Here is a 115,343-nt window from a genome sequence, read left to right as displayed (position 1 = left end):
GGTCGCAGCTACGCAGCGCTTCAAAGGTGCGCGGGCTGTCTGGCGTGGCTTGGGCGAAGTTGCCGCCCAGGCCGATAAACACCTTGGAACGGCCTTCGAGCATGGCGTGGATCGCTTCGACCACGTTGTGGCCGTTGGTACGTGGCACCGGGAACTGGAAGCGGCGCTCCAGCGAATCCAAAAACGCCACCGGCGGGCGTTCGTTGATGCCCATGGTGCGGTCGCCCTGCACGTTACTGTGGCCGCGCACCGGGCACAGGCCGGCGCCTGGGCGGCCGATGTTGCCGCGCAGCAGCATCAGGTTGGCGATTTCCTGGATGGTCGGCACCGAATGGCGATGCTGAGTGATGCCCATCGCCCAGCACATGATCACGTTTTTGCCTTTGGCGTACATGCGCGCTGCTTGCTCGATCTCGACCAGGCTGAGGCCGGACTGCGCGACGATTTCATCCCACGAGGTGTCGTCGATCTGGCCCAGGTACTCCAGCACATTGACGCTGTGTTCATTGAGGAAGTCGTGGTCGAACACCGCTTCCTTGCCTTCGGCCTGGGCCTGGCGCTCCCACAGCAGCAGGAACTTGGCCATGCCGCGCAGGATGGCCATGTCGCCACCCAGCGCCGGGCGGAAGTACGCGGTGTTGGTGGGTTTGTCACCGTTGGTGAGCATTTCCAGCGGGTGTTGCGGGTGCTGGAAGCGTTCCAGGCCACGCTCTTTGAGCGGGTTGATGCACACCACCTGGGCGCCACGTTTTACCGCTTCGCGCAGCGGTTCAAGCATGCGCGGATGGTTAGTGCCGGGGTTCTGGCCCCAGACGAAAATCGCATCGGCATGTTCGAAATCGTCAAAGGTCACGGTGCCTTTGCCGACGCCCACGCTTTGCGCCAGGGCGACGCCGCTGGCTTCGTGGCACATGTTCGAGCAGTCCGGGAAATTGTTGGTGCCATAAGCGCGCACAAACAGCTGGTACAGGTACGCCGCTTCGTTGCTGGCTCGGCCCGAGGTGTAGAACTCGGCCATGTCCGGGCTTGGCAGGGCGTTGAGGTGCTTGCCGATCAGGTCAAAGGCGGCTTCCCAACTGATGGCTTTATAGCGATCGGTCTCGGCGTCATAGCGCATCGGCTCGGTCAGGCGGCCCTGGTATTCCAGCCAGTAGTCACTCTGCTCCAGCAGCGCCGTGACGCTGTGCTTGGCGAAGAAGGCGGCGTCCACGCGGCGCTTGGTGGCTTCCCAGTTGACCGCCTTGGCGCCGTTCTCGCAGAACTTGACCATGCCGCTTTCCGGCGAGTCGCCCCAGGCGCAGCCAGGGCAGTCGAAACCGCCGTTCTGGTTGGTCTTGAGCATCATGCGCAGGTTTTTCATGGCGTTGTCGCTGGTCAGCCAGGCCTGCGCCACGCTGATCAGTGCGCCCCAGCCGCCGGCCGGGCCTTTGTAAGGCTTGTAGCGCGGGGTCGGGGTTTGGTCGGCTTGGTGATGCATGCTCATGGCTGGTTCTCCATCGCGGGGCTATAGACCCGCGGCGCACTTTTCTGCGGCAGGTGGATGAGATTGAGGTTGTGCCGGCGCGCCCATTGCAGGGCCAGGCCGGTGGGCGACGACAGGCTGACCAGGGTCTGGATGCCCGCGCGCAAGACTTTCTGGATTAATTCGAGGCTGCAGCGGCTGGTGACGATGGCCAGGCCACCGTCGGTCGGAATTTTTTGGCGGATCAGCGCGCCGATCAATTTATCCAGGGCGTTGTGCCGGCCAATGTCTTCGCGGCCCATCAGCAACTCGCCCTGGTTATTCATAAAGATCGCCGCGTGCACCGCGCCGCTGTGCTGGCCCAAAGGCTGAAAGGCGCTGATGCGTTGGCGCAGGCCGTCGAGCCATTCGGCAGGCGGCAACGGCGCGCCGGGCAGCACTTGCAGCTCTGGCAAGGCTTGCTCCACGGCTTCTACCCCGCACAGGCCGCAACCGCTGGTGCCGGCCAGCTGGCGGCGTTGCTGCTTGAGGTTCCAGAAGGCCCGGCTGGAAATCTGCACCTGAGCGTACTGGGCTGAGCCAGCGCCGCTGAGTTTTAGATCATAAATGTCGCTAACGTCGGCGATAATGCCGCTGCCGATGCTGAAGCCGACAATGAAGTCTTCCAGGTCGGTGGGCGTCACCAGCATCACCGCCTGGCTGATGTCGTTATAGGCAATCGCCAACGCCACTTCTTCGGCCAATGCAGTGCTGGCGATTTCCGTGTGTTCGAGATTGCAAAACTGGTAGCTCTGGCTGGCGGCTGGCGCTGGCGTTTCGAGGGCAGGCGCCGCGCAGACTGGGCGCTTGGCGTTCATGGGGCAATACCACCGAGGGAATGATCAATCTTTAGACTAGGCGCGACAAAGGGTCGCGTCTAATCGGCTGTACTGATCTATTGATAGATGGCGTCGATCAAGGCGTCTATGGCGGGCTTATTCCAGGCAGCGCGCAGGCCAGCGTGTTTGGGTCTTTGGCGGGCCTGGAACCCAAGTCTGCAGGACTGGTCTAGTCTTGGGCATCTGGAACTTAAACCCCAAGGAGAGCGCACCATGAGTATTTTTAGCTTTGTTAAGGAAGCAGGCGAGAAGTTGATTGATCTGTTGACGCCGGGTAATGCCAATGCGAGCGATGAGCTGAAGAATCACATCAGCAAGGTAGGGCTCGGAAATCCGAACATCACCGCAACCGTTGAGGGCGACAAAGTCACCGTTAAAGGTGAAGTTGCCACTCAGGAAGAGAAAGAGAAAATCATCCTGGCTGCGGGCAATATCGCCGGTGTAGGCAGTGTGGATGACCAGATCACCGTGACTGGCCCGGCCGAGGCAGCCGCCCGTTTTGTCACCGTTGAAAAAGGTGACACGCTCAGCGCTATTTCCAAGCGCGAATATGGCGATGCCAACAAATACCAAAAAATCTTTGAGGCCAACAAGCCGATGTTGTCGCATCCGGACAAAATTTACCCAGGGCAAAGACTGCGTATTCCTGAGTAACACACAGAGCTAACTGTGGGAGCAGCTTTGTGTGGGAGCTGGCTTGCCTGCGATAGCATCACCTCGGTATCACTGATACACCGAGGTGCCTGCATCGCGGGCAAGCCCAGCTCCCACACTGGCCAGCTCCCACATTCACATTCCCACATTTACATTAGAGCCCGGCAATGAGATCTCTGTAATCATCGACTGCCGCAAACTCCCCTGTGTCCTTTGGCCCCTTCTTGCTGTCCGGCTCTTTGACCGCCAGCAAATGCCCCACGCCAAACTCGCGTGCACTGCGCAGGATCGGCAAAGTGTCATCGATAAACAGGCTGCGGGCCGGGTCGAACTGGATGTCGGCTTGCAAGGCATCCCAGAATTGCGGGTTTTCCTTGGCGAAACCGTAGTCGTGGGAACTGATCAATCGTTCGAAATACGGCGCCAGTTCAATGCGCTCCAACTTCAATGACAGCGAATCACGATGGGCGTTGGTGATCAAAATCACACGCTTGCCGGCCTGTTTGATCGCCGCCAGAAAGGTGTCCGCGTTCGGGCGCAGGGCGATCAGGTGGGCGGTTTCCAGTTTGAGTTCGCGCACCGGGATGTTCAGCTCGGCACTCCAGAAATCCAGGCAATACCATTGCAACTGTCCGGCGTTACGCTCGAACAGCGGTTGCAACTCCATGTCGGCCATGGCCCGGCTCACGCCGTGCAGTTGCGCGTAGCGCTGGGGCAGGTGCTCCATCCAGAAGTGGTTGTCGAAGTGCAGGTCGAGCAAGGTGCCGTCCATGTCCAGCAGGACGGTGTCGATGGCGTGCCAGGGCAAAGAGGGCATGGGGCGTTCTCATGTAAGTAAAGATATCCGACACAGACAATCGGAAAAGCCACGGTATAGTAACCCGATCACGCCAAGGAGCCGCTTATGCGCCAGAAACCCACCGTCCTCGCCCGCGAAATAGTCGCCAGTAGCCGTTTGTTCCGCGTGGAGGAAGTGCAATTGCGCTTTTCCAATGGCGTTGAACGGACCTACGAGCGCCTGGTAGGCCGCGGTGCCGGTTACGGCGCGGTGATGATCGTGGCGATGATCGATGCCGACCACGCGTTGCTGGTGGAGGAGTACTGCGGCGGCACCGACGAGTATGAATTGTCGTTGCCCAAGGGCCTGATCGAACCTGGCGAGGACGTACTGGCGGCGGCCAACCGCGAACTCAAGGAGGAGGCCGGTTATGGCGCGCGCCAGTTGGAGCACATTACCGAGCTGTCCTTGTCGCCTGGTTATATGAGCCAGAAGATTCAGGTGGTACTGGCCACCGAGCTGTATGAAGAACGCCTGGAAGGCGATGAACCTGAACCGATGCGCGTGGAGCGCGTCAACCTGCGCGAGCTGTCGATGCTGGCGCAAAACGAGCAGTTCAGTGAAGGCCGTGCATTGGCGGCCCTGTATTTGGTACGAGACCTGTTGACCCAGCGTGGAGCTTTTGTCGCATGAGCGAACTGTTTTTAGGCCATCCGTTTATTGCCCCTGTGATCGAGCTGGCGCGCCAGGCGGGTGAAGTCATCCTGCCGTATTGGCGTGCGGACGTGGCGGTCACCTCCAAGGCGGATGATTCGCCGGTGACGGCGGCCGACCTGGCGGCTCACCATCTGATCCTGGCGGGCCTCACCGCCCTGGACCCGAGCATCCCGGTGCTGTCCGAAGAAGACGCCGATATCGACCAGAACGTGCGCGCCGGCTGGCAGCGCTGGTGGTTGGTGGACCCGCTGGATGGCACCAAGGAATTTATTTCCGGCAGCGAAGAATTTACCGTCAACATTGCGTTGATCGAGCAAGGCCGCGTGGTATTTGGCGTGGTGTCGATGCCCACCAGTGGCCGCTGCTACTTCGGTGGCGCGGGCCTGGGCGCGTGGCGCTCGGACGTGAGTGAAGCACCCAAGCAGATCCAGGTACGCCAGACCCCGGCTGCGGGCGAGGCCTTTACCGTGGTCGCCAGCCGCCGCCATAGCAGCCCGGAGCAGGAACGCCTGCTCAGTGGCTTGAGTGAAGGCTTGGGTGAGCTGAAGCTGGCGAATATCGGCAGCTCGCTGAAATTCTGCCTGCTGGCCGAAGGCAGTGCCGATTGCTACCCGCGCCTGGCGCCGACGTCACAGTGGGACACAGCCGCAGCCCAGGGCGTGCTGGAAGGGGCGGGCGGTGAAGTGCTGGAGTTGAATGGTGCGCCGTTCAGCTATCCGGCGCGGGCTTCGTTGTTAAACCCGTTCTTTCTGGCGTTGCCGGCCAAGGCCGCGTGGCGCGAGCGCCTGCTGACCCTGGCCCGTTCTTAAAGCCGCAACCGTTCAAAATGTGGGAGCTGGCTTGCCTGCGATAGCGGTGTATCAGTCGATAATTGATTCGACTGACACGGCCTCATCGCAGGCAAGCCAGCTCCCACAGTGGTTTTGTGTGGTTGCGGTTAGCGGTGCAGGACGTATTGGCCAGTGAAGGCTACCGCTCGTTCTTCACTGCCCTCATTCACAATCCACGTCTCCAACGCCAACCGCGCTCGGCCATGGCGCTGGTACGTCGCCACAAAGCGCTTCCACACCTTGTCTTCCGGCGCCGCGCAAATGGCGATCGCATCCTGAGTCACCGGCAGCGGATAACTGATCTGCCCTTCCTGAATCACGATATGCCCGTCTTCAACACCTTCTTCGCGCAGTTTCAGGTGCAGCCAACCCCAACCCGCCAACACAGCGCCGCAATAGAGGCTGCCGCCGAACATGGTGCTCTTGTGGTTGATATTGGCCTGCAAGGGCAGGTGCAACTGCAGTTGGCTGTGTTGCCAGTCGAGCACCTTGAGGCCCATTTCCCGAGTGAGGGGAATGTCGTGGTGAAGGATCGATTCCAGGTAGCGGCTGTCGCGGTTCATGGCGGTCTCTTGGCGGGTCATTCGTCGTCGGCACTGTGGCTGGCGCTGTCGGCGAAGTTCAGGCCGTGCTTGCGCAGTTTGTCGTGCAGGGTTTTGCGCGGGATGCCCAAGGCTTCGGCGAGGCTGCGCACCGAGCTGTGGGGGCGGGTCAGCTCGGCGGCGATCAGGCTTTTTTCGAACTGCTCGACCTGATCGCTCAAACCGCCAGAGGTTGACGTCAGCACGCCCGTGGCGGGGTTGTCTGCCGTGGCATCGAGTGCCAGCTCCAGCCCAAGGGCAAAGCGCTCGGCTGCATTTTGCAGTTCGCGCACATTGCCCGGCCAGCTGTGGCGCAACAGCAGTGCGCGTTGGCCCGGTTGCAGTTCGTGCAACGGCAGGCCGTGGCGGCTGCTGGCTTCGTCGGCAAAATGCTGGAACAACATCAGTGCGTCTTCACCGCGCTCGCGCAGCGGCGGAATGCGCAGCGGCGCCACGTTGAGACGGTAATACAAGTCGGCCCTGAAGCGTCCCTGGTCGGCGGCCTGGCGCAGGTCTTCCTTGGTGGCGGCGATGATGCGGATATCCAGCGGGATCAGCTGATTGCCGCCCAGGCGCTCGACCACTCGCTCCTGCAACAGGCGCAGCAGCTTGACCTGCACGTCCAGGCTCATGCTTTCGATTTCATCCAGGAACAGCGTGCCGCCATTGGCGAACTCGAACTTGCCGATACGGCGTTTCTGCGCGCCGGTAAAGGCGCCGGGCTCATGGCCGAACAGCTCGCTTTCGACCACCGATTCCGCCAGGGCGCCGGCGTTGATCGCCACAAACGGCCCGCTGCGGCGGCTCGACAGGTCGTGCAGGGCGCGGGCCACCACCTCTTTGCCGGCGCCGGTTTCACCGAGGATCAACACGTCGGCGCGGGTCGCCGCCAGGGCGCCGATCTGTTCACGCAGGCGCAGCATCTGCGGCGAATGCCCGACCAGGCGCGTGCTCAATTGCTGACGATCGCTCAAGGCCAGGCGCAGGCTGCGGTTGTCCAGCACCAGGCGGCGCAGGGCCAGTGCGCGGCGCACGCTGTCGAGCAGGGCATCACTGGCGAAGGGTTTTTCGAGGAAGTCATAGGCCCCGGCGCGCATGGCTTGCACCGCCAGCGGCACATCGCCGTGGCCGGTTATCAGCAACACCGGCAGGTCCGGGTCCTGGCCGTGCAGTTCGGCCAGCAGCTCCAGGCCGTCCATGCCGGGCATGCGAATATCGCTGACCACCACGCCCGGCCAATCGCGGGACAGGCGCGCCGTGAGGCCCGTGGCTTCGCCCAGGGTCAGGACTTTCAGCCCGGCCAGGTCCAGGGTCTGGCACAGCGCCTGACGCAAGTGTGGATCGTCGTCGATCAACACCACCTGGATCTGGTTATCGATACTCATACACTGCGGTCCTCGGACGGTTGCAGACTCACGCCCGGCGAGCCGGCACGCAATTTCAGGGTTAACAGCGCGCCGCCTTCCTTGTGATTGGCGAACAGCAATTCGCCGCCAAAGGCACGCATCAACGTCTCACAGATCGCCAGGCCCAGCCCCAAGCCCTGGGTGCGGGTCTTGGTGGTGTAGAACGGCTCGCTGGCGCGGCCCAGGGCTTCCATGCAAAAACCTGGGCCGTTGTCGCGAATGTACAGGTTGACGCCCTGTTCGGTGGTTTGGGCACTCAGCCACAATTTGCGCGGCGGGCCTTTTTCGGTAAGGGCGTCGAGGGCGTTGGCCAGCAGGTTGCCGAGCACCTGGCGCAGGCGGGTTTCGCCAGCTTGCACCCACAAGGTCGCCTCGGGTAAATCGCGGATCAATTCGACTTCCATCGAACGCCGCCGTTTGGCCAGCAATGCCAGGGCATCGTCGAGCGCAGGTTGCAGGGCCACACTTTCCGGGGCGTGGCGGTCGCGGCGGGCGAAGGCGCGCAGGTGCGCGATGATCGAGGCCATGCGCCCGGTCAGTTCGCTGATCAACTTGAGGTTGCCACGGGCGTCGTTGGTGCGTTCGTGGTCGAGCAGGATCTCGGCGTTTTCCGCGTAGCTGCGGATCGCCGCCAGCGGCTGGTTGAGTTCGTGGCTGATACTCGCCGACATGGTGCCCAGCGCCGACAGCTTGCCGGCCTGCACCAGGTCATCCTGGGCGCGCACCAGTTCCTGCTGGGCGTGTTCACGCTCCAGCACTTCCTGTTTGAGTCGGCGGTTAAGGCCTTCGAGGTCGCTGGTGCGCTCGATCACACGCGCTTCCAGCTCGCGGCGGGCCTTGGCTTCGAAAGCGATGCGCTCCAGGTAATGGCGACGGCGCTGCATCATCAGACCCAGCAGCAACATCAGCACCAGCAGCGTCGCGCCGCCCACGGCCACCACGGTGCGCACCGGGCGATTGATCAGCGAGCGCGGTGCGAGGATTTCCACGGTCCAGCCGGTTTCGGCGATGGCCGTGGATTGGCGCAGCCACGCCGTGGTGCTCAGCGCCAGCGGCTGCGGGTCGCGGGTCGGGTAGGGCTGGATGGCGACGATTGCCTGGCGCTCTTGCGCCGTGAGCGGCCGGGTCGCCCGGAAGCGCCATTGCGGGCGCGAGGTGAGGATGACCACGCCGTTGTGGTCGGTCACCAGCAGTTGCTCAGGGGTTTTGCCCCACAGGCTTTCGGTGTGGTCCAGGTCGACCTTGACCACCAATACGCCGATTATTTTTGCGCCGTCGCGCACAGCGGCGGCGAAGAAGTAGCCGCGTTTGGCCGAGGTGGTGCCCAAGCCGAAGAACCGCCCCAGACGCCCGGCCATGGCTTCGCTGAAATAGGGCCGGAACGAGAAGTTACGGTCGACAAAACTGTCCTGCTTGTCCCAGTTGGAGGCGGCGAGGGTCTTGCCGGTGGTGTCCATCAGGTACATCACTTCCACCCCGGCCTGGGCGGCGACGTCCTTGAGCAGCAGGTTGGCGTTGGTCAGGTTGGCGCTGACCTGGGGCGCATCCAGCGCAGTGCGCAGGGCCGGCAAGTCACCGAGGATCTGCGGCAGCACTTCGTAGCGGTGCAGGGTGCCGAGCAGGTTGGCGACATACAGGTCGAGGGTTTGGCGGTTCTGCCCGGCCAGTTCGCTGCGGTAATAGCGCTCGGCCAGATGCTCCAGCGGCCACAGCAGCGGTGCCAGGCACAACGCCAGTAAGGCGAGGCTGCGCCAGCGAGGTCTACGCGGGAGGGGTGGAGTCATGGGAGTCATGCGCCTGTGGGGACAGGCGCATTATGCCTAGGCCCGGCGTGCAAGGCACTCGCCGGTCATGCAAACAGATCGGCGTCTGCCAGGGCCTTGCCGATCTGATCCTTGGCGGACAGGGTTGGTGTGCCCTCAAACTGCCAGTCAATCTTGAGCTCCGGGTCGTCCCAGCGAATACAACGCTCAGCCGAAGGCGTGTAGTAGTCAGTGGTCTTGTAGAGGAACTCGGCGTAATCGCTGAGCACTACAAACCCATGGGCGAACCCCTCTGGAACCCACAGTTGGCGGTTGTTTTCAGCGGACAGGCGCACGCTGGTCCACTGGCCGAAAGTGGGCGAACTGCGGCGGATATCCACCGCCACGTCCAGAACCTCACCGGCCGTTACCCGCACGAGTTTGCCCTGGGTGCTTTCTATCTGGTAGTGCAAGCCGCGCAGCACGCCCTTTTGCGAGCGAGAGTGGTTGTCCTGCACAAACTCCAGCTGCAGGCCGGAGGCTTGCGCAAACGCCTTGGCGTTGAAACTCTCATAAAAAAAGCCACGCTCATCGCCAAATACCTTGGGCTCGAGGATCAATACGTCGGGCAGCTTAGTAGCGATTACATTCATTGGTTTCCCTCGTCGGGTGAACGGGTCGTGTGATCAGAACCTTATGCGATCAGGTCTTTTGGGTCGGTATTGCCCAGGCGCTCGCCTTGATAGCTGCCGTCCTGGACCCTGCGGCACCAGTCCAGGTTATCGAGGTACCACTGCACGGTTTTGCGCAGGCCGGTTTCAAAGGTTTCTTCCGGGACCCAGCCCAACTCGTGTTCGATCTTGCTCGCGTCGATCGCGTAGCGCTGGTCGTGGCCCGGGCGGTCTTTGACGAAGGTGATCAGGTCGGTGAATTTCTCCACACCGGCCGGGCGCTGTGGCGCCAATTCTTCGAGCAGGCCGCAGATGCCGCGTACCACGTCGATGTTCTTTTGCTCGTTGTGACCGCCGATGTTGTAGGTCTCGCCGACCACACCTTCGGTGACCACTTTCAACAGGGCGCGGGCGTGGTCTTCGACGAACAGCCAGTCGCGCACTTGCAACCCGTCGCCGTAGACCGGCAGTGGCTTGCCGGCGAGGGCGTTGAGGATCACCAGCGGGATCAACTTCTCGGGGAAGTGGAACGGCCCGTAGTTGTTCGAGCAGTTGGTCAGCAGCACCGGCAGGCCATAGGTGCGCTGCCAGGCGCGCACCAGGTGGTCGGAGGCGGCTTTACTGGCCGAATACGGCGAGCTGGGTGCGTAAGGCGTGGTTTCGGTGAACAAGTCGTCCACGCCGTGGAGGTCGCCGTACACTTCGTCGGTGGAAATATGGTGGAAGCGGAACGCGCTCTTGGCCGGTTCCTCCAGGGTCTGCCAATAGGCACGCGTGGCTTCCAGCAGGCTGTAGGTGCCGACGATGTTGGTCTGGATAAAGTCCGAGGGGCCGTCAATGGAACGGTCGACGTGCGACTCGGCGGCCAGGTGCATGATGGCCTGCGGCTCAAAGCGCGCCAGCACGGCGCTGACGGCGGCCTGGTCGATGATATCGGCCTGCACGAACTCATAGCGGCTGTTGGCGGCGATGCTGGTGAGTGACTCCAGGTTGCCGGCGTAGGTGAGTTTGTCCAGGTTGAGCACTTCGTGCTCGGTGTGTTGAATCAGGTGACGAACCAGGGCAGAAGAACCGATGAAGCCGGCGCCGCCGGTGATGAGAATGCGCATTCAGAGAGCCTTTTTTCCAAGACAGACATTAAGCCAGAGCATAGCTTGAGTTGCGCAACGGGGCGGCGCAAGCATACTCAGGTGAAGAAGGGTTGCCTTGATCGCCTGTGCGAGTTGGGGTTTCCATGCTGCCGACCGGTGACTGCCTCAACATCCTCTGAATCAAGCCGCCGAGGGTGACGTCTAAACGCAGCGTGGATTTCTTTGTCGACAGGGTGTCGAAGGTGTTCGATGAGCAACTGTAGGTTGTCGATTGTTATCGACTAACGGCTGTCATATTTGTCATTCATGATCATTTATCACTTTTAAAGCCGATTTTTATCCGTTATAAAGTCGGCCTCACCCCATTCGGAGCCCTGAACGCCATGACCACCCTGCACAGCACACCTCGCGCCGATGGCTTCTACATGCCTGCCGAATGGGCGCCGCAAACCCAAACCTGGATGATCTGGCCCGAGCGCCCGGACAACTGGCGCCTGGGCGGCAAGCCGGCGCAGGCCGCTCACGTGGCGGTGGCCAAGGCCATTGCGCGCTTTGAACCGGTGACTGTCGCGGTGTCTGCCGGCCAGTACGAGAACGCCCGTGCGCGCCTGGACGTGCCCAATATCCGCGTGGTGGAAATGTCCAACGACGACGCTTGGGTGCGCGACACCGGCCCGACCTTTGTGATCAATAACAGTGGCGAAGTGCGCGGTGTGAACTGGGATTTCAACGCCTGGGGCGGCTTTGACGGCGGCCTGTATGCGCCGTGGAACCGCGATTCGCAGGTGGGCGGCAAGATTCTCGAGATCGAGCGCGCGCCCCGCTACCGCACCGAAGGCTTCGTGCTGGAGGGCGGTTCGATCCATGTCGACGGCGAAGGCACCGTAATCACCACCGAAGAGTGCCTGTTGAACCGCAACCGCAACCCGCATCTGGACCGCGCGGCCATCGAAGCGGTGCTGCATGACCATTTGGCGGTGGATAAAGTTATCTGGTTGCCGGATGGCCTGTTCAACGACGAAACCGACGGCCATGTGGATAATTTCTGCTGCTACGTGCGCCCCGGCGAAGTGTTGCTGGCCTGGACCGATGACCCGCAAGACCCTAACTTTGCGCGCTGCCACACCGCCATGGCCGTGCTGCAAAGCAGCACAGACGCTAAAGGCCGCCCGTTCACAGTGCATAAAATGCCGATCCCAGGCCCGTTGTACGCGACCGAAGAGGAATGCGCCGGTGTCGATCCGGTCGACGGCTCCCAGGAACGTAATCCTACTGTGCGTTTGGCCGGTTCCTACGTGAACTTCCTGATCGTCAACGGCGGCATCATCGCGCCGAGCTTCGACGACCCGCTGGACAGCCAGGCCAAAGAGATCCTGCAGAACCTCTTCCCGCAGCACGAAGTGGTGATGGTGCCGGGCCGTGAACTGTTACTGGGTGGCGGCAATATCCATTGCCTGACCCAACAACAACCGGCACCGCACAAAAATTGAGTGCGGTTGTAACAGCGTTTGAGTGAACGCCGAGCGCTACCTCTTTAAAGCGCTTACAGCAAGCCCGCAGCCTGGCTGGGTTGCGGGCTTTTTTGTGCCCGAATGCCTATAAACACGGGACATTGGCATAGCTCTTGTATCGGTGTTGCCACAGTGACCCAAGGTGATGACTGCACAGTTCTGTCACAAACCTTGAGTAAGTTAGCCGCTCACGCAGTAGGAGAGAGCGCTGGAATGAACGCCGATATCAACCTGATCTACACGCGCCCGTTCCACCCGACGCGGGTTAGCGGTGATGCGATCCATGCGCTGGCGCTATGGTTGAAGGCAAACGGCTCGCGACAGGTGAGGCAGCAACAGCCTGACTTGCGCAGCGTGATGAGTGAACGCTACCCGACCGGATTGTTCAGTGAGGATGAGTTGCAAGCGCTGTGCGAACTGCTGAAAAATTGAAGACCACTGAGATCAACTGTGGGAGCTGGCTTGCCTGCGAAGGCATTCTGTCAGCCAACAACTTTCCAGCAGATACACCGCTTTCGCAGGCAAGCCAGCTCCCACATTGACCGAGTGAAACTTAGAAGTTGTAGGTGCCTGTTGCCCGCAGGCTCGGTGAGCTAGTGCAAAAACTGAAGACCACCGAGATCAACTGTGGGAGCTGGCTTGCCTGCGAAGGCATTCTGTCAGTCAGCAACTTTCCAGCAGATACACCGCTTTCGCAGGCAAGCCAGCTCCCACATTGAGCGCGTGAAATTTAGAAGTTGCAGGTACCCGTTGCCCGCAGGCTCGGTGAGCTAGTGCAAAAACTGAAGTCCACCAAGATCAACTGTGGGAGTGATATTTAGGGGTTGTAGGTGCCTGTTGCCCGCAGCTCGGTGGGTTACTGCAAAAGCTGAAGGCCACCAAGATCAATTGTGGGAGCTGGCTTGCCTGCGAAGGCATTCTCTCAGCCAGCAACTTTCCAGCAGGTATACCGCTTTCGCAGGCAAGCCAGCTCCCACATTGACCGAGTGAAACTTAGAAGTTGCAGGTGCCTGTTGCCCGCAAGCTCGGTGAGCTAGTGCAAAAACTGAAGACCACTGAGATCAATTGTGGGAGCTGGCTTGCCTGCGAAGGCATTCTGTCAGCCAGCAACTTTCCAGCAGATACACCGCTTTCGCAGGCAAGCCAGCTCCCACATTGAGCGCGTGAAATTTAGAAGTTGCAGGTACCCGTTGCCCGCAGGCTCGGTGAGCTAGTGCAAAAACTGAAGACCACTGAGATCAATTGTGGGAGCTGGCTTGCCTGCGAAGGCATTCTCTCAGCCAGCAACTTTCCAGCAGATACACCGCTTTCGCAGGCAAGCCAGCTCCCACATTGAGCGCGTGAAATTTAGAAGTTGCAGGTACCCGTTGCCCGCAGGCTCGGTGAGCTAGTGCAAAAACTGAAGTCCACCAAGATCAACTGTGGGAGTGATATTTAGGGGTTGTAGGTGCCTGTTGCCCGCAGCTCGGTGGGTTACTGCAAAAGCTGAAGGCCACCAAGATCAATTGTGGGAGCTGGCTTGCCTGCGAAGGCATTCTGTCAGCCAACAACTTTCCAGCAGATACACCGCTTTCGCAGGCAAGCCAGCTCCCACATTGACCGAGTGAAACTTAGAAATTGTAGGTACCCGTTGCCCGCAGCTCGGTGGGTTACTGCAAAAGCTGAAGACCACCAAGATCAACTGTGGGAGCTGGCTTGCCTGCGAAGGCATTCTGTCAGCCAGCGACTTTCCAGCAGATGTACCGCTTTCGCAGGCAAGCCAGCTCCCACATTGACCGAGTGAAACTTAGAAGTTGCAGGTGCCTGTTGCCCGCAGGCTCGGTGAGCCAGTGCAAAAACTGAAGACCACTGAGATCAACTGTGGGAGCTGGCTTGCCTGCGAAGGCATTCTGTCAGCCAGCAACTTTCCAGCAGATACACCGCTTTCGCAGGCAAGCCAGCTCCCACATTGACCGAGTGAAATTTAGAAGTTGCAGGTGCCTGTTGCCCGCAGCTCGGTGGGTTACTGCAAAAGCTGAAGACCACCAAGATCAATTGTGGGAGTGATATTTAGGGGTTGTAGGTGTCTGTTGCCCGCAGGCTCGGTGAGCTAATGCAAAAACTGAAGACCACTGAGATCAATTGTGGGAGCTGGCTTGCCTGCGAAGGCATTCTGTCAGCCAGTAACTTTCCAGCAGATACACCGCTTTCGCAGGCAAGCCAGCTCCCACATTGACCGAGTGAAACTTAGAAATTGTAGGTGCCCGTTGCCCGCAGGCTCGGTGAGCTAGTGCAAAAACTGAAGACCACCGAGATCAATTGTGGGAGCTGGCTTGCCTGCGAAGGCATTTTGTCAGCCAGCAACTTTCCAGCAGATGTACCGCTTTCGCAGGCAAGCCAGCTCCCACATTGAGCGCGTGAGATTTAGAAGTTGCAGGTGTCTGTTGCCCGCAAGCTCGGTGAGCTAGTGCAAAAGCTGAAGACCACCAAGATCAATTGTGGGAGCTGGCTTGCCTGCGAAGGCATTCTGTCAGCCAACAACTTCCCAGCAGATACACCGCTTTCGCAGGCAAGCCAGCTCCCACATTGACCGAGTGAAACTTAGAAATTGTAGGTGCCGGTTACCACCAGACTGCGTGGCTCGCCTGGCTGGATCTGCGCCGCGCTGGTGGCGGAGGCATAGTAGTTTTTATCGGCGATGTTGTTCAGTGCCGCACGCACGTCCCATTCTTTTTGGCGGAACCCGGCCAGTGCATCCCAGCGGCCGTAGCCTGGCAGCACCACGGTGTTGAGGTTGTCGGCGTAACGGTCGCCCACCAGGGTCAGGCCGGTTTCTGCGTACCAGCCCATTTCCGGTTTCCAGGTGATAAACAGGCTGGCGTTACGCTTGGCCACGTCGCTGATGCGCTTGCCTTCAAAGCCGTTGTTGTCCTTCACCACCTTGGCATCCTGCAGGCCGATGCCGCCGCGTACATACCAGTTGCCGACGACTTTGCCGGTGGCGGTCAGCTCCACGCCGCGTGAGCGTTGTTCGCCGGTGAGCAGGGTGATGGTGCGGTCCAGTGGGTCGCTGGTGCGGCGGTTGTAGAGTTCCAGCTCGTACACGGCCAGGGTGGTGCTGAGGCGGTCGTCGAGCCAGTCGCTTTTTACGCCTATTTCCTTCTGCTTGGTCAGCTCGGGGCTCAGGTCGTTGACCGCGCCTGCGGCATTGGGGGTGATGCCGATCAAGCCGCCGCCGGCTGGCGAGAAGGTTTTGCTCCACGACGCGTAAAACGAGTGGTGTTCCAGCGGCGTCCAGACCAGGCCGATACGCGGGCTGGTGCTGTGGCTGTCGACCGCCTGCTGGGTATTGAGCAGCTTGCTGGTGGTGTCCACTTCAAAGTGGTCGTAGCGCAGGCCGGCCAGCACTTGCCATTGATCGTTTAGGCGCAGTTGGTCCTGCACGTAAAGGGCGCGGCTTTCGACTTCGGTGTGGTTGTTGCTGGAAACACTCATGCGCCCGGTGTGGCTCAAGTGGCGGTCGGGCTGGTTGAGGTCCAGGCTCGGCACGGCCTGGCCGCCACGGTTGGTGGCGGTGGCGCTGTACAACTTTGGATCACGGCGCTGGCTGCCCAGCTCCAGGCCGGTGAGCAGGCGGTGCTCCAGGCCGAAGGTGTCGAACCCACCTTCCAGCTCAAGGTTGTTGAACACGTTGCGGGTGTTCAGGTCTTGTTGCCAGCGCTGACGCGAGACTTTGTTGGTTTTGGGGTCGTAGCCGACCTGGTAGGTGTTGTCGAAATCGCTGTCGAGCTTGAACACGCCGAGGGTGTGGCGCAGCTGCCAGTTGGCGTTGATTTCGTAGGCCAGCTTGGAGCGCAGGGACTGGGATTTATCGTCGATGTAATCGCGGCTATCGAAGTAGGTCGTGCTGCGGCTCACATCGGCGGGGCGGCCGTTGACCCCGGGGATGCCACGGTCTGGCGTGCGGTTGTAACGGCTGTATTCGTATTGCACCAGCCAGTTCAGGTCGGGCGTCAGTTGCCAGCTCATCTACGGCGCGAACAGTTGGCGATTGCCGCTCACACCGTCGCGAAAGCTGTTGTTGTCCAGGTTGCCCATGTTCAGGCGCAGGCTGATGTTATCCGTTGGGTCGGTGCTGAGGTCGGCATACAGGCTGCGCAGGTCCTGGCTGCCGCCTTGGGCTTCGATGCTGGACGTGCGGCCTGCCTGGGGCAGTTTGCTCACGCGGTTGACGATCCCGCCCTGGCCGCCACGCCCGTACAGCACGGCGGCCGGGCCTTTGAGCACTTCGATGCGCTCGATGTTATGCAGGTCGCGCACGTACTGGCTGTCGTCGCGGATGCCGTCCAGGTAGAAATCATTGCTCGCATCAAAACCACGGATACGCAGGCTGTCGAAGCGCGTATCGGCGCCGCTGCTGACGTTGGGAATGCCGCTTAATGCCTGGCCCAGGTCGTTGGTGCCGTAGGAACGCAGGGTTTCGGTTTTAACCGAGTCGATGGCCTGGGGCACGTAACGCACCGAAGTGGCCGTGCGGGTGGCGGTGTTGGTCGCCTTGACGCGTGGGTCGTCTTCGTCGGCTTCGGCGCTCACCGAAGTTTCGGGCAAGACCGTGGCGGCACAGGCGAAACCGGCAGACAGCAAAACAGAAAGCCCAAAAGTGATGGGCGTCAGGCGAGAGGCAGGCATGGGAAGTCGATCCAAAAGTGTTGGGAAAAGAAAAGCGCGCGAATGGTAATTCTTTGCATTTGCGCAGGTTATCTATTCCCAAACATGCCCTCGGCTAAAATGTTACATAATGTGTTTTCTTGACGAATCAGACGATTTTTCAGGCTTGAGCGAAGGCCTTGGAATGCACCGCTTAGAATTATTTCGCCTAAATACAGACGATTCACGAAATTGACACATAGTTCAACGCGCGCATAGGATTGCGCCCAACGCCTGTGGCTCACCGCCATGACTCATCCAATAAAAAAAGGCCCGCGGCAGTTCAGTCGTCCGCGGGCCTTCTTTTTTTGGATAACGTCGACACCAGAAAAGCGACACGGAGCCTGGTGTCACAGCGCGTACTCAACCAGTAATAAGGAATATAAGAAATGTTGAAGCAACGGATGAGTCTGATCGCTCTGGGGATTTTGAGCGCATCGACAGCAATGGCGAACGACCAGGAGCAATCCAAGGGTTTCGTGGACGACAGCCACCTGAACATCGCAGCACGTAACGCCTACATCAGCCGTGACTACAAAAACGGCAAGCAAGACAAAGCCGAATGGGGCCAGGGCTTCATCGGCAAGTTCGAATCCGGCTTCACCCAAGGCACCGTCGGTGTGGGTGTGGACGTGATCGGCCAATACGCCATTCGCCTGGACGGCGGTAAAGGTCGCAGCGGCGCTGGCGGTATCGACTTCTTCAAGCAAGGCGACAGCGGCGAAGCAGCCAACGACCTGGCCAAGGGCGGCGCTGCCGTCAAGTTCCGCGTCTCTAACACTGTACTCAAGTACGGTGACCAGATGCCGGCTGTGCCTGTGTTGCAGTACGACAACTCCCGTCTGTTGTCGGAAACCTACACCGGTACGTCGATCGTTTCCAAAGAGATCGCCGGCCTGCAACTGGACGCTGGTCACTTCACCAAGGAAGCTCGCAAGAGCGCCGAAGGTTCCGACAGTGGCGCGCTGAAAAGCATCGACTACATCGGTGGTAGCTACAAATTCACCGAGAGCCTGTCGGCCGCGTTGTACGCCTCCAACATGCAGGACGTGCTGAAGAAGCAATACGTCAACGTCAACTACGTGCTGGCCCTGCCAGAAAAACAATCGTTGACCTTTGACTTCAACGGCTACAAAACCAAGCTGGACCGCAGCTTCGCCCTGGAAAACCAAGGTGATGCAGACGCCCGCGACAACAAAATCTGGAGCCTGGGCGCTACCTGGGCTGTTGGCCCGCACAGCTTCACCCTCGCTCACCAGCGCAGCACCGGCGACACCGGCTACCTGTACGGCGGCTACCGCAACGCTGGCGGTATCGGCGACGGCGGCAATACCATCCTGCTGGCCAACTCCTACTGGTCCGACTTCAACGGCAAGGACGAGCGCTCCTGGCAAGCAGGCTACGGCCTGGACTTCAGCGCCTTCGGCGTGCCTGGCCTGACCTACAACATCGCTTACGTGCGCGGCACCAACATTGACGACGGTTCCAACCGTGGCAGTGGCACCGAGCGTGAAATCTTCAACCAGTTCAAATATGTCGTTCAAAGCGGCCCAGCCAAAGACCTGAGCCTGCGCGCTCGTGCGTCGTGGTTGCGCGTCTCCAGCAACGCCAGCAACTACAACGTAGGCGGTAACGAAATCCGTCTGTTCGCCGACTACCCGATCAACGTTTTCTAATTGATTCGGCGTCGCGCTTCGACCTGATCACAGGTTGGAAAAAACGCCCCGTGGCCTTTGGCTCCGGGGCGTTTTTTTTAAGTGAAAGATGAGCTAGATGTTTGTATGGTTAACCGGTTTTTTGGCTCACAGGGATGTTCCGCAGTGAAAAACAATCTTACGAAGAACCAGCATTACGTCCCACGGGTTTACCTGCGTGGGTGGACCGCGACAGGGTGGGATCATGACGCTGAGGCTAGTCGCCAAGTCATGGCGCATTTTCTGAAACAACAGAGCTCCGAGCCGCGTAATTCAAAATCGATTTTGCACGGGAAATGGTTCTACGAAGAAGATACCAACGAGCCCGATAACCGCATCGAAAAAATGTTTGGCGAGCACGAGGTGTCGTGGGGCGGAGTCATGAGTTTCATCACCTTTGGTGCTAAGAATGCTCGCAAGTTCTACAGCGAGGAGCCCTCACCCCCAATATCTGAAGAGCAATACGTATGCGAAACCTTGGCCGACATGTTTTGCGAACTGCCTCACTATGTCGACCGTATAAAAAACTTTGCCTGCATCTCATATTTCAGAACACCCGCGGCGTTGAAGCGCAAGAGAAACGAGCTGGATCACCCTGATGTGCCGGGGGGCGCTTCGATGGCGGTTGATCTAAGTGCTTTCGACTTGGCGTCCCAAGCGATGTCCTCCTCATTGAGGGATCGCTTTAAGAAGTTGAATATTGTGTTGTTAGTGGCACCTCAGAGCAGCTTTGTCACCAGCGACAGGCCATGTTTCGACCTTGATCTGGCACAGAACGAATACACGCCACTGCTGGGATACGACATTGGTCGACTAGATACGGTTGTGGCCTATTTCGCTCTATCGGCCATGTTTGCTGTCTTGTTTGTTCCCAGCGTCTTGAAAACCAATACGCAGACGCGCAATACACCTGAGGTCAAGGTGGTGAGCCTATCTGCGCACGCGGTGCAGGAGTTCAACCGGTTGACGGTTAAAATGGCCGACGAGATCGTTGTATCGACTCATGAGTTTGCGTCCATCAAGCAAGTGGTGGCTTGACCCGTTGCCCCTCTCGCGTTTTGTGTCGTGCTGGTCTGGATGACGGTCGACAGGGGCGGTGTGAAAAACACCGTCCCGGTTTATTCATTACACCGCATCACTATTGAAGTACTGCACCCTACCTTTATCCCGTCCCGCCTACTCCATAGATTGACGCCATTGCCTGCCCATCACTTTCGATGGCCGGTCATTGGAGCCTCGTCATGCCCTTCGTCAGCCTGCGCATCACCCGTGACGGCGTGACCCCTGAGCAAAAAGCCCAGGTCATCGCCGAGTTCACCGAAACCCTCGAACGCGTGCTCAACAAGCGCCCGGACCTGACCCACATCGTCATCGAAGAAATCGACACCGATAACTGGGGCTACGCCGGCCTCACCACCACCGAATACCGCACATCCCAAGTCCTTGCCGGAGAAACAAAATGAGCAAAGTCGTGATCATCACCGGTGCCTCCCAAGGCATCGGCGCCGCCGTGGTTCAAGCCTACCGCGCCCTCGATTACCGTGTGGTTGCCACCTCGCGTTCGATCCAGCCGTCCACCGACCCGAACATCCTCACCGTGCCCGGCGACATCGCCAACCCGGCCACCGCCCAGCGCGTCATCCGCGAAGCCCTGGCCACCTTCGGCCGCGTCGACAGCCTGATCAACAACGCCGGCATCTTCATCGCCAAACCCTTCACCGCCTACACCCAGGACGATTACGCCAACGTGCTGGCGGTGAACCTCAACGGCTTTTTCTACATCACCCAACTGGCCATCGCCGAGATGGAAAAACACGGTGCCGGCCACATCGTTAATGTCACCACCAGCCTGGTCGATCACGCCATCGACGGCGTGCCTTCGGTACTCGCCAGCCTCACCAAAGGCGGGCTGAACGCCGCGACCAAATCCCTGGCGATTGAATACGCCAAACGCGGCATTCGAGTGAACGCGGTAAGCCCGGGCATCATCAAGACGCCGATGCATGGCGAAGATTCCCACGCTGCATTGGGGCAACTGCACCCGGTAGGGCGCATGGGCGAAGTGAGTGATATCGCCCAGGCGATCACCTACCTTGAAAGCGCCGGGTTTGTCACCGGTGAGATCCTGCATGTGGACGGCGGGCAAAGCGCCGGGCACTGATGCACCACCACGCCCGGCCTAACCTGGCCGGGCGTTATCATCCCGTGGCGAGCGCCCGAAAAAGGCTTTATACGCGCGGCTGAACGCGGCCTCGGACTCATAGCCAATCGCAAAACCCACCTCGCCGATGCGACCTTCCTGCTTGGCGAGCATGCTTTTGGCCAAGGTCAGCCGCCATTCATTCTGATACCGCAACGGCGAGCGCCCCACCAACGCGCTGAACCGCTCGCAGAAATTGGAACGCGACATGCCGGCCACCTCCGCCAGCGCATCAATGCGCCACTGCTGGCCCGGCGTTGCGTGAATAGCCCTGAGTGCCCGCGCGATACGCGCATCCGACAACCCGCCCAGCCATCCCGACGCAGCCCCTTGCTGCACCCAAGTGCGCAGGATGCGAATCACCACCAGATCAATCAGGCGGGAAATCATCAACGCCCCGCCGGGCTGCGTGTCATGGGCCTCAAGCAACATGAAATGCAGGATGCCTTCGGCCCACGCGGCGGCTTCGGTGTGCCGAATATGAATAAGCCGGGGCAGGGCAAACAGCATCGCCTGGAAACTGCTCGCGTCGAACCAGAACCGGCAGACCACCACACTCGCCGGCCCATCGCACGCCGTCAGCGTGATGCCCGTGGGGTCGTGAGGCAGCAACAGCACATCGCCCTGTTGCAGCGTCATCGGCGCGTGGCCGCCGCCCTCCAGTTGCAACTGGCCTTGCTGAAGCACGCAGATATGCGCGCTGTTTTCGTCAAGATGGAGCGGCTGCTGGTCGGCCAACGCAGAGGAATACACCCGATCCCCCGTCAGACGAATCTGCGCCAGCACCTGCGACAACAGATCGCCTTTAGCCAGCCCCTCTAACTGCATTTCCGGATGAATGATCAAATTATCGAGGGGATTCATCATGTCTGCCCGGCCACGCCTTCACTAAGCTGATCCCCAGATCATAGCGCGCCGCCGCCATCGCGATGAACGTTTCCAGCGCGGCCCGTTTATGCACATCATCCACCCACACGGGACACACACCATGTTCGGAATCTCCCCCCTCGGCTGGCTCCACACCCTCGGCAGCCTGCCCGCCATCCCACTGGCCGCCTACATGTTAATCCGCCACGGCCGCATCGTGCCCCGCTCAACACCCGGCAAGCTCTACCTGGCATCAATGCTGATCGGCGCTTTCAGCGTATTCCTGGTCGCCAAACAGCCCGTGAGCAACATCATCGGCGTCATCACCCTTGCCCTGCTCGCGGCCGGATATGCAGCAGGGCACATAGCCTGGCTGGGCCGCGCACGCGCATACCTGGAAACAATCTTCCTGAGCCTGACCGCATTTTTCCTGATGGTACCCACCGTCTCCGAAACACTGCGCCGCGTGCCCGACGGGCACCCTTTCGTAACAGACCTGCAATCCCCCGTGCTACTCGGCGCACAAGGCAGCCTCGCGCTGGCGCTGGTTATCGGCGTGACTGCGCAGATGATCTACCTGCGCAAAAAAGGCGGCCAATTCGCCTAAAAGCACTTCCTGCCAAGCCAATTACAACCAACAACACACACCCTGTGGCGAGCGGGCTTGCCCCGCGTTGGACTGCGCAGCAGTCCCATTTCCGCAGCCACCTCACAACCCAACCCAAGACAAGCCCGCCCGCCACAACTGAAAGGACCAGCTCTAATGTGGAAGCCGGGCTTGCCCGCGACAGCGCCCGCCCGGCCACCCCATTTACCCCTTACTGCTCAGCATTACACGGCGACGCCAACACCTTCACCACATCATCAATCACCGCCTTGCTCATCTCCTGCAAATAATGCGACGCCCAGGCATAACGGTCCGTCTCCTTCGTCATCGCCGCATCCTCTGCGAGCAACTTGGCGACGTGGAGTAAATCGGAAACGTGGTGCAAGGCGTCATGCAGGGAAACGCCGCTGTTGACGCGGAACAGAGGTCGGTCGGAGTGAAAGGAGAAAGGGGTGACGCCGAGGGTGGTGAGTGCGGGTGGATTTGTTGCGGTCATTGGTGGAACTCCCATATTGAGTGAGAGCAACACGATCGTTGTGAAAACGAATGCGTGGCGCTAGTGGCGCCTGCATCAAATCGGGTTCTCAGGCCCGGTCGCTGGGTGGTGGCGACGGGGGGAGGTTAGCGTGGTGAGGGGTGGGGAGCAATCGGGAAAATTGATGGGTTGTTTTTTTCGGTCGGGTCGGGTGGTACGGATTGGTGGCTGGGGAAATTATTGGTTTTATGAGGGCGGCATAATTATTGGCTAGCCATAATTTTGGATAAAGCTTGGGAGGCGAGGTGAGGGTGGCTTTTGGTGGGCCGGTGGGTTTGGGGAGTACGTCTACCGGGACTGACGTTGAGCTGAGTAAGGCGTCATAGAAATCGAGATTTGGACTGAGGCAGGCAGCCCGAGATTTTACGTGTGGACACATTTGGGCATTTCGGCCGAAAAGGTGATTTGACTTTTTTGCGGTTTCCCAAATCCCAGAAACCACAAAGCCCCGCATTGCGAGGGCTTCGAGGTATGGTGCGGCACCAGGAGTCGAAAAAAATCATAACAGCTTGAAATATATTTAATGTTTTATAACGTAGCTTTGACACTACCTCATAAAGTACCCCTTGGGTAAGCTACTCGGCGTGCATTTGGAGCTAAAGCTTTTAGACGTTATAGCATTTGGGCAGTCAGTTCTATACCTCAGAAGTAGGCTGATTAGGTTGTTTTCAATGAATATACTAGGTCGAGCGTTCTATCATGCTACTGCCCTTTGTTATATTTAAATTTCAGCATTAAAGCTCAAGACAATGCTTTTGAATTCTTCGACATCGTGCGAGTTCAATATCCTACTTGTTAAATTGCTGCTGTAGTCTATTGCGTTTATATTTTTGAATTTTGTGTATATGTTTGATTGATATTCTTGTAGCTTTAGTGTGGAGCTTAGTATTTTTTGACCGGGTACTTGTTCTAACTTTTGTAGGGCGTACGTTTCTTTAGCGGTTGAAAGTTCCCCGTCACGGAAAGAGTCGATTATGATAGGGAAAGGATGTTGCAACAGCTCTTTGAACGCCACAATTTTAGAAAAATAAAATTCTTGGCCTTCACTCCCAGAATAAACTACCCCACGCTTTGAAAAAATGCCATCGAGTTCAAGTCCGCCCTCTGGATCCATCTCATGGTAAATGGCTTGCATGCGATCAATAATTTCTTGGACGAGGGATGTTTTTTTAGTTTTAGATGAACCTTCTTTCTCCGAAGCATTTCCTAATGCCTTTTGGTTCGCCTCCAACTGAATATTCAGTTTGCTTAATTGATTGCCAATCTGCGCGTCTGTTAATATCTCTTCATGCTTCAACATTATTGTTTTAATGTCTTTCGGCAGTATTTCGAGTTCGCGAGCCATGAGCAATTGGTCGTTATTAATTTCTCGCGCAAGCTCCATGATTATCTCATCTTTCAATGCTATTTCACTTTTGATTGTAGCGGTCACCTCGCTTCTAATGTCTTGATTGCTTACTTCAAAAGTAAAGTCACGATTGCCATAGATTACTTTTTTACTTCCGCAATCTCCACACTTAACGTTTCCAACTTCGAGCTCTCTATTCAAGGAGTTTAGTTCTCCTATAAGAGACTCTAGTCGGATCTTGAATGAAAGCTCCCTATTTCTTTTCTTCTGATTCTCCGTGATTCGCGTGTAAATAGTTTCAACTCGTTTTTTTGTTTCTTCATAGACTAGTCTGTCTGTATTAGAGTTCACTATTTTCGAAACTTGAGGTGTTCTTTTTGCCAGCTTCTGAAGTTTAATTAGCTCTTTTATCGTCGACTTTATCTCATCGTTCTCTTTTCTGATGAATGCCAAGTGCTCCGCTGGCTCAGGAGTTAAATCTTCGTCAAAAAGCGCATAAATCATATCGACGAAATCGGTTTTGTTATAATATCCGCTGTTAATAACGTTGGAAGTATCTCGATTATCTTGAGGTAAGAAAAATAACTGAAAAAATAGGGCTAAGTCAGTTATTTTTATTATCCCATCCTTATTGATTCTAGGTAGCTTATATATCTGTTCATTGAAAAATCGTTTCAACTCTGCTACTGATTCAAATAGTCGAATTTCAGAGCCTGACTTGACTAGGAATGAATTTCGTTTTCTAAGGAAAAGCCATTCTTTTTCATTATGGTTAAGTTTGCTGTAAAAATAATATTCTTGGTGCGTGAACCCACTTGGAAATATCGGATCGTTACCTATTGAATACATCAAGCCTTGAACTGTAAGCGTTTTGCCTTTGTTGTTGTCGTTGCTGAAAATTATATTAGTGCCGCTTTTGTACCGGCGCTCAATAAAGGCTTCGGATTTGTTTCCGAATCCTGACTCAATAAAGTGCATTTTCAAGTCCGTCGATTATGATTGAGATGAAATAGATTCCAGGCATACCGTATAGAGTACTGTTTTCGAAGCCGTTAAATACTTTGGCCTGATCATAGACTTCCCGAGAAGGGATTTTTGGGTCTTTGCTAATAATTACGAAAGAGCGCTCTAGAAATTCCCAAAATATCTTTTTTTTGTTTTTATCGAAAAAGGCTTTTGTTATCTGTCGATTGCATTCGAAGATTAATTCTCCAATATCATCTTTTGCAAGGCCTTGGATCTCGGGAAAGAAACTTAGTGGAATGGATTTAAACTTAAATAGATCATGGCCTACTAATCTGTTGATGATTAATGTCGAAAGCTCTAGAGCAGTTATATGTCTGTCGAAAAGTAAAGCGTCCGCTATGGAGTTTATTCTGGCATTATGTATTGAAGATAGTTTTTTTATGGTTTGTTGTTCTTTTATTTCTTTAAAAATTCTTTCGTAGAATGTATCGCTTTTGAGTGCTGCACTTTTAAATGGTATGATGCCTTTTACATAATTGCTGGTCGTCGACTTATCTATGATGAATCTTATCTTCGATAAGAAATCATCTACCTGTAAGACTTGATTGGCGTCTAATTTATGAAGAGTTTTACGTTTTTGCCATTCTTTTATTAAACCGTCTTTTATTTTTTCTTTAATGGTTTCGAAGTTTTCAATTCCGAACTCTGCTAAGCTTTTATCTATTACATAGTCAGCCTTGGGTTCCGGCATGAAGAGCGCGAATTTGCAGAAGTTGAATGTGGTGAAATAATTGAACAGAAGGGTAATTAAAGAGCGGCCTATTTGAGATGGAGACATATTTGCCACACCTTTGGATTGAATATCCCAAAGCGCTCGGCTGAGTTTGTCTGTCCCGGTAATGTCGTTAAAACAATCTATAAACGCTAACGATATTTTTTTCTTTTCTTTATCGATCCCAATCAGATAAAGCAACGCTTTTGTCTCGTACTCAGATGCTTTTTCTGCAGTTTTTTCCGTATATTCGAAAACGTATTCCATGCATAGTTTCCAGTATAGAGCTGAAGAAATTTAAATGCCCTACGTGTTCTTCGCGTTATTGTCATTGACGATGCCATTTATGAAGTGGCATCGTTTGATGTGATGCTGGCTGCGAATTGATTGCGGTTGACCTATTCCAGCTCTTTCTTTTCAATAGCCTGCTGGAGCTTATATTCAACGCGTTTCAGTTCGGACATGAATTTTATATAGAATTTATCTCGTGGCGCAGTTTTCTTCGCTCTCTCCAAGCATTTGCTTGCACGATCTAAGTCGGGTTTCGGACCAAGCATCCATGCGGAGGCACTTTGTAGTTGGCAAAGGTTTTCCGGCTGTCCGTGATCTGCAGCAGTCTGGTAGGATTGAAGCGCCGCGAGAGCATCTCCGCTTCTTGACTCTATGAGGCCTCTTGTAAACCAAGAGGTAGGATCATTGGACATTAACGATGTTGCTTTCTGGGCAGCGATGAGAGCTTCTGGATACTTTCTGAACGTGAAAAGTGAATAAGCAAAGCGATCGTAAAGCCAGCCGTTATCTTGATCTATTTTAATCGCGAGACTATAAAATCTAATGCATTCATCCATGTTTCCTTCATGGAAGAATGTCCATGCAGCCTTAGCGTAAGGTGTACGATAGGCTAGCAGGTGCTTATCTTTAATATGTGTGCTTGAGCTTTTAATAAAGTCGCTATAGCGTTTTTTAACGGCTTCAACGTCTTCATTAGTTGGGACCATTAATCCCCCTATATGTTCGAGACGTTGCTGGCAAAATTGAAAAAACTCTGGATTGAAAGTTAACTGTAAACCCATCCCAAATCTTGCGACAGTGGCAATTCCCTTGCTTTCCTCCAATGCCTCGGTCGCAGCCATCAATGTTACATTAGCTCGTTGACAACACAGTTGCATGGAGTACTCGTCATGTGTCTGACTGACGCGAGTCATCAAAAGGAGTACATATCTTAAGTTAGGTGAAATCCTGCCCCAGGCGTCTTCATAAAGAAATAATCCTAGGTCTTGGCGCTGCATTCTTTGTACAGTCTCGTAAGCGTTATCCAGACCGCCGCTGGCTTGCAATGTAGCCGCCTGTGCAAAGACGTCTAAAACGATAGGTTTATTACCCAGGTCACGGCTGTAACGTCTCAAGGTAGAGTTACCAGCTTGGATTATGGGAAGGCATTGCAGCTTCGAACCTCGTTTGTTTAAATACTCAGCACCTTCCTCATCTGACCACGACTTTGCTTGAACTAACTCCGCTGGAATAGACTCTCTTCTGCGGCTAGTAATTATAACTCGGCCAACTTTTTGAGCTAGGTATTTGATCTGTGCTGTGAGGGCTTTTAAATCTTCCTCGTTTTCCGCCATGGTCTCGGTATTATCTAGCACTATTAAGTGAGAATCTCTATTTACTGACCACTCAGATTGAAGAGTCGCCAGTTTTTCAATGGTTCCCCGGGCGTCTTTTTCATACCAACTTCTGTCTAAAGTCGCAGAGTTCAACATTCGCGCGATAGTAACAGCAGCATCGGCTACGCCTAATTCTTGGGTGGTTATATGCTCTAAGCCATTTAGGCCCCATCGGGTTTTTTTTGCGGTGTAGAAAGTAATAATTTCTGGCTGCCAGGATACTAATTTTTTCTCTAGGATTCTGTGTATGAATTCGACTACTAATGTCGTTTTCCCCATGCCTCCATCACCCCAGACCATGCACATCCGATAGTCTGGGTTGTCGGCCCACTCAGCAAGCTGTTTCAGTTCGTCCAGTCTACCAGTAAAATCATCCTTGGCACTTAATCTGTCCGGCAGAAAAGTAAGTGGAGACCAGTTGTCGCTCCAACTGGTTTCGTAAATTTCGTATTCGAGATCCTTTTTTCCCGCAAGTTCTAATAGTCGGCTTAGCGCTTCGTACTTGAAAATCTCTTTTTCAGTTGGAGAGATTAAAACTTGCGCTTCCACGAGAAGCTTCCCACCTACCGTCTTAGTGAGTTTCCTATAAATTAAAGGCATTCCCCCTCTAAGAACTAATGTCCCCATTTCCACCGGTGGAGAATTAGTCGAGGTCGGAATGTATAATTTGTCTGTAGATAAATCAGCCCGTGGAAGAAGAGGTGCCAGCTTTTCCAATAGCGTATTTAAAAGTTCTATATCGCCATCTTTATCGTAATTCCCTGCTAAGCCATGGCCTTCGCCACCTTCATTCCTCTCTCGTACAAACTTCGAAAGAATTGTTTCGATCCGCGCTTTTTTTGAACCAACTAAAGGAAGTAAGTTGGTTGGCGTTTGGATGGGCTCCCAATACTTTCTGCCGACCGACGCCCAGCCAAGGTTTTCGGCCAATAGTAAAAGCTGAGATAAAATACTTACAAAACTGCCATCGGTCGCTGATGAAAAATCTGAGAACTCTATATCGCTATGTACGAATGCTCGTTCCGATTTGCTACTACTTTCGTTTACCAGCCATTCGGCCAATGATACGCAAGCATGTTGCATCGCAATCCGGTAAAGCCCCAGAACGGCCAATCGACAATCAGAGGAGTTTTCTAAGTCGGATAGTTTATTGATTCTTTCTTGTAATATGTTTTTCATTCTGTTTCGTGGGCCTCTGCTGATGGCTTCAACATAGCCACACAGGGTAAAGTCTATGACCACGGAACAATATTTCCGTCGCCGGCTTTGTGTCGTAATGTCCTTATGATATCACTCGAAACAAGAATGTTACAAATAATTTTTTGGCAAGTATTTGTTGGGATACTTTATTAAAATTCTCAGTGCTTAATACAATTAATATGCTCGGTCCTGCCCTGCTATCTGAAGTTAATAGTTTTATTCGTTTTTGAGGGGGTTAGTTGATTTTGCTTGTTGCTTTTCGAGTGATAAATTTCGGGGGGGGGCATTTTTTTTTATTTCATGCAAGCTGGCTCATTGGCTCAAGTGCTATTTGGTGTGTTTTATATATCAATGCATATTTTTGTGTAGGGCGCTTGCTAGGATTGAAACAGGTGTTATGTGATCTGACGGTAATAAAACAGCGTGCCGGATAAGTTGCTGGTTTGTTAGCTTTTCAGGCTGGTCGCAACAGACTGTCGCATGAGTTATTTTGATTTTAAGCTTGTGTAAGTCATGAGTATGTCTAGTCTGCGCATTTGACCACGGCGACTATTGTTTGCTCGTATTATCAGGGTTTTATAGATGTAGCACTTTAGTGCTATCGAATTGATCGCATCATTTATCTCAGTCTGACCGCCATTAAGCGCCTTTTCCGGATTCCTCTTGAAACCTGATAGCTGAAATTTTCCCCATACGTCATCCCGCCAAGGATGTTGAGTGTTATCAGGGATCAAGGCCCCTGCGGCCTGTGGGGATGTCCACTAACGTGGGACTGACGGCTCCTTACGACCGGGAGCATGGGCATCTTATGATCTGGCCTCCTGAGCACCGATACCGGTGGGCGGGTGGAGGCTGCATTGGCTGACGAAACCAGCGCCGCGAGATCCTGAGTCGGGTGAAGGCAGCGAGGTGATGACCGGGGCATGCCTGACTGTCAGTCAGGTGCAGTCCATTCCGTGGGCTGCGGCACCGTCATCGGCATCGCTGTGGCGAGTGAGCATTCGGTGTTTGTCACGCCGATTGTCACGAGGGGGAAAGCCGCAAAGCCCCATGCGAGCAGGGCTGCAGCAGCGGTAGGAGCGCCCGTCTCTTTCCGGAAGAAAGAGACGGGCGCAGGTTGGCGCAAGGAAATGGCCAAGCGGATAGGTTGCTGCAGGACAGCTATAAAGGGGCATGAGTTGCCGCAGTGGGCACTCTGGTAGAAGTAGGCATCCATCACATCGCTGTGACCGTGCGAGCCACCGGACGCTAATCGCACTTTGGGTGAACCACCATGGTGTGGCGTAGCCTCAAAGGTTCTGGCTACCTGGGTTGCTGTCAACGACAGCGCTTTGCCAGATCTTTTCTACGCCTGTGGATAATTCGGGTCAAGGTTCGAATTTTCGGGAATTCTGCGGCTGTGGATGAAATTATCCACCGGTGGAAATCTGTGGTTTTCCACAGACAGTTGTGTGGGCTTTAGATTTTTTAAGTGAGGTCCATCCAAGCAGGGCGGCTTTGCAGCCCTGTTTGGATGGACCCGCGTGGCAGAGCAGATTGCGAGAGTCTTACGGATGTACGCTTACTTTACTGCGGCACTTTAAAAGCCAAAGCAGTGTCAGCACCGTCGGCCAAAACAACGTGTTGAGAACGTCGTGAGCGCTTGCCTGCCAGCGCCAGTATCCGAAGCTTCCAATATCGTCTCGCCGATCCACCCACTCGCCAGCACACGCAATGATTAAAACAACCAGCCAGCCAAGGTATGGCCTGAATCGTCGGGTGCCAACGATCAACGTCAAATAGACCGCCATGCCCAAATAGATATGCAGCGCGTCTTTAGATAGTCCGGTTGCCGACACAATGGCGAGCTTGATGCTTTGTGCGGTTGAGATATCCATATCAACTCCTCCTCTCTGCGCCAATGCCAGGCTTCGCCTTTATCCGAGTAACGTTATCTCCAATCTGGTTCGCGAATTCGTGTGGAGTGACATGCTCCTGCCGGTTGGCCTCCAGATACCGGCTCCACCAGTTCATGATCAGCCTGCGCTCCTCGATGAACTCGGCCTTGTGGATGTAAGCGGCGCGGACGTTGTTGCGTTCCTTGTGGCTCATCTGCCGTTCAATAGCTGTCTCCGACCAAAGTCCTGACTCGATCAGAGCGCTGCAGGCCATCGAACGAAACCCGTGTCCGCAGATATCGGTTTTGGTGTCATATCCCATCGTCCGTAACGCGTTGTTCACGGTATTTTCGGACATGGGTTTCCAGGGCTTGGCATCGCCTGCAAACACCAGGTCGAATTTACCGGTGAGGGCGTGGATCTGTTCAAGCAGGGCCACTGCTTGCGGCGATAAGGGTACTAAATGGATATCCCCTGCCATCTTCGTACCCCTTGTGGAAAAGGGTACTCCCTCCAACGCGGGTCGAGTGTCCGGTATCTCCCAGGTGCCGCGCTTGAGGTCGAACTCGCTCCAGCGTGCGAAACGCAGCTCGCTGGATCGTACAAACACATGCAGCGACAGCATCACCGTCAGACGGGTAAGTGCCCGGCCTTTATAGGTGTCGATCCGCTCCTGCAGTTCCGGCAGTCGCGATAAGGGTAGAGCGGGGCGATGTACCACCCGCGGGGCTTTGATCGAGCCTTCGAGATCGTAAGCAGGGTTTGTGGTGATAAGCCGGAGGCGCTTTGCCTCGCGCATAATGCTCTGCAGGTAGTTTTGTACCCTTAAAGCAACGTCGATCGTTCCGCGCTTCTTGATCGCTTCCAAGGGCTGCATAAGGTCATGGGTGTCGAGATCAACAATGGCGCGTGCGCCGATCAGCGGGAACACGTGGGTTTTGAGGCGGCTCATCACTGTCTTGGAATGGCCTGGTGCCCACTTGGCCGACATTTCCGTATGCCAGTCGAGCGCAACGCTTTCAAAGGTTCTGCCTTTGATTACGGCTTCCGCCTTGGCTTGGTGTTTGGTCTCTATAGGATCAACGCCATCCGCCAGCATTCGCTTGACTTCCAAGCGCTTGCGGCGCGCATCGGCGAGGCCAATGACGGGGTAGTTGCCGAACGAGGTCAGTCCTTCCCGTCCGTCAGGTTTGACGTAACGGAGCCGCCAGCCTTTGCGGCCATTGGGTTGGACTAGAAGGTAGAGGCCGTCGCCGTCGAAAAGCTTGTAGGCGCGGTCTGTAGGTTTTGCCAAGCGGCAAGCTGCGTCGGAAAGCGGAGCTGTGGTGCGCGACATAAGGGTACTCCCTTTTATCGAAGTGACCTGTATCCCAAACTCTACCCTTAAAACGGTTGGAATCCACCAGTTTCTGATGGAAATCGATGGAACCCCAAAACGAAAAACCCGCCAGAAGGCGGGTTTTTCGGGGGTTCCAGAGATTTTGAAAGCCTTCTCTGGAACCTTGTATGGTGCCGGCACCAGGAGTCGAACCCGGGACCTACTGATTACAAGTCAGTTGCTCTACCAACTGAGCTATACCGGCGTGTTAGGGCGACGATTATAGCGATTGCCAAGCTTCTGTAAACCCCTGAATTCTGACTATTTTTGCAGATACCAAGGTTTTTTTACGCTTGCTGCTTTTTCCTACCCTCGACAGCCTCAAATCCGACTCAATTGCCGTCGCCGCACTGGTCGGTAAATTTCATGTACGCCAACACCTGCGTATCGCCTTTAGAGTCCAGATAGGTCATGCGCGCGTTCACCACGCCGCATCCCGAGCGGGTGTCTTCGGTGGTCGAGAGCACGCGCTGAATATCCGGCTTATGACTTGCCTCGGCATGGGCGGTGAAGGTCAAGCCAAGCAGGCTGGCGGCGATTAGGGTTTTCCAGTTGTTGGTGTTCATGCTGTTGGCCTCGCAGGTGCAATGGTGGGGTGAGGCCATTGAATGCCTGGGAGGTATCCGGGCTGTGTCGTGGAATGCGGGTTTTGTTTCGTTGTGTATGGCGTGAGGATCTATGTACTTGTTGATACGAACGGCGAGCTTGCATTGGTTAATAAACACACAGTGATCGCCTAGTGCGTTGTTTTATAGAGGTATATCTCCTGGCTGAAGAGGAGCCATAAAAATGGCGCCATGCCGCTCATCTGAAAGGTTTTGGATACAAACACCAGAATACTGACACCATCACTGTGATATCACACAATGCGGCCCAGTTATCATTGGCCCGACAGGGAGGAGCAGCCGGTGGGGCGTGCAGATCACATCACCAAGCTATACGCCGCGCTGGCTGAGCCTTGTTTGCGAGAGTCGCAGGTGGCGGTGCCTTTTCAGCAGTTGTTGGATCAGTTGAATCAGGGCGCCGCGCCCTATCGTCATGAGGCGGTAGAGGGGCCGCATGGCGTGGTGTATACGGATGCGGTGGCACCCAAGGTCGTGGTGGTGGTTTCCGCCACTGGCGGTGTGGGGCGCAGCACGTTGGCGGCCGCGCTTGCCAGTGGTTTGCAGCGCCAGGGCCACCCGGCGCTGGCGTTGGAGCTGGACCCGCAAAACGCGCTGCGCCATCACTTGTGCCCGGGCTTTGATGTGCCCGGTCTGGGCGCCACCAGCCTGCTTAATCAAACCTGGCAGGCGTTGCCCAAGCGCGGGTTTGCCGGTTGCCAGCTGGTGACTTTTGGCGAGACCGATGCTGTGCAGCAGCAAAGCCTCAATCGCTGGCTCGGCCAGGATCAGGCGTTTCTCGCAAAGCGCTTGGCTGGGCTGGGGCTAAGTGGGCGCGACACGGTGGTGATCGATGTGCCGGCGGGTAATACGGTGTACCTGAGCCAGGCGCTGTCGGTGGCCGATGTGGTGCTGGTGGTGGTGCAGCCGGATGCCGCTTCGTTTCGGCGTTTGGCCAAGATGGACGAGGTGCTCGCGCCGTACCTTGCGGGGGCGGCGCCACCCCTGCGGTTTTACGTGATCAACCAGGTCGACGCTGGCCAGTCTTTTAGCGAGGACATGGCCGGAGTGTTCAAGCTGCGCCTGGGCGATGCCGTACTCGGCACCGTCCAGCGTGACGTTTCGGTCAGCGAGGCGCAGGCCTATGGGCGCGACCCGTTTGACCCTGCGTTGAATAGCGGCGGCTCCCAGGATGTGAGCGCGTTATGCCGGGCGTTGAGCGTTCGAATGCATCTGTCGAGCAATGGCCATTAAATTGACCATTTACCGCTTGTCTAAAAAATGATCAGCAAAAACAGCAAAATAATGACACTTTCCCGCGTCTGTCACAGAATGCGTCACTAAGACGCCCATAATAAGACCTGCGGTAAGTGCCTGCTTGCCGACCTTCACGTCTTTAGCTGCGTCGTGAGGAACTGCCCATGAGCCTTAGCGAAGAGCTGTTGACGCTGTTCGGCAAGAACGTCAGCCACGATGCCGACGGCATCAATGCACGCCTGCACTTTTTCGGCAGTGTGCCCGCAAACGAAAACACTCATCCCCAACCGACTCATCTCGCAGCGCTGCGCCCCAAAGTGGTGGCGTTGGTGTCGATCAATGGCGGCGTCGGCCGCAGCACCCTGGCCACGGCGTTGAGCAGCGGTTTGCAGCGCCATGGTGAATCCGTGGTGGCGCTGGACCTGGACCCGCAGAATGCCTTGCACCATCACTTCGGCGTCAGTAACACCTTGCCAGGTATCGGCCGTACCAGCCTGGAGCATGGGCAGTGGAGCCCGCTGCAGCAGCTTGGCTTTGCCGGTTGCCAGGTCATAACCTTTGGCGATATCGACATCGAGCAACAGGAAAACCTCGAGCGCTGGCTCAAGCATGAGCCCAACTGGTTGGCGCAGCGCCTGGCGGCGCTGGGCTTGAGCGAGCGGCAGACGGTAATCATCGATACGCCCGCCGGGAACAACGTTTACTTCCATCAAGCGCTGAGCGTGGCCGATGTGGTGCTGGTTATTGCCCAGGCCGACGCCGCGTGCCTGGGCACCCTCGATCATTTGGAGGGTTTGCTCGCGCCGCACCTTGCCGGCGCCCGCCCACCGGTAGTGCATGTGGTGGTCAACCAGGTGGATGAGAGCAGCGCCTTCAGCCTGGACATGCTGGAAGCGTTCAAACAGCGCCTGGGCAAAGCGCCGCTGGAGGTGCACCGCGACATGGCGATCAACGAAGCGTTGGCGTTTGCGGCCGACCCGTTGGACAGCGCCACAAAGCGGCTGGCCGGCGACGATATCAACGAGATTTGCCGCGTGCTGAAAGCGCCGAAAAGAACCGCATAAATCGCGCTTTATGCGCTTAGCGCCAGATGCTTATGCACAATCGGTTGGTTGCGCCCGTCACGAAACAGCCACTTTGTGGAGCCGTTCTCAACACGCTGCAACTGCCTGTTTTGTGTGCGTTTTATTTTGTGAACAAAAAATGACCAGGGTGGGTTTTGGTCTGTAGCGCTGATAGCTACAGGCTCTGTAAAGAATTCATCAACAGAGTTATCCACAGGGCGCGTGTAGGAAATTTTGCCCTTTAATCGCGCTCGGCCAGCACCATCAAGTTACGCGGCGTTAGCGTGGGTTCGCAGAAGGTGCCTATCTCAACCTTGTAGCCCTGTTCTTTCAAGAACAGCGCGCGATCCAAGACCAGCCACAGTTCCAGCGGCCGCCGAAACAACCCTCTGACCAACTCCAGGTTGCGCACCTCGGCCAAGCGCCGCCAGCCGTGTGCCTCCAGCGCCGCCCAATCCTGTTCACCTGTGGATAAATTCTTGAGGCGGGCCAGTTCCTGGCAGTAATCAGCGAAGGGTTTATCCAGCCAACTGGCGGGCAGGGACGGCGTGGGCAGGTACTCATCGCCGCCACGCAGTTGGCGTTGCAGCTGATCGAAACCCAGGCGCCGGGCCATGGATGTGTCCCGTTGCTGGCGCACGCGATTGCCGGCAGTGACGGTTTCGCTCATCGGTAGCCCCAGGTCATCGACTGAAAGCTGTAGTTGGGAAGCACGCCCGGCGGTCGACAAGGCTTGATAGCGCTCGGCGCCGATGCGGTTATAGCAGCAAGGTGCCAGCGCCAGACGTTTGCAGCCCGCCGCACTGGCTACGTGCAACAGCCGCACATGCAGGTCGCCGCAGGCATGTAAGGCGACGGGCGTGTGTTCGGCGTTGAGCGCCACATCGGCCATCACGTCTTGCAGGCGATGGGTCACGGCCAGGCCGTGATGGTCGCTCAAGGCCTGGCCCGAGGCGATCAGCGCCGGGTCGTATTCGAGGCAGGTCAGTTGTTGGCCGGGTTGCAGCAAGCGGCGGCCGAGGTGGCCTTTGCCGGCGCACCAGTCCAGCCAATGCTTGGGTGTTGCAGCAAAATTCAGCGCGGCGCCGAACGCCTCGATTTGCTGCCATTTGCGCCCGGGCACATCCACGTTCAGGCGATGGCGGGCAGGCTCCAGGGTGTGTGCGGGTAACTTATCCACAGCACTGAGCTGCGCGGCCTGAAATGCCAGCTGTGGAAAAGGCGCGGGCGCCGGCAGGTCATACGGGTGGTTGTGACAGGCTTCGGCATCGGCCAGCGAGCGCTGGCGCAGCCACTGGGCCAGCTCGGGGTGTTGGTGTTCCCAGGGTAAGTGCAGGTGCGTAAAGGGCCGTGGTCGCCACAGCCCTTGGTGCTCGATTAAAAACGCATCCAGCGCCGCGAAGCGTGCTTCAACGTCCCTGGCAAGCATCGACGCGCAGCCAGCGTTCGAGCAGTTTGAAGCCGCGCACCAGGATGTAGGCCATCAGCAGGTAGAACAGCCCGGCCGCGAAGAAGATCTCCACAGGTAAATAGGTGCGGGCGATGATGGTGCGCGCCATGCCGGTCAGTTCCAGCAGGGTGACGGTGCTGGCCAGGGCGCTGGCCTTGAGCATCAGGATCACTTCGTTGCTGTACGCTGGCAGGCCGATACGCGAGGCACGCGGCAGGATGATGTAGAACAGCGTCTTGGGTTTGGACATGCCCAGGGCGCGCGCCGCTTCGATCTCACCCGGCGGGATGGCCTGGATCGCACCGCGCAAAATCTCGGCGATATAGGCGGCGGTGTGCAAGGTCATGGTCGCCGTGGCACACCAGAACGGATCGCGCAGGTACGGCCACATGAAGCTCTCACGCACGGCATCGAACTGCGCCAGGCCGTAATAAACCAGGAACAATTGCACCAGCAGCGGCGTGCCACGGAAGAAGAAAATGTAGGCGTAGGGCAGGGCGCTCACGTACCAGCGGCGCGAGGAGCGCGCTATACCCAGGGGAATCGCCAGCAGCAAACCGGCGATCACCGCGATAGCCACCAGTTCCAGGGTCAAGGTTGCGCCCTGGGCCAGTTTGGGCAGCCACTTGATGATCACGGCCCAGTTCAGGCCCAGGTCGAAGTGCGACAGCCAGCTGTAGTCACCGCTCATTGGGTGCTCCTTGCAAAGCCGCGGGCGGCGCGTTTTTCCAGGAAGTGCATGCTGGTCATGGCCAGCACGGTGAGGCCCAGGTACATAAAGGCCGCGACCATAAAGAAGGTGAAGGGCTGCTTGGTCACGGTCACGCCGATCTGTGCGTGACGCATGATTTCTTCAAGGCCGATCACCGACACCAGCGCGGTGTCTTTCATCAGGATCATGAACAGGTTGCCCAGGCCCGGCAGGGCGATGCGCCACATCTGCGGCATGATCAAGCGGGTGAAAATTCGAAACTTCGACAGGCCCAGCGCCACACCGGCTTCGCGGTGGCCCTTGGGAATGGCGAGAATCGCGCCGCGGAACACTTCCGTGGCGTAGGCGCCAAAGCACAGGCCCAGGGCGATAACCCCGGCGGCAAAGGCGCTGAGGGAAAGGTCGGGGTTACCCAAAAACTCGCCCAGGGCACGCATCAGGTTGACGGTGCCGAAGTAAATCAGCAGCACCCACAACAGCTCGGGAATGCCCCGAACGATGGTCGAGTAAGCACCGCCCAGCCATTGCAATGGCTTGTACGGTGAAGTCTTGGCCAAGGCGCCGGCAAGGCCGAGCACCAGCCCAAGGCACAGGGCCGTGAGCGCCAGTTTGACGGTCATCAGCGCGCCAGCGGCAAGCGCCGGGCCGAATCCGTAGAGATCGAAATTCATGGTGTTTTCATATCGCGGCAGGCATTGCTGAAAGCCGGCGCGCTACTAACCAATAGAAGCGCGCCGGTCAAGCCGTTCAGATCATTCGATGCTGAACGGGAAGTACTTGTCGTTGATCCTCTTGTAGGTGCCGTCTGCCTTGATCTCTGCCAGGGCTTTGTTCAGGCGCTCGCGCAGGGGGTCGCCCTTGCGTACGGCGATACCGATCTTGTCGCTTTCTACCACCGGGTCGCCTTTGAATTCATAAGGCTTGCCGGCATCGCTCTTGAGCCATTCGTACTGCACGTACTTGTCGGCCAGGATGCCGTCGAGGCGGCCGGAAGTCAGGTCGAGGTAGGCGTTTTCCTGGGTGTCGTAGAGGCTGGCCTTGGTGTCCGGCAGCTTGTCGTCCAGGTAAGTACCGGCCAGTGTCGCGCGCTGTGCACCGATGGTCTTGCCCTTCAGGTAATCCGCGTCGGTCTTGAAGTCGGCTGTGGCTTTAGGTGCGATGAACTGCAGCTTGTTGGAGTAGTACGGGTCGGTGAAGTCGACGGCTTGCTTGCGCTCATCGGTGATCGACAGCGAAGAAATCAGGAAGTCGAACTTCTTGGCGTTCAGGGCCGGGATGATGCCGTCCCAGTCGGACACATACACTTCGCACTTCTCGACTTTCATCTTGGCGCACAGGGCGTCACCGATGTCTTTGTCGAAGCCCACGACGTTGCCGCTGGCGTCTTTATTGTTGAAGGGCGGGTAGGCCGCTTCGATCCCCATGGTCAAGGTCTCTGCCATGGCCGTGGCGCTGAACGCCATCGAAACGGCCGCGGCCAGAAGGAATTTTTTATAGTTCTGCATGCATGTTGCTCCGTTAGCGGTTGCTGGACATGAATTGTTTGCAGCGCGCCGAAAGCGGGTTTTCAAACACCTGCTGTGGCGATCCTTGCTCTTCGACCAGGCCCTGGTGCAGGAACACCACTTCACTGGAAACCTGACGGGCAAAGCCCATTTCATGGGTGACCAGCAGCATGGTGCGGCCTTCTTCGGCCAGTGCGCGGATCACATTAAGTACTTCCTGGACCATTTCCGGGTCAAGCGCCGATGTCGGCTCGTCGAACAGGATGACCTTGGGCTGCATCGCCAGGGTGCGTGCAATGGCTGCCCGTTGTTGCTGGCCGCCGGACAGTTGCGCCGGGTAGGCGTGGCGCTTGTCACTGATGCCGACCTTGGCCAGCAAGGCTTCGGCTACTTCGATTGCCTCGGCCTTGCTCTGGCCGAGCACACGGCGGGGGGCCTCGATGATGTTGTCGAGGATGCTCATGTGCGGCCACAGGTTAAAGTTTTGAAACACAAAACCGATTTCGCTGCGCAGGCGGTTGATCTGTTTGCCGTCGGCCGCCATCAGCTCGCCGTTTTTCGCGGCCTTGAGCTTGAGCTCTTCGCCGGCCACCAGGATCTGGCCCTGATGGGGGTTTTCCAGCAGGTTGATGCAACGCAAAAAGGTGGACTTGCCGGAACCGGAGGAACCCAGGATCGAGATCACGTCGCCGTCGCGGGCGGTCAGCGAGATACCTTTGAGTACCTCCAGCTCACCATAGCGTTTATGCAAGTTGCGGATTTCAAGCGCGGGCGCGGCCTCAGCCATGTGCGGTCCTCATTGTGTTCAGTGCATTCTTGCTGTTGGGCCGCCTTCCTGGCGAGGCGCCAAGCTAGCATAGCGTTCGGATGGCAGCCAACAGCGCTGCGGACGGTTAACGGGTGGTCTGCGGCAGGGTGTCGCATCGGCACAGCAGTGTGTCGCGCTATCAACAACCTACAGACGTTTGAACCCGATAAAACCACAGGCTTCGCGTAAAAAAGGGCGCGATGGTGCCAGCTTTGGCCGGGTGTTGGAAGGGTTAACCGGGCAAACGGTCTTTATCAGCCCTTTTATGGAGCGTCACGCACTTTTTGTGTGTGTTTTTGGTGCGTGTTTTCGTCCCCCAAGTGGGTCGCACGGTAACGCTATAGCGCAATGCCATAGTTCTCAATGACTTGCGTGAGCTGATGAATTGTCCTACAGCCCGCGTCAATCGCGGTTTCGTAACATTTTGGCGCAAATCTTGCGTAAAAAATAAAGAACGCCCCGTTGGATTCTTTTCACGAGAAAGCGTGCAGGCCGGGCGGACCGTTTTCGCAATTCCTCGCAAAGGTGTGTCAATGAGTAGTACGCAAAGCTCCAATGACCTCGAACAGGGGCTCAAACCGCGTCACGTCACCATGCTGTCGATTGCCGGCGTTATTGGTGCCGGTTTGTTTGTCGGCTCCGGCCACGCGATTGCAGCCGCCGGCCCCGCCGTACTGCTGGCGTACGCCGCTGCGGGCACGCTGGTGGTGTTGGTGATGCGCATGCTCGCCGAAATGGCCGTGGCCTCCCCGGACACCGGTTCGTTCTCCACCTATGCCGACCGTGCAATCGGTCACTGGGCCGGTTTCACCATCGGCTGGCTGTACTGGTGGTTCTGGGTGTTGGTGATTCCACTGGAAGCCAACGCCGCCGCGACCATCCTGAATGCCTGGTTCCCCGATGTGGCGATCTGGGCGTTTACCCTGATCATCACCTTGCTGCTCACGGCCACCAACCTGTTCAGTGTGAAGAACTACGGCGAGTTCGAGTTCTGGTTTGCGCTGATCAAAGTCGTGGCGATTGTGGCTTTTGTGATCCTTGGCCTCGCGGCGATCTTCGGCTTCCTGCCGACCAGCCAGGTCAGCGGTGTTTCGCACCTGTTTGACACCCAAGGCTTCATGCCTAACGGCATGGGCGCGGTATTGGCGGCGATCCTGACCACCATGTTCTCGTTCATGGGCACCGAGATCGTCACCATCGCGGCGGCCGAATCGAAGAACCCTGGCCAGCAAATCACCAAGGCCACCAACTCGGTGATCTGGCGGATTGGTTTGTTCTACCTGCTGTCGATCTTCATCGTGGTATCCCTGGTGCCATGGAACGATCCGACCCTGGCGGCGGTAGGTTCCTACCAGACTGTGCTTGAGCGCATGGGCATCCCGAATGCCAAGCTGATCGTCGACCTGGTGGTATTGGTTGCCGTGACCAGCTGCCTCAACTCGGCGCTCTACACCGCCTCGCGCATGCTGTTCTCCCTGGGCCGTCGCGGTGATGCACCGGCCGTAGCCAAGCGCACCAACAAAAGTGGTACGCCTTACTGGGCAGTGTTGCTGTCGACCGGCGCTGCGTTCCTGGCGGTATTCGCCAACTATGTGGCCCCGGCTGCAGTGTTCGAATTCCTGCTGGCCAGCTCCGGCGCCATTGCGCTGCTGGTGTACCTGGTGATCGCCGTGTCGCAACTGCGCATGCGCCAGAAACGCACGGCAGCGGGTGAGAAGATTGTGTTCAAGATGTGGCTGTTCCCGGGCCTGACCTATGCGGTGATGGTGTTCATCGTCGGCACGTTGACCATCATGCTGTTCCAGGAAGCCCACCGTGTCGAGATCATCGCGACCGGCATTCTGAGCTTGCTGGTGGTGTTGGCGGGGCTGTTTGTGGCAAGCCGTCGCAAGGCCCAGAAGGTAGGCGCTGCGGTGCTCAATTGATGTGATGAACTGCGGTGCCATATGCGCCGCAGTTCAAAAAAAGTGTGGGAGCGGGCTTGCTCGCGAAAGTGGTGTGTCAGTCGCCAGATGTGCTGGCTGATCCACCGCATTCGCGGGCAAGCCCGCTCCCACAGTTGTTTTGTGTCAGTCAGCTGAATCAGCCAAAAACCCTGAACCCTGTGGGAGCCGGGCTTGCCCGCGATGACGGGCTGGCAGCCGATAAATTCCTCGCCTGACACACCGCCATCGCGGGCAAGCCCGCTCCCACATTTGTTTTGTGTCGGTCAGCTGAATTAGCCAAAAACACTGAACCCTGTGGGAGCGGGCTTGCTCGCGAAAGCGGTGTGTCAGTCGCCAGATGTGCTGGCTGATCCACCGCTTTCGCAAGCAAGCCCGTTCCCACATTTGTTTTGTGTCGGTCAGCTGAATCAGCCAAAAACACTGAACCCTGTGGGAGCCGGGCTTGCCCGCGATGACGGGCTGGCAGCCGATAAATTCCTCGCCTGACACACCGCCATCGCGGGCAAGCCCCACATTTGTTTTGTGTCGGTCAGCTGAATTAGCCAAAAACACTGAACCCTGTGGGAGCGGGCTTGCTCGCGAAAGCGGTGTGTCAGTCGCCAGATGTGCTGGCTGATCCACCGCATTCGCGGGCAAGCCCGTTCCCACAGTTGTTTTGTGTCGGTCAGCTGAATTGGCCAGAAACACCGAACCCTGTGGGAGCCGGGCTTGCCCGCGATGACGGGCTGGCAGCCGATAAATTCCTCGCCTGACACACCGCCATCGCGGGCAAGCCCGCTCCCACATTTTGTTGTGTCTCAGTCCTGGGCGTTAACCAGCGCCTGGGATGCCGCCACGTAATCGGCCTGGAACTGCGGGGATTCAATCCACGCCAGCGCCGCGGTTTCATCCTCGGTATCCGTGGCCCACTGGCGATACTCGATCAGCGCCGCCAGGATAAAATCTGTCGCGTCTTCCTCACCTTCCTGCTCCAGCACCACGGCCAACAGTGGGTGCGCCAGGAATGCCGCACACAACGCCTGCTGGCTGATCTCGCCCGCGGCGCGCATCTCGACGAACAACTCGGTCAAATCTACCGACTCAAGGTCAATGCGGCTGTCGTCGCCAGCGAACGCATCCGGCTTGGTCGCGACGGCGCGCTGGGTGCGGTTTTGCTTGGCCTTGGCCTTGGCCCGGTGGGCACGTTTTTGCTGCTTGTTCGGCGAGGCCATGGGCTCAACCTCCTTGGGTACTTAATCGGTGTGGGGTATTGAAGCGCAGGTTGGGGGAAATCCCAAGAGCTTCTGTGATGCTTCGCCTGTGAGCGTGCGTTCTGTCAGTAACTCCAGTTCGGCACGTAGCTCCTCCTCGCTAGGTAGCACTAGTTTGTACTTACTGGCGAATAACTGCTCGTGACCTTCGAGTACGGAGTAACGCACAACAGAGGCATCTTTGTGTGAGCAGAGAATAATTCCCACTGTGGGACCATCTTCGGGGCTGCGTTTCAAATCGTCGTACATGCGCACATACATGTCCATCTGGCCAATGTCCTGATGAGTCAGCTCTCCGCGTTTTATATCGAAAATTACAAAGCACTTGAGCAGGTAGTTGTAGAACACTAAGTCAAGGTAGTAGTCCTTGCTTTCGGTGCTGATTCGTTGCTGACGGGCGACAAAGGCGAATCCTTTACCTAGCTCAAGCAGAAAGCTTTGCAGCTGTTTAATCAGCGCATGCTCGATATCGCTTTCCAAGAGCAGCCCAGGGTTGGGCAGCCCTAGGAACTCCAGAAGTACGGGGTCGCGAACAAACTCTCTTGGGCTTTGTTTCAGGCAGTCAATTTTTTCAGCTGCTTCTTCTTTGACTGCGCTGCGATCTTGACTGGCGAGTAAGCGTTCATAGTAAAGCGTGCCGATTTGGCGCTCCAGGGCTCGAGTGGTCCAGTTTTGGGTGGCGGACTCGTTCATGTACCACTCTCTTGCGTTCGCATTCTCGACTCGCAATAGGGTGCGGTAGTGAGTCCAGCTTAATTCGCGACGCAGTGCGTCGTATTTTGGGAATGCAAGAAAAAAGCCCCGCATGTGTCGAAGGTTTGTTGCATCAAACCCTTTTCCATAGCGGCCCGTCAGCTCTTTGGCCAGGGTTCGCAGCAGTTTTTTGCCATATTTGGCGCGAGTACTTCCTTGCTGTTCAAATTCGACAATGTGGCGCCCAATTTGCCAGCAGGTCAGCACCTGAATGGCATCCACGGAACGTAGAGCTTGTTGGCGCGCCGCATGGATGAGTTTGATCAGGCTGGCGAGCAAAGGACTCAGCTGCGGATCATCGGCGTAAGGTGCTGGCGGTATTTTCATAAGTTCTTCGCAGTCGTTGGGCGAAGAAGAATCTCAGGTAATACCGCCAGAAACACGTCGATGGAAAGTTGTGATGGCGTAGGAAATACGGAGCTTTTGGGTGGGTTATTTAGCTCGCCACCTGCTGACCTGGAGTATTGGCGGTCAGTTTGCCTTTCTGCAGCCATTCCAGCGCAATCGGCCACAACCGGTCCTGATATTCACTGCGAAAAAAAGCGAAATGCCCGACGGCTTTTTCGCCGATGTTCTCGGGCGCGATTCGCAGGTGAGTGCGCGCGCTGTTTTCAAAATAGCCCAGCAGTCGCTCAATAGCCGCCACTGTGCCAAACGGATCGTCGGTGATGCTGATAGCCAATAACTGCGCGTTCACACGGGCAAATGGCAGTTCACCCAGGCAGCGCCCGCTGGGGCGTGTTTCATAACGCGGCGTCGGCATGCTCCAGTCGCGCACCACGCCCGCCGGCGTGTCCTCCAGCCAGCCCATGCGCTTGCCGGGGAAATAGCCGCACAGGGCCGTCACCAGCGGCATCACCACGTGCCATTTGGCAAACATGCGCCAGCGCCCGCTCGCCGCGTAATCGCGCCAGTACGCAAACTGCGCGCCGACCGTCACGATGCGCCGAATCACTGCGCCGCAAGCACCGAGCCCTGCCGCGCACCCGCCGAAACTGTGGCCGACCACATCAATCGGCTGCCCCGCAAACTCCCGTTGCGCACGTTGCAGCATCGCCTCGAAATCCAGCACGCCCCAATCCGACCACGACGCCTTGAAGCCTCGTAACGCGCCGCTGCGGGATTCGCCGATGCCACGGTAGTCGTAGGTGATCACGTCGAAGCCGTTGGCAAACAGATAGTCGGCGAAGCGTGAATAGTGGCGGCAGCGCACCGAGGTGGCGGCGTTGATGATGACGACCGGGCGTTCGAAGTCGGTGCGCGGGTGGCGCCAGGTGAAGCCGCCGATTGGGTAGCCGTCCGCGGCAGGCTCGCAGAATGTTTGTGGGGCAGGGCGGGTGGGCAGGTTCATGGGTCGGCTCGATACTTGCGCTTTTGGGGTGGGCTTGGGGCCGCGCGCTTTTATAAGAAGCCGAAACTAACAAATTTGGCGCGTGATGGGCGCAGGAAATGTCGCGATGCTCGACCTCGGCGCTCCCGGTGCTTAGGCTTGCGATCAAATGATCAGCCAGAGTCAGCCCATGACCCGCGACACACTCGAACACAGCCAGATCCCGATCTACTTCGTCGCCGTGCTCCTGGCGGCCGCATTTGGCGTGTTCGCACCCTTGTCAGCCCAAGGGCTTGGCGTTTTGGTCACGCCCGCCATTGCAGTGCTGATGTACGCCATGTTCCTGCAAATTCCGTTTCTGCACCTGCGCCAGGGCCTGGGCAATAAACGCTTCATCGGCGCATTGCTGCTGGCCAATTTCATTCTGGTGCCCGTGCTGGTGTGGGCATTGACCCGAGGCCTGGTGGAGCGCCCGGCGTTGCTGGTGGGTGCGTTGCTGGTGTTGCTCACGCCGTGTATCGACTATGTGGTGGTGTTCACCCATATCGGCAAGGGTGACTCGCGGCTGATGCTGGCGGCGACGCCGGTGCTGTTGCTGCTGCAACTGGTGCTGCTGCCGGTGTACCTGGGTTTTATACTGGGCGCGCAGTCCGCCGTGGTGGTGGCGGTGGGGCCGTTTGTCGAGGCGTTCCTGTTGCTGATTGTGCTGCCGATGGTCCTGGCGGTGCTGACCACCTCCCTGGCGCGGCGCTCAAGCACTATCAAGCTTTGGAACAACGCCTGGGCCTGGCTGCCGGTGCCGGCAATGGCGCTGGTGTTGTTTGTGGTGATCGGCTCGCAGATCAATTCGGTGGTGCGCGATATCGCTTTGTTGCTGCCGGTGATTCCGGTGTACCTCGGCTTCCTGTTGCTGGCGCCGCTGATGGGCGCGCTGGCTGCGCGGCTGTTTGCGTTGCCTGCGGTTACCGCGCGGGCGGTGACCTTCAGTGCTTCGACGCGCAACTCGTTGGTGGTGCTGCCACTGGCGTTGGCGCTGCCTGAAGATGTGCGCGGGTTGGCCGCAACGGCGGTAATTGTGCAAACCCTGCTTGAGCTGGTGGGCGAGCTACTCTACATCCGGCTGATTCCCGCGCTGGTGTGGCGCGCCGGTCGATAGGTGCATAAATACTCGGATTTGTTCAGGCGTTATTCAGGGGTGGAGTCGGCACCATGGAGTCGGCGTACCCCACCTGAAAGGACATTCGATGGACCACCGCAGCCGTTATCGCCTGGAGTCGCTGGGCCTGTTTCTGATCGCTTTATTGCTGTTCACCTTGGGCATCTGGGACGAGCAACCCCAAGGCTTTGACGGGCGCTGGGCGTTGTTCATGCAGGAAATGTTTCGCCATGGCGCGAGTCTTTTCCCTACCACCTACGGCCAGCCGTACCCGGATTACCCCGGCACTGCCACTTTTTTCAGCTTTGTGTTTGCTCGCCTGTTCGGTGCGCCGAACCACCTGGCCAACGTGCTGCCGACGGCCCTCGCGGCGGCGGGCATGATCGCCCTGGTCTATCGCCTGCTGGCGCCGTTCAGTCGGCCTTGGGCATTGCTGACGGTGCTGCTCACGCTGCTTACCACCCAATTGCTCGATAAGTCGCGCTCGGTCTGCCTGGACCTGATGGTCGCGCTGTTATGCGTAGGCAGCTTCTACCTGTTGCACACGGGCGAGCGTCTCGGCTCACGGCTTCGACAGTTGGCCGTATTCCCGCTGTTTGTGCTGGCCTTCGCGATTCGTGGGCCTTTGGGCCTTATCGAGGTCTGCGGCGTGGTGTGCGTTTACTGGGCGCTGGGGCGGCCGGGTGAGCGGGCCAAGCAGGTGTTGATCCACGGCTTTGTCGGGCTGGCGTTGCTCGGGGCCTGCTGGTGGGCGTTGATGAAGCTGGCGCGGGCCAGCGGTGGCGATGCCTTTGCCGACGAGGTGTTCAGGATGCAAGTCAGTGGGCGCCTCGACGAGTCCGGCGAGCCGTTCTACTTCTACTTCAAGCTGAGTTTGTACCGCTACTTCCCGGTGGTGCCATTGGCGTTGGCGGCGATGATCGCGCTGCGGCATCGCTGGTCCGAGCGCTGGGCCAACGAAGATGTGCAAATGGTGGTGCGCTTGGCGGCCTGTGGCCTGATGATTTTGCTCGGGCTGTCGGTGCCGCACTTCAAGCGCGCCTACTACATTCTGCCGATGGTGCCGATGTTTGCCGCTGTCGCGGCCTATGGGCTGCTCCAGGCGCAAAACTGGTTCGTCGGCGTGCGCCGCTGCTACGAATGGCTTGTCGTGGCGCTACCGGCGTTGTGCGTGGTGGTGTTGTTTATCTGTCGGCACACCTGGCAGAAGCACGGTTACTGGCCCGATGTGTCGCTGCCGCCGTTGATCGGCGTGTGGGTCGTGCTGCAAGTGGCGGCGCTGATTGCCTGGCGTCGCCCGTTGCGCCTGGTGTGGCTGAGTGTGATCGCCTTGGCGGCGCAATGGGTGCTGCTGATAGTGGTGATCGACCCGGCCAAGGACCTGCAATACGACACCCGCAAGTTTGTCAGCCAGGTAGAGGCACTGCGCGCGTCGCAGCCGGGGCCATTGGTATTTGTCGACCTTGGCCGCGACACTTGGGCTATCCGCTACATGATGAACCTGGACCACGATGAGCAGCCGCTGTTCGTCGCCGGTAACGAGCCCGAGAAGCTCGCCACCCTGCCGCGTCCATCCTGGGTGCTGGTGCCGCGCAAAGAAGCGGTGTTGCTCAAGGGCACGCCGATGGAGCAGCAGGCGCCAAACTTCGAAGGGCGGCTTAACGACAACCCGTTGATGGTGTTTCTACTGAAGTAGGCAGGCGCCTACTTGCACTGGTAGCCCTCGGGCATCGTCACGGTGTAGTTGCGCTGCACGCGGTCCTGAAAGTTCAGGTTCTGCAGGCCCTGTTCGACCAGGAAGGCTTCGATCTTGGCGGCCTGGCAGTCTTCGTTGTAGGACATCACCCGCAACACGTACACCGCGCGCCGGCTTGCTTCGTCACGCGCGGTGGCAGTGAAGGTGGTGAGCGTGGTGTAGCCGGTGCGCTCCGAAGTGCCCACTGGGCCGTAGGTGGTGTTTGGTTTGCTGGTGCAGGTCAGCTGGTCGGCTTTCTTTTTGTTCTTCTTGCACTCGGTGGTGGTGCTGGTGGGCACCTGGCCGTAATCGGTGGCGGTGTAGCGGTAAGTGACCTGCTTGCTGTCGACATCCAGGATGATGGTCATTTTGATCGGCCCATGGTTCTTGGGCAGGCTGGCATCGGTATACACCTCGCGAAAGCCCTGGTCCTTCATGGCGCTGACCATGTCCCGCAGGTAGTAGCGGGCATTGAGCGTGTTCTGCGCACTGCCGCCCACGGACGTGGTCACCAGCACCAGCGCCTGTCGATCAAAGTGATAGTCCGGATCCGGTGTTGCGTTGATCGAGACATCCATTTGTGTGGCGCAGCCACTGAGCAACGCCGTCAGCAGCAACAGCGCGCAGAACAAGTACCGGTTCATCAAATAACTACCTTGCAACAGAAAATTCAGTAACAGCTATACGATCGAGCAGCGGGATAAATAACCCTCGGGTGTGGATCGGGCGGGGCATTGGCTCGCGGCCACTAAATCGCAGGCAATAAAAAACCCCAAGGAATCATCTTCGCTTGGGGTTTTTCGGTATTAGTGGTGCCCAGAGACGGAATCGAACCGCCGACACGGGGATTTTCAATCCCCTGCTCTACCGACTGAGCTATCTGGGCAACGGGGCGCATTAAACGGGTTTTTCAGGGGGTCGTCAAGCAAGTTTTCAAAAAATATTTAATTATTACCGTCGCTTACGTGCCGACCCCGGTTTTTGATCAATTATTGAGCAGGCGGCACGTAACCGTCGGCCTTGGCGTAATCCTCGCCGGAAAAGAACTTGTCCATTTCGCCCGCCAGGTATTTACGGTCTTCGGCGTTCATCATGTTCAGGCGTTTTTCGTTGATCAGCAGGGTCTGGTGTTTCAGCCAGTCGCCCCAGGCTTGGGCAGAGATATGTTCGAAAATATCCTGGCCCTTGGCGCCTGGGTACGGAGGGCGTTCCAGGCCTGGCAGTTCTTCTTTGTACTTGCGGCACATTACGGTGCGGGTCATGACGAAACTCCTGCGTTCAATACGTCGGCCGCGCGCTTCAGCAGTTTTTTCACCGGGGCGGCAAGGCCCAGGCGCGGCGGGGTGGCGAGGTTATACCAGAGCCAGTCGGCCTCGGCCACGTGATGGGCGGATTCCTCGACCTGCACCAGCCAGGGCTCGATGGCCAGCTGGAAGTGGCTGAAGGTATGGATCAGCCCCGGCAGTGCCTGTTGTTCGCCCAGTGCCAAGGCGTGCTGGTTGGCGAGGTGTTCCAGGTCTTGCAGGTCATCGAGTTCCGGCAAGCTCCACAAACCGCCCCACAGGCCCGTGGACGGGCGACGGTAAAGCAGGATCGCGCCCTCGGCGTTGGCCAGCAGTGGCATCAGCGTGCGCTTTTGCGGGATGGTCTTGCGCGGCTTGGGGATCGGGTAACGCGTCTCCAGGCCGAGCATGTGGGCCTCGCAGCCTTTTTCCAGCGGGCACAGCAGGCAGCTGGGCTTGCTGCGCGTGCAGAGCGTGGCGCCCATGTCCATCATTGCCTGGGTGTAGGCGTTGACACGATCGTGGGGCGTAAAGCGCTCAGCGGTGGCCCAGAGCTGTTTCGCGACCTTGGGTTCGCCTGGGTAGCCTTCTTGCGCAGTAAAGCGCGCCAGCACGCGCTTGACGTTGCCGTCGAGGATCGGCGCACGCAGGCCCATGCTCAAGCTGGCGATGGCACCGGCGGTTGAGAGGCCAATGCCGGGCAACTCAGTGAGTTTTTCCACATCCTTGGGAAATTCGCCGCCGTATTCCGCGACCACGATTTTGGCAGTCTTCTGCAGGTTACGTGCACGGGTGTAGTAACCCAGGCCCGTCCACAGGTGCAGCACTTCATCTTCCGGCGCGGCGGCCAGGGCTTCGACCGTCGGCAAGGAAGCCATGAACCGGTCGAAGTAGTTGAGCACCGTGCTCACCTGGGTCTGTTGCAACATGATCTCCGAGACCCACACCCGGTAAGGCGTGATGCCCTGTTGCCAGGGCAGGTCATGGCGACCGTGGCGGTCGTACCAGTCCAGCACCGCCTGTGAAAACTGCTCGTTTCTCATCGTTTGAACAGGCCTTTAAGGGCGTCTTTAAGCTGCGGATTAACCTTGTCGAGCTTCTCTTCGATCTTATCGCTGAGCTTGTTGCCGGCGGCTTTGATGGCGACCTGGGTCAAGCCGTCCTTGTCCAGGCGGCAGGCCTTGGCACCCAGCTCCAGCGGGCCACGGCAGCGCAGCGGCACTTCGATGTTCTGGAAGTTGGCGCCCACCTGGCAGGCCGGGTCCGGCACTTCGCGCTGGTCGCCTTCGACGATGATGCCGACGCGGTAGTCCATGCCCAGCACACGCAGGTCGACATCACCGTTGCCGTTGACCGCCAAGCCCGGGATGCGCACTTTGAGGTCCGGGTTGCTCGCCACGCCGTTACGCAAGTTAAGCGTGCCGCGCAGTTCCTGGAACGGTGTGTCCTTGCCCTGTGGCGTGGTGCTCAGGGTCTTGCGGTTGAGCAAGGCAATGCCGGTACACAGTTGCTGTTCAATGTTGGCGTTGAGCAGCGCGCCGTTAGTGATCACAAAGCTGGCGGTACCGTTGAGGCTGTCGATCAGCGCCTTTTGGCTGTTGCCACGGCCGTTGAGGTTACTGTCGAGAGTGACCTGGCCTTTGACCGGCGGGTTTTGCCCCTGGGCTTGCAGGATGCGTTCAACCGGTACTTGCTTGATGTGGGTTTGCAGCGCCAGCAGCGGGATGTCTTGGCGTACATCGAGTGTGCCGTTGGCCTGGAAGGTGCCGTTGTAGAGGCCGCCGCTCAAGGTGTCGAGCTTGAGCTGGCCATCGGCGCCGGAGGCCTTGAGCGCTGCGTTCTGGATCGGCAGCTTGCTTAAGGTCAGTTGCCCAAAGGCCAGGTCGGCGTTTACGTCCAAGGCGCGCAGGCGGGTCAGTGGCAGCAGCTTGTCGGTGCTCCACGCGCCTTTGGTCGGGGCTTCCGGCAACGGTGTGGTGCCGCCGGCAGCCATGGCGCCGGCTTCGCTGTTCTGCACTTCGGCCTGGCGGGCGGCGGTTGCGCCTTTGGCCGATTCGGACTTGGCCGGCAGGTAGTTATCGGCGTTGAAGGTGTCGCCCTTGAGCTGCACGCGCAGGGCTTGCTTGGCGAAGTCATCCACGGCGATACGACCGGTGAAGGTGCTGCCGTCGAGTTTCAGGTTCAGGTCTTCCAGCGCCACGCTGGTCGGGGTGCCCTTGAGGCGGCTGACCAGCTCGACTTTGCTCAGGCTGCCGTCAGCCATGGGCGGCAGCGGGTGGCCGACGCTGTCGAGGAACTTGGCCAGGTCAAACTGGGCAATCGACAGCGCGCCGCTGACTTGCGGGGTTTTGTTCAGGTCATTGACCTTCAGTTCGCCCAAGGCGCGCAGTTGGTTGGCGGAGAGCTTGAGGTTGGTCCATTCGGCGATGTTGGCCGCCAGGTCCACCAGCAATTGGCCCTGAGTGGAGAAGGTCACGGTCTTGCCTTGCAGTGGCTCGCCGGTGGCTTCGCCGCTGAGTTTCATGTCTTCGAACTGGTAGCGTTGCAGGGCACGCTGGATGCGCAGGTTGCCGTTCAGTTCGGTTTTGACCCGCATCAGTGGCTGGTTGCTGCCCAGGAAGGCGGTGAGCTTGAGTGGAATGCTCGCGCCTTCGTGCACGGCACCGGCGCTCAGCTGGATACTTTCGGCGCTGAACTGTTTGCCGGTCTGCTCATCGTTGTATTCAACGCGGGCGTTGTTGATGGTCAGGCTGTCGATGTCCAGGCGGATCGGCTTGGGCGGCTTTTCCGGTTCGGGCTCGGCCGGGGCTTGTGTTGGGGCTGGCGCGCTGGCGGTTTCGGTCGCATCCGGCACGTTCTTGCCGATGTCTTCCCAGTTGCCGTGGCCTTGCTTGTCACGGTTAAGGCGCAGGTTGAGGCCTTCGACACGCACATCGCTCATCTGTACTTCGCGGCGCAGCAGCGGCAGCACGCGCACCGACAGGCCGAGCATCTGCAAGTCGGCGAACGGTTGGGTCGGGTTGGTCATGGTCGCCACGCTGGCTTCATGCAGCTCAAGGCCCAGCCAGGGGAACAGGCTCCAGCCGATATCGCCATTGAGCGTCAGCTCGATGTGGGCCTTGTCGCGAGCAATCTGGCGAATCTCGTCTTTGTAGTCGTTGGGATCGAAGAGGTGGGTCAGGGCAAAGCCCAGGGCCACAATGATCAGCAACAGCCCGAGGAGTACCAGACCCAGGATTTTGCCGAACGCTTTCATGGGCGAGTCCTTGTATGTCGATTTCAAAATTTAGCCGCAGAGTATAACGCCCGAAGGCCTGCGTCAGTTCACGCATCGTTACATTGTATCTAGCACCGGCAAAATCGGATTTTGCTGTCAAACAAATCAGTTTGAGTAAAAAAGGTGATGTCAGTTTGGTTTTTCTGTCATCCACTGGTGCTAATCTTCGCGGGTTCGTCTGTCGTCTGCGACACAACGTCGCGCTTAAATGGAGCTTTACTCAACAACAACGGCCAACGCTCTGCGTGCAAGGTCGAGGGAGAGAGTGCCTGACGGACACATACTAATAACTGGGGGAAACACCAATGAGCACTAGCACTGCGGCCGGTAGTACTGCCGCACAGCCCGCGTTCCTGTCCAAGGAACGCATTATCGCCAAGCCCGGCTTCAACCGCTGGCTGGTTCCACCGGCCGCCCTGGCCATCCACCTCTGCATCGGCATGGCCTACGGGTTCTCGGTGTTCTGGCTGCCGCTGTCCAAGGCACTGGGTATCACCGCGCCGGTCGCCTGCGCGCCGGACATGAGCTTTATCGCGCAAGTCTTCTCGTCCCAGTGCGACTGGCCCATCTCCATGCTGGGCTGGATCTACACCCTGTTCTTCATCTTCCTGGGCTGCTCGGCGGCCATCTGGGGTGGCTGGCTGGAACATGCCGGGCCACGTAAAGCCGGTGTTGTCTCGGCGTTGTGCTGGTGCGGCGGTCTGTTGATTTCGGCGCTGGGGATTTATACCCACCAGATCTGGCTGATGTGGATCGGCTCCGGTGTGATTGGCGGTATCGGCCTGGGCCTGGGCTACATCTCGCCGGTGTCGACCCTGATCAAGTGGTTCCCGGACAAGCGCGGCATGGCCACCGGCATGGCGATCATGGGCTTCGGCGGTGGCGCCATGGTGGGTGCACCGTTGGCCGCAGCGCTGATGGGCCACTTCGCCTCGCCAACCAGCGTGGGCGTGTGGCAGAGCTTTGTGGTCATGGCCGTCATCTACTTCGTGTTCATGATTGGTGGCGCACTCTCGTACCGCGTGCCGCCGACCGGCTGGAAGCCTGAGGGCTGGACCGCCCCGGCGAAAAAAGCCAGCAACGCGATGATCACCCACCGCCACGTGCACGTGAACGTAGCGTGGAAAACCCCGCAATTCCGCCTGGTATGGCTGGTGCTGTGCCTGAACGTGTCTGCCGGTATCGGCATTCTCGGCATGGCGTCGCCGCTGTTGCAGGAAGTGTTCGGTGGCAAGTTGCTGGGTGTGGATGTGCCGTTTGGCCAGCTGGACGCAGGTCAACTGGCCTCCATTGCGGCCATCGCTGCAGGTTTCACCGGTCTGTTGAGCCTGTTCAACATCGGTGGCCGGTTCTTCTGGGCGTCGTTCTCCGACTACCTGGGCCGTAAAAACACCTACTTCGTGTTCTTCGCCCTGGGCTTTGCCCTGTACGCGCTGATCCCGAACCTGGGGCACCTGGGCAACGTGGCACTGTTTGTGGCGGCGTTCTGCATCATCCTGTCGATGTACGGCGGCGGTTTTGCGACTGTGCCTGCGTACCTGGCCGACTTGTTCGGCACCCAAATGGTCGGCGCGATCCACGGTCGCCTGTTGACCGCATGGGCGGCGGCGGGCGTGCTGGGTCCGGTGTTGGTGAACTACTTGCGTGAGTATCAGCTGAGCATCGGCGTTCCGCGCGCTGCGGCCTACGACATCACCTTGTACATCCTTGCGGGCCTGCTGGTGCTGGGTTTCCTCTGCAACCTGCTGGTGCGTCCGGTGGCCGACAAGTACTTCATGACCGACGCCGAGCTGGCTGCCGAACAGGCGCTGGGCCATGACAAAGGCGCCGATGCCAGCACTTCGCTGGAGTGGAAAGCGGCCCCTGGTACTGTGCCGATGGCGATTGCTGCCTGGCTGGTGGTAGGTATTCCGTTGGCGTGGGGTGTGTGGGTGACCCTGCAGAAGACGGCGGTGTTGTTCCACTAATACCGCTGTAGTCGGGCGGGCGCGGCTCCTACAGGAACCGCGCTTGTGTGGGAGCTGGCTTGCCTGCGATAGCATCACCACGGTGTGGCCGAAATACCGAGGTGTCTGCATCGCAGGCAAGCCAGCTCCCACACAAGCCCGCTCCCACACAAGCCAGCTCCCACACTGGATCTCTACTTGTTTCAAGACAGCGACGGGGCGCACCATCCTGGAGCGCCTGCTTGTATGCACATGTCTATCCCCGACACTCCATCAGTCTTATCCCCTTCGATGTTTCTGTTTAGCGCCCGCACCCCTATAATGGCTGCCTTTTTCGCCCAATGATTTTGCGGAGCTGGTGATGGCCGAACGTAAGGTATCCGTCGAGCGCGACACTCTGGAAACCCAGATCAAAGCCTCGATCAACCTGGATGGCACCGGAAAGGCCCGATTTGATATCGGTGTACCTTTTCTTGAGCACATGCTGGACCAGATCGCCCGCCACGGGCTGATCGACCTGGATATCGTCAGCAAGGGCGACCTGCATATCGACGACCACCACACGGTGGAAGACGTAGGCATCACCCTCGGCCAGGCATTTGCCAAGGCCATCGGCGACAAAAAAGGCATCCGTCGCTACGGCCATGCCTATGTCCCGCTGGACGAAGCGCTGTCGCGTGTAGTCATCGACTTCTCAGGCCGCCCAGGCCTGCAGATGCACGTGCCGTACACCCGCGCTACCGTGGGCGGCTTCGATGTCGACCTGTTCCAGGAATTTTTCCAGGGCTTCGTCAACCACGCACTCGTTAGCCTGCACATCGACAACCTGCGCGGCACCAACACCCACCACCAGATCGAAACCGTGTTCAAGGCATTCGGCCGCGCACTGCGCATGGCCGTAGAGCTGGATGACCGCATGGCCGGGCAAATGCCGTCGACCAAGGGCGTTCTGTAATGCAGACGGTCGCGGTTATCGATTACGGCATGGGTAACCTGCACTCGGTGGCCAAGGCGCTCGAGCACGTAGGCGCCGGCAAGGTGCTGATCACCAGCGATGCCAACGTGATTCGCGAAGCCGACCGCGTGGTGTTCCCCGGTGTCGGCGCAATTCGCGATTGCATGGCCGAGATCCGCCGTCTGGGCTTTGACAGCCTGGTGCGCGAAGTCAGCCAGGACCGCCCGTTCCTCGGTATCTGCGTGGGCATGCAAGCCTTGCTCGACAGCAGTGAAGAGAACGGCGGTGTCGACTGCATCGGCCTGTTCCCCGGCCAGGTGAAGTTCTTCGGCAAAGACCTGCACGAAGACGGCGAGCACTTGAAGGTGCCGCATATGGGTTGGAACGAAGTCAGCCAGACCGTCGAACACCCACTGTGGCACGACATTCCGGACCTGGCGCGTTTCTACTTTGTGCACAGCTACTACATCAATGCCGGTAACCCGCGCCACGTGGTGGGCGGCGGGCATTACGGCGTCGACTTCGCCGCTGCGCTGGCCGACGGTTCGCGCTTTGCCGTGCAGTTCCACCCGGAGAAGAGCCATACCCATGGCCTGCAATTGCTGCAGAACTTCGCCGCGTGGGATGGCCGCTGGTAATGGCCAAGAAGCCCAAGCCGCCGATCTTGAACCTCACGCCCGAACAGGAGCGTGAGGCGACCGACAAGATCAAGCGTTTCATGGAGGACCGTTTCGAGCTTAAGTTGGGCTCGTTCGAGGTCGCCGAGATTCTTGAGCTGTTCACCACCGAAGTGGCGCCGCACTATTACAACAGGGCGATTTTCGACACGCAGACGCTCCTTAAAGAAAGGTTCGAAAGCATCGAAAGCGACCTGTGGTCGCTTGAGAAACCCTGATTTCCCAAGCATTGCTGAATATCGAATAAGGTTTGCCAGATGCTGATTATCCCCGCTATCGATCTCAAGGACGGCGCTTGTGTACGCCTGCGCCAAGGCCGCATGGAAGACTCCACCGTGTTCTCCGATGACCCGGTGAGCATGGCTGCCAAATGGGTAGAAGGGGGCTGCCGTCGTCTGCATCTGGTGGACTTGAACGGCGCCTTCGAAGGCCAGCCAGTCAATGGCGAAGTGGTGACCGCCATCGCCAAGCGCTACCCGAACCTGCCGATCCAGATCGGCGGCGGCATTCGCTCCCTGGAAACCATCGAGCACTACGTCAAGGCTGGCGTGAGCTATGTGATCATCGGCACCAAAGCGGTGAAAGACCCGGCGTTTGTGGCAGAAGCCTGCCGTGCGTTTCCGGGCAAAGTCATCGTGGGCCTGGATGCCAAAGACGGCTTTGTCGCAACCGACGGTTGGGCTGAAATCAGCACCGTGCAGGTCATCGACCTGGCCAAGCAGTTCGAAGCCGACGGCGTGTCCGCCATCGTTTATACCGACATCGCCAAAGACGGCATGATGCAGGGCTGCAACGTGCCGTTCACCGCTGCGCTGGCCGCCGCGACCAGGATCCCGGTGATCGCCTCCGGTGGCATTCACAACCTGGGTGACATCAAGTCGCTGCTGGACGCCAAGGCGCCCGGCATCATCGGCGCCATCACCGGCCGCGCGATCTACGAAGGTACTTTGGACGTCGCCGAAGCCCAGGCTTACTGCGACGCCTACAACGGCTGAGGACTGACCATGGCGCTGGCCAAACGCATCATCCCTTGCCTGGACGTCGACAACGGTCGCGTGGTCAAGGGCGTCAAGTTCGAGAACATCCGCGACGCCGGCGACCCGGTGGAAATCGCCCGTCGCTATGATGAGCAAGGTGCCGACGAGATTACCTTTCTCGACATCACCGCCAGCGTCGACGGCCGCGACACCACGTTGCATACCGTCGAGCGCATGGCCAGCCAGGTGTTTATCCCGCTGACCGTGGGCGGTGGCGTGCGCACCGTGCAAGACATCCGCAACCTGCTCAACGCCGGTGCGGACAAGGTCTCGATCAACACCGCTGCCGTGTTCAACCCGGAGTTCGTCGGCGAAGCCGCGCAGCACTTCGGCTCGCAATGCATCGTGGTCGCCATCGACGCCAAGAAGGTGTCCGGGCCGGGCGAAACCCCGCGCTGGGAGATCTTCACCCACGGCGGTCGCAAGCCCACCGGCCTGGACGCGGTGGAATGGGCGATGAAGATGGAAGCCCTGGGCGCCGGTGAAATCCTGCTGACCAGCATGGACCAGGACGGCATGAAAAACGGTTTCGACCTGGGCGTGACCCGCGCCATCAGCGATGCGCTGGGCATTCCGGTGATCGCCTCCGGCGGCGTTGGCAACCTGCAGCATCTGGCCGATGGCGTGATCGAAGGCCACGCCAGCGCGGTGCTGGCGGCGAGCATTTTCCACTTTGGCGAATACACCGTGCCTGAGGCCAAAGCCTATATGGCCGCGCGCGGTATCGTCGTTCGCTAAACGCTGCTGGACACCCTGGCAGGCGCGGGGCACTCTCTGCGCTTGCCATGGATTCCGGTAGCCTTCATGTTCAAGACCCTTCTGCTTGCTCTCGCCAGTACGTCCATTCTGTTGACGGGCTCGGCTCACGCCGAAGAACCGTCCGACGCCTCCCTGGTGTTGCTGACGGAAAACTTCCCGCCTTACAACATGGCGAAAAACGGCAAGAACTTCGCCAAGGAAGAAAACATCGAGGGCATCGCCGTTGATATCGTGCGCGAAACGTTCAAGCGTGCGGGCATTTCCTACAATCTGACTCTGCGTTTTCCTTGGGAGCGCATCTACAAGCTCGCCCTGGAAAAGCCCGGTTATGGCGTCTTTGTGACGGCGCGTTTGCCGGACCGCGAAGCCCTGTTCAAATGGGTCGGCCCCATCGGCCCGGATGATTGGGTGATGCTGGCCAAGGCCGACAGCAAGATTGAGCTGACAGACCTTGAACAGGCTCATCGATACAAGGTCGGCGCCTACAAAGGTGACGCCATAGCCGAGACCCTGGAGAAGCAGGGCCTTAAGCCCATCGTTGCGCTGCGTGACCAGGACAACGCGCAAAAACTGGTGGATGGCCAGATCGACCTGTGGGCCACCGGCGATCCGGCGGGCCGTTATCTGGCTCGCCAGGTGGGGGTGACCCAACTGAAAACCGTGCTGCGCTTCAACAGTGCCCAGTTGTACCTGGCGCTGAATAAAGACGTGCCGGATGAGGTGGTGGCCAAGCTTCAGGCAGCACTCGACCAGTTACGGGATGAGGGTGGGGTCGATCAGATCATGGCCCGTTACCTCTAGCTCAGGCTGCGCTTGGGGCGTTTGCGCCGCTGGAGGTGGTTCGTCAGGCAGTATCTCGGCGTTCGGATAATCGCTCATGTAGATGTTGTCACCATTGGTATAGCTGGCGGTGCTTGAAACCTGGCTACCGTCTTGTCGCAGCAGGCGGTATTCGCTTTGTAGAAGGTAAGCTGCAACGGCTTTCTTTGGCGGAACGTAGGTGATGATTTCCAGCGACGAAGCCTGGTCCCAGCCTTTGGCCGATCGTTGCGTGTGGGTGAAGTCGCGATCCAGGTGCGCCGAAAAATTCAACTCGAAAACGTGTTCGCTGACTGGCCACTCTTTGCCCAAGTCGATGCTGGTGTTGGCCGCCAGAGCCTTGGCAGTCCCACCTATTTCACCTTTTGCGGCCGTCCACATGAACGGCTGATGGGTCGCTTCGATGTTGTGCCCAAAACCTACACAAAGGTGGCGGTCGGCGCGTTCCAGGCGATAGGTCGGCGACGACTGAAACTGTTCAACCACGGTCAATTCCGGGTCTTTGACGCAGAACCAGGGCAGCTCGCACGCCTGGGGCGTGCGGGCGGTTTCATCAGGCTCCGGGCGTTCGTACCCGCTGAGGGTCGGCGCTGGCAGGTCGTGCAGTTGCGCTGTCAATGTCAGGCGCAGCGAGTAGGCCTCAAGGCTTGGCCTCGCATAGTTGCCAGTGCCGATGAAGGTGCCGGGGGCCAGGTATATTTCGCCGGCGGGTGCATCGGGAGGTGTCACCGACCAGAGGCTCAAATCGCTGGCGGCGCCGCTGCCTTTATCGTCCCAGATCAATTCGCCCGCTTGAGCGGCCATCACCAGGTCCTCTCGCACGCACCGCACGGCATGGCGTGAGGGTTTGTCGTAGTCCACGCCGTACACCAGCCCCATCGCCACATAGCCTTCTGGTGGCAGCGGGCGCCAGATAGATGCATTGCTCAGCGCTCCGGTGCCTTCATCCTGCCACACCAATTGATAGTCGACGGGCGCACGCAGGGCCGTGCCATCGACCTTGTTCGCGTCGCTGACCACGGCGACAACGTTGGCGTGGTTGATATTGCGATAGTGGTTCACCGCAATATCACCCAAGGTAAAAAACGGTCTCAGGGCATCGGAGGCGGTGCTCGGCCGCCAGAGGCCGACGGCTTTATGCGCGCCCGAACCCTTGTCGTTCCACAGCGGCAGAAACTCGCTGGTAAAGCTGATGAGCAGGTCATTGAATTGCAGAGGCTTCATGGAGGGCTCTCCAGTTGATGGGAGCATCAACTATCGAGCAGTGCACTCGGTGCCGAGCGGTAACTATCTACGCGCCGGAAGATAGGTCCCGTTTTTGCCGTGTGCCGCCATGGCTTGGTTGCTGCGCACACTGATCATCAACTTGATATCAATCCAATCGATGCCCTGGGCCTTGAGCCTGGGCAACTCACGCTCCAGAACCGCCAGCGTTTGCGGGTAAGGGTGGCCGATCATCACCACCGAGCCCTGTTTGTGCGCCAGCTTGATCGCGGTTTGCAATTGGGTGGCAATCGCCGCCTCGGTGCGTTCGTCATCCAGGAACACATCCCGCGACACATGCGCCAGCCCGATCTTCTGCGCCTCGGCGGCGGCTACGGTCTGCGCGCTGGTGCGGCTGTCGACAAAGAACTTGTTGCGCCGTTGCAGCTCGGCCATCAGCCACGCCATCGCCGCTGGCTGGGCGGTCATGCGGCTGCCCATATGGTTGTTGATGCCGGCGGTGTAGGGCACGGCCTTGAAGGCGGCGTCCAGGCGCTTGCCGAGTTCTTCGATGGGCAGCTCGGGGTGCCAGGCGAACGGGCCGGTGGCCGGGTCCATGGGCATGTGCAGGATCACGACCTTACCGGCCTTGTGCGCTTCACGGGCGAATTCGGCGGCATGGGGCGTGTCGGGCATGATCGCCGTGGTCACCGGCCCAGGCAGGGCCAGCACGCGACGGTCCCGGGGCAGGTTTTGCCCCAGGTCGTCGATGATGAGGGTCAGGTAGGCTTTTTGCGGCTCGCCGGCAGGCGTCGCGTGGGCGACGCCTGCCAGGCTGCACAGCAGAGCGATGATCAGGGCAAAACGCATATCAACGGCTGCGCGTAATGCTCAGGCCTTTAAGCAGGCTGAGCGCCTGGGCCAGTTGGTAGTCGTCGTCCTGCGGCATCGGCTTGGCTTTGGTGCCACTGCCGGTCGGCTGGTCGGCGCCGCCGTTGCCATTGCCCAGGTGACCTTGCAGGTCGGCCTCTTTGTAGTACTCGCTGTCGACCTCGTTGGTGATCTTGGCCCTGCGCACCTCGATGTCCGGCACGATGCCCTGGGCCTGGATCGAGCGACCGTTCGGCGTGTAGTACAACGCCGTGGTGATCTTCAGTGCGCGGTCGTTGTTCAGCGGCAGTACGGTTTGTACCGAGCCTTTGCCGAAGCTGGTGGTGCCCATCAGCACGCCGCGCTTCTGGTCTTGCAGGGCACCGGCGACAATTTCCGATGCCGAAGCGCTGCCACCGTTGATCAGCACGGCCAGTGGCACGCCTTCGCTCAGGTCGTTACCGGTGGCCGAGAAGCGCAACTCGGAGTTGGCGATACGGCCCTTGGTGTACACGATCAGGCCTTTGCTGATGAAGTGGTCGACCACTTCAACCGCCGACTGCAGTACGCCGCCTGGGTTGTTACGCAGGTCGAGCACGATGCCGTTGAGCTTTTTGCCGTTGTCTTTACGCAGCTTGGCCAGGGCCTTGGCCACTTCGTCGCCGGTCTTGACCTGGAACTGGGTAATACGGATGTAACCGTAGCCTGACTCCAGCAGCTGGCTCTTCACGCTCTTGACCGTGATGGTCGCGCGGGCCAGGGTCACGTCAAACGGGTTGCCGCCGTCGCGTACCAGGGTCAGGGTGATTTTCTGGCCGAGCTTGCCGCGCATCTTGTCGACGGCTTCGGTCATGGACTGGCCACGGGTCGGCTGGCCGTTGATCTTCACGATCAAGTCGCCGGCCTGAATGCCCGCCTTGGACGCAGGGGTGTCATCGATCGGCGAGACCACTTTGATCTGGCCATCTTCGGAGCCGACTTCGATGCCCAGGCCGCCGAACTCACCGCTGGTGCTTTCCTGCAGCTCGGCAAAGTCTTCCGGCCCCAGGTAAGCGGAGTGCGGGTCGAGGTTGCTGAGCATGCCCTTGATGGCATTTTCCAGCAGGGTCTTGTCGTCTACGGGTTCGACATAAGCTGCCTTGATCCGGTCCATGACCTCGGCAAAGGTACGCAGCTCGTCCAGCGGCAGCGGCGCCTTGGTGGTCGCAGCGGTGGCGGCGGGTGCAGCCTGGTCGGCAAAAGCCAGAGGCGCGCCGATCACCAGGGCGATCGTCAGGGCCAGCGAAGTGAGGCGGGACAAATGCAGCATGTCGAACGAACTCCTAATGTAGATGCAGCCCTATCCTTGGGAACGGCACCATTGTGCAGGGTCGCTCGGGCGGCCCTGCTGACGAATAGCGAAGTACAGCGCCGGGGTGTCCTGGCCGCCACTGTTACCGACAGTGGAGATGGATTCACCGGCTTTTACAACATCACCTGCCGACTTGAGTAATGTCTGATTGTGGCCGTAAAGGCTCAAATAGCCATTGCCGTGGTCAAGAATCACTAACAAACCGGCGCCGCGCAGCCAATCGGCGAACACCACACGTCCACCGTGAACGGCGTGGACCTGGCTGCCGGCGGCGGCGCTGATCATCACCCCATCCCACTTGGCGCGGGTGTCATCGCCACGGGTTTCACCAAAGCGCGCCAGTAGTCGACCATCAACTGGCCATGGAAGTTTTCCGCGGGCTGAAGCAAAAGGGCCGCCGAAGTTCTCGCCGGAGCTGGAAACCAGCGGCCCAGGCGCTGCACGCGCCGGTTTACGCGGCGCCGGCGCGTCGGTGGTGGCGGCCAGCTCGGCTTCACGCTGGCGCTTTTTTTCCGCTTCCTGCTGGGCGATCAGCGCTTTTTGCCGCGCTTCTTCAGCCTCACGTGCCTGGCGAGCCAGGGTTTCTTCGATGGTTTTGAGCACTTTACCCAGGTCAGCCTGGTCTTGCTCGCGGGCCTGGAGCTTGGCGTCGCGGGCTTTCACATCGTTATTGAGCTTGGCCAGGGCTTGCTGGCGCTCTTTGCGCACCTTGTCCAACTGGTCGCGCTGGGTGTCGAGGGCGGTTTTCTGATCAAGCAATTGCGACTGCTGGTCGGCGATTTCCTGCTCGACATTGGCCAGCTGGCGCAGGGTTTCATTAAAACCCTTCAATTGCGCCAGGCGCGCCTTGCTCAGGTAGTCGTAATAGGTGAGGGTGCGCGCGAATTTCTCGGGGTTCTGCTGGTTGAGCAGCAGCTTGAGGTATTCCTGGCGGCCGCTCTGGTAGGCGGCGCGGGCCTGGATCGCAATCAAGCGTTGCTGTTCAACGCGTGCGCTCTGGAGTTTTTTTTTCTCAGCGTCGAGTCGCTCCAGTTCCGACTCGCTCTTCTTTAATTCTTTTTGTAGCTCCTGGACCTGCTTCTCGAGCTTGCCCATCTCGGTTTCCGTGCCGCGCAGGTCTTTCTGCACCCCGGATTTTTCTTCCTGGAGCTTGCCGAGCAGTTTTTTCAGCTCGGTAATGTCCTGACGCGTAGCGTCCAACTGTTGTTGAGTTTGTGCGCGCTCATCGGCAAACGCCGGTTGGAGCAGGCAGACTAGAGCGAGGGTAATCAAGGCGCGAAGCATAGAGGCGGGCGACACCAGGGAAAGGGACGGCCTAGTATGCCCGCCAAGCGCCGCAAAAAAAACGCCTCAACGCCAACTGCTTTGAGGCGTTCGTCATAAAAACCTGTTCAGGGCGATTTAATTGGGCGGTTCGCGGGTTAAACCTTGATTGAAGAAACGCTTTGAAACGCTCCACCTGCACTGGTTTTTGCTACTGAGAATAGACTCACGAGCCCTCTAATCAGGCAGTTGGCGCGATCGGCAATGTCCGGTGTTCATGAGTCAAAAGGCCAGCAAACCTGGCTCGATTACGGATTGCCCGACCTGCGTAGCCTCGATCGGGCTCTACGTTCTTGCGCACTTGAGGAGGTGTTGGCGGGCAAAGACATTACCGATGCTGTCGATATCGTGGCTTCAAACCTGGGGATTGCCGACTCGGCATGCCCTCAGGTTTGTATAACTTCGCCTCTGGGCAGGGTATTGATCCAGCGCACGACGCTGCGGCACATCGTTGAAAAACGGCAGGACGCCAGAGAGCGATATGTAAAATTCGCGCTGGATACGCTGACAGGGCCTCTGGAGATCTGGCGGGTGGCTTATAGCGACGGTTCGGCACGCCTGGCGTTCATCGGTGCGTATGAAACCAAGCGGCAGATGCTGGTAGTTGTGAATATCCAGGCAGGCAATGTGTTGTGGAATTTCATGCAGACCGATGCCAAGGCGCTGAATAAGCATCGCCATGGAGAGTTGCTTTACAAACGCTACCAACTTTTATAACAGGCAAAGAAAAGGGCAGTTCTCTCGAACTGCCCTAAGTTAGAGCGCTTGATATTCATATACACACCCTCAAGCAGGGGTGTGGAGGTCTCACCCTACGCTGATGTCCAACCATCAACGGGGTTCCTACGCCAGTTATCGCCGCTGGAGGCAACTGGTTTCGCGCTCATGTTCATTATTGACGGGCTACTCGCTTTGAGCAACCCCCGAACTGTTTCAGACCAGAATCGAAGTACCGGTCATCTCTTTCGGCTTCTCCAGCCCCATCAGTTTCAGCATGGTCGGCGCCACGTCCGCCAGCACGCCGCCTTCGCGCACTTTAAGGTCGCGCTTGCCGACATAGATGAACGGCACCGGCTCGGTGGTGTGGGCGGTGTGGGCTTGCCCGGTGGATTCGTCGGACATCTGCTCGCAGTTGCCGTGGTCGGCGGTGATCAGCGCTTCGCCGCCGACTTTCTCCAGGGCGTCGACGATGCGGCCGACGCACAGGTCCAGGCATTCCACGGCTTTAACGGCCGCTTCCAGGTTGCCGCTGTGGCCGACCATGTCACCGTTGGCGTAGTTGACCACGATCACGTCGTAACGCTGGTGTTCGATGGCATCGACGATCTTGTCGGTGACTTCCGGCGCGCTCATCTCCGGCTGCAGGTCGTAGGTAGCGACTTTTGGCGATGGGATCAGGATGCGTTCTTCGCCCGGGAACGGCTCTTCGCGGCCACCGGAGAAGAAGAAGGTCACGTGGGCGTATTTTTCGGTTTCGGCAATGCGCAGCTGAGTCTTGCCGTTTTTCGCCAAATAGTCGCCCAGCACGTTTTCCAGGCTGCCCGGCGCGAATGCCGAAGGGGCCGGGATGTTGGCGGCGTATTGGGTGAGCATTACGAACTCGGCTTTCGGCTGGCGCGCGCGCTCGAAGTCTTTAAAACCGCTATCGACGAACACATGGCTCAGCTCGCGCGCGCGGTCGGCGCGGAAGTTCATGAACACCAGGGCGTCGCCGTCTTCGACTTTGACCGGCTCGCCGATGGTGGTGGCTTTGACGAACTCGTCGCTCTCGCCACGCGCATAGGCGGCTTGCAGGCCTTCCTGGGCGGTGGCGGCGTGAAATTCGCCTTGGCCTTGCGCGATCAGGTTGTAAGCCTGGGCGACACGGTCCCAGCGGTTGTCACGGTCCATCGCAAAATAACGGCCGACCAGGCTGGCGATGCGGCCCTTGCCGAGTGCGGCGAAGGTGGCGTCGAGCAGTTCGATGGACGATTGCGCACTTTTCGGCGGCGTATCGCGACCGTCGAGGAAGGCGTGCAGGTAGATTTTTTCGGCGCCGCGCTTGAAGGCCAGTTCGGCCATGGCAACCAGGTGGTCCTGGTGGCTGTGTACACCGCCGTCGGACAACAGGCCCATGAAATGCACGGATTTGCCGGCGGCAACGGCTTTATCCACCGCCGCGCAGATGGTCGGGTTCTCGAAGAACTCGCCATCACGGATCGCTTTGGTCACGCGCGTGAAGTCTTGGTATACCACTCGTCCGGCGCCGAGGTTCATGTGGCCGACTTCCGAGTTGCCCATCTGGCCGTCCGGCAAGCCCACATCCATACCGGAACCGGAGATCAGGCCATTGGGTACGGTGGCAGTCAGGCGGTCGAGTACCGGCTTGCTGGCCGAGTACACGGCGTTGTCGTGGTGGCTTTCACTGTGTCCAAAGCCATCGAGAATTATCAGGACCAAAGGTTTAGGCGTAGTAGTCATAGATCCTCTCGCGGCGCTAATAAAGGAAGACAATTGAAAAGGGAGTAGCAGTCTAAAGCGAAGTTCCGACCACGTCACCGCTTTACGGGGGTTGGCCGCCCCCGACGGCTGTGTATACTTACCGCCATTTTAACGCCCTGGAACCTCCTTGATGGTTGATCACCTGATTGCATTTGCCACTGCCCACTACCTGCTCGCGGGTGCCTTCGTCATCCTGCTGGCGCTGCTGATCGCTCATGAAATGAGTCGCGGTGGCCGCAGCCTGAGCACGTCGGAGCTGACCGCGCTGGTCAACAAGGATGAGGCCGTTGTCGTGGATATTCGCCCGGCCAAGGATTTCGCCGCCGGCCATATCGTCGGCGCCCTGAACATTCCACAGGACAAGCTGATCGCCCGCTTGCCCGAGCTGGAAAAACACAAGGCCAAGACCATTATTCTGGTCGACGCCCAAGGCCAGCACGCCGGCACCCATGCCCGCGAGATGCTCAAAGCCGGTTTCACCGCCGCCAAACTGTCCGGCGGTATCGGCAGCTGGAAGGCCGATAACCTGCCGTTGGTGAAGTGATATGAGCCAGGTTGTCGTTTACTCCAGCGATTGGTGCCCTTACTGCATGCGAGCCAAGGCCCTGCTTGAGAAGAAGGGTGTTGCTTTCGAAGAGATCAAGGTCGACGGCAAACCCCAAGTGCGCGCCGAAATGACCAAGAAAGCGGGACGCACGTCCGTGCCGCAGATCTGGATCGGCGACAAGCATGTCGGTGGGTGCGATGACCTGTTCGCTCTGGAGCGCGCCGGTAAACTCGATGCGCTGCTGCTCGTCTGACTCCTAAACCCTAAAAGACCCCAAGATCAAGAAGGATCTGCGATGACTGACCAACAGAACACCGAAGCAGCAGAAGCTCAAGGCCCACAGTTTTCGCTGCAGCGGATCTACGTGCGTGACCTGTCGTTCGAAGCGCCGAAAAGCCCGGCCATCTTCCGCCAGGAATGGACCCCAAGCGTCGCGCTGGACCTGAACACCCGTCAAAAGGCTTTGGAAGGCGACTTCCACGAAGTCGTGCTGACCCTGTCCGTGACTGTTAAGAACGGCGAAGAAGTAGCCTTCATCGCTGAAGTGCAACAGGCTGGTATCTTCCTGATCCAGGGCCTGGACGAAGCGTCCATGAGCCACACCCTGGGCGCGTTCTGCCCGAACATCCTGTTCCCGTATGCCCGTGAGACCCTGGACAGCCTGGTTACCCGTGGCTCGTTCCCGGCACTGATGCTGGCGCCGGTGAACTTCGATGCCCTGTACGCGCAAGAGCTGCAGCGCATGCAACAGGAAGGTTCGTCGACTGTTCAGTAAGCTGTTCTGAGCAACGACACCGATCAAATGTGGGAGCGGGCTTGTGTGGGAGCTGGCTTGCCTGCGATAGCATCACCTCAGTATCACTGATACACCGAGGTGACTGCATCGCAGGCAAGCCAGCTCCCACACAGGTCTGCTCCCACATTTTGTTTATGCGTTACTTGAAGCCGAGTTGGCGCCAGCCTTCGTAAACCGCGACGGCCACGGTGTTGGACAGGTTCAAGCTGCGGCAACCCTCGCGCATCGGCAGGCGCAGACGATGGCCCTCAGGCAGGGCATCAAGCACCTCCGCCGGCAGGCCACGGCTTTCCGGGCCGAACAGGAAGGCGTCGCCTTCGGCAAAGCTGGCATCATGAAACGGCCGCGAGCCTTTGGTGGTGAAAGCGAACAGCCGCGGGTGGCCCAAACTCTCCAGGCAGCTGGCGAGGTCGGCGTGGCGCTTGAGCGTGGCGTACTCGTGGTAGTCCAGCCCGGCGCGGCGCAGGCGTTTGTCGTCCATGTCAAAGCCCAGCGGCTCGATCAAATGCAGGTGGCAGCCACTGTTGGCGCACAGCCTGATAACGTTGCCGGTATTCGGCGGAATTTCTGGTTGAAAAAGGATGACGTGAAACATGCACGGCTCCGAAGGCAAAGATGCGCTGCATTCTACCCCTGAAGACGACCCAAGGCCGAAGCTATTGCCACGGGTGATGGGCTCATTGGCAATTGTTGGTTTGATGATCGGGCTGATGATCGGCCGCCTGACCACGCCGGATCCGGTCGAACTGCAGCAGGTAGAAACAGCGGCAGACGGCGTGGTGGTGTGGTTCAACAGCGAACCCAAGCTGCACGGCGAACACGTCGATGGCACCGTAGCAGTGCTGTTCGACGCGCAAGGCAAGGCTGCCAGCGGGCAACTCAAGGTCAACGACAAGGACGTGAACTGGCGTGTTCGCAAAACCGATGGCGGCTTGCTGCTGAACCTGGTGGCGGCTCGGCCGTTGCGTGGGGAGTGGAAAGGCGAGAAGGCCGACGGCCGCTGGCGGCTGCAGATCCATCTGCGCGAGCAATAAAAGAGGGAATCCCCGGCCTGCCTGTACCAAGGTTCCCGAAACGGGCTGGGGCTATGGGCGCGGTGCCGCATCAGCCCCGGGTGTAAAGAAGGGAGTTCCCGGCCTGCCTGTACCAGGGCTCCCAAAACGGGGTGAAGCCTTGCAAGGCTTCGGTGTTAAAGAGGGAATCCCCGGCCTGCCTGTACCGAGGTTCCCGAAACGGGTGTGGGGCGCGACGCGATCCGCATCAAGCACCCCGGGTGTAAAGAGGGGATTCTCGGCCTGCCTGTACCAAGGTCCCCGAAACTGGGTGATGTAAGGGTTATTGCAGGGCGCGTGCCAGAAGTTGCAATGTGTGCCAAAAAATTACGCCAGAAAGCGCAAAGCCCCGGAATACGGGGCTTTGGTGTTTTTTGCGATTTGATTTTTTCTTGATTCGGCGGGTGTTTCAGGCTGGCTGGATGTGCGCGATGCTAGTTCATGGTGCATTGAAGCGGTGCACAGTCTTTTGGCCTGGCACAAAATAAATGTGGGAGCTGCTTTGTGTGGGAGCCGGGCTTGCCCGCGATGCAGGCACCTCGGTGTGTCAGGTACACCGCGCTGATGCTATCGCAGGCAAGCCAGCTCCCACACAAAGCCAGCTCCCACATGGGTTCTTCAGTGGTTTTGAGATTTAGCCCTCATCACCCTCATCATCATCCCCACCGTCGACCTTCATCCCCAACTCCTTGATCTTGCGCGTCAAGGTATTACGGCCCCAACCCAGCAACACAGCGGCATCGCGACGGCGGCCGGCGGTGTGCTTCAGGGCGGTTTCGATCATGATGCGCTCGAACGCCGGCACGGCGCTGTCCAGCAGGTTCGACTGGCCGCGTGCCAAGGCCTGGTCGGCCCATTGACGCAGCGCCTGTTCCCAGTTGGTCACCGGTGCCGAATCCTGCGGCAGGCTCAACAGCTCCGGCGGCAGGTCGCTGATGTGCACTTCCCGCCCGGACGCCATCACCGTGATCCAGCGGCAGGTGTTCTCCAGCTGGCGCACGTTGCCTGGCCACGGCAGGTTCTTGAGGTATTCCTCGGTCTCGCTTTTGAGCAGCTTCGGCTCCACCGCCAATTCTTGCGCGGCGCGGCTGAGGAAGTGGCGGGCCAGGGTTGGGATGTCTTCGCGGCGGTCCGACATCCGAGGGATGTGGATACGAATCACGTTCAAACGGTGAAACAAGTCCTCACGGAATTTGCCCGCGTGTACCAGGGTTTCCAGATTCTGGTGCGTTGCTGCAATGATGCGCACATCGACCTTGACCGGCGTGTGCCCGCCAACGCGGTAGAACTCACCATCTGCCAATACACGCAACAAGCGCGTCTGGGTATCTGCCGGCATATCGCCAATTTCATCCAGGAACAGCGTGCCGCCGTCCGCCTGTTCAAAGCGCCCGCGACGCAGGTTGGCCGCGCCGGTGAACGCGCCTTTTTCATGGCCGAACAGCTCGGACTCCATCAAGTCCTTCGGAATCGCCGCCATGTTCAGCGCGATAAACGGCGAAGCCGCCCGTGGGCTGTGACGGTGCAGCGCGTGGGCCACCAACTCTTTACCGGTACCCGACTCGCCGTTGATCAACACGGTGATGTTGGAGTGGCTCAAACGCCCGATGGCGCGAAACACTTCCTGCATCGCCGGCGCTTCACCGATGATTTCCGGGGTGCGGGTCAGGGCCGGCGGAGCTTCCTGGCTTTGTTGTTCCTGGGCGTGCTGGTTGGCGCGCTTGACCAGCGCCACCGCCTCGTCCACATCGAACGGCTTGGGCAGGTATTCAAAGGCGCCGCCCTGATAAGACGCGACAGCGCTGTCCAGGTCCGAGTGCGCGGTCATGATGATCACCGGCAAGCGCGGGTGCTGCTCACGGATGCGCGCCAGCAAGTCCAGGCCACTGGCGCCGGGCATGCGAATGTCGGAGATGATCACGTCCGGCTGCTGACGAGCCAGGCGGCTCATCACCCCGTCGGCGCTGTCGAAGCTCTGGGTAGTCATGCCTTCCTGTTGCAAGGCTTTCTCGAGGACCCAGCGGATAGAACGGTCGTCATCGACGATCCAGACAGTTTCACTACGGCTCATGTCGATGGGGCTCCTTGTTCCAGAGGCAGAAAGATCGAGAACGTGGTGTGGCCGGGATGGCTTTCACATTCGATCAGACCCTGGTGCTGGCTGATGATGTTCTGAGTAATGGCCAGGCCCAACCCGGTACCGTCCGGGCGGCCGCTGACCATGGGAAAGAAGATGGTTTCCTGCAGTTCGGCCGGGATGCCCGGGCCGTTGTCGATGATCTCGACCTTGGTCACCAGGCGATGGCGCACATGGCCGATGGTGAACTGGCGCAGGGCGCGGGTGCGCAGGCTGATGCGGCCCAGGCGCAGCTCGTTCTGGCTGCTGATGGCCTGCATGGCGTTGCGCACGATATTGAGCACCGCCTGAATCATCTGCTCGCGGTCGATCAATACGTCGGGAATGCTCGGGTCGTAGTCGCGCACCAGGGTGATGCAGCCCTGGCTTTCGGCCTCGACCAGCTGGCACACGCGCTCCAGCACTTCGTGCACGTTGGTCATCGCCAGGGACGGCAACTTGTTGGAGCCGAGCATGCGGTCCACCAGGTTACGCAGGCGGTCGGCCTCCTCGATGATGACGTTGGTGTAGTCCTTGAGGTGCTCCTCCGGCAGCTCACGGGCCAGCAACTGCGCCGCGCCGCGAATGCCACCGAGGGGGTTTTTTATCTCGTGGGCCAGGCCGCGCACCAGCATTTTGCTGGTTTCCTGTTTGGAGAGCTGCGCTTCTTCTTTGGTGATGCGCAGCAGGCGGTCACGCGGGTGCACTTCGAGCAACAGCAGGGTCGCGCCATTGCTCAGGATCGGGGTCACGGCGTAGTCGACGGTCAGGGTCTGGCCGGTGAGGGCGGTGAGCATCGCTTCGCGCTTGGTGAACGGGTGCGCCTGCTCCACGGCCTGGCGCAACGAACTCAAGGCCTCGGCCGACTCGGTGAACAATTCGCTGATGAACTGCCCATGGCTGCGCTGGCCGCTGATGGCCAGGAGCATCTCCGCCGCCGGGTTCATGTACTCAAGACGCAAGTCGTCATTGAGCAGGATGGTCGCGGTGGTCAGGTTGTCGAGTAACAAACGGTGCAGTGCATCGCTGATGGTCATCGGGACCTCTTTTGGAGCAAGGCGCGGGCTTGAGGCACACGCTGATACAAGGAAAATGCAAAAACCAAACCAAGGCTCCGAAAAGAAGCGTTAAACCCCTGAAATAAGGGTTTTAGGCGCGAAACTGTGGCGTTCTGCCAGCGTGATCGAGAAGAATCGAACCAAAATGGGCTGAATGGGTGGGAAGTGTGCAGGCTGTCGCACCAATATAGTGCGGTTTTGTGAAGGTTGTTCAGGAAGTAAGGGCTGACGAAAAATTGTCTGGAGGAACTGGGTCAATGTGGGAGCTGGCTTGCCTGCGATAGCGGTGGCACATTCACCATTGCTATCGCAGCGATGCGGCGTCCCGACAAGCCAGCTCCCACAGTTTTGATTGGGTTTGCAGGCTTTAACCTTTGTAGATGCACAGCTCGGCGGTGGCGCGGATCATTGCCAGTTGGCGCAGCGGATCATTCAGCGGCTCATGCACGGCGGTGGCCAGCCACTGCGGGCATTGCGGGTCGCTGCGCTGGGGAGTGAAATCGGCCAGTTGCTGCAGCAGGGTTTTTTGCAGTTGGTCCAGCCGTGGTCGGATCTGTTTTACCAAGTCCGGACGCGGGTCGTCGGGCGCTTTGCCCTGGAACTGCCAGTCGGACAGGTGGGTGTACTGCACCAGTTTATTGGCCTCGATCTGCGCCGAGAAAAACTGCTCGGCGGCGGCGGGGTCGAGTTTGTAGTCGGGCGCTTGGGCGGCGACGCTGGCGATCACCTCTTGTTCGCGCTTTTTGTCCTCTACGGGCTTGTGGCTGTCCCATTTGCTCAGGGCTACCTGGTCGGCAATCTCCAGGCGCTCGGCGATGCTGTTGAGCAAAGGCTCCAGAGTGGGCGGCGCCGCACTGGCTGTGGCGCAGGCGAACAACAGGGCGAATGCAAGTTTATGTTTCAACGTAGATCTCCTTGTGGGAGCGGGCTTGCTCGCGAAGGCGGTGTGTCAGTCACCCGATGCATTAACTGATACACCGCGTTCGCGAGCAAGCCCGCTCCCACATTTTGATTGGGTTTGCAGGTTTCGGGCAGCGTCAGCCAGAGGCTACCTTAACTTGCGTGCTTGCCTACAGGTGCGCCAGAATCCGCCGGCTTGTACGGCTGGCTTGTCGTCTCTAAGGTTGCTCGGTCGCTGCTCATCAGCGATCAGGTTTAGTAGCCTGAGGGTTAAGTTAAGTCGTACCACTCCGACCTTTATGGCGGCTGTGCGTAGGGCACCTTCGGGTGCGCCGGCTTTTGCTTAACTTCCCCGGTCTACTAACCTGCGCATAGCTGCCACCCTATCGTTTAGTAGCGAGTCGATGGCGGCCTCATTCGAGGAAGTTAAGACATGTTCAAAGCAACCCCAAATCCGCCTCCATCCGTCTTCACCATCGACCCAGGCAGCGACGACGAATCCCTGCTGATCAACAGCTTCGAAGCCTTCTCCTCAGTCAGCACCTTGTTGCTTGATTTGTCCGAGGCACTGGAAGGCAAGCACCGCGATACCGTCCTGGCGATTCACCAGCTCAGTGCCCTTGGCACCTTGATGGTGGGCAACATGCTCGACCGCCACGCCCCGGCTCGCTGAACGCCAGGCAAAAAAAAGACCTCCCGAAGGAGGTCTTTTTCGTTACGCCACGTTAAGCAGCGCTACCGGATCAGCAGCTGTAGTACAGCTCGTATTCCAGTGGGTGTACGAAGGTGCGTACTTTGATTTCTTCTTCGCTTTTCAGCTCGATGTAAGCGTTGATGAAGTCATCGCTGAATACGCCGCCTTTGGTCAAGAACGCACGGCCCTTGTCCAGTTCTTCCAGGGCTTCTTTCAGGCTGCCGCACACTTGTGGGATCTCTTTGGCCTCTTCAGGCGGCAGGTCGTACAAGTTTTTGTCGGCGGCGTCGCCTGGGTGGATCTTGTTCTGGATGCCGTCCAGGCCAGCCATTACCAGCGCAGCGAAGGCCAGGTATGGGTTGGCTGCCGGGTCCGGGAAGCGAGCTTCAATACGGCGAGCGCGCGGGCTGGACACGTAAGGAATACGGATCGAAGCGGAACGGTTGCGCGCCGAGTAGGCCAGCATTACCGGTGCTTCGAAACCTGGGACCAGACGCTTGTAGGAGTTGGTCGACGGGTTGGTGAAGCCGTTCAGGGCCTTACCGTGCTTGATGATACCGCCGATGAAGTACAGGGCAGTGTCGGACAGGCCGGCATAACCTTCGCCAGCGAAGGTGTTCTTGCCATCTTTGGCGATGGACAGGTGAACGTGCATACCCGAACCGTTATCGCCGTACAGTGGCTTAGGCATGAAGGTAGCGGTACGGCCGTAGGCATCCGCCACGTTGTGTACGCAGTACTTCAGGGTCTGAACTTCGTCAGCCTTGGCCACCAGGGTGTTGAACTTCACGCCGATTTCGTTCTGGCCGGCAGTCGCCACTTCGTGGTGGTGAACTTCGATGACCAGGCCCATTTCTTCCATGGCGTTGCACATGGAGGTACGGATTTCGTGGTCGTGGTCGAACGGCGGAACTGGGAAGTAGCCACCTTTGATACCTGGACGGTGGCCTTTGTTGCCGCCTTCGATGTCCTGGTCAGACATCCACGAACCTTGTTCGGAGAAGATCTTGAACATGGAGCCGGAGATGTCGGACTTGAACTTGACCGAATCAAAGATGAAGAATTCTGGCTCGGGGCCTACGAATACGGTGTCGCCGATACCGGTCGACTTCAGGTATTCCTCGGCACGCTTGGCGATCGCACGTGGGTCGCGGTCGTAGCCTTGCATGGTCGAAGGCTCGATCACGTCGCAGACGATGATCAGGGTTGGGTCTTCGGTGAACGGGTCGAGTACGGCAGTGCTGTCGTCCGGCATCAGGATCATGTCGGAAGCTTCGATGCCTTTCCAGCCGGCAATGGAGGAACCGTCGAACATTTTGCCTTCTTCGAAGAACGCATCATCCAGCGCGTCACGAGCCGGCATGGTCACGTGGTGCTGAGTACCTTTAGTGTCCGTGAAGCGCAGATCAATCCATTTAACGTCATGATCTTTGATGAGTTGAACCGACTTCGACATGGTGTCCTCCGGGTGGCTTCGGGCTGGGGTAGTGGAGTTAGCCCTTAGAATGTGGGTGATGCCGGCGCGAATACTCGACCAAGGCAACCTGCCTCACAAGAGAGCAAATTGCATGCCAGTGCGCCAACATGGCCTTTTTGCCTCAAAATGGCCCCTATAACGGTGCAATCCGCTGAAGCGGAATAAATAACGCACTGCAATGTAGCGTTAATTTGCGCAAATGACCCGTTTTGGTGCGTTGCATCTGAGATGCATATTAACTGGTTAAACCTTGAGCGATTTCCGCTATAATCCGCGCCCCCCTTTTTCAGCAGGCCCGGCGCGCGCTGTTTCCATGAAATTAATCGTAAAAGTCTTCCCCGAGATCACCATCAAAAGCCGACCGGTACGGACGCGTTTCATCCGTCAGTTGGCCAAGAACATCCGTGCCGTGCTCCGCGATCTGGACCCGGCTGTGGTGGTGAACGGCGTGTGGGACAACCTCGAGCTGGAAACCCGCATTACCGACGCCAAAGCCTTGAAGGACATGACCGAGCGCCTGAGCTGCATGCCGGGCATCGCGCATTTCCTGCAGGTGGATGAGTACCCGTTGGGCGACTTCGACGACATCACCGAAAAGTGCAAACAGCACTACGGCAGTGCGCTTGAAGGCAAGATCTTTTCGGTGCGCTGCAAGCGTGCCGGCAAGCACACCTTCAGCTCCATGGATGTCGAGAAATACGTCGGCAGCAAGCTGCGTCGCGAGTGCGGCGCCGCCGGAATTTCCCTCAAAGCGCCGCAAATTGAAGTGCGCATGGAAATTCGCGACCAACGGTTGTTTGTGATTCACAGCCAGCACGACAGCATCGGCGGCTATCCGCTGGGCGCCCTGGAACAGACCCTGGTACTCATGTCCGGCGGTTTCGATTCCACGGTGGCGGCCTACCAGATCATGCGCCGCGGCCTGATGAGCCACTTCTGCTTCTTTAACCTGGGCGGGCGTGCACACGAATTGGGCGTGATGGAAGTCGCGCACTTTATCTGGAAGAAGTACGGCAGCTCCCAACGCGTGCTATTTGTAAGCGTGCCGTTCGAGGAAGTGCTGGGCGAAATTCTCGGCAAAGTCGATAACAGTCATATGGGCGTGGTATTGAAGCGTATGATGTTGCGCGCTGCGTCCCGAATCGCCGATCAGTTGCAGATCGACGCGTTGGTGACCGGTGAAGCGATCTCCCAGGTCTCCAGCCAGACGCTGCCGAACCTGTCGCTCATTGATTGCGTCACCGAGAAGCTGGTCTTGCGCCCGCTGATCGCCAGCCACAAACAGGACATCATCGACCTGGCAGAAGAAATCGGCACGGCCGACTTTGCCAAGCACATGCCTGAATATTGCGGGGTCATTTCGGTGAACCCCAAGACCCACGCCAAGCGCAACCGCGTGGAGTATGAAGAACAACAGTTTGATATGGCGATTCTGGAGCGTGCGCTCGAGAACGCCAAACTGGTCCCGATTGATCGTGTCATCGATGAATTGGGCCAGGATGTGCAAATCGAAGAAGTCAGCGAAGCCCTGGCCGGCCAGATCGTCGTCGACATCCGTCACCCGGATGCCGCCGAGGATGAGCCGCTGGAAATCGCTGGCATCGACGTGCAAGCGCTGCCGTTTTACGCATTGAACGCGCGCTTCAAGGAACTGGATAACAGCCGTCAGTACCTGCTGTATTGCGACAAAGGCGTGATGAGTCGCCTGCATGCCCACCATTTGCTCAGTGAGGGGTATGCCAATGTGCGCGTTTATCGACCGAGCTAAGAGCCCGGGGCTGTTTGCCTGTGGCCTGCGTCACCGGCCCCCCGACTCTGCCGTCAAGCTGTAACGGCAAGGCCTGACTCTACTGTTAATCGCTGCCACGACCTGTCAGCACACCGAATCCTCTGATCGAGATACACAAGTGATCGAAAATCTACGTAACATCGCCATCATTGCTCACGTTGACCATGGTAAAACCACCCTGGTAGACAAACTCCTGCGTCAATCCGGCACCCTGGAGCGCAACGAGCTCAACGACGAGCGCGTGATGGACTCCAACGACCAGGAAAAAGAGCGCGGTATTACCATCCTGGCTAAAAACACCGCTATCAACTGGAACGGCTACCACATCAACATCGTGGATACCCCGGGCCACGCCGACTTCGGCGGCGAAGTAGAACGCGTAATGTCGATGGTTGACTCCGTTCTGCTGCTGGTTGACGCTCAAGACGGCCCTATGCCGCAAACCCGTTTCGTGACCAAGAAGGCGTTCGAAGCCGGCCTGCGTCCGATCGTGTGCATCAACAAGGTTGACCGTCCAGGCGCGCGTCCGGACTGGGTTCTGGACCAGATCTTCGACCTGTTCGACAACCTGGGTGCTACCGAAGAACAGCTGGACTTCCAAGTCATCTACGCTTCGGCCCTGAACGGTATTGCCGGTCTGGAACACACCGCCATGGCGGAAGACATGACTCCGCTGTACCAGGCCATCGTTGACCACGTTCCACCACCGAAGGTTGACCGTGAAGGCCCGTTCCAGATGCAAATCTCGGCACTGGACTACAACAGCTTCCTGGGTGTTATCGGTGTTGGCCGTATCGCTCGTGGTAGCGTCAAGCCGAACACTCCAGTTGTCGCCATCGGCGCCGACGGCAAGAAGCGTAACGGTCGTATCCTGAAGCTGATGGGTCACCACGGCCTGCACCGCATCGACGTTGAAGAAGCGTTCGCCGGCGACATCGTGTGCGTGAGCGGTATGGACTCGCTGTTCATCTCCGACACCCTGTGCCAGCCAGACAACGTTGAGGCGATGAAGCCTCTGACCGTTGACGAGCCAACCGTTTCCATGACCTTCCAGGTAAACGACTCGCCTTTCTGCGGTAAAGAAGGCAAGTTCGTGACTTCCCGTAACATCAAGGAACGTCTGGACAAAGAGCTGCTGTACAACGTTGCACTGCGCGTTGAAGAAGGCGACTCGGCTGACAAGTTCAAGGTTTCCGGCCGTGGTGAGCTGCACCTCTCGGTACTGATCGAAACCATGCGTCGCGAAGGCTTCGAAATGGGCGTTGGTCGTCCTGAAGTGATCATCCGTCAGGTTGACGGCGTGAAGCAGGAACCGTTCGAAAACGTGACCATCGACACCCCTGAAGAATCCCAGGGCAAGGTCATGGAAGAGATGGGCCTGCGTAAGGGCGACCTGACCAACATGGTGCCGGATGGCAAAGGCCGTGTACGTCTGGAATACAACATCCCTGCGCGTGGTCTGATCGGTTTCCGTAACCAGTTCCTGACCCTGACCAACGGTGCTGGCATCCTGACCTCGATCTTCGATCGCTACGACACCATGAAGTCCGGCGACATGTCCGGCCGTCAGAACGGTGTTCTGGTATCGGTAGAAACCGGCAAGGCGCTGACCTACTCCCTGGAAACTCTGCAGGCGCGTGGCAAGCTGTTCGTTGAACACGGTCAAGAGATCTACAACGGTCAGATCGTTGGTCTGAACAGCCGTGACAACGACATGGGCGTTAACCCAACCAAAGGCAAGAAGCTCGACAACATGCGTGCTTCGGGTAAAGACGAAACCATCGCTCTGGTTCCACCTGTTCGCTTCACCCTGGAACAGGCCCTGGAATTCATCCAGGACGACGAGCTGTGCGAAGTTACGCCTAAGTCGATCCGCCTGCGTAAGAAGATCCTGGACGAAGGCGAGCGTACCCGCGCTGCCAAGAAAGCCAAGAACTGAGTTAACTCAGGCTGAATGAAAAACGCCCCCGGTCGAAAGGCCGGGGGCGTTTTTTTATGTGTGCAGTTTATGTGCTGACTGTGCCGGCCTCATCGCGGGCAAGCCCGGCTCCCACATTTTGGATCTGTGAATACATTCAAATGTGGGAGCTGGCTTGCCTGCGATGAGGCCCTCAACAGCACCACAATACTTGCCTGATTGCTCCTTCGGTTTTGATTGTGTCGAGGTGCAGCAGCATTCAGAGAGCATGATGATGCAGGCCGTTCGTCAGCCTTTTGGTCCAGTGTCAAACCACCGGAAGGCCAGGAACGTTTTGACTATTTTGCTTAATTGGATTTTGTCAGCTTTATCCGCACGCCCATCCGAGTTGATATCACTGTGGGTGAATGTGTCGAATTCACCATCATTGTCGCCGTCGTAGGCCGAGGCGCACTTGATTCGAATAGGCTGACCGGGGTCGCCATTATCCTCACTGAATTGGCAGGTGACGATGTTTGGAGAGCCGTCCCTATGGTAGTCACTCGCAAAAATCTTGAGGTAGCGCTCCCAGTTATCGCCAATATTGAACCAGTTGAGTTGCAGAAAAGTATCGGCAAACTCCGTCAGCAGTAATTGGTCCTGAAAACCCTGTTCGCCATCGTGATTGATATCGCCCGCAAATCCGAACTCGATGCTGCCATCAGCATTCATGTCGACAGCAAAGGCTTCGTGTACTTGGCTGGCCAGCGGGTCGTGAAAGTGCAGCAGCGCGGTGTCTGCTTTTCCGTTGCCGCTGCGATCTTGGGCGGTGACTTTTAAATAGCGCATGAGCATCCTCCTGGAATGAAGACACTCAACGTTATCAGCGACAGTCTGATAGCTATGTCAGGTGGCAAGCCTCTGATCCATCAGAGATGGCCCATATGAGCGTGGGCTTAGAATTTTTCCAGTGTACGAAGCCTGTCTGATCGCAACCACGCAGAGCGAGGGGGACGATCGATCAGAACTTGTCGAGGGTCCGCAAATTAGTCTCGCGCACCACTTCTTTGGGCTTATATGCGCAATACCCCGGGCGTGGCCCGATTTTCGGGTGGTTGCGGCAAGTATCCGGGCGCTTGTCATAAATAGTGCAGAAGCGCGTCTTACGATCCAGGTACAGGCAGTCGTTGTTGCTCATGCGCTGGAGGGTAAAGATCTCGGATTTGTTGTTGTAGCGCTCGACGATGCCTTCCTTCTGCAAACGCTTGGCGATGTTCTTCGGCGGGTCGCCGCGCTCGAACTCATCGACGATGCCAATGCGGATCAGGTCCTTGATCTTCACCTCGACCGGCAGCGTGCAGCAGCTGGACACGCAGCCACCGCACATGTGGGCGGAATATTTCTGCCAGGTCTCTAGACGGTCGAGTTCCGCGGCGGCGATCAGTTGAGGCTTCATCAAGGTTCCAAGGTGGGGCTGTATCCGGGCGCGCGATCATACCGGGATTGGTGGTTTTTTGAACAATATTTTGCAGATTTCATCTCCAACGGTGCAGGGGCGAAAAGCAGGCACGGCCCCTGCATCAATTTCCAGCAATGGTGAATGAGTTAAAAAACTGCCGAACCAGCACGTCTACCGTCTGTCAGACCGACTAGGCTCTAGCAACTCCTTCAATCTCGCCCGAGGTCGCACCGATGTCTCAGGAACCGCTTGCACGAGAAGCAGAGGTAGCCGCATTCCGCGATGCTGTCTTGACCAAACTCACTTACGCGGTGGGCAAGGACCCGGATCACGCCTTCGACCACGACTGGTTCGAAGCCATTGCGCTGGCCGCCCGCGACCAGATGGTCGACCACTGGATGAACCACACGCGGCGCATCTACCGCAAAGGCCAGAAGCGGGTGTATTACCTCTCGCTGGAATTCCTGATCGGCCGTTTGCTCTACGACAGCCTGAGCAACCTGGGTGTGTTGGAGATTGCCCGCGAAGCCCTGTCCGAACTGGGCGTGGACCTGGAACGCATCCGCCTGCTGGAGCCCGATGCGGCGCTCGGCAACGGTGGCCTGGGCCGCCTGGCCGCGTGCTTTATGGAAAGCATGTCGACCCTGGGCATTGCCGGCCACGGCTATGGCATCCGCTATGAACACGGCCTGTTCCGCCAGGCGATCGTCGACGGCTGGCAGCAAGAGCAGACCGAACGCTGGCTGGATTTCGGCAACCCGTGGGAGTTCGAGCGCGCCGAAGTGATCTACCCGATCGGCTTTGGCGGCAGCGTCGAAACCCTGGCGGACGCCTCCGGCAAGATGATCCAGGTATGGACGCCCAACGAAACCGTGCGCGCAGTGGCGTACGACACGCCGGTGGTCGGCTGGCGCGGTGCCAGTGTCAACACCCTGCGCCTGTGGCGCGCCCGTGCGGTAGAAGACCTGCACCTGGAGCGCTTCAACGCCGGTGACCATTTGGGCGCCGTAGCGGAAGTGGCCCGCGCCGAAAGCATCTCCCGAGTGCTTTACCCGGCCGACAGCACCGAAGCGGGGCAGGAATTGCGCCTGCGCCAGGAATACTTCTTCGTCTCCGCCTCCTTGCAGGACTTGCTGCGCCGCCACAAGAACATGCACGGCTCGGTACTCAGCCTGGGCGAACACGCCGCGATTCAGCTCAACGACACCCACCCGTCCATCGCCGTGGCTGAGTTGATGCGCCAACTGGTCGACCTGCATGACATCCCGTGGGAAGCCGCGTGGGATGTGACGGTTGAAACCCTTTCCTACACCAATCACACCTTGTTGCCCGAAGCGTTGGAAACCTGGCCTGTCGGTTTGATGGAACGCATGTTGCCCCGGCATATGCAGATCATCTACCTGATCAACGCCCAGCACATCGATTCGCTGCGCGCCAAGGGCATCCACGATTTCGACGTATTGCGTGCCGTGTCGCTGATCGAAGAAGACAACGGCCGCCGCGTGCGCATGGGTAACCTGGCGTTTCTGGGCTCCCACAGCGTCAACGGCGTTTCCGGGCTGCACACCCAGCTGATGCGCAGCACGGTGTTCTCCGAACTGCACAAGCTGTACCCGGAGCGCATCAACAACAAAACCAACGGCATCACCTTCCGCCGCTGGCTGTACCAGGCCAACCCCAAGCTCACCGAGATGCTGGTGGAGGCTCTGGGGCCGGACATCCTCGACACCATGGAAACCCGCCTGACGGAGCTGGAGACCTTCGCCGAGAAGCAGGTTTTCCGCAAAGCCTTCGCCGAGCAGCGCCTGCACAGCAAGCGTGCACTGGCCGAGATCATCCACGAGCGCCTGGGCATTTCGGTGAACCCGGCGGCGATGTTCGATGTGCAGGTCAAGCGGATTCACGAATACAAGCGCCAGTTGCTCAACCTGCTGCACACCGTGGCCTTGTACCAGGCAATCCGCGCCGAGCCAGGCACCGATTGGGTGCCGCGCGTGAAAATCTTCGCGGGCAAGGCGGCAGCCAGCTATCACCAGGCCAAGTTGATCATCAAGCTGACCAACGACATCGCTCGCACCGTGAACAACGACCCGACCGTGCGCGGTTTGCTCAAGGTGGTGTTCCTGCCCAACTACAACGTGAGCCTGGCGGAAAGCATCATTCCGGCAGCGGATTTGTCGGAGCAGATTTCCACTGCCGGCTTTGAGGCTTCAGGCACCAGCAACATGAAGTTCGGCCTCAACGGCGCGCTGACCATCGGCACCATGGACGGCGCCAACGTGGAGATGCACGAGCGCGTGGGCGCCGAGCATATGTTTATCTTCGGCCTCAGCGCCCAGCAGGTGGAAGCGCGCAAGCACGCCGGTGAGTTCAACGCGGGGCCGGACATTGCCGCCTCCCATCGCCTTAACGATGTGCTGCAAGCGATCCGTGGCGGGGTGTTCTCGCCGGATGATCCGGGCCGCTACGTGGGCTTGATCGACGGGCTGATCGACTACGACCGCTTCCTGGTATGCGCCGATTTCGACGCTTACTGGGACGCCCAGGCGCGGGTCGAGGCGCATTGGCATGATTCCAAGGCCTGGTGGCGCTCAGCGGTGCTTAACACGGCGCGCATGGGCTGGTTCAGCTCGGACCGCACCATCCGCGAATACGCCACCGAGATCTGGAAAGCCCTCGACTAAACACCGCAATACCCTATGTGGGAGCTGCTTGTGTGGCCAGGAAGCTTGCTCCCTGGCCACACAAGCAGCTCCCACATTAGCTTTGCGTCGATATACTAGGCCTCGGTTTGCCCGCCTCGGGCTGCTTAGGGATATCGACCATGCAATGGATTTTCATGCTGATTGGCCTGGCGCTCGGCTGGGCGTTCGATGAGTCGTTTTCGGACGCCGGCATCGGTGCATTGCTGGGCTTGGGCATTGGCCAGGCGATTCGCCTGTCCAGGCTGTCGGCCCAGGCGGAGCAACAAGCGCGTCAGTTGGAAACCACGCAGAAGGCGCTGATCGCCCTGGGCGAACGCTTGCGCCAGCTGGAGGTGCCGACGCCGACCCGCAACGAAATCGTCGAATCCCCCATCCCTGAGCCGGTACCTGCGGTTGAAAGGCCTGAACTTGTCTGGGAGTTGCCCGCCGAACTGGCGCCTGTCGCCATGACGGCCGAGGCCAGCCAGCCGTTGCCGGATGACGTCTGGGCCCAGGCGCCGACGCCAGCACCGGCCCCCGCGCCCAAAGAACCCGCCATCCCCCGTGGCCCCAACCTGATCGAGCGCGCCATCGGCGGCGCACGCAATTGGCTGTTCGGCGGCAACACCGTGCTGCGCGTTGGCGTGGTGCTGCTGTTTCTTGGCCTGGCCTTTTTGCTGCGTTATGCCACCGAAGGCGTGGTGGTGCCGATTGAACTGCGTTATGCCGGGGTTGCCGCTGCCGCCATCGGCCTGCTGGGCCTGGGTTGGTGGTTACGGCTGCGCAACAGCAATTACGGCCTGATGCTGCAAGGTACCGGGATTGCCGTGTTGTACCTGACGGTGTTTGCCGCGATGCGCTTGCACCCCTTGATCGACCCGAGCGCCGCATTGGGCCTGCTGGTGGCGGTCACGGTGTTCTCGGCCATCCCGGCGATCACCCAGGATGCCCTCGGCCTGGCGTGCGCTGCGGCGCTGGGTGGGTTTGCCGCGCCGATTCTGACCTCAACCGGCGCCGGTAATCATGTGGCGCTGTTCAGTTACTTTGCCTTGCTCAACGCCGGCATTCTGGCCATCGCGTGGTTCAAGGCCTGGCGCCTGCTCAACCTGATCGGATTTGTCGGCACCTTCGGCATAGGGTTCGCCTGGGGCATGCGTTCCTACACGCCGGAACTGCTGTGGAGCACCGAGCCATTCCTGATCCTGTTTTTCCTGATGTACCTGGCCATCGGCCTGTTGTTCGCCCGCCGCAAGCTGCAAGAGGTGGGCGATGCGCCCGAAGGCCGTGAGGCGCTGCTGCGCTGGTCGGCGGCCAAGGGTGATTATGTCGATGGCAGCATGCTGTTCGGCCCGCCGTTGGTAGGCTTTGGCTTGCAGTTCGCCGTGGTGCAACACCTGGAGTTTGCCGCCGCGTTCAGTGCACTGGGTTTAGGCCTTATCTACATGGGCTTGGCGTGGCTGCTGAGTGGCGGGCGCGCCTTGCTGCTGGCCGAAACTTGCCTGGCGCTGGGCGTGATCTTTGCCAGCCTGGCGATACCGCTGGGCCTCGACGCGCGCTGGACGGCGGCGGCCTGGGCGGTGGAGGGCGCCGGGATCTTCTGGCTCGGCTTGCGTCAGCAGCGGCCGTTGGCTCGCGCGTTTGGCCTGTTGTTACAGTTGGGGTCCGCGCTGGCGTTCCTCAGCGAACTGCGCGTTGGCGAGTTGACCCTGCTCGACGGTGCCCCACTGGGCGCGCTGTTGCTGGGCGCAGCGCTGTTGTTCAGCTTCGATCAGTTGCGCAAGGCCTCGACCGAACAAGCCGCGGGCTGGGAGCGCAACGGCCTGCCGGTGCTGGCGAGCCTGGGCCTGACCTTTTTGTACCTGCTTGCGCCGTTGTTGTTGCTGACCCAAGGCACCGCCATCAGTTGGGCAATCGCCGGGCTGCTGACACTGTTTGTAGGCCTGCGCATCGGCTCGCGCACCTTCCTGTTCACTGCCTTCGGTGTGCAATTGCTCGGTGGGGCGTTGTTCCTCCTGCGCCTTCAGGGCGGTGATGGGGCCGCGGTATTCAGCGCCGGCTGGACCGGCTTGTTGACCGCCTCGTTGATCGGCCTGGCGTTGGTCGGCGGCATGCTGTTGGCGGCACGCGATGAGAGGGTGCGCAGCGATGTGCGGCTGCTGCGTGGCTTGTCGGTGGTGCTGCTGGCCGGCTTGGTGCTGATCAACCTCGCGGTGCTGTTTGTACTGCCATGGGAAAGCGCCAGCGGCGTGTGGGCGGCCAGTGGCTTGCTGATCATCTGGTTGAGCCTGTACCTGCAACAACGCGTGAGTTTCGTGTTTGGTTTGCTGCTGCAAGTAGTGGGTGGCGCCTCGTTCCTGTTGGCGGTGCCGCAGTTGCTCGGGCCGTTGAGCAGCGAGGGCTTGCGCCCCTTGGCGCACAGCGGTTTCTGGACGCCGATGGTGCTGGGCCTGGCGGCAATGGTGGGCGCCTGGCGCTTGCATCGTGAGCCGCAGGCGCCGGTGTTTGCCGTGTTGAAGTTGCAGCGCCTGTCCGACCTGCTGCTGGTGTGGGGCGCGGCCTGGTGGGCATTGGCGTTGATCGGCGAAGTGCTGCGGTTTATCCCGCAGGAGCTGCAAGGCGCATGTTTGCTCGGTATCGCGGCGGTGAGCGTGGCGAGCTGGGCGCTGTTGGCCGCACGTTTGCGCTGGGCATCTCTGGGCATGCTGTGTGCCTTGCTGATGCCGGCGGCGGGCGTGGTGTTGCTGGTGTCTGCCCATGATTACTATCACCCGGCGGCGCAGTACGGCTGGCTGGCGTGGTTGGCGGTGTTTGTGGTGCATTTCATCGCGCTGCGCCGTTTGGCGGCGGTGGTGCCGGGCACGGCAGTGAGCGTCGCTCATGTGCTCGGCTGCTGGATGTTGATCGGTGTGTTGGCGCTGGAACTGCGATACGGCCTGTTGCTGCTGTCGAGTGAGTACAACGCCTGGCGCTGGCTGGGTTGGGCGATTCTGCCAAGCCTGTACCTGGTGCTGGCGGCGGCACCGCGCAGCTGGCCGTGGCCGGTGTCGGCCTACCCGCGTGAATACCGTGTGCTGGCCGCGTTGCCGCTGGCGGTATTGATGCTCGGCTGGTTCTGGTTGGCGAACATCTTCAGCGACGGCACGGCGAAACCGCTGCCGTACGTGCCATTGCTCAACCCGTTGGACGTGGGCCTGCTGTTCGCATTGCTGGGTATTTACCTGTGGTCGCGCAGCGTGGCGCCGCAGCGCGGGCCGCGTGCAGAGCTGATCGCCCAAGGTGTCGCGGGGGCTTCGCTGTTTGCCTTCTTCACGGCCTTGGTGATGCGCACCGCCCACCATTGGGTGGGCGTGCCGTTCCAGCTGGATGACTTGCTGGCGTCCATGTGGGTGCAGGCCGGCCTGTCGCTGGTCTGGACCCTGATCGCCCTGGGCCTGATGATCGGCGGCCACCTGCGCCATCGTCGCGAAGTGTGGCTGATCGGCGCGGCGTTGATTGCGGTGGTGGTCGCCAAGCTGTTCTTTGTCGAGCTGAGTAACCGTGGCGGGCTGGCGCGGATCGTGTCGTTTATTGGTGTGGGCGGGCTGTTGCTGGTGGTGGGTTACTTTGCACCGCTGCCGCCCAAACGCGTCGAGCCGGTGTTGGAAACTGAAGGAGCATCCTCTTGATCGGTAAGTTGAGCGTGATTGCGTTGGGCATGTGTTCGACGTTGTCGGTGTGGGCGCAAGAAACGCCCGCCGACTTCACCACACAGGTGCCGTTGGCGGTCAGTGGCAACGGGCCCTGGTATCGCCTGGCGTTGCCGCTGTCGGTGCAATTGAGCGCGCGCCAGGCGGATCTTAGTGATGTGCGCGTGTTCAACGGCGCCGGCGAGCCCCAGGCTTACGCGCTGTCGCGCCAGGCCGCGCAACGCACCGAAAGCCGCGACGTGACGGATGTGAAGTGGTTCCCGCTGTACGCCGCCGACACCCGTGAAAGCGTGCCGGATGTGGTGATGAAGTCCACTGCCGAAGGCACCTTGCTGCAAGTGCTCCCGCCCAAGACCGGCGCGCAAGTGTTGCGTGGCTGGGTGCTGGACGCCAGTTCGATCAAGGCGCCGTTGCAGCAGTTGAGCCTGGACTGGAGCCGCGAGCAGGACGGTTTCCAGCGTTTCAGCATTGAAGCCAGCGATGACTTGCAGCACTGGCAGGCATGGGGCGACGGGCAAGTGGCGCGCTTGTCGTTTGCCGACGAGCGTGTCGAGCAGCATGACGTGAGCTTGCCGGGGCAAACGGCGCGTTATCTGCGCCTGGTGTGGCAAGGGCAGGCGGCACCGCAGTTGACGTCGGCCAAACTGGTTAGCGCGACCAGCAGCAGCCTGCCGCTGCCATTGGTGTGGTCGCAGCCGCTGTCGGGCACGCGGCTCAAGGCCGGTGAATACAGCTGGCAGCTGCCGACAGGGCTGCATGTGGAGCGCTTGCGCGTCGAGCTCAAGCAGCCCAACACGCTGGCGCCCGTGACGTTGGCGGGGCGGCGGGAAGCCAATCAAGCCTGGCAGCCGTTGAGCAATGGCTTGTTGTATCGCCTGACCCAGAACGGCCAGGACGTGGTGCAGGATGAGTTGCAATTGCCTGGCGTTGCCGTGGGCGAACTCAAGTTGCAGGTGGACGAGCGCGGCGGCGGCCTGGGCGTGGAAGCGCCGGCATTGCGTTTTGCTGTGCGCGCCACGCAGTTGGTGTTCCTGGCGCGCGGTGAGCCACCGTTTACTTTGGCGTTGGGCAACCCGTCGATAAAGGCCGGGAACTTGCCGCTGTCGACGCTGATTCCCGACTACAGCGCCGAGCGTCTCAAGCGCTTGGGGCAGGCCACGGTCGCAGGCGACGTGACGGTCAAATCGCCTGCGATTACCGTTTCGCCCGAAGCCGGCACCGACTGGAAGAAACTCGGCCTGTGGGCCGTGCTCCTGCTGGGTGTGGCGGCGCTAGGGGCGATGGCCTACAGTTTGTTGCGTGCACCGGCGGCCAAGCCGTGAACTCTATTGGGGTTAAATCCTCTGATTAGAGGAAATAACCCTCGACTCGCGTTAAACTGCGCGGGTTTTTAAGCCCCCCATTTTCCGGAGCCTTCCATGTCCCGCGTTACCCTGAGTCGCTATTTGATCGAGCAGACCCGCAGCAACAACACGCCTGCCGATCTGCGCTTCCTTATCGAAGTGGTGGCGCGTGCTTGCAAGGAAATCAGCCACGCCGTGTCCAAAGGCGCACTCGGTGGTGTTCTGGGCAGCATGGGCACTGAAAACGTCCAAGGTGAAGTGCAGAAGAAGCTCGACGTGATTTCCAACGAAATCCTGCTCGAAGCCAACGAATGGGGTGGTCACCTGGCCGGCATGGCGTCCGAAGAAATGGACAATGCCTACCAGATCCCGGGCAAATACCCGAAGGGCGCTTACCTGCTGGTGTTCGACCCACTGGACGGCTCGTCCAACATCGACATCAACGCACCGGTCGGCACCATCTTCTCGGTATTGCGCTGCCCGAATGAATACCTGAGCCAGAACGAAGCCTTGAACGAAAAGGCCTTCCTGCAGCCAGGCACCGAGCAGGTGGCTGCCGGTTACGCCATCTACGGCCCGCAGACCATGCTGGTGCTGACCCTGGGCGACGGCGTTAAAGGCTTTACCCTGGACCGCGAAATGGGCAGTTTCGTACTGACCCACGAAGACATCACCATTCCGGCTTCCACCCAGGAATTTGCGATCAACATGTCCAACCAGCGTCACTGGGAAGAGCCCGTGACCCGCTACGTGGGCGAGTTGATGGCCGGCGAAGAAGGCCCGCTGAAAAAGAACTTCAACATGCGCTGGGTCGCTGCGATGGTAGCCGACGTGCACCGCATCCTGACCCGCGGTGGCCTGTTCATGTACCCACGTGACAGTCGCGAGCCTTCCAAGCCGGGCAAGCTGCGCTTGATGTATGAAGCCAACCCGATGTCGTTCCTGGTTGAGCAAGCAGGCGGCGCGTCCACCGACGGCCATCAGCGCATCCTCGACATCCAGCCGGAAGGCCTGCACCAGCGCGTGGCGGTGTTCCTGGGCTCGAAGGAAGAAGTTGAACGTGTAACCGCTTATCACAAGAAGTAAACCTCTGTGGCGAGGGCGCTTGCTCCCGTTGGGCTGCGAAGCGGCCCCAAAAAGCTTACGGGCGCTGCGCACCCGAACGGGAGCAAGCTCCCTCGCCACAGAAGCATTCAAGACTTGAAGTTTTGAATGAAAAGAAGCCCCGAAACGTTTCAGCGTTTTCGGGGCTTTTTTGTTTTTGCCCGTCGGGAACCAGACACCCCTTTTCCCTTCTAAGCTTCTGGCAGATACCCCAGCTGCTTTGTCTCTCCAGGAGCTTTTCCATGTCTTTACGCCGTCTCGCTTTGCTGGCTTTTTGCGTGCTGTTAGCCGCGTGCAGCAAGGTCAATCAAGAAAATTACGCAAAGCTGTCGGCTGGCATGGCCAAGGCCGAGGTAGAGTCGTTGCTGGGTAAGCCGACCGATTGTTCCGGTGCGCTGGGCATGTCCAGCTGTACGTGGGGCGATAAAAACAGCTTTATCAGCGTGCAGTACGCCGGTGACAAAGTTCTGATGTTTTCCGGGCAAGGCCTGAAGTAAACCGGGGCGCGAGCCTGCGGGAGAAGAAGAATGATGCGTTTTGTTTTGTTTCTTTGCGCCAGTGTGTTTTTGGCGGGCTGCGCCAGCCATTCTGGCGATGATCTGCAACCCAAGACCGCGAGCAACGTCAACCTCAAGCGTTACCAGGGCACCTGGTATGAGTTGGCCCGATTGCCGATGTACTTCCAGCGCAACTGCGCGCAGTCCGAAGCTCGCTACACCCTGTTGCCGGATGGCGACATGTCGGTGTTCAACCGCTGCCTGACCACTGAGTGGAAGTGGGAAGAAGCCAAGGGCACGGCCACGCCGCAAGTGCCGGGCAAGACCGACAAGCTCTGGGTGGAATTCAATAACTGGTTCACGGCGCTGCTGCCGGGCGTCGCCAAAGGCGATTACTGGGTGCTGTACGTGAGTGAGGACTACAAGACCGCCATCGTCGGCAGCCCGAGCCGACGCTACATGTGGATCTTGTCGCGCACGCCGACGGTGAGTGCCGACACTCGCGAAGACCTGCTGAGCAGGGCGCGCCAGCAGGGTTATGACACCACGCGGTTGATCTGGCGTACGTCGGACAAACAGATGGCGAAGACTTCGCAATAACCTGAGGTCACCCTCAATCTAATGTGGGAGCTGGCTTGTGTGGGAGCTGGCTTGCCTGCGATGCAGACACCTCGGTGTATCAGTTACACCAAGGTGATGCTATCGCAGGCAAGCCAGCTCCCACATTTATTTTGTGTCGGCTGTTAGCCCAGCAAGTCTCTCAGCACTTGAATGAACGCTCGGCTGCTTTCTTCTTCGCCGGCATGATGCCCATCGCGCACCACCCACTTGCCGTTAACCAGCACATCGCGCACTTGGCGATCACCTCCGGCGAACAACCAGCGATTCAGAATCCCATCCTCGGTCGCCGTCGCCAGGTACGGGTCATTGCCATCCAGCACAATCCAATCTGCCCGCTTGCCCACTTCCAACCGACCAATCGGCTGCCCCAGTGCTTGGGCGCCGCCGTCGAGCGCAGCATCGAACAACGTGCGGCCAACCATTGGCTGATCACTGCGGTACAGACGGTTGCGCCGCTGGTCCCGCAGGCGCTGGCCATATTCGAGCCAACGCAACTCCTCCACCACGCTCAGTGACACATGGCTGTCGGAACCGATACCCATGCGCCCGCCTTGAGCGAGGAAATCCACCGCCGGAAAAATCCCGTCGCCCAGGTTGGCTTCGGTGGTCAGGCACAAGCCGGCAATGGCCCGGCTCTTGGCCATGCGCGTGACTTCATCGGCGTCGGCATGGGTGGCGTGTACCAGGCACCAACGCTCATCCACTTCAACATTGTCATACAGCCATTGCAGCGGGCGTTTGCCGCTCCAGGCCAGGCAGTCATCGACTTCCTTTTGCTGCTCGGCGATGTGGATGTGTACCGGGCAAGTCTTGTCGCTGGCGCCCAGCACCTCATTGATCTGTTCGGGAGTGACGGCACGCAACGAGTGGAAACACAGGCCCAGCTGCTGCGCTGGTTGCGCCGCCAGAATGGGTTTCAGGCGTGCTTGCAGGTCCAGGTAATCTTCGGTGCTGTTGATAAAGCGCCGCTGGCCTTCATTCGGCGCCTGGCCACCAAAACCGGAGTGGGTGTAGAGCACTGGCAGCAACGTCAGGCCGATGCCACTGCTGGCCGCCGCCTGGCTGATCTGCCGCGACAGCTCGGTGCGATCGGCATACACCTGGCCGCTGACGTCGTGGTGCACATAATGAAACTCGGCCACCGAGGTGTAGCCGGCCTTGAGCATCTCGATATACAGCTGGCGGGCGATGACCTGCAATTGCTCGGGGTTGATCTTGCCGACCATGCGGTACATCAAGTCGCGCCAGGTCCAGAAGCTGTCATTCGGGTTGCCGGCCACTTCGGCCAAACCGGCCATGGCGCGCTGGAACGCATGGGAGTGCAGGTTGGGCATGCCCGCCAGAACCGGGCCTCTGAGCCGTTCGGCGTTGTCTGCGCTGGCATTGGGCTCAACGTGGGTCAGTACGCCATCGGCGCTGACATCAAAGCGTACATCGTTGGCCCATCCATTAGGCAGCAGCGCGCGTTCGGCAAAGAAAGCGGACATGATCAAGGCACCCCGGTCGTGTGTTTATTTGTATATACATATACAGACGTTTGCCTGCTCGGTAAACTCCGGCAATCTATGCATCTTTTCCCCCTGCAAGGATTCCCTGTGCCGACTCCGCCTGCCAAGTCTTCGCTGGCTGCCCACATGGACGAAAGTCCGGCGCCCTTGTATGCCCGCGTCAAACAGATGATCAGCCAGCAAATCCTCAACGGCAACTGGCCGCCCCATTACCGCGTGCCGTCGGAGAGCGAACTGGTCAGCCAATTGGGCTTCAGCCGCATGACCATCAACCGCGCCCTGCGCGAACTCACCGCCGAAGGTCTGCTGGTGCGCATGCAAGGCGTCGGCACCTTCGTCGCCGAGCCCAAGAGCCAGTCGGCGCTGTTTGAAGTGCACAACATTGCCGATGAGATCGCCTCCCGCGGTCATCGGCATACCTGCCAGGTTATTCACCTGGGCGAAGAGGCCGCCGGTTCCGAGCGCGCCGTGGCCCTGGAAATGCGTGAAGGCGGGCGGGTGTTCCACTCGCTGATCGTGCATTTTGAAAACGATATTCCCGTGCAAATCGAAGACCGTTTCGTCAACGCCCTGGTGGCGCCGGAATACCTGCAGCAGGATTTCACCCAGCAAACGCCGTACGCCTACCTCAACCAGGTCGCGCCACTGACCGAGGGCGAGCATGTGGTTGAAGCCATCCTCGCCGACGCCGCCGAGTGCAAGCTGTTGCAGATCGAGCCAAGCGAGCCCTGCCTGTTGATTCGCCGCCGCACCTGGTCCGGCCGCCAGCCGGTCACCGCCGCGCGTTTGATCCACCCCGGTTCCCGTCATAGCCTGGAAGGACGTTTCAGTAAATGAGTGAAGTGAAAGTCTGGCGCGCCGCCGACTACATCCGCATGCCGTGGAAAAACGGCGGCGGCAGCACCGAAGAAATCACCCGTGACGCAGGCACTGGCCTGGATGGCTTTGGCTGGCGCCTGTCGATTGCCGATATTGCCGAGTCGGGCGGGTTTTCTACCTTTGCCGGCTACCAGCGCGTGATCACCGTGATCAAAGGCGCGGGCATGGTCCTGACCGTGGATGGCGAGGAACAGCGCGGGCTGTTACCGCTGCAGCCGTTCGCCTTCAAGGGTGACAGCCAAGTGTCGTGCCGCCTTATTACCGGGCCGATCCGCGATTTCAACCTGATTTATTCGCCTGAGTGTTACCACGCACGGTTGCAGTGGATTGACGGCGTGCAGCGGTTTTTCAGCACGGCGCACACGGTGTTGGTGTTCAGTGTGGCGGATGAGGTGAAGGTGCTGGGTGAAAAGCTCGGCCATCACGATTGCCTGCAAATCGACGGTAACAATGACCTGCTCGACCTCCCGATAACCGGCCGCTGCTGCCTGATCGAACTGACCGCACGCGGTTAAAAAAGTGTGGGAGCTGGCTTGCCTGCGATAGCGGTGTGTCAGTCAGCACATCTGATGCTGACACACCGCTATCGCAGGCAAGCCAGCTCCCACATTTGCTCTTCATTGCTCATAAAATCTGTTTCCAGCCCGCGCACCAATTTGTTACCGAATGCCCCAGCTTGGCGCAATGCCAGGCGGTCATGAACAATTTCCCCGGCCGCAAACTCCCTCTGTAAGAAATTTCACCAAGCCTCAAAGCCTTAATTTCCAAGGCTTTCACACGCCTCCCAAAAAAATCTCAACCGCTCTCTGACCAAGTTGGCCGCTTGATTGCATATGCTTGTACATACAAGTAAAGATGTGTGCGTAAGACTCTCCTTCGCACCATCAATGTTCGCGCACCATGCCGAGGAGTCCAGCTGTGACCGATTTTTCGAAAGCCAAGCCTACTAAATACCGTGACGTCGAAATCCGTGCCGCTCGCGGTAACAAGCTCACCGCCAAAAGCTGGCTGACTGAAGCACCGTTGCGCATGCTGATGAACAACCTTGATCCGCAAGTGGCCGAGAACCCGAAAGAATTGGTGGTGTACGGCGGTATCGGCCGTGCGGCGCGCAACTGGGAGTGCTACGACCAGATCGTCGAGAGCCTCACTAACCTGAATGACGACGAGACCCTGCTGGTGCAATCCGGCAAGCCGGTCGGCGTGTTCAAGACCCACAGCAACGCCCCGCGCGTGCTGATCGCCAACTCCAACCTGGTGCCGCACTGGGCCAGCTGGGAGCACTTCAACGAACTGGATGCCAAGGGCCTGGCCATGTACGGCCAGATGACCGCCGGCAGCTGGATCTACATTGGCAGCCAGGGCATCGTGCAGGGCACCTACGAAACCTTCGTGGAAGCCGGCCGCCAGCATTACAACAGCGACCTCACCGGCCGCTGGGTCCTCACCGCCGGCCTCGGCGGCATGGGCGGCGCTCAGCCGTTGGCTGCGACCCTGGCTGGCGCCTGCTCGCTGAACATCGAGTGCCAGCAGGTCAGCATCGATTTTCGTCTGGCCAGCCGTTATGTCGACGAGCAAGCCACCGACCTCGACGACGCCCTGGCGCGTATCGCCAAATACACCAAGGAAGGCAAGGCCATCTCCATCGCCTTGCTGGGCAACGCGGCCGAAATCCTGCCGGAACTGATCAAGCGCGGCGTGCGCCCGGACATGGTCACCGACCAGACCAGCGCCCACGACCCACTCAACGGCTACCTGCCGGCCGGCTGGACCTGGGACGAATACCGCGCCCGCGCCAAGACCGAGCCGGCTGCGGTGATCAAGGCCGCCAAGCAATCGATGGCCGTGCACGTCAAAGCCATGCTGGAATTCCAGAAGCAAGGCATTCCGACCTTCGACTACGGCAACAATATCCGCCAGATGGCCCAGGAAGAAGGCGTGGAAAACGCGTTCGACTTCCCAGGCTTCGTACCGGCCTACATCCGCCCACTGTTCTGCCGTGGTATCGGCCCGTTCCGCTGGGCTGCACTGTCGGGCGACCCGCAAGACATCTACAAGACCGACGCCAAAGTCAAAGAGCTGATCCCGGACGACGCGCACCTGCATAACTGGCTGGACATGGCCCGCGAGCGCATCAGCTTTCAGGGCTTGCCGGCACGTATCTGCTGGGTTGGCCTGGGCCAGCGCGCCAAGCTTGGCCTGGCATTCAACGAAATGGTACGCAGCGGCGAGCTGTCGGCGCCGGTGGTGATCGGCCGTGACCACCTCGACTCCGGCTCGGTCGCCAGCCCCAACCGCGAAACCGAAGCCATGCAGGACGGCTCCGACGCTGTGTCCGACTGGCCACTGCTCAACGCCCTGCTCAACACCGCAAGCGGCGCGACCTGGGTGTCGCTGCACCACGGCGGTGGCGTGGGCATGGGCTTCTCCCAGCACTCTGGCATGGTGATCGTCTGCGACGGTACCGACGAAGCGGCTGAGCGCATTGCCCGCGTACTGCACAACGACCCGGCCACGGGGGTGATGCGTCACGCCGATGCCGGTTACCAGATCGCCATCGACTGCGCCAAGGAGCAGGGCCTGAACCTGCCGATGATCAAGTAACGGCTGGCCTGGTTCCTGTGGGAGCTGGGTTGTGTGGGAGCTGGCTTGCCTGCGATGCGGGCGACTCGGTCTCTCAGCAGACCGAGGGGATGCCATCGCAGGCAAGCCAGCTCCCACAGTAGAACCCGCAATCTGCACACCCAGAACAATCCATCAGAGGTTGAACAACATGGCTGCAAATGACACCACCCCGTTGATCGAAAGGCGTTCGATCGACTACATCCCGGAAGCGGAAAGACACGGTCGTCTATTGAGCCAGTTCACCCTGTGGATGGGTGCCAACCTGCAAATCACCGCGATTGTCACCGGGGCTTTGGCCGTGGTGCTCGGCGGTGATGTGTTCTGGTCGTTGATCGGTCTTTTGATCGGCCAACTCATCGGCGGCGGCGTCATGGCGTTGCATGCGGCGCAAGGGCCAAAGCTTGGCCTGCCCCAGATGATCTCCAGCCGGGTGCAGTTCGGGGTTTATGGTGCAGCCATCCCGATTGTGCTGGTCTGTTTGATGTACCTCGGTTTCACCGCGACCGGGACCGTGCTGTCGGGGCAGGCGCTGGGCCAGTTGTTCGGGGTCAGCGACAGCGTCGGTATCCTGATTTTTGCCAGCGTGATCGTACTGGTCACCGTACTGGGTTACCGGGTGATCCACTTTATCGGGCGTGTCGCCAGCGTCATTGGCGTGATTGCCTTTGTCTATCTGTTCAGTCGTTTGATGAGCCAGACCGACGTTGGCGCGCTTTTGCAGATTCGCCACTTCAGCTGGAGCAGTTTCTTGCTGGCGGTATCGCTCGCGGCCTCCTGGCAGATCGCCTTCGGCCCTTACGTGGCGGACTATTCACGTTACCTGCCAAGCAAAACATCTTCGCTGAAAACCTTTTTCGCCGCCGGCGCCGGTTCAGTCATTGGTGCTCAGGTGGCGATGGTCCTTGGCGTGTTTGCCGCGGCCATGTCCAACGGGCAATTTGCCGGTCACGAAGTCGCCTACATCGTTGGGTTGAGTGGTACGGGCGCCACCGCCGCGCTGCTGTACTTCAGCATCGCGTTCGGCAAGGTCACCATCTCTACCCTGAACTCCTACGGCAGCTTCATGTGCATTGCGACCATCATCAGCGGCTTTCGTGGTCGCCTGGAGGTCACGCGCCTGCAACGTCTGGTGTTCGTGCTGGTGATTGTCGGCACTGCCACCCTGATCGCGTTGCTCGGCCAGCACTCGTTCCTCGGTGCATTCAAGTCTTTCATCCTGTTTCTGCTGGCGTTCTTTACGCCGTGGAGTGCGATCAACCTGGTGGATTACTACTGCATCACCCGCGAGCGCTATGACGTACCGGCCTTGGCCGACCCGAAGGGCCGCTACGGTCGCTGGAACCTGCTGGGTATCAGCGTCTATGTGTTCGGCGTGCTGGTGCAGTTGCCGTTCATCTCTACCAAGTTCTACACCGGCCCCTTGGTTGCCGCGCTGGGTGATGTGGATATCTCCTGGATCATCGGCCTGGTACTGCCTGCGGCCCTGTATTACGTATGTGCGAAAAAATGGCACGGCACAGTGCCCGATCAACTGATCCTGCCAAGAGAGCAGGGCGCTGCACCAACGACAAACGGGCTGGCTGCACAAGCCTGATGGGACGTGGACAGGGCAGGATGCCTACTGACTGCCGTAATCCATTTCAAGATTGGGAGCGTCACAACAATGAAGATGAATAAAACCCTGCTGGCCACCGTGTTATCTGCAGGCTTGCTGGCCTCTGCCGGGGCCCAGGCGGCGGGTTGGTGCGAGTCCGGCAAACCGGTGAAATTCGCCGGGCTGAACTGGGAAAGCGGCATGTTGCTCACCGACATCCTGCAAACCGTGCTGGAGAAAGGCTACGACTGCAAAACCGACAGCTTGCCGGGCAATTCCATCACCATGGAAAACGCCCTGAGCAGCAACGACATCCAGGTGTTCGCCGAAGAGTGGGTAGGCCGCAGCGAGGTCTGGAACAAGGCCGAGAAGGCCGGCAAAGTCGTTGGCGTTGGCGCCCCCGTTGTCGGTGCCGTCGAAGGCTGGTACGTGCCGCGTTACGTGATCGAAGGCGACGCCAAGCGCAAGCTGGAACCCAAGGCGCCGGACCTGAAAAACATCGCCGACCTGGCCAAATACGCCTCGGTGTTCAAGGACCAGGAAGAGCCGTCCAAAGGCCGCTTCTACAACTGCCCGGCCGGCTGGACCTGTGAACTGGACAACAGCGAGATGCTCAAAAGCTATGGCCTGGAAAGCACCTACACCAACTTCCGCCCTGGCACCGGCCCGGCGCTGGATGCCGCTGTGCTGTCGAGCTACAAGCGTGGCGAGCCGATCCTGTTCTACTACTGGTCGCCCACCCCGCTGATGGGCCAGGTTGATCTGGTCAAGCTCGAAGAAAAGCCCGGTGTGGATAAAAGCGTGAGCATCAAGGTCGGCCTGTCCAAGACCTTCCACGAGCAAGCGCCTGAACTGGTAGCGGTGCTGGAAAAGGTCAACCTGCCGATCGATCTGCTTAACCAGAACCTCGGCCGCATGGCCAAAGAGCGGATTGAGTCGCCAAAACTGGCGAAAATTTTCCTCAAGGAACATCCTGAAGTCTGGCACGCATGGGTGAGCGACGACGTAGCCAAGAAAATCGACGCGGCCTTGTAGGTCAAGGGTGTCCGGCTACCCTGAGGGGCTAGCCGGGCACACGGCCACAACCCACTGGATCGAGAGCACGATATGTTTCCTGAGAGTTTTACGTTTTCCATCGCCGACTGGGTCAACGGTTGGGTGGACTCACTGGTCACCAACTACGGTGATGTGTTCCGGCACATCTCCGACACGCTGTTATGGGCCATCGTCAACCTGGAAGGCTTGCTGCGCGCAGCGCCGTGGTGGTTGATGCTCGCCATTGTCGGCGGCATCGCCTGGCACGCCACCCGCAAGGTGGTGACCACGGCGGTGATCGTCGGTCTGCTGTTCCTGGTGGGCGCGGTTGGCCTGTGGGACAAGCTGATGCAAACCCTGGCGCTGATGATGGTTGCCACGGTGATTTCGGTGCTGATCGGCATTCCGCTGGGCATCCTGTCGGCACGCAGCAATCGCCTGCGTTCGGTATTGATGCCGCTGCTCGACATCATGCAAACCATGCCCAGCTTCGTGTATCTGATTCCGGTGCTGATGCTGTTTGGCCTGGGCAAGGTACCGGCGATTTTCGCCACGGTGATCTACGCCGCGCCGCCGCTGATACGCCTTACCGACTTGGGCATTCGCCAGGTTGACGGCGAAGTCATGGAAGCCATCAACGCCTTCGGTGCCAACCGCTGGCAGCAACTGTTTGGCGTGCAACTGCCGCTGGCGCTGCCGAGCATCATGGCCGGTATCAACCAGACCACCATGATGGCGTTGTCGATGGTGGTGATCGCCTCGATGATCGGCGCCCGTGGTTTGGGCGAAGACGTGCTCGTCGGCATCCAGACCCTCAACGTCGGCCGTGGCCTCGAAGCCGGGCTGGCGATTGTGATTCTTGCAGTGGTCATCGACCGCATTACCCAGGCCTATGGTCGTCCACGGCATGAGGCGAGCAAATGACTACTGTCAGCAAAATTGAAGTTAAAAACGTCTTCAAGATTTTCGGCAACCGCTCCAAGGAAGCCCTGGCGATGGTTGGCCAGGGCAAGACCAAGGACCAGGTGTTGGCCGAGACCGGTTGCGTGGTCGGCGTTAACGATCTGTCACTGAGCATCGGCACCGGCGAGATTTTTGTGATCATGGGCCTGTCGGGTTCGGGCAAGTCCACGTTGGTACGCCACTTCAACCGCCTGATCGACCCGACCAGCGGCCAAATCCTGGTGGACGGCGAAGACATCCTGCAACTGGACATGGAAGCCCTGCGCCAATTCCGCCGCCACAAGATCAGCATGGTATTTCAGAGCTTCGGCCTGCTGCCCCACAAGAGCGTGCTCGACAACGTCGCCTACGGCCTCAAGGTGCGCGGCGAAACCAAGCAGGTGTGCGCCGAACGTGCGCTGCACTGGATCGAAACCGTGGGCCTTAAGGGCTACGAAAACAAATACCCGCACCAGCTTTCCGGCGGCATGCGCCAACGTGTCGGCCTGGCCCGCGCCTTGGCGGCGGACACCGACATCATCCTGATGGACGAAGCCTTCAGCGCCCTCGACCCGTTGATCCGCGCCGAGATGCAGGACCAGTTGCTGGAGCTGCAAAAGACCCTGCACAAAACCATCGTGTTCATCACTCATGACCTCGACGAGGCGGTGCGCATTGGCAACCGCATTGCGATTCTCAAGGACGGCAAGCTGATCCAGGTCGGCACGCCGCGCGAGATTCTGCATTCGCCGGCGGATGAGTATGTGGACCGGTTTGTTCAGCGCCGCGCAGCGGTGGTCTGATCTGAGCCTTGTGGTGAGCCTATCGCAGGCAAGCCAGCTCCCACAGGGGAATGCATTCCAAAGGTGGGAGCTGGCTTGCCTGCGATAGGGCCGGTAAGGCTGCACAAGCATTGAAGAAGGTATGAAGATGTCCCAGGCAACAACAATCATCATCGCCGACGCCCCCCTGCGTTGGCAGGACGTGGTCGCCGTCGCCCGCCACGGCGCCGTGCTCGAACTTTCGGGCCACGCCTGGGCGCGCATCGACAATGCCCAGGCCATCGTGCAGCGCATCGTTACCCGCGGCGAACGCGCCTATGGCGTGAACACCGGCCTGGGCGCGCTGTGCAATGTGTCGCTCAAAGGTGAACAACTCAGCCAGTTGTCGCGCAACACGCTGCTGAGCCACGCCTGTGGCGTCGGCCCGGTGCTGAGCGACGAACAGACCCGCGCGATCATCTGCGCGGCTGTCATCAACTACAGCCACGGCAAATCCGGCCTGCACCCGCAGGTGGTGCATTCGCTGCTGGCGTTGCTCAACCATGGCATCACCCCGCAAGTACCGTCCCAGGGCTCGGTGGGCTACCTGACCCACATGGCCCACATTGGCGTGGCCTTGCTCGGCGTTGGTGAGGTGAGCTATCGCGGCCAGATCGTGACGGCGCACGCCGCATTAGAAGCCGAAGGTTTACAGCCTGTGGTGCTCGGCGCCAAAGACGGCCTGTGCCTGGTCAACGGCACGCCGTGCATGACCGGCCTGAGCTGCCTGGCCCTGGCTGACGCGCATCACCTGCTGCAATGGGCCGACGTGATCGGCGCCATGAGTTTCGAAGCCCAGCGTGGTCAGATCGACGCCTTCGACGAAGCCATCATCGCCCTCAAGCCACACCCAGGCATGCAGCAAGTCGGCATCAACCTGCGCGCCTTGCTCGACGGCAGTGAAGTGATCGCCAGCAGCAAAGGCATCCGCACCCAGGATGCGCTGAGCATCCGCTCGATCCCGCAGATTCATGGCGCGGCACGTGATCAGGTTGAACACGCCACGCGCCAGATCGAGACCGAACTCAACAGTGCCACCGACAACCCGCTGGTGCTCGGCACGCCGGACAACTACCGCGTGGTGTCCCAGGCCAACCCGCATGGGCAATCTGTGGCCCTGGCGGCCGATATGCTCGCCATCGCCATGGCCGAAATCGGCTCGGTGGCCGAGCGTCGCCTGGACCGCCTGATCAACCCGCATGTGAGTGGCTTGCCGGCGTTCCTGGTCAGCAACCCTGGGGTCAACTCCGGAATGATGATCGTGCAGTACGTCGCCGCCTCGTTATGCGGGCAGAACCGCCAGCTGGCGCAACCGGCGGTGCTCGACAATTTCGTCACCTCGGGCCTGCAGGAAGACCACTTGAGCATGGGCACCAACGCCGCGCTCAAGCTGCATCAGCTGTTGGCCAATGTCACCCAGATTCTCGCCATCGAGTACCTGTTGGCAGCCCAGGCATTTGAGTTTTTGAAGGACCAGCGTTTTGGCGCGGGTACTGACAGTGCCTGGCGTCTGCTCCGTGAAAAAGTCTCACCTTACGAGCAGGACCGCTGGCTGGCGCCGGACATCGCGAGCGCCGCCGCGTTGCTCAAGGACACCGCTTTGCTGCACCACGTATTACCTGATTTGCATTAACACTTATTCAAAAGAACAATTCAAAGGAGCATGAATGTGACTGCGCTAAATTTGATTCCAGGCCAACTGAGCCTTGCCCAACTGCGAGCCATCTACCAGCAGCCGGTAACCCTCAGTCTGGATGACAGCGCCACGGCGCAGATCGAAGCCAGTGTGGCCTGCGTGGAGCAGATTCTCGCCGAGAACCGCACCGCCTACGGCATCAACACCGGTTTCGGCCTGCTGGCCTCGACCCGCATCGCCAGCGAAGACCTGGAAAACCTCCAGCGTTCCCTGGTGCTGTCCCACGCCGCCGGCGTCGGTGAGCCGATCAGCGACGCGCTGGTGCGGCTGGTCATGGTGCTCAAGGTCAACAGCCTGAGCCGTGGGTTCTCCGGTATTCGTCGCCAGGTGATCGACGCGCTGATCGCACTGATCAACGCCGAGGTGTACCCGCACATTCCGCTTAAAGGTTCGGTCGGTGCTTCCGGTGACTTGGCACCATTGGCGCATATGTCGCTGGTGCTGCTGGGCGAAGGCAAGGCGCGCTACAAGGGCGAATGGCTGGAAGCCACCGAAGCACTGAAAGTCGCCGGCCTGACGCCGCTGACGCTGGCGGCCAAAGAAGGCCTGGCGCTGCTGAACGGCACCCAGGTGTCCACCGCGTATGCCTTGCGCGGCCTGTTCGAAGGCGAAGACCTGTTCGCCGGTGCGTTGGCGTGCGGCGCCCTCACCGTCGAAGCGGTATTGGGCTCGCGCTCGCCGTTCGACGCACGTATCCATGCCGCCCGTGGCCAGCGCGGTCAGATCGATGCAGCTGCGGCCTATCGCGACCTGCTCGGCGAAAGCAGCCAGGTGTCCCAGTCGCACCAGAACTGCGACAAGGTGCAAGATCCGTATTCCCTGCGCTGCCAGCCGCAAGTCATGGGCGCCTGCCTGACCCAGTTCCGCCAGGCCGCCGACGTGCTGGTGGTGGAGGCCAATGCGGTGTCGGATAACCCGCTGGTGTTTGCTGCCGAAGGCGACGTGATCTCCGGCGGTAACTTCCACGCCGAGCCGGTGGCCATGGCCGCCGACAACATGGCGCTGGCGATCGCAGAGATCGGCTCGCTGAGCGAGCGTCGTATCTCGTTGATGATGGACAAGCATATGTCGCAACTGCCGCCGTTCTTGGTCGGTAATGGCGGGGTGAACTCCGGTTTCATGATCGCCCAGGTCACCGCTGCGGCGCTGGCCAGTGAGAACAAGGCGCTGGCGCATCCCCATAGTGTGGATAGCATCCCGACGTCGGCCAACCAGGAAGACCACGTGTCGATGGCCCCGGCTGCGGGCAAGCGCTTGTGGGAAATGGCTGAGAACACCCGTGGCGTACTCGCAGTCGAGTGGCTGGCGGCGTGCCAGGGCCTGGACCTGCGCGACGGTTTGAAAACCTCGAACAAGCTGGAAAAAGCCCGTGGAATCCTGCGCGACAAAGTGGCGTTCTATGAAAAGGACCGCTTCTTTGCTCCGGACATCAATGCCGCCAGCGAACTGCTCGCCAGCCGCTGCCTGAATGAGCTGGTGCCGGCCAAGCTCCTGCCGAGCCTCTAAGCGATCTAAAGGACGGCATGCTCTCTGTGGCGAGGGAGCTTGCTCCCGCTCGAGTGCGAAGCGCTCGCAAATTTTTGGGGCTGCTGCGCAGCCCAGCGCGAGCAAGCTCGCTCGCCACAAAAGCCCGTCATGCTCAGGCTTTGAATTTTCTCGGGATAAAAATAACTAGGGAAGAGAAATGCACCAGCAAGAAAAGGGTTTGAAACGCGGGCTAAGCGCCCGACATATTCGCTTCATGGCACTCGGTTCCGCGATCGGCACCGGGCTGTTTTATGGTTCCGCCTCCGCCATCCAAATGGCCGGCCCTGCCGTGCTGCTGGCCTACCTGATCGGCGGCGCGGCCGTGTTCATGGTGATGCGCGCCCTCGGTGAAATGGCCGTGCACAACCCGGTGTCCGGTTCCTTCGGCCAGTACGCCAGCACCTATTTGGGGCCGATGGCCGGGTTTGTGCTCGGCTGGACCTACGCCTTTGAAATGATCATCGTCTGCCTCGCCGACGTCACCGCCTTCGGCATCTACATGGGCTTCTGGTTTCCCGAGGTCGCGCGCTGGGTCTGGGTGCTGGGCATCGTGTTTTTGATCGGCGGCCTGAACCTGTGCAACGTCAAAGTGTTTGGCGAGATGGAGTTCTGGCTGTCACTGCTCAAGGTCGGCGCCATCGTGGCGATGATCCTCGGCGGCTTTGGCATCATGCTGTTCGGCATTCATTCGGCGGGTGAAACCCAGGCCAGTGGCCTCAGCAACCTGTGGGCGCATGGGGGCTTCATGCCTAACGGCATCGGCGGCCTGATCGCTTCGTTCGCGGTGGTGATGTTTGCGTTTGGCGGTATCGAAATCATCGGCATCACCGCCGGTGAAGCCAAAGACCCGCAGCGCGTGATTCCCAAGGCGATCAATGCGGTGCCGCTGCGCATCCTGTTGTTCTACGTGCTGACCCTGTTTGTGTTGATGGCCATCTACCCGTGGCCGCAGATCGGCAGCCAGGGCAGCCCGTTCGTGCAGATCTTCAGCAACCTGGGCATCGGCTCGGCGGCGACTATCCTCAATATCGTGGTGATCTCGGCTGCCGTCTCGGCGATCAACAGCGACATCTTCGGTGCCGGCCGCATGATGTATGGCCTGGCCCAGCAAGGGCAGGCGCCCAAGGGTTTTGCGCAACTGTCCAAACACGGCGTGCCGTGGATGACCGTGCTGGTGATGGGCGCGGCGTTGCTCGGCGGCGTGGTGCTCAATTACCTGATCCCGGAAAACGTGTTCCTGCTGATCGCCTCGATTGCCACCTTCGCCACCGTGTGGGTGTGGCTGATGATCCTGTTTACCCAGGTCGCCATGCGCCGCTCCATGACCAAGGAACAGGTGGCCGAGCTGAAATTCCCGGTGCCGTTCTGGCCCTATGCGCCAGCGGCGGCCATTGTGTTCATGCTGTTCGTGTTTGGCGTGCTGGGTTACTTCCCGGATACCCAGGCGGCTTTGCTGGTCGGCGCCGTGTGGATCGTGCTGCTGGTGCTGGCTTACCTGCTGTGGGTCAAACCCGCTGCCGGGCAGGCGGCCAAGGTCCATTACGACCCGGCTTTGTCTCATCGATAACTTAGGGAGGCGTTGATGAAAACGCTTTGGCAACACTGCCACGTCGCAACCATGGCCCACGGCAAGTACTCGATCATCGAGGATGCCGCGATGGTCACTGCCAATTCACTGATTGAGTGGATCGGCCCGCGCAGCGAAGTACCGACGGCGGACTACGCCCAGGTGCAGGACCTGCAAGGCGCGTGGGTCACCCCCGGGCTGATCGACTGCCACACCCACACGGTGTTCGGCGGCAATCGCAGCGGTGAATTCGAGCAGCGCCTTGAAGGCGTGAGCTACGCCGAAATCGCCGCCAAAGGTGGCGGTATTGCCAGCACCGTGCGCGCCACCCGCGCCGCCACCGAAGATGAGTTGTTTGCCAGCGCCGAAAAGCGCTTGCGCAGTTTGCTGCGTGACGGCGTGACCACGGTGGAGATCAAATCCGGCTACGGCCTGGACCTGGTCAACGAGCGCAAGATGCTGCGGGTTGCGCGTCGCCTTGGCCAAGTGCTGCCGGTGAGCGTGCGCGCCACGTGCCTGGCGGCCCACGCGCTGCCGCCGGAGTACAAGGACCGCGCTGACGATTACATCGAGCACATCTGCGCCGAGATGCTGCCGGCGCTCGCGGCCGAAGGGCTGGTGGATGCGGTTGATGCCTTCTGTGAATACCTGGCGTTTTCCACCGAGCAGGTGGAGCGTGTGTTCAAGGTGGCCCAGCAGTTGGGCTTGCCGGTGAAGCTGCACGCCGAGCAGTTGTCCTCTTTGCACGGCTCCAGCCTCGCGGCGCGTTATCACGCGCTGTCGGCCGACCACCTGGAATTCATGACCGAAGAAGACGCCATCGCCATGGCCGCTTCCGGCACCGTCGCGGTGTTGCTGCCGGGCGCGTTCTACTTCCTGCGTGAAACCCAGTTGCCGCCGATGGATGCGCTGCGCAAGCACGGCGTGAAGATCGCCATCGCCAGCGACCTCAACCCCGGCACCTCGCCGGCGCTGTCGGTGCGCCTGATGCTGAACATGGCTTGCACGCTGTTTCGCATGACCCCGGAAGAAGCCCTGGCCGGCGCCACGCAACATGCGGCCACCGCGCTGGGCATGGGCGACACCCACGGTTCGCTCGAAGTGGGCAAGGTTGCGGATTTTGTCGCCTGGCAGATTGATCGCCCTGCCGACCTGGCTTACTGGCTGGGCGGCGAACTGGATAAACGCGTCGTGCGCCACGGCGTCGACGTAAACGTCTGAGGAGTACTGTTGTGGATAAGGTTCTGAATTTCAAACAAGGCCGCGTGCCGCTGCTGATCAGCATGCCCCACGCGGGTTTGCGCCTGACGCCTGCGGTCGAAGCCGGGCTGATCCCCGAGGCACAAAGCTTGCCGGACACCGACTGGCATATCCCGACGTTGTATGACTTTGCCGAAGCACTGGGCGCCAGCACCTTGTCGGCCGAGTACTCGCGGTTTGTGATCGACCTGAACCGGCCGTCCGACGACACACCGCTCTACGCCGGCGCCACCACCGGGCTGTACCCGGCGACCCTGTTCGAGGGTGTGCCGTTGTTCCGTGAAGGGCAGGTGCCGTCCGAAGAAGAACGCGTAACCTACCTGCAAAAGATCTGGGGCCCGTACCACCGCACGCTGCAAGAAGAGCTGGCGCGGCTCAAGGCCGAGTTCGGCTACGCCTTGCTGTTTGATGCGCACTCGATCCGTTCGGTAATCCCGCACCTGTTCGACGGCAAGCTGCCGGACTTCAACCTCGGCACCTTCAACGGCGCGGCGTGTGACCCGGAACTGGCCAGCCAGCTGGAAGGCATCTGCGCTCAGCATCCGCAGTTCACCCATGTGCTGAACGGGCGCTTCAAGGGCGGGCATATCACTCGCCACTACGGCGACCCGGCGCAGGATATTCATGCGGTGCAGTTGGAGCTGTGCCAGAGCACGTATATGGAAGAGGTTGAGCCGTTCCGGTATCGCGCGGATCTGGCTGAGCCGACGCGGGTGGTATTGAAGCAGTTGCTGGAAGGGTTGTTAGCCTGGGGGCAGAAGCGCTACAGCTGATATCGCTATCGCAGGCAAGCCAGCTCCCACATTTGAATGTATTCACAGATCAAAATGTGGGAGCTGGCTTGCCTGCGATGGGGCCCTCACAGTCGCCCCAGTGCAACTGCCGGTCGCCACAGTTCGTGTCAGCACAGGTCCCGCTGGGTAAGGTTGTGGGTACGGCGCACCAGACGCCACTCCCCACAATAAAAGCTGCCCAGTGAGACCTCATCCATGAAAAGACTGTTGTTGACCCTCACCGGCGCCGCCTTGATCAGCGCCAACGCCCTGGCCGCCGAACCCGCCTCATGCAAAACCATCCGCATGGGCGTGGTCAGTTGGACCGACGTGATCGCAACGTCCGGCATGGCCGATGTGCTGCTTACAGGCCTGGGCTACGACAGCAAACAGACCAGCGCCGTGCAGCAGATCATCTTTGCCGGCATCCGTGACAAACGCCTGGATATCTTCCTCGGCTACTGGAAGCCGGCGATGGACAACAACATCGCGCCGTTCCTGGCCGCCAGGCAGGTCAAGGTTTTCGACACGCCGAGCCTCGCCGACGCCCAAGCCACCCTGGCCGTGCCGCAATACGTGGCCGATGCCGGGCTGAAGACGTTTGCCGACATCGCCCGCTTCAAGGACAAGCTCGGCGGCAAGATCTACGGCATTGAGCCGGGCAGCGGTGCCAATACCGATATCCAGAAGATGATCGACACCAACCACTTCGGCCTCGGTGGCTTCAAGCTGGTAGCTTCCGGTGAAGCCGGCATGCTCGCGGCGGTGCAGCGAGCGGTGAACCGCAAGGAGTTCGTCGTGTTCGTCGGCTGGACCCCGCACCCGATGAACATCAATATGAAAATGGCCTACCTCACGGGCAGTGAAGATGTGTTCGGCCCGGACGAAGGCCGCGCTACGGTTTCCACCGTCACCGCGCCGGACTTCGGCGAGCGCTGCCCCAACGCCAACCGTTTGTTGCAGAACCTGACCTTCACCGCCGCCCAGGAAAGCCAGTTGATGGTGCCGATCATGGAGCGCCAGTCGCCGCAGGATGTGGCCAGGCAGTGGCTGCGTGACCACCCTGAGGATCTGCAGCGCTGGTTGGCCGGGGTTACCGCGTTGGATGGCAGCGACGGCGTGGCGGCGGTGCAGGCCAGTCTCAAACCTTAAGCCGGGCAGGGTAGATCAAACAACACAGAGCAACTGTGGGAGCTGGCAAGCCAGCTCCCACCTTTAGATCTCCATTGTCAGGGATATTGCGCATGTACCCGACTTCTCCGCAGCTTGCCGCCTTCATCGCCAAAACCGAATCCTTCACCAGTGACGACCCGTCGCTGGCAGGCTTGCGCCACAACTACGACCGTATGTGCCAGGCCTTCACTCCACCGCAGCCTGAAGGGCTGCAACTGTCGGACTTTTCCCTGGGCGGCGTAGGCGTGCGCAGTTACCTACCCAGGGCTCCAGCGCCGACGGAGGGCTGGCCCTGCCTTCTCTATATGCACGGCGGCGGCTGGGCGGTGGGCGGGCTGAACTCCCACGACTTCATCTGCTTCGAACTGGCCAACACGCTGCAAGTGCTGGTGATCGCCATCGACTATCGCCTGGCACCTGAGCACCCGTTTCCGGCGGCTTACAACGACTGTCGCGCCGTATGGCAGGCAATCCAGGCCAGGCAGGCGCCGCACGCCATCAACCTGCAACGCCTGGTGCTGATGGGCGACAGCGCGGGCGGCAATCTGGCGGCGGCGCTGTGCCTGGGGCTGCGCGACGATGGCCAGCCGCTGCCCGTGGCCCAGGTGCTGATTTACCCCGGCTTGGGCGGCCCGGCCGATTTGCCCTCGCGCCGTGACTGCAGGGACGCGCCCCTGCTCAGTACTGCCGACACCGACTGCTACCTGGCAATGTATCTGGACGCTGCGGGCACGCCATCGGCCTATGCCATGCCTTTGTTGGCCGAGCATTTCGGCGGCTTACCCAAGGCATTGATCGCCGTGGCCCAGTTCGACCCGTTGCGCGATGACGGCATGCTCTATGCCGAACGGCTGCAACAGGCCGGTGTGCCCGCCGTGCTGTATCCGGGCAAAGGGCTGGTCCACGGTTGCCTGCGCGCACGTGGCCAAGCCCCGGAGGTGGATCAGCTTTATAACTATCTGCTGCATTACCTCAGGAGCGAAGGGCTGACACAGGTCTAAGTATTCAAGGACATGCTCATTGCACAATTCGGGTTTATGATGCCAGACGGCAAGAATAATAGACGTCCCCTCAGGGATGAACCCGACACCCTATGGAGCGCGCAATGCAGACTTGGTACCCGCAGATCAAACCCTACGCCCGGCACGATCTGGCCGTCGATGACACCCACACGCTGTACGTCGATGAGAGTGGCTCCCCCGAAGGCTTGCCTGTCGTCTTCATCCACGGTGGCCCCGGCTCCGGTTGCGATGCCCAGAGCCGCTGCTATTTTGACCCGAACCTGTACCGCATCGTTACCTTCGACCAGCGTGGCTGCGGGCGTTCCACACCCCGCGCGAGTTTGGAGAACAACACCACCTGGGATCTGGTCGCCGACCTTGAGCGCATCCGCGAGCACCTGGGCATCGACAAATGGGTGCTGTTTGGCGGCTCGTGGGGCTCGACCCTGTCGCTGTCCTACGCACAAACCCACCCCGAGCGCGTGCATGGCCTGATCCTGCGCGGCATTTTCCTGGCCCGCCCGCAGGATATTCACTGGTTCTACCAGGAGGGCGCGAGCCGCATGTTCCCGGATTACTGGCAGGACTACCTTGCCCCGATCCCGGCGGACGAGCGCCACGACATGGTTGCCGCCTACCACAAGCGCCTCACCGGCAACGACCAGATCGCCCAGATGCACGCTGCCAAAGCCTGGTCCGGCTGGGAAGGGCGCATGCTCGGCCTGTGCCCGAGCCCGCAGCATGTCGAGCGTTTTTCCGAGCCGCAGCGCGCCCTGTCGATTGCGCGTATCGAGTGCCACTACTTTACTAACAACTCCTTCCTGGAGCCCAACCAACTGATTCGCGATATGCACAAGATCGCCCATCTGCCTGGCGTCATCATCCATGGCCGCTACGATATGATCTGCCCGCTGGACAACGCCTGGGAGCTGCATCAGGCCTGGCCCAACAGTGAATTGCAGGTAATTCGCGAGGCCGGGCATGCCGCGTCCGAGCCGGGTATCACCGATGCGTTGGTGCGCGCGACCGGCGAGATGGCACGGCGCCTGCTTGATCTGCCGCCAGAAGAAGCATGAAGGGCCTGTTGCAGCGGGTGCGTGGCGCCCGGGTCGAGGTGGCGGGTGAAGTCGTAGGCTCGATTGACCAGGGGTTGCTGGTGCTGGTCGCCGTCGAACCTTCAGATACGCCCGAGAGTGCCGACAAACTGTTGCACAAGCTGCTTAACTATCGGGTGTTCAGCGACGATGAAGGCAAGATGAACCTGTCCTTGAAAGACATTGGCGGTGGTTTGCTGCTGGTCTCGCAGTTCACCCTGGCGGCCGATACCAAAAGCGGGTTGCGGCCCAGCTTCTCCACAGCGGCCCCGCCGGCCCTGGGAGCGGCGCTTTTTGAGCACTTGTTGTTACAAGCGCAACAATTGCATGGCAAGGTGGCGTCGGGGCGTTTTGGCGCCGATATGCAGGTGCACTTGGTCAATGATGGCCCCGTGACCTTCCTCTTACAGACATGAATGTATTAAAAACGACTTTAATGCCTAAAAACGCAGGGTTTCGCTACAAATACTTCGTTGTCCCTGATGCGTTGTTTCGCGGGCTACTAGATAATCGCGCGCTATGGGGATCAGCGTAAATTGGTCCATTTTTGACTTAGGTAGAGACTTGTCCGACGACCTTTGGGGAATCATTTTGACCCAGTGGAGTCGGAACAATGCTCGCCAACCTGGCATATAGATAGCTGGCCGTTGGTTTTTTGATCTGTTTTCGGCGAGGGTTGCTCGTGATTGTTAGTCCCTGTAATGCACCAAAATTGTCTGCCAAACGGTTACGAAACGCACTGGTAACGGGCTCTGCCCTGTTTTGCCTGTTCGGCGCGGGTCAACTGTGGGCATTCAGTCTGGATGATGTGTCGGCCAAGGCAAAAGAGCTGGCTGGGCAGAAATACGAAGCTCCGCGCAGCAATCTGCCTAACGAATTTCGCGAAATGAAATTCGCCGACTACCAGAAGATTCGTTTCCGTAACGAAAAAGCTGAGTGGGCCGATCAGAACACGCCGTTCAAGCTGTCCTTCTATCACCAGGGCATGCACTTCGACACGCCGGTGAAAATCAACGAAGTGACCGCCGACAGCGTCCAGGAAATCAAGTACGACCCAAATCGCTTCGATTTCGGCGACGTGAAATTTGATCCTAAAGCCACCGAACAGCTGGGTTATGCCGGTTTCCGTGTGCTGTACCCGATCAACAAGGCCGACAAGCAAGACGAAATCATGACCATGCTCGGCGCCAGCTACTTCCGCGTCGTCGGCAAGGGCCAGTCCTATGGCCTGTCAGCCCGTGGCATGGCGATTGACACGGCATTGCCGTCCGGTGAAGAGTTCCCGCGTTTCACCGAGTTCTGGATCGAGCGCCCTAAACCGGGCGAGAAACAGCTGGTGATCTTCGCCCTGTTGGACTCTCCACGTGCCACCGGCGCCTATCGCCTGACCCTGCGCCCTGGCACCGACACCATTGTCGACGTCAAATCGCAGATGTTCCTGCGTGACAAGGTCAGCAAGCTGGGCATCGCCCCGCTGACCAGCATGTACCTGTTCGGCGCAAACCAGCCGTCCAAGGTGCTCAACTACCGCCGTGAGCTGCACGATTCCAGCGGCCTGTCGATCCATGCCGGCAATGGCGAGTGGATCTGGCGCCCACTGAACAACCCTAAACACCTGTCGGTCAGCAACTTCGCCGTCGAGAACCCGCGTGGTTTCGGCCTGCTGCAACGTGGCCGCGACTTCAGCCACTACGAAGACCTGGACGACAACTACGACAAGCGCCCAAGCGCCTGGATCGAGCCTGAAGGCGATTGGGGCAAGGGTTCTGTCGACCTGGTAGAGATTCCGACCGCCGACGAAACCAACGATAACATCGTTGCGTTCTGGAGCCCGGCCGAGCTGCCGAAAGTCGGCGAGCCGCTGGATGTCAGCTACCGCCTGCACTGGACCATGGACGAGAAAGACCTGCACCCGGCCGACAGTGCCTGGGTCAAGCAGACCTTGCGTTCCACCGGTGACGTGAAGCAATCCAACCTGATTCGCCAGCCTGACGGCAGCGTGGCCTACCTGGTGGACTTCGAGGGCCCGTCCCTGAAGAACCTGCCACCGGATGCGCCAGTGCGCAGCCAGGTGAGCGTGGGCGACAACGCCGAAATCGTTGAAAACAGCGTGCGCTACAACGAGCACACCAAAGGCTGGCGCCTGACCCTGCGCATGAAGATCAAGGACGCAGGCAAGCCCACCGAAATGCGTGCCGCGCTGGTTGAAGACATCGTGAAAGCTGAGCCTGAGAAGGTCTCGACCCAGGTGCTCAAGGCCGACAAACTGCTGGCCAAGCAACACGAAAAACAGGCCAGGAAAGACGCCAAGGAAGCGAAAGACAAGGACGCCAAGCAGCCAGAGGCTGCCCCCGCCAATCCGGAGCCGGAAAAGACCGAACACGTCCTGACCGAAACCTGGAGCTATCAGTTGCCTGCCGATGAGTAATTCTCAAGCCACGCCAGAGACCCTGTCCGAGTACCTGGCGCACCTCCCGATGACCGCAGAGCAGCGCGCCGAACTGGCGGGCTGCACCTCCTTCAGCGAGCTGCACGAACGCCTGTCGTCAAAGACGTTCGACGCACCCACCGAGGCTGCCCAAGCCTCGGTCGGCCGCCGGTTGACGCTCAATACCGCCGAAGAGCTGCAAGACGCCGAGATGCTGGCGCTTGACGCCAACGGTCGGGTTTGCCTGAAGGCCACGCCGCCGATCCGTCGGACCAAAGTGGTGCCGGAGCCATGGCGTACCAATATTCTGGTGCGTGGTTGGCGCCGGATGACCGGTCGCACCAACCCTCCGGCGCCGCCGAAGGATGAGCGCGTATTGCCCGCAGCACGCTGGCGTACCGTGGGTTCGATCCGTCGCTATATCCTGCTGGTGCTGATGCTCGGCCAGACCATTGTTGCCGGCTGGTACATGAAAGGCATCATGCCGTACCAGGGCTGGTCGCTGGTCGACTTCGACGAAATCCGCAACCAGACCCTGCTGCAAACGGCCACCCAGGTACTGCCTTACGCCTTGCAAACCAGCATTCTGATCATGTTCGGGATTCTGTTCTGCTGGGTCTCGGCCGGCTTCTGGACTGCGCTGATGGGGTTCCTGGAGCTGCTGACTGGCCACGATAAATACCGGATCTCCGGTAAAAGTGCCGGTGACGAGCCGATTCCGAAAGACGCCCGCACCGCGCTGGTGATGCCTATCTGCAACGAAGACGTGCCCCGGGTATTTGCCGGCCTGCGCGCTACTTTCGAATCGGTGGCCGCCACTGGCGACCTGGACCGGTTCGATTTCTTCGTGCTCAGCGACAGTAACGAAGCCGATATCTGCATCGCCGAACAGCAAGCCTGGCTTGATGTGTGCCGCGAAGCCGGTGGTTTCGGCAAGATCTTCTATCGCCGCCGTCGCCGTCGCGTAAAGCGCAAGAGCGGCAACCTCGACGACTTCTGCCGTCGTTGGGGCGGTGAATACAAGTACATGGTGGTGCTCGACGCCGACAGCGTGATGAGCGGCGAATGCCTGACCAGCCTGGTGCGCTTGATGGAAGCCACACCGGATGCCGGGATTATCCAGACCGCGCCGCGTGCGTCGGGCATGGACACGCTGTATGCGCGCATGCAGCAGTTCGCCACCCGCGTCTACGGCCCGCTGTTTACCGCTGGCCTGCACTTCTGGCAGCTGGGTGAATCCCATTACTGGGGTCACAACGCCATTATTCGTATGAAGCCGTTTATCGAGCACTGCGCCCTGGCGCCGTTGCCGGGTAAAGGTGCGTTTGCCGGTGCGATCCTCTCCCACGACTTCGTTGAAGCAGCGCTGATGCGCCGTGCCGGCTGGGGCGTGTGGATTGCCTACGACCTGCCGGGCAGCTACGAGGAATTACCGCCGAACCTGCTGGATGAGCTCAAGCGTGACCGTCGCTGGTGCCACGGTAACCTGATGAACTTCCGCCTGTTCCTGGTCAAAGGCATGCACCCGGTGCACCGTGCGGTGTTCCTGACCGGCGTGATGTCCTACCTGTCGGCGCCGTTGTGGTTCTTCTTCCTGGTGCTGTCGACGGCGTTGCTGGCAGTGAACACCTTGATGGAGCCGCAGTACTTCATGGCGCCACGCCAGTTGTACCCGCTGTGGCCCCAATGGCACCCGGACAAGGCGGTGGCGCTGTTCTCCACCACCATCGTGCTGCTGTTCCTGCCTAAATTGCTCAGCATCATCCTGATCTGGGCCAAGGGCGCGAAAGAGTTCGGTGGCAAGTTCAAGGTGACCCTGTCGATGCTGCTGGAGATGCTGTTCTCCATGCTGCTGGCGCCGGTGCGCATGATCTTCCACACCCGTTTCGTACTCGCCGCATTCCTGGGCTGGGCTGCGACCTGGAACTCGCCGCAGCGTGACGACGACTCCACGCCATGGAGCGAGGCGGTCAAGCGCCACGGTCCGCAAACCCTGCTGGGCTTCCTGTGGGCGTTGTTGGTGGTGTGGTTGAACCCAAGCTTCCTGTGGTGGCTGATTCCGATCGTCGGCTCGCTGATGCTGTCGATTCCGGTGTCGGTGATCTCCAGCCGGGTCAAGCTGGGCCTCAAGTCTCGCGACGAGAGCCTGTTCCTGATCCCAGAGGAATACAACCCGCCGCAAGCCTTGCTGTCGACCGAGCAATACACCCACGAAAACCGTTGGCACGCCCTCAATGACGGGTTTGTGCGTTCGGTGGTCGACCCGCAGCAAAACGCCCTGGCCTGCGCCCTGGCGACCTCGCGTCACCGTGAGGCGGAGCCGATCGAGCACTTGCGTCAGGAACGTGTGCGCCACGCGCTGAAAGTCGGCCCCGCCGGCCTCAACAACGGCGAGCGTCTGGCATTGCTCAGCGACCCGGTAGCCTTGGCTCGTCTGCATCAGCAGGTGTGGAGTGAAGGTCATGCCGAGTGGCTCGGTGCCTGGCGTGCATCGGTGAAGGCTGATCCGCACGCGCCATTGCTGCCGCTGCAACCGTTGGCGTCCCAGGCCCAACCGGCCTGATTCCGACGCCCCCGAGGGCTCACCTCGGGGGCGTTGGATGCGCTGTTCCTACAGCGTTCAGAATATCTTCCTAATACCGCTAACTCCTTGTTATTTCGAAACAAAAGACCTTTGTTCGAAGCGTATTGCCGTGGCTGTCGCTGGGGTAGCATCGCCCCCAAATTGACTAGGTCGCAGGGGGATTCATGATCAAAAGGTATTGTTCGGCGGTGCTGAGCGGCGTCATCGCATTGATTTACGCAGGCTGGTTGAGTGCTGGTGCCCTCGATGAAGCGGTTCGACGCGGTGTGCTGAAAGTCGGCACCACGCCCACCTATGTGCCCTTTGAAATGAAGGACAAGCAGGGCCGTATCGTCGGTTTTGAGGTCGACTTGCTGCAGGCGATGAGCCGCGCCTTGGGCGTCGAGCTTGAACTGGTCGCCGTGCCTTATACCGAGTTGTTGCCGGGGCTGATGGCGAAGAAGTTCGACCTGATCGGCAGCGGCATGACGGTGACGCAGGAGCGCAACCTCAAGCTGAATTTCAGCGACTCCTTTATCGTGGTTGGCCAGACCGTACTGCTTAACCCCAGCCTTGCCGGCAAGATTGCCAGCATCGAAGACCTCGACGAGGCGGGTTACCGCATCGCTGCGACTGAAGGCACCACCGGCGAAGCGGCTGCGCAGCGGTTTCTGGGCGCCGCGCACCTGAGCAGCTTCGCCACGCCCGAAGAGGGCGTGCGCCAGGTGGTGGAGGGCAAGGCCGACGCCTTTGTCCATGACGCGCCCTACAACCTGATCGCGATGGCCAGGCCGGAAAACCATCGGCTCTTCGCCCTTGAGCAGCCATTTACCTTTGAGCCCTTGGCGTTTGGGCTGAAAAAAGGCGACTACGACAGCCTCAATTGGATCAACCACTTCCTCAATCAAATTGCCCAGGATGGCACCTACGATCGGCTGCACGACAAGTGGTTCAAGGACACCGACTGGATGGCGGAGATCGACTGAACGTCATAACTGCTTACACATCAATCAATTGCCGCGCTGTTGCGCTGATGTGTCTAGGGCCTGCGCTGTGCTGCACCGTTGTGGGGCTTTTCCGACATACGCCGATAACATTTACCCGTGAAACCTTTGTGACGGGCAACGAGTGGGTTAGGATCGCACCCCGAATTGGTGCAGCCCTTTTGCGCGCCGGCGTTATAAGAATCTTTCAGGGGACTTGATGATGAAAAAGTATCTTTCGATGCTGATGCTCGGCGTCACCGCGCTGGTCGCGGCCACTGCGGCGCATGCCGGCGCCATCGACGATGCGGTCAAGCGCGGCACGCTGAAAGTCGGCATGGACCCGACCTACATGCCGTTCGAAATGACCGACAAGCGCGGTGAAATCATCGGCTTTGAAGTCGACATCCTCAAGGCCATGGCCAAGTCCATGGGCGTCAAGCTGGAACTGGTATCCACCGGCTATGACGGCATTATCCCGGCCTTC

At 59.2% G+C, this 115,343-nt stretch carries 96 protein-coding genes, 2 tRNA genes and 2 pseudogenes (2 of these 100 cut by a window edge); 56 read left to right on the top strand and 44 right to left on the bottom strand.

Going from position 1 to position 115,343, the window contains the following annotated elements:
• Together QF043_RS27315 and fdhD are read right to left on the bottom strand one after the other, a co-directional pair.
• A protein-coding gene (locus QF043_RS27315; protein ID WP_307420876.1) for an FdhF/YdeP family oxidoreductase crosses the window boundary here: on the bottom strand, positions 1-1,483 show its 5' portion. The gene continues 866 nt to the left of window position 1, outside the view; 1,483 of the gene's 2,349 nt are visible here — the first part of the coding sequence; its start codon is at positions 1,481-1,483; its stop codon lies off the left edge, out of view.
• Positions 1,480-2,319 (bottom strand): formate dehydrogenase accessory sulfurtransferase FdhD, encoded by an 840-nt coding sequence (fdhD, locus tag QF043_RS27310; protein ID WP_307420875.1) that lies wholly within the window; start codon positions 2,317-2,319, stop codon positions 1,480-1,482. The genes QF043_RS27315 and fdhD overlap by 4 nt, the downstream gene beginning before the upstream one ends.
• 234 nt (positions 2,320-2,553) lie before the next feature.
• Here fdhD and lysM point away from each other — a divergent pair, with 234 nt between their 5' ends.
• Positions 2,554-2,994, top strand: a complete 441-nt coding sequence (gene lysM / locus QF043_RS27305; protein ID WP_307420874.1) for a peptidoglycan-binding protein LysM — start codon at positions 2,554-2,556, stop codon at positions 2,992-2,994.
• A 154-nt stretch (positions 2,995-3,148) separates the two neighbouring features.
• On the opposite strand, the gene yrfG is transcribed toward lysM, so the two are convergent.
• Entirely contained in the window at positions 3,149-3,811 is a 663-nt protein-coding gene (gene yrfG, locus QF043_RS27300; protein WP_307420873.1) for a GMP/IMP nucleotidase, read from the bottom strand.
• 87 nt (positions 3,812-3,898) lie between these two features.
• Here yrfG and nudE point away from each other — a divergent pair, with 87 nt between their 5' ends.
• Together nudE and cysQ are read left to right on the top strand one after the other, a co-directional pair.
• Positions 3,899-4,465 (top strand): ADP compounds hydrolase NudE, encoded by a 567-nt coding sequence (nudE, locus tag QF043_RS27295; protein ID WP_017135384.1) that lies wholly within the window; start codon positions 3,899-3,901, stop codon positions 4,463-4,465.
• Positions 4,462-5,298: a 3'(2'),5'-bisphosphate nucleotidase CysQ gene (gene cysQ, locus QF043_RS27290; RefSeq protein ID WP_307420872.1), complete on the top strand. Its 837-nt coding sequence runs from the start codon at positions 4,462-4,464 to the stop codon at positions 5,296-5,298. Before nudE ends, cysQ begins: the two co-directional genes overlap by 4 nt.
• A gap of 128 nt (positions 5,299-5,426) precedes the next feature.
• Here the strand turns inward: cysQ and QF043_RS27285 are convergent, their stop codons facing one another.
• The 5 genes from QF043_RS27285 to rfbB all read right to left on the bottom strand — a co-directional run bounded on the left by QF043_RS27285 (position 5,427) and on the right by rfbB (position 10,828).
• A complete protein-coding gene (locus QF043_RS27285; RefSeq protein ID WP_056860704.1) occupies positions 5,427-5,882 on the bottom strand; it encodes a thioesterase domain-containing protein in 456 nt (151 codons plus the stop codon).
• Between the two features lie 17 nt (positions 5,883-5,899).
• On the bottom strand, positions 5,900-7,285 hold the full coding sequence (locus tag QF043_RS27280) for a sigma-54 dependent transcriptional regulator (RefSeq protein ID WP_056860703.1): 1,386 nt from the start codon (positions 7,283-7,285) through the stop codon (positions 5,900-5,902).
• Positions 7,282-9,090: an ATP-binding protein gene (locus tag QF043_RS27275; RefSeq protein WP_307420871.1), complete on the bottom strand. Its 1,809-nt coding sequence runs from the start codon at positions 9,088-9,090 to the stop codon at positions 7,282-7,284. Before QF043_RS27275 ends, QF043_RS27280 begins: the two co-directional genes overlap by 4 nt.
• A gap of 65 nt (positions 9,091-9,155) precedes the next feature.
• Positions 9,156-9,701: a dTDP-4-dehydrorhamnose 3,5-epimerase gene (gene rfbC / locus QF043_RS27270; RefSeq protein WP_307420870.1), complete on the bottom strand. Its 546-nt coding sequence runs from the start codon at positions 9,699-9,701 to the stop codon at positions 9,156-9,158.
• A 41-nt stretch (positions 9,702-9,742) separates the two neighbouring features.
• A complete protein-coding gene (gene rfbB, locus QF043_RS27265) occupies positions 9,743-10,828 on the bottom strand; it encodes a dTDP-glucose 4,6-dehydratase (RefSeq protein ID WP_307420869.1) in 1,086 nt (361 codons plus the stop codon).
• Between the two features lie 365 nt (positions 10,829-11,193).
• Between rfbB and aguA the strand changes: the two genes are divergently transcribed.
• Together aguA and QF043_RS27255 are read left to right on the top strand one after the other, a co-directional pair.
• The gene (aguA, locus tag QF043_RS27260; RefSeq protein WP_307420868.1) at positions 11,194-12,300 is read left to right on the top strand and encodes an agmatine deiminase; all 1,107 of its coding nucleotides are present in this window, start codon (positions 11,194-11,196) and stop codon (positions 12,298-12,300) included.
• Between the two features lie 234 nt (positions 12,301-12,534).
• Entirely contained in the window at positions 12,535-12,753 is a 219-nt protein-coding gene (locus tag QF043_RS27255) for a hypothetical protein (protein WP_307420867.1), read from the top strand.
• A 2,148-nt stretch (positions 12,754-14,901) separates the two neighbouring features.
• Here the strand turns inward: QF043_RS27255 and QF043_RS27250 are convergent.
• Positions 14,902-16,989, bottom strand: a pseudogene (locus tag QF043_RS27250) (TonB-dependent receptor).
• A 407-nt stretch (positions 16,990-17,396) separates the two neighbouring features.
• On the opposite strand from QF043_RS27250, the gene QF043_RS27245 reads away from it, so the two are divergent.
• The 4 genes from QF043_RS27245 (at position 17,397) to QF043_RS27230 (ending at position 20,862) form a co-directional block, all read left to right on the top strand.
• Positions 17,397-18,683, top strand: a complete 1,287-nt coding sequence (locus QF043_RS27245; RefSeq protein ID WP_056860697.1) for an OprD family porin — start codon at positions 17,397-17,399, stop codon at positions 18,681-18,683.
• A gap of 144 nt (positions 18,684-18,827) precedes the next feature.
• On the top strand, positions 18,828-19,739 hold the full coding sequence (locus tag QF043_RS27240; RefSeq protein WP_307420865.1) for a DUF4238 domain-containing protein: 912 nt from the start codon (positions 18,828-18,830) through the stop codon (positions 19,737-19,739).
• A gap of 203 nt (positions 19,740-19,942) precedes the next feature.
• Entirely contained in the window at positions 19,943-20,164 is a 222-nt protein-coding gene (locus QF043_RS27235) for a 4-oxalocrotonate tautomerase family protein (RefSeq protein WP_307420864.1), read from the top strand.
• On the top strand, positions 20,161-20,862 hold the full coding sequence (locus tag QF043_RS27230; protein WP_307420863.1) for an SDR family NAD(P)-dependent oxidoreductase: 702 nt from the start codon (positions 20,161-20,163) through the stop codon (positions 20,860-20,862). Before QF043_RS27235 ends, QF043_RS27230 begins: the two co-directional genes overlap by 4 nt.
• An 18-nt stretch (positions 20,863-20,880) precedes the next feature.
• Here the strand turns inward: QF043_RS27230 and QF043_RS27225 are convergent, their stop codons facing one another.
• On the bottom strand, positions 20,881-21,768 hold the full coding sequence (locus tag QF043_RS27225) for an AraC family transcriptional regulator (protein WP_307420862.1): 888 nt from the start codon (positions 21,766-21,768) through the stop codon (positions 20,881-20,883).
• A gap of 121 nt (positions 21,769-21,889) precedes the next feature.
• On the opposite strand from QF043_RS27225, the gene QF043_RS27220 reads away from it, so the two are divergent.
• Positions 21,890-22,375 (top strand): hypothetical protein, encoded by a 486-nt coding sequence (locus QF043_RS27220; protein WP_307420861.1) that lies wholly within the window; start codon positions 21,890-21,892, stop codon positions 22,373-22,375.
• A gap of 211 nt (positions 22,376-22,586) precedes the next feature.
• Here the strand turns inward: QF043_RS27220 and QF043_RS27215 are convergent, their stop codons facing one another.
• From QF043_RS27215 to QF043_RS27180, 8 genes are all read right to left on the bottom strand, one after another.
• Positions 22,587-22,871: a DUF3077 domain-containing protein gene (locus QF043_RS27215; protein WP_307420860.1), complete on the bottom strand. Its 285-nt coding sequence runs from the start codon at positions 22,869-22,871 to the stop codon at positions 22,587-22,589.
• 760 nt (positions 22,872-23,631) lie between these two features.
• Positions 23,632-25,236, bottom strand: a complete 1,605-nt coding sequence (locus QF043_RS27210) for a hypothetical protein (RefSeq protein ID WP_307420859.1) — start codon at positions 25,234-25,236, stop codon at positions 23,632-23,634.
• Positions 25,223-26,263, bottom strand: coding sequence for a hypothetical protein (locus QF043_RS27205; protein ID WP_307420858.1), 1,041 nt, complete (start codon positions 26,261-26,263; stop codon positions 25,223-25,225). Before QF043_RS27205 ends, QF043_RS27210 begins: the two co-directional genes overlap by 14 nt.
• Before the next feature lie 131 nt (positions 26,264-26,394).
• Positions 26,395-28,842, bottom strand: coding sequence for a M48 family metallopeptidase (locus tag QF043_RS27200; RefSeq protein WP_307420857.1), 2,448 nt, complete (start codon positions 28,840-28,842; stop codon positions 26,395-26,397).
• A 1,568-nt stretch (positions 28,843-30,410) separates the two neighbouring features.
• Entirely contained in the window at positions 30,411-30,740 is a 330-nt protein-coding gene (locus QF043_RS27195; protein WP_307420855.1) for a hypothetical protein, read from the bottom strand.
• A 1-nt stretch (position 30,741) separates the two neighbouring features.
• Positions 30,742-32,076, bottom strand: a complete 1,335-nt coding sequence (locus QF043_RS27190; protein WP_307420854.1) for an integrase arm-type DNA-binding domain-containing protein — start codon at positions 32,074-32,076, stop codon at positions 30,742-30,744.
• A 171-nt stretch (positions 32,077-32,247) separates the two neighbouring features.
• Positions 32,248-32,323: transfer RNA gene (locus tag QF043_RS27185), tRNA-Thr, on the bottom strand.
• A 127-nt stretch (positions 32,324-32,450) separates the two neighbouring features.
• Positions 32,451-32,684 carry a DUF2790 domain-containing protein gene (locus QF043_RS27180; protein WP_017138663.1) on the bottom strand — a complete coding sequence of 78 codons (234 nt, stop codon included), beginning with the start codon at positions 32,682-32,684 and terminating at the stop codon, positions 32,451-32,453.
• 342 nt (positions 32,685-33,026) lie between these two features.
• On the opposite strand from QF043_RS27180, the gene bcsQ (QF043_RS27175) reads away from it, so the two are divergent.
• A complete protein-coding gene (gene bcsQ / locus QF043_RS27175; protein WP_307420853.1) occupies positions 33,027-33,974 on the top strand; it encodes a cellulose biosynthesis protein BcsQ in 948 nt (315 codons plus the stop codon).
• Between the two features lie 167 nt (positions 33,975-34,141).
• Positions 34,142-35,041, top strand: coding sequence for a cellulose biosynthesis protein BcsQ (gene bcsQ, locus QF043_RS27170; protein ID WP_307420852.1), 900 nt, complete (start codon positions 34,142-34,144; stop codon positions 35,039-35,041).
• 241 nt (positions 35,042-35,282) lie between these two features.
• Here bcsQ (QF043_RS27170) and QF043_RS27165 read toward each other — a convergent pair whose 3' ends face one another.
• From QF043_RS27165 to QF043_RS27145, 5 genes are all read right to left on the bottom strand, one after another.
• A complete protein-coding gene (locus QF043_RS27165) occupies positions 35,283-36,470 on the bottom strand; it encodes a methyltransferase (RefSeq protein ID WP_307420851.1) in 1,188 nt (395 codons plus the stop codon).
• Positions 36,451-37,140 carry an ABC transporter permease gene (locus tag QF043_RS27160; RefSeq protein WP_026013808.1) on the bottom strand — a complete coding sequence of 230 codons (690 nt, stop codon included), beginning with the start codon at positions 37,138-37,140 and terminating at the stop codon, positions 36,451-36,453. Before QF043_RS27160 ends, QF043_RS27165 begins: the two co-directional genes overlap by 20 nt.
• A gap of 38 nt (positions 37,141-37,178) precedes the next feature.
• A complete protein-coding gene (locus tag QF043_RS27155) occupies positions 37,179-37,874 on the bottom strand; it encodes an ABC transporter permease (protein WP_307420850.1) in 696 nt (231 codons plus the stop codon).
• A gap of 81 nt (positions 37,875-37,955) precedes the next feature.
• Positions 37,956-38,708, bottom strand: coding sequence for an ABC transporter substrate-binding protein (locus QF043_RS27150; protein ID WP_307420849.1), 753 nt, complete (start codon positions 38,706-38,708; stop codon positions 37,956-37,958).
• A gap of 13 nt (positions 38,709-38,721) precedes the next feature.
• Positions 38,722-39,495, bottom strand: a complete 774-nt coding sequence (locus QF043_RS27145; RefSeq protein ID WP_017138656.1) for an ABC transporter ATP-binding protein — start codon at positions 39,493-39,495, stop codon at positions 38,722-38,724.
• Positions 39,496-40,049: 554 nt separating this feature from the next.
• On the opposite strand from QF043_RS27145, the gene gabP reads away from it, so the two are divergent.
• Entirely contained in the window at positions 40,050-41,441 is a 1,392-nt protein-coding gene (gene gabP / locus QF043_RS27140; protein ID WP_056860683.1) for a GABA permease, read from the top strand.
• A gap of 818 nt (positions 41,442-42,259) precedes the next feature.
• Here gabP and QF043_RS27135 read toward each other — a convergent pair.
• The 3 genes from QF043_RS27135 to QF043_RS27125 all read right to left on the bottom strand — a co-directional run bounded on the left by QF043_RS27135 (position 42,260) and on the right by QF043_RS27125 (position 44,816).
• On the bottom strand, positions 42,260-42,673 hold the full coding sequence (locus QF043_RS27135; RefSeq protein ID WP_307420847.1) for a hypothetical protein: 414 nt from the start codon (positions 42,671-42,673) through the stop codon (positions 42,260-42,262).
• Between the two features lie 21 nt (positions 42,674-42,694).
• Positions 42,695-43,792 (bottom strand): YhcG family protein, encoded by a 1,098-nt coding sequence (locus tag QF043_RS27130; RefSeq protein ID WP_307420846.1) that lies wholly within the window; start codon positions 43,790-43,792, stop codon positions 42,695-42,697.
• Between the two features lie 109 nt (positions 43,793-43,901).
• Entirely contained in the window at positions 43,902-44,816 is a 915-nt protein-coding gene (locus QF043_RS27125; protein ID WP_307420845.1) for an alpha/beta fold hydrolase, read from the bottom strand.
• 169 nt (positions 44,817-44,985) lie between these two features.
• Between QF043_RS27125 and QF043_RS27120 the strand changes: the two genes are divergently transcribed.
• A complete protein-coding gene (locus tag QF043_RS27120) occupies positions 44,986-45,951 on the top strand; it encodes an arsenic resistance protein (protein WP_307420844.1) in 966 nt (321 codons plus the stop codon).
• An 88-nt stretch (positions 45,952-46,039) separates the two neighbouring features.
• Positions 46,040-47,647, top strand: coding sequence for a glycosyltransferase family 39 protein (locus tag QF043_RS27115; protein WP_307420843.1), 1,608 nt, complete (start codon positions 46,040-46,042; stop codon positions 47,645-47,647).
• An 8-nt stretch (positions 47,648-47,655) separates the two neighbouring features.
• On the opposite strand, the gene QF043_RS27110 is transcribed toward QF043_RS27115, so the two are convergent.
• The 5 genes from QF043_RS27110 to QF043_RS27090 all read right to left on the bottom strand — a co-directional run bounded on the left by QF043_RS27110 (position 47,656) and on the right by QF043_RS27090 (position 52,225).
• Entirely contained in the window at positions 47,656-48,330 is a 675-nt protein-coding gene (locus QF043_RS27110; protein ID WP_058422640.1) for a hypothetical protein, read from the bottom strand.
• Between the two features lie 166 nt (positions 48,331-48,496).
• Positions 48,497-48,572 (bottom strand) — tRNA-Phe (locus tag QF043_RS27105).
• Between the two features lie 103 nt (positions 48,573-48,675).
• Positions 48,676-48,948 (bottom strand): oxidative damage protection protein, encoded by a 273-nt coding sequence (locus tag QF043_RS27100; RefSeq protein WP_056860676.1) that lies wholly within the window; start codon positions 48,946-48,948, stop codon positions 48,676-48,678.
• Positions 48,945-50,012, bottom strand: coding sequence for an A/G-specific adenine glycosylase (mutY, locus tag QF043_RS27095; protein ID WP_138449385.1), 1,068 nt, complete (start codon positions 50,010-50,012; stop codon positions 48,945-48,947). Before mutY ends, QF043_RS27100 begins: the two co-directional genes overlap by 4 nt.
• Positions 50,009-52,225 carry an AsmA family protein gene (locus QF043_RS27090; RefSeq protein WP_307420841.1) on the bottom strand — a complete coding sequence of 739 codons (2,217 nt, stop codon included), beginning with the start codon at positions 52,223-52,225 and terminating at the stop codon, positions 50,009-50,011. The genes mutY and QF043_RS27090 overlap by 4 nt, the downstream gene beginning before the upstream one ends.
• Before the next feature lie 326 nt (positions 52,226-52,551).
• On the opposite strand from QF043_RS27090, the gene QF043_RS27085 reads away from it, so the two are divergent.
• The 7 genes from QF043_RS27085 to QF043_RS27055 all read left to right on the top strand — a co-directional run bounded on the left by QF043_RS27085 (position 52,552) and on the right by QF043_RS27055 (position 58,421).
• Entirely contained in the window at positions 52,552-54,213 is a 1,662-nt protein-coding gene (locus QF043_RS27085) for an OFA family MFS transporter (RefSeq protein ID WP_065930809.1), read from the top strand.
• Positions 54,214-54,553: 340 nt separating this feature from the next.
• Positions 54,554-55,147 carry an imidazoleglycerol-phosphate dehydratase HisB gene (gene hisB, locus QF043_RS27080; RefSeq protein ID WP_017138645.1) on the top strand — a complete coding sequence of 198 codons (594 nt, stop codon included), beginning with the start codon at positions 54,554-54,556 and terminating at the stop codon, positions 55,145-55,147.
• On the top strand, positions 55,147-55,785 hold the full coding sequence (gene hisH / locus QF043_RS27075) for an imidazole glycerol phosphate synthase subunit HisH (RefSeq protein WP_069786763.1): 639 nt from the start codon (positions 55,147-55,149) through the stop codon (positions 55,783-55,785). The genes hisB and hisH overlap by 1 nt, the downstream gene beginning before the upstream one ends.
• Positions 55,785-56,042, top strand: coding sequence for a DUF2164 domain-containing protein (locus tag QF043_RS27070; protein WP_005783916.1), 258 nt, complete (start codon positions 55,785-55,787; stop codon positions 56,040-56,042). The genes hisH and QF043_RS27070 overlap by 1 nt, the downstream gene beginning before the upstream one ends.
• A gap of 39 nt (positions 56,043-56,081) precedes the next feature.
• A complete protein-coding gene (gene hisA / locus QF043_RS27065; protein ID WP_008435688.1) occupies positions 56,082-56,819 on the top strand; it encodes a 1-(5-phosphoribosyl)-5-[(5-phosphoribosylamino)methylideneamino]imidazole-4-carboxamide isomerase in 738 nt (245 codons plus the stop codon).
• Positions 56,820-56,828: 9 nt separating this feature from the next.
• A complete protein-coding gene (hisF, locus tag QF043_RS27060) occupies positions 56,829-57,599 on the top strand; it encodes an imidazole glycerol phosphate synthase subunit HisF (protein ID WP_017138643.1) in 771 nt (256 codons plus the stop codon).
• A gap of 66 nt (positions 57,600-57,665) precedes the next feature.
• Positions 57,666-58,421: an ABC transporter substrate-binding protein gene (locus QF043_RS27055; protein WP_305457088.1), complete on the top strand. Its 756-nt coding sequence runs from the start codon at positions 57,666-57,668 to the stop codon at positions 58,419-58,421.
• Here the strand turns inward: QF043_RS27055 and QF043_RS27050 are convergent.
• The 4 genes from QF043_RS27050 to QF043_RS27035 form a co-directional block, all read right to left on the bottom strand.
• On the bottom strand, positions 58,374-59,663 hold the full coding sequence (locus QF043_RS27050) for a Vps62-related protein (RefSeq protein ID WP_307420839.1): 1,290 nt from the start codon (positions 59,661-59,663) through the stop codon (positions 58,374-58,376). The genes QF043_RS27055 and QF043_RS27050 overlap by 48 nt on opposite strands.
• 63 nt (positions 59,664-59,726) lie before the next feature.
• Complete coding sequence (locus QF043_RS27045) at positions 59,727-60,512, bottom strand: divergent polysaccharide deacetylase family protein (protein ID WP_307420836.1); 786 nt, start codon at positions 60,510-60,512, stop codon at positions 59,727-59,729.
• A 1-nt stretch (position 60,513) separates the two neighbouring features.
• The gene (locus QF043_RS27040; protein ID WP_056860667.1) at positions 60,514-61,821 is read right to left on the bottom strand and encodes a S41 family peptidase; all 1,308 of its coding nucleotides are present in this window, start codon (positions 61,819-61,821) and stop codon (positions 60,514-60,516) included.
• A 30-nt stretch (positions 61,822-61,851) separates the two neighbouring features.
• Positions 61,852-63,147, bottom strand: a complete 1,296-nt coding sequence (locus tag QF043_RS27035) for a murein hydrolase activator EnvC (protein ID WP_065930802.1) — start codon at positions 63,145-63,147, stop codon at positions 61,852-61,854.
• Positions 63,148-63,390: 243 nt separating this feature from the next.
• Here QF043_RS27035 and QF043_RS27030 point away from each other — a divergent pair, with 243 nt between their 5' ends.
• Positions 63,391-63,903, top strand: coding sequence for a PBECR2 nuclease fold domain-containing protein (locus QF043_RS27030; protein WP_307420835.1), 513 nt, complete (start codon positions 63,391-63,393; stop codon positions 63,901-63,903).
• Positions 63,904-64,119: 216 nt separating this feature from the next.
• Here QF043_RS27030 and gpmI read toward each other — a convergent pair whose 3' ends face one another.
• Positions 64,120-65,646 carry a 2,3-bisphosphoglycerate-independent phosphoglycerate mutase gene (gene gpmI / locus QF043_RS27025; RefSeq protein ID WP_307420834.1) on the bottom strand — a complete coding sequence of 509 codons (1,527 nt, stop codon included), beginning with the start codon at positions 65,644-65,646 and terminating at the stop codon, positions 64,120-64,122.
• Between the two features lie 151 nt (positions 65,647-65,797).
• Between gpmI and QF043_RS27020 the strand changes: the two genes are divergently transcribed.
• The 3 genes from QF043_RS27020 to secB are packed head-to-tail and all read left to right on the top strand — an operon-like array spanning position 65,798 to position 66,989.
• Positions 65,798-66,211, top strand: a complete 414-nt coding sequence (locus QF043_RS27020; RefSeq protein ID WP_017138635.1) for a rhodanese-like domain-containing protein — start codon at positions 65,798-65,800, stop codon at positions 66,209-66,211.
• Position 66,212: 1 nt separating this feature from the next.
• Positions 66,213-66,467 carry a glutaredoxin 3 gene (grxC, locus tag QF043_RS27015; RefSeq protein WP_056860663.1) on the top strand — a complete coding sequence of 85 codons (255 nt, stop codon included), beginning with the start codon at positions 66,213-66,215 and terminating at the stop codon, positions 66,465-66,467.
• Positions 66,468-66,509: 42 nt separating this feature from the next.
• Positions 66,510-66,989, top strand: a complete 480-nt coding sequence (gene secB, locus QF043_RS27010; RefSeq protein ID WP_012721755.1) for a protein-export chaperone SecB — start codon at positions 66,510-66,512, stop codon at positions 66,987-66,989.
• A 160-nt stretch (positions 66,990-67,149) separates the two neighbouring features.
• On the opposite strand, the gene QF043_RS27005 is transcribed toward secB, so the two are convergent.
• Positions 67,150-67,605, bottom strand: coding sequence for a tRNA (cytidine(34)-2'-O)-methyltransferase (locus tag QF043_RS27005; RefSeq protein ID WP_065930799.1), 456 nt, complete (start codon positions 67,603-67,605; stop codon positions 67,150-67,152).
• Between QF043_RS27005 and QF043_RS27000 the strand changes: the two genes are divergently transcribed.
• Positions 67,604-68,044 (top strand): hypothetical protein, encoded by a 441-nt coding sequence (locus QF043_RS27000; protein ID WP_305457094.1) that lies wholly within the window; start codon positions 67,604-67,606, stop codon positions 68,042-68,044. The genes QF043_RS27005 and QF043_RS27000 overlap by 2 nt on opposite strands.
• Positions 68,045-68,696: 652 nt before the next feature.
• Here the strand turns inward: QF043_RS27000 and ntrC are convergent.
• The 3 genes from ntrC to QF043_RS26985 form a co-directional block, all read right to left on the bottom strand.
• Positions 68,697-70,133, bottom strand: a complete 1,437-nt coding sequence (gene ntrC / locus QF043_RS26995) for a nitrogen regulation protein NR(I) (RefSeq protein WP_016979129.1) — start codon at positions 70,131-70,133, stop codon at positions 68,697-68,699.
• Positions 70,130-71,215 (bottom strand): nitrogen regulation protein NR(II), encoded by a 1,086-nt coding sequence (gene glnL, locus QF043_RS26990; RefSeq protein ID WP_056860661.1) that lies wholly within the window; start codon positions 71,213-71,215, stop codon positions 70,130-70,132. The genes ntrC and glnL overlap by 4 nt, the downstream gene beginning before the upstream one ends.
• Before the next feature lie 388 nt (positions 71,216-71,603).
• A complete protein-coding gene (locus tag QF043_RS26985; protein ID WP_307420831.1) occupies positions 71,604-72,140 on the bottom strand; it encodes a chorismate mutase in 537 nt (178 codons plus the stop codon).
• Positions 72,141-72,569: 429 nt separating this feature from the next.
• Here QF043_RS26985 and QF043_RS26980 point away from each other — a divergent pair, with 429 nt between their 5' ends.
• Positions 72,570-72,809 carry a DUF6124 family protein gene (locus QF043_RS26980; protein WP_058421830.1) on the top strand — a complete coding sequence of 80 codons (240 nt, stop codon included), beginning with the start codon at positions 72,570-72,572 and terminating at the stop codon, positions 72,807-72,809.
• Between the two features lie 70 nt (positions 72,810-72,879).
• Here QF043_RS26980 and glnA read toward each other — a convergent pair whose 3' ends face one another.
• Positions 72,880-74,286, bottom strand: a complete 1,407-nt coding sequence (glnA, locus tag QF043_RS26975) for a glutamate--ammonia ligase (RefSeq protein ID WP_056860658.1) — start codon at positions 74,284-74,286, stop codon at positions 72,880-72,882.
• Between the two features lie 334 nt (positions 74,287-74,620).
• Between glnA and thiI the strand changes: the two genes are divergently transcribed.
• The gene (thiI, locus tag QF043_RS26970) at positions 74,621-76,075 is read left to right on the top strand and encodes a tRNA uracil 4-sulfurtransferase ThiI (RefSeq protein WP_307420830.1); all 1,455 of its coding nucleotides are present in this window, start codon (positions 74,621-74,623) and stop codon (positions 76,073-76,075) included.
• Positions 76,076-76,214: 139 nt separating this feature from the next.
• Positions 76,215-78,035 (top strand): translational GTPase TypA, encoded by a 1,821-nt coding sequence (gene typA / locus QF043_RS26965; protein ID WP_307420828.1) that lies wholly within the window; start codon positions 76,215-76,217, stop codon positions 78,033-78,035.
• Between the two features lie 267 nt (positions 78,036-78,302).
• On the opposite strand, the gene QF043_RS26960 is transcribed toward typA, so the two are convergent.
• Positions 78,303-78,842 (bottom strand): hypothetical protein, encoded by a 540-nt coding sequence (locus QF043_RS26960; RefSeq protein ID WP_307420827.1) that lies wholly within the window; start codon positions 78,840-78,842, stop codon positions 78,303-78,305.
• 172 nt (positions 78,843-79,014) lie between these two features.
• Positions 79,015-79,449 carry a YkgJ family cysteine cluster protein gene (locus tag QF043_RS26955; RefSeq protein ID WP_017138625.1) on the bottom strand — a complete coding sequence of 145 codons (435 nt, stop codon included), beginning with the start codon at positions 79,447-79,449 and terminating at the stop codon, positions 79,015-79,017.
• Between the two features lie 236 nt (positions 79,450-79,685).
• On the opposite strand from QF043_RS26955, the gene QF043_RS26950 reads away from it, so the two are divergent.
• From QF043_RS26950 to QF043_RS26925, 6 genes are all read left to right on the top strand, one after another.
• Positions 79,686-82,136, top strand: coding sequence for a glycogen/starch/alpha-glucan phosphorylase (locus QF043_RS26950; RefSeq protein WP_307420826.1), 2,451 nt, complete (start codon positions 79,686-79,688; stop codon positions 82,134-82,136).
• A 140-nt stretch (positions 82,137-82,276) separates the two neighbouring features.
• A complete protein-coding gene (locus QF043_RS26945) occupies positions 82,277-85,801 on the top strand; it encodes a DUF2339 domain-containing protein (protein ID WP_307420825.1) in 3,525 nt (1,174 codons plus the stop codon).
• Complete coding sequence (locus QF043_RS26940; protein ID WP_307421526.1) at positions 85,801-87,144, top strand: DUF3999 domain-containing protein; 1,344 nt, start codon at positions 85,801-85,803, stop codon at positions 87,142-87,144. Before QF043_RS26945 ends, QF043_RS26940 begins: the two co-directional genes overlap by 1 nt.
• Before the next feature lie 96 nt (positions 87,145-87,240).
• Complete coding sequence (locus tag QF043_RS26935) at positions 87,241-88,251, top strand: class 1 fructose-bisphosphatase (protein WP_003237460.1); 1,011 nt, start codon at positions 87,241-87,243, stop codon at positions 88,249-88,251.
• Positions 88,252-88,511: 260 nt separating this feature from the next.
• Positions 88,512-88,766, top strand: coding sequence for a hypothetical protein (locus tag QF043_RS26930; RefSeq protein ID WP_017849914.1), 255 nt, complete (start codon positions 88,512-88,514; stop codon positions 88,764-88,766).
• 30 nt (positions 88,767-88,796) lie between these two features.
• Entirely contained in the window at positions 88,797-89,366 is a 570-nt protein-coding gene (locus QF043_RS26925) for a lipocalin family protein (RefSeq protein ID WP_307420824.1), read from the top strand.
• A gap of 143 nt (positions 89,367-89,509) precedes the next feature.
• Here QF043_RS26925 and QF043_RS26920 read toward each other — a convergent pair whose 3' ends face one another.
• The gene (locus QF043_RS26920; RefSeq protein ID WP_307420823.1) at positions 89,510-90,874 is read right to left on the bottom strand and encodes a formimidoylglutamate deiminase; all 1,365 of its coding nucleotides are present in this window, start codon (positions 90,872-90,874) and stop codon (positions 89,510-89,512) included.
• Between the two features lie 147 nt (positions 90,875-91,021).
• Here QF043_RS26920 and hutC point away from each other — a divergent pair, with 147 nt between their 5' ends.
• From hutC to QF043_RS26820, 20 genes and pseudogenes are all read left to right on the top strand, one after another.
• Entirely contained in the window at positions 91,022-91,732 is a 711-nt protein-coding gene (gene hutC, locus QF043_RS26915; protein WP_017738808.1) for a histidine utilization repressor, read from the top strand.
• Positions 91,729-92,289 carry a HutD family protein gene (locus tag QF043_RS26910; RefSeq protein WP_307420822.1) on the top strand — a complete coding sequence of 187 codons (561 nt, stop codon included), beginning with the start codon at positions 91,729-91,731 and terminating at the stop codon, positions 92,287-92,289. The genes hutC and QF043_RS26910 overlap by 4 nt, the downstream gene beginning before the upstream one ends.
• Positions 92,290-92,692: 403 nt before the next feature.
• Positions 92,693-94,378, top strand: a complete 1,686-nt coding sequence (gene hutU / locus QF043_RS26905) for a urocanate hydratase (protein WP_017138616.1) — start codon at positions 92,693-92,695, stop codon at positions 94,376-94,378.
• Between the two features lie 169 nt (positions 94,379-94,547).
• On the top strand, positions 94,548-95,993 hold the full coding sequence (locus tag QF043_RS26900; RefSeq protein ID WP_307420821.1) for a cytosine permease: 1,446 nt from the start codon (positions 94,548-94,550) through the stop codon (positions 95,991-95,993).
• Positions 95,994-96,062: 69 nt separating this feature from the next.
• The gene (locus QF043_RS26895) at positions 96,063-97,028 is read left to right on the top strand and encodes an ABC transporter substrate-binding protein (protein ID WP_307420820.1); all 966 of its coding nucleotides are present in this window, start codon (positions 96,063-96,065) and stop codon (positions 97,026-97,028) included.
• Positions 97,029-97,100: 72 nt separating this feature from the next.
• Positions 97,101-97,952, top strand: a complete 852-nt coding sequence (locus tag QF043_RS26890) for a proline/glycine betaine ABC transporter permease (protein WP_017138613.1) — start codon at positions 97,101-97,103, stop codon at positions 97,950-97,952.
• A complete protein-coding gene (locus tag QF043_RS26885; RefSeq protein WP_307420816.1) occupies positions 97,949-98,773 on the top strand; it encodes a glycine betaine/L-proline ABC transporter ATP-binding protein in 825 nt (274 codons plus the stop codon). Before QF043_RS26890 ends, QF043_RS26885 begins: the two co-directional genes overlap by 4 nt.
• Positions 98,774-98,900: 127 nt before the next feature.
• Entirely contained in the window at positions 98,901-100,424 is a 1,524-nt protein-coding gene (hutH, locus tag QF043_RS26880) for a histidine ammonia-lyase (RefSeq protein WP_307420815.1), read from the top strand.
• A 30-nt stretch (positions 100,425-100,454) separates the two neighbouring features.
• On the top strand, positions 100,455-101,993 hold the full coding sequence (hutH, locus tag QF043_RS26875) for a histidine ammonia-lyase (protein ID WP_307420814.1): 1,539 nt from the start codon (positions 100,455-100,457) through the stop codon (positions 101,991-101,993).
• Between the two features lie 178 nt (positions 101,994-102,171).
• A complete protein-coding gene (locus QF043_RS26870; RefSeq protein WP_138817233.1) occupies positions 102,172-103,581 on the top strand; it encodes an amino acid permease in 1,410 nt (469 codons plus the stop codon).
• Between the two features lie 15 nt (positions 103,582-103,596).
• A complete protein-coding gene (hutI, locus tag QF043_RS26865; RefSeq protein WP_307420813.1) occupies positions 103,597-104,802 on the top strand; it encodes an imidazolonepropionase in 1,206 nt (401 codons plus the stop codon).
• An 11-nt stretch (positions 104,803-104,813) separates the two neighbouring features.
• Positions 104,814-105,614, top strand: a complete 801-nt coding sequence (gene hutG, locus QF043_RS26860; protein ID WP_307420811.1) for an N-formylglutamate deformylase — start codon at positions 104,814-104,816, stop codon at positions 105,612-105,614.
• A gap of 216 nt (positions 105,615-105,830) precedes the next feature.
• Positions 105,831-106,766 (top strand): choline ABC transporter substrate-binding protein, encoded by a 936-nt coding sequence (locus QF043_RS26855; RefSeq protein ID WP_307420810.1) that lies wholly within the window; start codon positions 105,831-105,833, stop codon positions 106,764-106,766.
• 92 nt (positions 106,767-106,858) lie between these two features.
• Positions 106,859-107,788 (top strand): alpha/beta hydrolase, encoded by a 930-nt coding sequence (locus QF043_RS26850; protein ID WP_307420809.1) that lies wholly within the window; start codon positions 106,859-106,861, stop codon positions 107,786-107,788.
• 104 nt (positions 107,789-107,892) lie between these two features.
• The gene (pip, locus tag QF043_RS26845) at positions 107,893-108,864 is read left to right on the top strand and encodes a prolyl aminopeptidase (RefSeq protein WP_056860643.1); all 972 of its coding nucleotides are present in this window, start codon (positions 107,893-107,895) and stop codon (positions 108,862-108,864) included.
• Positions 108,861-109,298, top strand: coding sequence for a D-aminoacyl-tRNA deacylase (gene dtd / locus QF043_RS26840; protein WP_017138603.1), 438 nt, complete (start codon positions 108,861-108,863; stop codon positions 109,296-109,298). Before pip ends, dtd begins: the two co-directional genes overlap by 4 nt.
• A 323-nt stretch (positions 109,299-109,621) precedes the next feature.
• Positions 109,622-111,310: a glucan biosynthesis protein G gene (locus QF043_RS26835; RefSeq protein ID WP_373460792.1), complete on the top strand. Its 1,689-nt coding sequence runs from the start codon at positions 109,622-109,624 to the stop codon at positions 111,308-111,310.
• A pseudogene (gene mdoH, locus QF043_RS26830) lies at positions 111,303-113,947 on the top strand (glucans biosynthesis glucosyltransferase MdoH). Before QF043_RS26835 ends, mdoH begins: the two are co-directional and overlap by 8 nt.
• A gap of 111 nt (positions 113,948-114,058) precedes the next feature.
• Positions 114,059-114,859: a transporter substrate-binding domain-containing protein gene (locus QF043_RS26825; RefSeq protein ID WP_305457112.1), complete on the top strand. Its 801-nt coding sequence runs from the start codon at positions 114,059-114,061 to the stop codon at positions 114,857-114,859.
• Between the two features lie 220 nt (positions 114,860-115,079).
• Positions 115,080-115,343 carry the 5' end (the start) of a transporter substrate-binding domain-containing protein gene (locus QF043_RS26820; protein WP_138817223.1) on the top strand. Its footprint extends 534 nt past the window's final position, so only the first 264 of its 798 coding nucleotides appear in the window; it begins with the start codon at positions 115,080-115,082; its stop codon lies off the right edge, out of view.

It is taken from the genome of Pseudomonas sp. W3I7, from assembly GCF_030816095.1.
Classification (GTDB): domain Bacteria; phylum Pseudomonadota; class Gammaproteobacteria; order Pseudomonadales; family Pseudomonadaceae; genus Aquipseudomonas; species Aquipseudomonas salomonii.
This window is presented reverse-complemented; position numbering and strand designations above follow the sequence as displayed.

Bases quoted from the DNA above. Each gene is read 5' to 3' on its own strand.
- QF043_RS27035 (WP_065930802.1), bottom strand. From the start codon at position 63,147: ATGCTTCGCGCCTTGATTACCCTCGCTCTAGTCTGCCTGCTCCAACCG.
- QF043_RS27200 (WP_307420857.1), bottom strand. From the start codon at position 28,842: ATGAAAAACATATTACAAGAAAGAATCAATAAACTATCCGACTTAGAA.
- QF043_RS26950 (WP_307420826.1), top strand. From the start codon at position 79,686: ATGTCTCAGGAACCGCTTGCACGAGAAGCAGAGGTAGCCGCATTCCGC.
- QF043_RS27210 (WP_307420859.1), bottom strand. From the start codon at position 25,236: ATGCACTTTATTGAGTCAGGATTCGGAAACAAATCCGAAGCCTTTATT.
- QF043_RS26900 (WP_307420821.1), top strand. From the start codon at position 94,548: ATGGCTGCAAATGACACCACCCCGTTGATCGAAAGGCGTTCGATCGAC.
- hisF (WP_017138643.1), top strand. From the start codon at position 56,829: ATGGCGCTGGCCAAACGCATCATCCCTTGCCTGGACGTCGACAACGGT.
- QF043_RS27215 (WP_307420860.1), bottom strand. From the start codon at position 22,871: ATGACCGCAACAAATCCACCCGCACTCACCACCCTCGGCGTCACCCCT.
- hutH (WP_307420815.1), top strand. From the start codon at position 98,901: ATGTCCCAGGCAACAACAATCATCATCGCCGACGCCCCCCTGCGTTGG.
- hutH (WP_307420814.1), top strand. From the start codon at position 100,455: ATGAATGTGACTGCGCTAAATTTGATTCCAGGCCAACTGAGCCTTGCC.
- yrfG (WP_307420873.1), bottom strand. From the start codon at position 3,811: ATGCCCTCTTTGCCCTGGCACGCCATCGACACCGTCCTGCTGGACATG.
- hisA (WP_008435688.1), top strand. From the start codon at position 56,082: ATGCTGATTATCCCCGCTATCGATCTCAAGGACGGCGCTTGTGTACGC.
- QF043_RS27100 (WP_056860676.1), bottom strand. From the start codon at position 48,948: ATGACCCGCACCGTAATGTGCCGCAAGTACAAAGAAGAACTGCCAGGC.
- aguA (WP_307420868.1), top strand. From the start codon at position 11,194: ATGACCACCCTGCACAGCACACCTCGCGCCGATGGCTTCTACATGCCT.
- pip (WP_056860643.1), top strand. From the start codon at position 107,893: ATGCAGACTTGGTACCCGCAGATCAAACCCTACGCCCGGCACGATCTG.
- mutY (WP_138449385.1), bottom strand. From the start codon at position 50,012: ATGAGAAACGAGCAGTTTTCACAGGCGGTGCTGGACTGGTACGACCGC.
- QF043_RS26930 (WP_017849914.1), top strand. From the start codon at position 88,512: ATGTCTTTACGCCGTCTCGCTTTGCTGGCTTTTTGCGTGCTGTTAGCC.
- QF043_RS27055 (WP_305457088.1), top strand. From the start codon at position 57,666: ATGTTCAAGACCCTTCTGCTTGCTCTCGCCAGTACGTCCATTCTGTTG.
- QF043_RS27005 (WP_065930799.1), bottom strand. From the start codon at position 67,605: ATGTTTCACGTCATCCTTTTTCAACCAGAAATTCCGCCGAATACCGGC.
- QF043_RS27110 (WP_058422640.1), bottom strand. From the start codon at position 48,330: ATGAACCGGTACTTGTTCTGCGCGCTGTTGCTGCTGACGGCGTTGCTC.
- QF043_RS27150 (WP_307420849.1), bottom strand. From the start codon at position 38,708: ATGCAGAACTATAAAAAATTCCTTCTGGCCGCGGCCGTTTCGATGGCG.
- QF043_RS26850 (WP_307420809.1), top strand. From the start codon at position 106,859: ATGTACCCGACTTCTCCGCAGCTTGCCGCCTTCATCGCCAAAACCGAA.
- QF043_RS26890 (WP_017138613.1), top strand. From the start codon at position 97,101: ATGTTTCCTGAGAGTTTTACGTTTTCCATCGCCGACTGGGTCAACGGT.
- glnL (WP_056860661.1), bottom strand. From the start codon at position 71,215: ATGACCATCAGCGATGCACTGCACCGTTTGTTACTCGACAACCTGACC.
- QF043_RS27245 (WP_056860697.1), top strand. From the start codon at position 17,397: ATGTTGAAGCAACGGATGAGTCTGATCGCTCTGGGGATTTTGAGCGCA.
- QF043_RS27280 (WP_056860703.1), bottom strand. From the start codon at position 7,285: ATGAGTATCGATAACCAGATCCAGGTGGTGTTGATCGACGACGATCCA.
- QF043_RS27205 (WP_307420858.1), bottom strand. From the start codon at position 26,263: ATGGAATACGTTTTCGAATATACGGAAAAAACTGCAGAAAAAGCATCT.
- QF043_RS26885 (WP_307420816.1), top strand. From the start codon at position 97,949: ATGACTACTGTCAGCAAAATTGAAGTTAAAAACGTCTTCAAGATTTTC.
- QF043_RS26920 (WP_307420823.1), bottom strand. From the start codon at position 90,874: ATGTCCGCTTTCTTTGCCGAACGCGCGCTGCTGCCTAATGGATGGGCC.
- nudE (WP_017135384.1), top strand. From the start codon at position 3,899: ATGCGCCAGAAACCCACCGTCCTCGCCCGCGAAATAGTCGCCAGTAGC.
- QF043_RS26925 (WP_307420824.1), top strand. From the start codon at position 88,797: ATGATGCGTTTTGTTTTGTTTCTTTGCGCCAGTGTGTTTTTGGCGGGC.
- thiI (WP_307420830.1), top strand. From the start codon at position 74,621: ATGAAATTAATCGTAAAAGTCTTCCCCGAGATCACCATCAAAAGCCGA.
- gpmI (WP_307420834.1), bottom strand. From the start codon at position 65,646: ATGACTACTACGCCTAAACCTTTGGTCCTGATAATTCTCGATGGCTTT.
- QF043_RS27190 (WP_307420854.1), bottom strand. From the start codon at position 32,076: ATGTCGCGCACCACAGCTCCGCTTTCCGACGCAGCTTGCCGCTTGGCA.
- QF043_RS27230 (WP_307420863.1), top strand. From the start codon at position 20,161: ATGAGCAAAGTCGTGATCATCACCGGTGCCTCCCAAGGCATCGGCGCC.
- QF043_RS26895 (WP_307420820.1), top strand. From the start codon at position 96,063: ATGAAGATGAATAAAACCCTGCTGGCCACCGTGTTATCTGCAGGCTTG.
- QF043_RS26825 (WP_305457112.1), top strand. From the start codon at position 114,059: ATGATCAAAAGGTATTGTTCGGCGGTGCTGAGCGGCGTCATCGCATTG.
- QF043_RS27255 (WP_307420867.1), top strand. From the start codon at position 12,535: ATGAACGCCGATATCAACCTGATCTACACGCGCCCGTTCCACCCGACG.
- QF043_RS27285 (WP_056860704.1), bottom strand. From the start codon at position 5,882: ATGAACCGCGACAGCCGCTACCTGGAATCGATCCTTCACCACGACATT.
- QF043_RS27030 (WP_307420835.1), top strand. From the start codon at position 63,391: ATGTCCGGTGTTCATGAGTCAAAAGGCCAGCAAACCTGGCTCGATTAC.
- hisH (WP_069786763.1), top strand. From the start codon at position 55,147: ATGCAGACGGTCGCGGTTATCGATTACGGCATGGGTAACCTGCACTCG.
- QF043_RS26855 (WP_307420810.1), top strand. From the start codon at position 105,831: ATGAAAAGACTGTTGTTGACCCTCACCGGCGCCGCCTTGATCAGCGCC.
- gabP (WP_056860683.1), top strand. From the start codon at position 40,050: ATGAGTAGTACGCAAAGCTCCAATGACCTCGAACAGGGGCTCAAACCG.
- rfbC (WP_307420870.1), bottom strand. From the start codon at position 9,701: ATGAATGTAATCGCTACTAAGCTGCCCGACGTATTGATCCTCGAGCCC.
- QF043_RS27130 (WP_307420846.1), bottom strand. From the start codon at position 43,792: ATGAAAATACCGCCAGCACCTTACGCCGATGATCCGCAGCTGAGTCCT.
- QF043_RS26910 (WP_307420822.1), top strand. From the start codon at position 91,729: ATGAGTGAAGTGAAAGTCTGGCGCGCCGCCGACTACATCCGCATGCCG.
- QF043_RS27165 (WP_307420851.1), bottom strand. From the start codon at position 36,470: ATGCTTGCCAGGGACGTTGAAGCACGCTTCGCGGCGCTGGATGCGTTT.
- QF043_RS26980 (WP_058421830.1), top strand. From the start codon at position 72,570: ATGTTCAAAGCAACCCCAAATCCGCCTCCATCCGTCTTCACCATCGAC.
- QF043_RS27145 (WP_017138656.1), bottom strand. From the start codon at position 39,495: ATGGCTGAGGCCGCGCCCGCGCTTGAAATCCGCAACTTGCATAAACGC.
- fdhD (WP_307420875.1), bottom strand. From the start codon at position 2,319: ATGAACGCCAAGCGCCCAGTCTGCGCGGCGCCTGCCCTCGAAACGCCA.
- QF043_RS27040 (WP_056860667.1), bottom strand. From the start codon at position 61,821: ATGCTGCATTTGTCCCGCCTCACTTCGCTGGCCCTGACGATCGCCCTG.
- rfbB (WP_307420869.1), bottom strand. From the start codon at position 10,828: ATGCGCATTCTCATCACCGGCGGCGCCGGCTTCATCGGTTCTTCTGCC.
- QF043_RS27180 (WP_017138663.1), bottom strand. From the start codon at position 32,684: ATGAACACCAACAACTGGAAAACCCTAATCGCCGCCAGCCTGCTTGGC.
- lysM (WP_307420874.1), top strand. From the start codon at position 2,554: ATGAGTATTTTTAGCTTTGTTAAGGAAGCAGGCGAGAAGTTGATTGAT.
- QF043_RS27090 (WP_307420841.1), bottom strand. From the start codon at position 52,225: ATGAAAGCGTTCGGCAAAATCCTGGGTCTGGTACTCCTCGGGCTGTTG.
- QF043_RS27115 (WP_307420843.1), top strand. From the start codon at position 46,040: ATGGACCACCGCAGCCGTTATCGCCTGGAGTCGCTGGGCCTGTTTCTG.
- QF043_RS27050 (WP_307420839.1), bottom strand. From the start codon at position 59,663: ATGAAGCCTCTGCAATTCAATGACCTGCTCATCAGCTTTACCAGCGAG.
- bcsQ (WP_307420852.1), top strand. From the start codon at position 34,142: ATGAGCCTTAGCGAAGAGCTGTTGACGCTGTTCGGCAAGAACGTCAGC.
- QF043_RS27220 (WP_307420861.1), top strand. From the start codon at position 21,890: ATGTTCGGAATCTCCCCCCTCGGCTGGCTCCACACCCTCGGCAGCCTG.
- QF043_RS27125 (WP_307420845.1), bottom strand. From the start codon at position 44,816: ATGAACCTGCCCACCCGCCCTGCCCCACAAACATTCTGCGAGCCTGCC.
- QF043_RS27000 (WP_305457094.1), top strand. From the start codon at position 67,604: ATGCACGGCTCCGAAGGCAAAGATGCGCTGCATTCTACCCCTGAAGAC.
- secB (WP_012721755.1), top strand. From the start codon at position 66,510: ATGACTGACCAACAGAACACCGAAGCAGCAGAAGCTCAAGGCCCACAG.
- hisB (WP_017138645.1), top strand. From the start codon at position 54,554: ATGGCCGAACGTAAGGTATCCGTCGAGCGCGACACTCTGGAAACCCAG.
- QF043_RS27135 (WP_307420847.1), bottom strand. From the start codon at position 42,673: ATGGCCTCGCCGAACAAGCAGCAAAAACGTGCCCACCGGGCCAAGGCC.
- ntrC (WP_016979129.1), bottom strand. From the start codon at position 70,133: ATGAGCCGTAGTGAAACTGTCTGGATCGTCGATGACGACCGTTCTATC.
- grxC (WP_056860663.1), top strand. From the start codon at position 66,213: ATGAGCCAGGTTGTCGTTTACTCCAGCGATTGGTGCCCTTACTGCATG.
- dtd (WP_017138603.1), top strand. From the start codon at position 108,861: ATGAAGGGCCTGTTGCAGCGGGTGCGTGGCGCCCGGGTCGAGGTGGCG.
- QF043_RS26935 (WP_003237460.1), top strand. From the start codon at position 87,241: ATGTCCCGCGTTACCCTGAGTCGCTATTTGATCGAGCAGACCCGCAGC.
- hutI (WP_307420813.1), top strand. From the start codon at position 103,597: ATGAAAACGCTTTGGCAACACTGCCACGTCGCAACCATGGCCCACGGC.
- QF043_RS27155 (WP_307420850.1), bottom strand. From the start codon at position 37,874: ATGAATTTCGATCTCTACGGATTCGGCCCGGCGCTTGCCGCTGGCGCG.
- QF043_RS27045 (WP_307420836.1), bottom strand. From the start codon at position 60,512: ATGCGTTTTGCCCTGATCATCGCTCTGCTGTGCAGCCTGGCAGGCGTC.
- QF043_RS27085 (WP_065930809.1), top strand. From the start codon at position 52,552: ATGAGCACTAGCACTGCGGCCGGTAGTACTGCCGCACAGCCCGCGTTC.
- QF043_RS26960 (WP_307420827.1), bottom strand. From the start codon at position 78,842: ATGCGCTATTTAAAAGTCACCGCCCAAGATCGCAGCGGCAACGGAAAA.
- QF043_RS26945 (WP_307420825.1), top strand. From the start codon at position 82,277: ATGCAATGGATTTTCATGCTGATTGGCCTGGCGCTCGGCTGGGCGTTC.
- QF043_RS27195 (WP_307420855.1), bottom strand. From the start codon at position 30,740: ATGGATATCTCAACCGCACAAAGCATCAAGCTCGCCATTGTGTCGGCA.
- QF043_RS27120 (WP_307420844.1), top strand. From the start codon at position 44,986: ATGACCCGCGACACACTCGAACACAGCCAGATCCCGATCTACTTCGTC.
- glnA (WP_056860658.1), bottom strand. From the start codon at position 74,286: ATGTCGAAGTCGGTTCAACTCATCAAAGATCATGACGTTAAATGGATT.
- QF043_RS27225 (WP_307420862.1), bottom strand. From the start codon at position 21,768: ATGATGAATCCCCTCGATAATTTGATCATTCATCCGGAAATGCAGTTA.
- QF043_RS26955 (WP_017138625.1), bottom strand. From the start codon at position 79,449: ATGAAGCCTCAACTGATCGCCGCCGCGGAACTCGACCGTCTAGAGACC.
- QF043_RS27275 (WP_307420871.1), bottom strand. From the start codon at position 9,090: ATGACTCCACCCCTCCCGCGTAGACCTCGCTGGCGCAGCCTCGCCTTA.
- QF043_RS27235 (WP_307420864.1), top strand. From the start codon at position 19,943: ATGCCCTTCGTCAGCCTGCGCATCACCCGTGACGGCGTGACCCCTGAG.
- QF043_RS27020 (WP_017138635.1), top strand. From the start codon at position 65,798: ATGGTTGATCACCTGATTGCATTTGCCACTGCCCACTACCTGCTCGCG.
- QF043_RS26870 (WP_138817233.1), top strand. From the start codon at position 102,172: ATGCACCAGCAAGAAAAGGGTTTGAAACGCGGGCTAAGCGCCCGACAT.
- hutC (WP_017738808.1), top strand. From the start codon at position 91,022: ATGGACGAAAGTCCGGCGCCCTTGTATGCCCGCGTCAAACAGATGATC.
- cysQ (WP_307420872.1), top strand. From the start codon at position 4,462: ATGAGCGAACTGTTTTTAGGCCATCCGTTTATTGCCCCTGTGATCGAG.
- QF043_RS27070 (WP_005783916.1), top strand. From the start codon at position 55,785: ATGGCCAAGAAGCCCAAGCCGCCGATCTTGAACCTCACGCCCGAACAG.